Origin of the sequence: Kitasatospora sp. NPDC097691, assembly GCF_040302665.1 — a bacterium.
Taxonomy (GTDB): Bacteria; Actinomycetota; Actinomycetes; order Streptomycetales; family Streptomycetaceae; genus Kitasatospora.
Genome location: NZ_JBEORY010000019.1, coordinates 1 through 115,343, shown reverse-complemented (window position 1 = coordinate 115,343; position 115,343 = coordinate 1). Strand labels below are relative to the sequence as shown.

At 71.7% G+C, this 115,343-nt stretch carries 94 protein-coding genes and 3 pseudogenes (1 of these 97 running past the window's edge); 70 read left to right on the top strand and 27 right to left on the bottom strand.

Annotated elements, in window-relative coordinates:
* Positions 1-2: a 2-nt sliver of a 50S ribosomal protein L33 gene (rpmG, locus tag ABTY56_RS16380; protein WP_097238718.1), read on the bottom strand. 163 nt of this gene lie to the left of the window's left edge; just 2 of its 165 coding nucleotides fall inside the window; only part of the start codon is in view: it crosses the left edge, with 2 bases visible at positions 1-2; the stop codon falls past the left edge of the window.
* A gap of 139 nt (positions 3-141) precedes the next feature.
* On the opposite strand from rpmG, the gene rpmB reads away from it, so the two are divergent.
* The 10 genes and pseudogenes from rpmB to ABTY56_RS16330 all read left to right on the top strand — a co-directional run bounded on the left by rpmB (position 142) and on the right by ABTY56_RS16330 (position 6,970).
* A complete protein-coding gene (gene rpmB / locus ABTY56_RS16375; RefSeq protein WP_350629444.1) occupies positions 142-378 on the top strand; it encodes a 50S ribosomal protein L28 in 237 nt (78 codons plus the stop codon).
* Complete coding sequence (gene rpsN / locus ABTY56_RS16370; protein ID WP_350629443.1) at positions 378-683, top strand: 30S ribosomal protein S14; 306 nt, start codon at positions 378-380, stop codon at positions 681-683. The genes rpmB and rpsN overlap by 1 nt, the downstream gene beginning before the upstream one ends.
* 5 nt (positions 684-688) lie before the next feature.
* Positions 689-1,866: pseudogene (locus ABTY56_RS16365) on the top strand (CobW family GTP-binding protein).
* Between the two features lie 15 nt (positions 1,867-1,881).
* Positions 1,882-2,160: a 30S ribosomal protein S18 gene (gene rpsR, locus ABTY56_RS16360; RefSeq protein ID WP_350629442.1), complete on the top strand. Its 279-nt coding sequence runs from the start codon at positions 1,882-1,884 to the stop codon at positions 2,158-2,160.
* A gap of 9 nt (positions 2,161-2,169) precedes the next feature.
* Positions 2,170-2,343 carry a 50S ribosomal protein L32 gene (gene rpmF / locus ABTY56_RS16355; RefSeq protein ID WP_350629441.1) on the top strand — a complete coding sequence of 58 codons (174 nt, stop codon included), beginning with the start codon at positions 2,170-2,172 and terminating at the stop codon, positions 2,341-2,343.
* A gap of 225 nt (positions 2,344-2,568) precedes the next feature.
* Complete coding sequence (locus tag ABTY56_RS16350) at positions 2,569-3,675, top strand: M24 family metallopeptidase (protein ID WP_350629440.1); 1,107 nt, start codon at positions 2,569-2,571, stop codon at positions 3,673-3,675.
* A 79-nt stretch (positions 3,676-3,754) separates the two neighbouring features.
* On the top strand, positions 3,755-4,318 hold the full coding sequence (gene efp, locus ABTY56_RS16345; protein WP_350629439.1) for an elongation factor P: 564 nt from the start codon (positions 3,755-3,757) through the stop codon (positions 4,316-4,318).
* A gap of 4 nt (positions 4,319-4,322) precedes the next feature.
* Complete coding sequence (gene nusB, locus ABTY56_RS16340) at positions 4,323-4,760, top strand: transcription antitermination factor NusB (protein WP_350521226.1); 438 nt, start codon at positions 4,323-4,325, stop codon at positions 4,758-4,760.
* Between the two features lie 209 nt (positions 4,761-4,969).
* Positions 4,970-5,791 (top strand): thioesterase family protein, encoded by an 822-nt coding sequence (locus ABTY56_RS16335; RefSeq protein ID WP_350629438.1) that lies wholly within the window; start codon positions 4,970-4,972, stop codon positions 5,789-5,791.
* A 234-nt stretch (positions 5,792-6,025) separates the two neighbouring features.
* Positions 6,026-6,970: a DUF8829 domain-containing protein gene (locus ABTY56_RS16330; protein ID WP_350629437.1), complete on the top strand. Its 945-nt coding sequence runs from the start codon at positions 6,026-6,028 to the stop codon at positions 6,968-6,970.
* 160 nt (positions 6,971-7,130) lie between these two features.
* On the opposite strand, the gene bldD is transcribed toward ABTY56_RS16330, so the two are convergent.
* On the bottom strand, positions 7,131-7,634 hold the full coding sequence (gene bldD / locus ABTY56_RS16325; protein ID WP_030056198.1) for a transcriptional regulator BldD: 504 nt from the start codon (positions 7,632-7,634) through the stop codon (positions 7,131-7,133).
* Positions 7,635-7,964: 330 nt separating this feature from the next.
* On the opposite strand from bldD, the gene pyrR reads away from it, so the two are divergent.
* From pyrR to ABTY56_RS16255, 14 genes are all read left to right on the top strand, one after another.
* Complete coding sequence (gene pyrR / locus ABTY56_RS16320; RefSeq protein ID WP_350629436.1) at positions 7,965-8,588, top strand: bifunctional pyr operon transcriptional regulator/uracil phosphoribosyltransferase PyrR; 624 nt, start codon at positions 7,965-7,967, stop codon at positions 8,586-8,588.
* A 5-nt stretch (positions 8,589-8,593) separates the two neighbouring features.
* Complete coding sequence (locus tag ABTY56_RS16315) at positions 8,594-9,607, top strand: aspartate carbamoyltransferase catalytic subunit (protein WP_350629435.1); 1,014 nt, start codon at positions 8,594-8,596, stop codon at positions 9,605-9,607.
* Positions 9,604-10,908 carry a dihydroorotase gene (locus ABTY56_RS16310; protein ID WP_350629434.1) on the top strand — a complete coding sequence of 435 codons (1,305 nt, stop codon included), beginning with the start codon at positions 9,604-9,606 and terminating at the stop codon, positions 10,906-10,908. Before ABTY56_RS16315 ends, ABTY56_RS16310 begins: the two co-directional genes overlap by 4 nt.
* Positions 10,908-11,474 (top strand): PH-like domain-containing protein, encoded by a 567-nt coding sequence (locus ABTY56_RS16305; RefSeq protein WP_350629433.1) that lies wholly within the window; start codon positions 10,908-10,910, stop codon positions 11,472-11,474. Before ABTY56_RS16310 ends, ABTY56_RS16305 begins: the two co-directional genes overlap by 1 nt.
* Positions 11,471-12,628, top strand: a complete 1,158-nt coding sequence (carA, locus tag ABTY56_RS16300; RefSeq protein ID WP_350629432.1) for a glutamine-hydrolyzing carbamoyl-phosphate synthase small subunit — start codon at positions 11,471-11,473, stop codon at positions 12,626-12,628. Before ABTY56_RS16305 ends, carA begins: the two co-directional genes overlap by 4 nt.
* Positions 12,621-15,929, top strand: coding sequence for a carbamoyl-phosphate synthase large subunit (gene carB / locus ABTY56_RS16295; protein WP_350629431.1), 3,309 nt, complete (start codon positions 12,621-12,623; stop codon positions 15,927-15,929). Before carA ends, carB begins: the two co-directional genes overlap by 8 nt.
* 160 nt (positions 15,930-16,089) lie before the next feature.
* Positions 16,090-17,193, top strand: coding sequence for a quinone-dependent dihydroorotate dehydrogenase (locus ABTY56_RS16290; protein ID WP_350629430.1), 1,104 nt, complete (start codon positions 16,090-16,092; stop codon positions 17,191-17,193).
* Between the two features lie 56 nt (positions 17,194-17,249).
* Complete coding sequence (pyrF, locus tag ABTY56_RS16285; protein ID WP_350629429.1) at positions 17,250-18,083, top strand: orotidine-5'-phosphate decarboxylase; 834 nt, start codon at positions 17,250-17,252, stop codon at positions 18,081-18,083.
* Positions 18,084-18,502: 419 nt separating this feature from the next.
* The gene (gene mihF / locus ABTY56_RS16280) at positions 18,503-18,829 is read left to right on the top strand and encodes an integration host factor, actinobacterial type (RefSeq protein ID WP_030056187.1); all 327 of its coding nucleotides are present in this window, start codon (positions 18,503-18,505) and stop codon (positions 18,827-18,829) included.
* 49 nt (positions 18,830-18,878) lie between these two features.
* Positions 18,879-19,436: a guanylate kinase gene (gmk, locus tag ABTY56_RS16275; protein WP_350629428.1), complete on the top strand. Its 558-nt coding sequence runs from the start codon at positions 18,879-18,881 to the stop codon at positions 19,434-19,436.
* A gap of 37 nt (positions 19,437-19,473) precedes the next feature.
* The gene (gene rpoZ / locus ABTY56_RS16270; protein WP_030240625.1) at positions 19,474-19,740 is read left to right on the top strand and encodes a DNA-directed RNA polymerase subunit omega; all 267 of its coding nucleotides are present in this window, start codon (positions 19,474-19,476) and stop codon (positions 19,738-19,740) included.
* 147 nt (positions 19,741-19,887) lie between these two features.
* On the top strand, positions 19,888-21,114 hold the full coding sequence (gene coaBC / locus ABTY56_RS16265) for a bifunctional phosphopantothenoylcysteine decarboxylase/phosphopantothenate--cysteine ligase CoaBC (protein ID WP_350629427.1): 1,227 nt from the start codon (positions 19,888-19,890) through the stop codon (positions 21,112-21,114).
* Positions 21,115-21,262: 148 nt separating this feature from the next.
* Complete coding sequence (gene metK / locus ABTY56_RS16260; RefSeq protein WP_350629426.1) at positions 21,263-22,486, top strand: methionine adenosyltransferase; 1,224 nt, start codon at positions 21,263-21,265, stop codon at positions 22,484-22,486.
* A gap of 99 nt (positions 22,487-22,585) precedes the next feature.
* Positions 22,586-24,670 (top strand): primosomal protein N', encoded by a 2,085-nt coding sequence (locus tag ABTY56_RS16255; RefSeq protein WP_350629425.1) that lies wholly within the window; start codon positions 22,586-22,588, stop codon positions 24,668-24,670.
* A 363-nt stretch (positions 24,671-25,033) separates the two neighbouring features.
* On the opposite strand, the pseudogene ABTY56_RS16250 reads toward ABTY56_RS16255, so the two are convergent.
* Positions 25,034-25,498, bottom strand: a pseudogene (locus ABTY56_RS16250) (hypothetical protein); the annotation flags it as partial.
* A 266-nt stretch (positions 25,499-25,764) separates the two neighbouring features.
* Between ABTY56_RS16250 and def the strand changes: the two are divergent.
* The 4 genes from def to ABTY56_RS16230 all read left to right on the top strand — a co-directional run bounded on the left by def (position 25,765) and on the right by ABTY56_RS16230 (position 30,238).
* A complete protein-coding gene (gene def / locus ABTY56_RS16245; RefSeq protein WP_350629423.1) occupies positions 25,765-26,310 on the top strand; it encodes a peptide deformylase in 546 nt (181 codons plus the stop codon).
* A gap of 77 nt (positions 26,311-26,387) precedes the next feature.
* Entirely contained in the window at positions 26,388-27,347 is a 960-nt protein-coding gene (fmt, locus tag ABTY56_RS16240; protein WP_350629422.1) for a methionyl-tRNA formyltransferase, read from the top strand.
* A 339-nt stretch (positions 27,348-27,686) separates the two neighbouring features.
* On the top strand, positions 27,687-29,132 hold the full coding sequence (locus ABTY56_RS16235; protein ID WP_350629421.1) for an RsmB/NOP family class I SAM-dependent RNA methyltransferase: 1,446 nt from the start codon (positions 27,687-27,689) through the stop codon (positions 29,130-29,132).
* Positions 29,133-29,248: 116 nt separating this feature from the next.
* Complete coding sequence (locus tag ABTY56_RS16230) at positions 29,249-30,238, top strand: MerR family transcriptional regulator (RefSeq protein WP_350629420.1); 990 nt, start codon at positions 29,249-29,251, stop codon at positions 30,236-30,238.
* A gap of 71 nt (positions 30,239-30,309) precedes the next feature.
* Here ABTY56_RS16230 and ABTY56_RS16225 read toward each other — a convergent pair whose 3' ends face one another.
* The 8 genes from ABTY56_RS16225 to ABTY56_RS16190 form a co-directional block, all read right to left on the bottom strand.
* Entirely contained in the window at positions 30,310-30,768 is a 459-nt protein-coding gene (locus ABTY56_RS16225) for a hypothetical protein (RefSeq protein ID WP_350629419.1), read from the bottom strand.
* A 41-nt stretch (positions 30,769-30,809) separates the two neighbouring features.
* Positions 30,810-31,745: a ChbG/HpnK family deacetylase gene (locus ABTY56_RS16220; protein ID WP_350629418.1), complete on the bottom strand. Its 936-nt coding sequence runs from the start codon at positions 31,743-31,745 to the stop codon at positions 30,810-30,812.
* Between the two features lie 128 nt (positions 31,746-31,873).
* On the bottom strand, positions 31,874-32,227 hold the full coding sequence (locus ABTY56_RS16215; protein WP_350629417.1) for a sulfurtransferase TusA family protein: 354 nt from the start codon (positions 32,225-32,227) through the stop codon (positions 31,874-31,876).
* A complete protein-coding gene (locus ABTY56_RS16210) occupies positions 32,224-32,910 on the bottom strand; it encodes a class I SAM-dependent methyltransferase (protein ID WP_350629416.1) in 687 nt (228 codons plus the stop codon). The genes ABTY56_RS16215 and ABTY56_RS16210 overlap by 4 nt, the downstream gene beginning before the upstream one ends.
* A gap of 143 nt (positions 32,911-33,053) precedes the next feature.
* Positions 33,054-33,545, bottom strand: coding sequence for a MarR family winged helix-turn-helix transcriptional regulator (locus ABTY56_RS16205; RefSeq protein ID WP_350629415.1), 492 nt, complete (start codon positions 33,543-33,545; stop codon positions 33,054-33,056).
* A gap of 81 nt (positions 33,546-33,626) precedes the next feature.
* Positions 33,627-33,983: a DUF6204 family protein gene (locus ABTY56_RS16200; protein ID WP_350629414.1), complete on the bottom strand. Its 357-nt coding sequence runs from the start codon at positions 33,981-33,983 to the stop codon at positions 33,627-33,629.
* A gap of 146 nt (positions 33,984-34,129) precedes the next feature.
* A complete protein-coding gene (locus ABTY56_RS16195; protein WP_350629413.1) occupies positions 34,130-34,798 on the bottom strand; it encodes an ester cyclase in 669 nt (222 codons plus the stop codon).
* A complete protein-coding gene (locus ABTY56_RS16190) occupies positions 34,791-35,564 on the bottom strand; it encodes an SDR family oxidoreductase (RefSeq protein ID WP_350629412.1) in 774 nt (257 codons plus the stop codon). The genes ABTY56_RS16195 and ABTY56_RS16190 overlap by 8 nt, the downstream gene beginning before the upstream one ends.
* Before the next feature lie 129 nt (positions 35,565-35,693).
* On the opposite strand from ABTY56_RS16190, the gene ABTY56_RS16185 reads away from it, so the two are divergent.
* Positions 35,694-36,623 (top strand): LysR family transcriptional regulator, encoded by a 930-nt coding sequence (locus ABTY56_RS16185; RefSeq protein WP_350629411.1) that lies wholly within the window; start codon positions 35,694-35,696, stop codon positions 36,621-36,623.
* A gap of 461 nt (positions 36,624-37,084) precedes the next feature.
* Here the strand turns inward: ABTY56_RS16185 and ABTY56_RS16180 are convergent, their stop codons facing one another.
* Together ABTY56_RS16180 and ABTY56_RS16175 are read right to left on the bottom strand one after the other, a co-directional pair.
* Positions 37,085-37,774 carry an alpha/beta hydrolase gene (locus ABTY56_RS16180; protein ID WP_350629410.1) on the bottom strand — a complete coding sequence of 230 codons (690 nt, stop codon included), beginning with the start codon at positions 37,772-37,774 and terminating at the stop codon, positions 37,085-37,087.
* A 32-nt stretch (positions 37,775-37,806) separates the two neighbouring features.
* A complete protein-coding gene (locus ABTY56_RS16175; RefSeq protein ID WP_350629409.1) occupies positions 37,807-37,968 on the bottom strand; it encodes a hypothetical protein in 162 nt (53 codons plus the stop codon).
* A gap of 180 nt (positions 37,969-38,148) precedes the next feature.
* On the opposite strand from ABTY56_RS16175, the gene ABTY56_RS16170 reads away from it, so the two are divergent.
* The 3 genes from ABTY56_RS16170 to ABTY56_RS16160 all read left to right on the top strand — a co-directional run bounded on the left by ABTY56_RS16170 (position 38,149) and on the right by ABTY56_RS16160 (position 42,019).
* Positions 38,149-38,769: a WHG domain-containing protein gene (locus ABTY56_RS16170; RefSeq protein WP_350629408.1), complete on the top strand. Its 621-nt coding sequence runs from the start codon at positions 38,149-38,151 to the stop codon at positions 38,767-38,769.
* 157 nt (positions 38,770-38,926) lie between these two features.
* Positions 38,927-40,309, top strand: coding sequence for a carotenoid oxygenase family protein (locus ABTY56_RS16165; RefSeq protein WP_350629407.1), 1,383 nt, complete (start codon positions 38,927-38,929; stop codon positions 40,307-40,309).
* Between the two features lie 201 nt (positions 40,310-40,510).
* On the top strand, positions 40,511-42,019 hold the full coding sequence (locus tag ABTY56_RS16160; RefSeq protein ID WP_350629406.1) for an outer membrane protein assembly factor BamB family protein: 1,509 nt from the start codon (positions 40,511-40,513) through the stop codon (positions 42,017-42,019).
* A gap of 119 nt (positions 42,020-42,138) precedes the next feature.
* Here ABTY56_RS16160 and ABTY56_RS16155 read toward each other — a convergent pair whose 3' ends face one another.
* On the bottom strand, positions 42,139-42,666 hold the full coding sequence (locus ABTY56_RS16155; protein ID WP_350629405.1) for a GNAT family N-acetyltransferase: 528 nt from the start codon (positions 42,664-42,666) through the stop codon (positions 42,139-42,141).
* Between the two features lie 190 nt (positions 42,667-42,856).
* On the opposite strand from ABTY56_RS16155, the gene ABTY56_RS16150 reads away from it, so the two are divergent.
* Positions 42,857-43,666, top strand: a complete 810-nt coding sequence (locus ABTY56_RS16150) for an alpha/beta fold hydrolase (protein WP_350629404.1) — start codon at positions 42,857-42,859, stop codon at positions 43,664-43,666.
* Between the two features lie 337 nt (positions 43,667-44,003).
* Complete coding sequence (locus tag ABTY56_RS16145) at positions 44,004-45,392, top strand: alpha/beta hydrolase (RefSeq protein WP_350629403.1); 1,389 nt, start codon at positions 44,004-44,006, stop codon at positions 45,390-45,392.
* 168 nt (positions 45,393-45,560) lie between these two features.
* Here the strand turns inward: ABTY56_RS16145 and ABTY56_RS16140 are convergent, their stop codons facing one another.
* Positions 45,561-46,127 (bottom strand): hypothetical protein, encoded by a 567-nt coding sequence (locus ABTY56_RS16140; protein WP_350629402.1) that lies wholly within the window; start codon positions 46,125-46,127, stop codon positions 45,561-45,563.
* A complete protein-coding gene (locus ABTY56_RS16135) occupies positions 46,115-47,257 on the bottom strand; it encodes a serine hydrolase domain-containing protein (protein WP_350629401.1) in 1,143 nt (380 codons plus the stop codon). The genes ABTY56_RS16140 and ABTY56_RS16135 overlap by 13 nt, the downstream gene beginning before the upstream one ends.
* Before the next feature lie 346 nt (positions 47,258-47,603).
* On the opposite strand from ABTY56_RS16135, the gene ABTY56_RS16130 reads away from it, so the two are divergent.
* The 3 genes from ABTY56_RS16130 to ABTY56_RS16120 all read left to right on the top strand — a co-directional run bounded on the left by ABTY56_RS16130 (position 47,604) and on the right by ABTY56_RS16120 (position 51,352).
* Entirely contained in the window at positions 47,604-49,181 is a 1,578-nt protein-coding gene (locus tag ABTY56_RS16130) for a C39 family peptidase (RefSeq protein ID WP_350629400.1), read from the top strand.
* Between the two features lie 112 nt (positions 49,182-49,293).
* Positions 49,294-49,761 carry a protease inhibitor I42 family protein gene (locus tag ABTY56_RS16125; protein ID WP_350629399.1) on the top strand — a complete coding sequence of 156 codons (468 nt, stop codon included), beginning with the start codon at positions 49,294-49,296 and terminating at the stop codon, positions 49,759-49,761.
* Positions 49,762-49,969: 208 nt separating this feature from the next.
* Positions 49,970-51,352, top strand: a complete 1,383-nt coding sequence (locus ABTY56_RS16120) for a pyridoxal-phosphate dependent enzyme (protein ID WP_350629398.1) — start codon at positions 49,970-49,972, stop codon at positions 51,350-51,352.
* A gap of 7 nt (positions 51,353-51,359) precedes the next feature.
* Here the strand turns inward: ABTY56_RS16120 and ABTY56_RS16115 are convergent, their stop codons facing one another.
* Entirely contained in the window at positions 51,360-52,202 is an 843-nt protein-coding gene (locus tag ABTY56_RS16115) for a TetR/AcrR family transcriptional regulator (RefSeq protein WP_350629397.1), read from the bottom strand.
* A 105-nt stretch (positions 52,203-52,307) separates the two neighbouring features.
* Between ABTY56_RS16115 and ABTY56_RS16110 the strand changes: the two genes are divergently transcribed.
* From ABTY56_RS16110 to ABTY56_RS16085, 6 genes are all read left to right on the top strand, one after another.
* On the top strand, positions 52,308-53,393 hold the full coding sequence (locus ABTY56_RS16110) for an ATP-binding cassette domain-containing protein (RefSeq protein WP_350629396.1): 1,086 nt from the start codon (positions 52,308-52,310) through the stop codon (positions 53,391-53,393).
* Complete coding sequence (locus ABTY56_RS16105) at positions 53,393-54,214, top strand: ABC transporter permease (protein ID WP_350629395.1); 822 nt, start codon at positions 53,393-53,395, stop codon at positions 54,212-54,214. Before ABTY56_RS16110 ends, ABTY56_RS16105 begins: the two co-directional genes overlap by 1 nt.
* Positions 54,215-54,282: 68 nt before the next feature.
* The gene (locus ABTY56_RS16100) at positions 54,283-55,269 is read left to right on the top strand and encodes an aldo/keto reductase (protein ID WP_350629394.1); all 987 of its coding nucleotides are present in this window, start codon (positions 54,283-54,285) and stop codon (positions 55,267-55,269) included.
* Between the two features lie 87 nt (positions 55,270-55,356).
* Positions 55,357-55,971, top strand: coding sequence for a TetR/AcrR family transcriptional regulator (locus tag ABTY56_RS16095; RefSeq protein ID WP_350629393.1), 615 nt, complete (start codon positions 55,357-55,359; stop codon positions 55,969-55,971).
* A 190-nt stretch (positions 55,972-56,161) separates the two neighbouring features.
* The gene (locus tag ABTY56_RS16090) at positions 56,162-56,767 is read left to right on the top strand and encodes a DUF4188 domain-containing protein (protein WP_350629392.1); all 606 of its coding nucleotides are present in this window, start codon (positions 56,162-56,164) and stop codon (positions 56,765-56,767) included.
* Between the two features lie 383 nt (positions 56,768-57,150).
* Complete coding sequence (locus tag ABTY56_RS16085; RefSeq protein ID WP_350629391.1) at positions 57,151-57,810, top strand: cysteine peptidase family C39 domain-containing protein; 660 nt, start codon at positions 57,151-57,153, stop codon at positions 57,808-57,810.
* Positions 57,811-57,865: 55 nt separating this feature from the next.
* On the opposite strand, the gene ABTY56_RS16080 is transcribed toward ABTY56_RS16085, so the two are convergent.
* Positions 57,866-58,717: an SCO6745 family protein gene (locus ABTY56_RS16080; RefSeq protein WP_350629390.1), complete on the bottom strand. Its 852-nt coding sequence runs from the start codon at positions 58,715-58,717 to the stop codon at positions 57,866-57,868.
* 281 nt (positions 58,718-58,998) lie between these two features.
* Here ABTY56_RS16080 and rpe point away from each other — a divergent pair, with 281 nt between their 5' ends.
* Both rpe and ABTY56_RS16070 read left to right on the top strand, forming a co-directional pair.
* Positions 58,999-59,682, top strand: a complete 684-nt coding sequence (gene rpe / locus ABTY56_RS16075; protein WP_350629389.1) for a ribulose-phosphate 3-epimerase — start codon at positions 58,999-59,001, stop codon at positions 59,680-59,682.
* A gap of 201 nt (positions 59,683-59,883) precedes the next feature.
* The gene (locus ABTY56_RS16070) at positions 59,884-60,843 is read left to right on the top strand and encodes a pirin family protein (RefSeq protein ID WP_350629388.1); all 960 of its coding nucleotides are present in this window, start codon (positions 59,884-59,886) and stop codon (positions 60,841-60,843) included.
* Between the two features lie 216 nt (positions 60,844-61,059).
* Here the strand turns inward: ABTY56_RS16070 and ABTY56_RS16065 are convergent, their stop codons facing one another.
* A complete protein-coding gene (locus ABTY56_RS16065) occupies positions 61,060-61,488 on the bottom strand; it encodes a hypothetical protein (RefSeq protein ID WP_350629387.1) in 429 nt (142 codons plus the stop codon).
* A 723-nt stretch (positions 61,489-62,211) separates the two neighbouring features.
* Here ABTY56_RS16065 and ABTY56_RS16060 point away from each other — a divergent pair.
* Entirely contained in the window at positions 62,212-65,139 is a 2,928-nt protein-coding gene (locus tag ABTY56_RS16060; protein ID WP_350629386.1) for an HDIG domain-containing metalloprotein, read from the top strand.
* A gap of 414 nt (positions 65,140-65,553) precedes the next feature.
* Positions 65,554-65,757, top strand: a complete 204-nt coding sequence (locus tag ABTY56_RS16055; protein ID WP_350629385.1) for a hypothetical protein — start codon at positions 65,554-65,556, stop codon at positions 65,755-65,757.
* Positions 65,758-65,843: 86 nt separating this feature from the next.
* Here the strand turns inward: ABTY56_RS16055 and ABTY56_RS16050 are convergent, their stop codons facing one another.
* From ABTY56_RS16050 to ABTY56_RS16035, 4 genes are read right to left on the bottom strand one after another with little or no spacing between them, the layout of a single operon-like run.
* Entirely contained in the window at positions 65,844-66,932 is a 1,089-nt protein-coding gene (locus ABTY56_RS16050; protein WP_350629384.1) for a DEAD/DEAH box helicase, read from the bottom strand.
* A 9-nt stretch (positions 66,933-66,941) separates the two neighbouring features.
* The gene (gene drmB / locus ABTY56_RS16045; protein WP_350629383.1) at positions 66,942-68,780 is read right to left on the bottom strand and encodes a DrmB family protein; all 1,839 of its coding nucleotides are present in this window, start codon (positions 68,778-68,780) and stop codon (positions 66,942-66,944) included.
* Positions 68,777-71,893, bottom strand: coding sequence for a helicase-related protein (locus ABTY56_RS16040; RefSeq protein WP_350629382.1), 3,117 nt, complete (start codon positions 71,891-71,893; stop codon positions 68,777-68,779). Before ABTY56_RS16040 ends, drmB begins: the two co-directional genes overlap by 4 nt.
* A 55-nt stretch (positions 71,894-71,948) precedes the next feature.
* Positions 71,949-73,688, bottom strand: coding sequence for a sigma-70 family RNA polymerase sigma factor (locus ABTY56_RS16035; RefSeq protein WP_350629381.1), 1,740 nt, complete (start codon positions 73,686-73,688; stop codon positions 71,949-71,951).
* 321 nt (positions 73,689-74,009) lie between these two features.
* Here ABTY56_RS16035 and ABTY56_RS16030 point away from each other — a divergent pair, with 321 nt between their 5' ends.
* From ABTY56_RS16030 to ABTY56_RS16015, 4 genes are all read left to right on the top strand, one after another.
* Positions 74,010-80,261, top strand: coding sequence for a protein kinase domain-containing protein (locus ABTY56_RS16030; protein ID WP_502893135.1), 6,252 nt, complete (start codon positions 74,010-74,012; stop codon positions 80,259-80,261).
* 39 nt (positions 80,262-80,300) lie between these two features.
* A complete protein-coding gene (locus tag ABTY56_RS16025; RefSeq protein ID WP_350629379.1) occupies positions 80,301-83,225 on the top strand; it encodes a DUF8741 domain-containing protein in 2,925 nt (974 codons plus the stop codon).
* Complete coding sequence (locus tag ABTY56_RS16020) at positions 83,225-87,370, top strand: Eco57I restriction-modification methylase domain-containing protein (RefSeq protein WP_350629378.1); 4,146 nt, start codon at positions 83,225-83,227, stop codon at positions 87,368-87,370. Before ABTY56_RS16025 ends, ABTY56_RS16020 begins: the two co-directional genes overlap by 1 nt.
* 373 nt (positions 87,371-87,743) lie before the next feature.
* The gene (locus tag ABTY56_RS16015) at positions 87,744-88,376 is read left to right on the top strand and encodes an HAD-IA family hydrolase (RefSeq protein ID WP_350629377.1); all 633 of its coding nucleotides are present in this window, start codon (positions 87,744-87,746) and stop codon (positions 88,374-88,376) included.
* Here ABTY56_RS16015 and ABTY56_RS16010 read toward each other — a convergent pair.
* A complete protein-coding gene (locus ABTY56_RS16010) occupies positions 88,362-89,645 on the bottom strand; it encodes a helix-turn-helix domain-containing protein (protein WP_350629376.1) in 1,284 nt (427 codons plus the stop codon). The genes ABTY56_RS16015 and ABTY56_RS16010 overlap by 15 nt on opposite strands.
* 299 nt (positions 89,646-89,944) lie before the next feature.
* Here ABTY56_RS16010 and ABTY56_RS16005 point away from each other — a divergent pair, with 299 nt between their 5' ends.
* From ABTY56_RS16005 to ABTY56_RS15985, 5 genes are all read left to right on the top strand, one after another.
* Positions 89,945-90,262, top strand: coding sequence for a hypothetical protein (locus ABTY56_RS16005; RefSeq protein WP_350629375.1), 318 nt, complete (start codon positions 89,945-89,947; stop codon positions 90,260-90,262).
* Between the two features lie 179 nt (positions 90,263-90,441).
* Positions 90,442-91,557 carry a hypothetical protein gene (locus tag ABTY56_RS16000; RefSeq protein ID WP_350629374.1) on the top strand — a complete coding sequence of 372 codons (1,116 nt, stop codon included), beginning with the start codon at positions 90,442-90,444 and terminating at the stop codon, positions 91,555-91,557.
* A 105-nt stretch (positions 91,558-91,662) separates the two neighbouring features.
* Positions 91,663-93,534, top strand: coding sequence for a DUF4357 domain-containing protein (locus ABTY56_RS15995; protein ID WP_350629373.1), 1,872 nt, complete (start codon positions 91,663-91,665; stop codon positions 93,532-93,534).
* Positions 93,531-94,736 (top strand): McrC family protein, encoded by a 1,206-nt coding sequence (locus tag ABTY56_RS15990; protein ID WP_502893134.1) that lies wholly within the window; start codon positions 93,531-93,533, stop codon positions 94,734-94,736. Before ABTY56_RS15995 ends, ABTY56_RS15990 begins: the two co-directional genes overlap by 4 nt.
* 40 nt (positions 94,737-94,776) lie before the next feature.
* Entirely contained in the window at positions 94,777-96,912 is a 2,136-nt protein-coding gene (locus ABTY56_RS15985; RefSeq protein ID WP_350629372.1) for a UvrD-helicase domain-containing protein, read from the top strand.
* 7 nt (positions 96,913-96,919) lie between these two features.
* On the opposite strand, the gene ABTY56_RS15980 is transcribed toward ABTY56_RS15985, so the two are convergent.
* Positions 96,920-98,575, bottom strand: a complete 1,656-nt coding sequence (locus ABTY56_RS15980) for an N-6 DNA methylase (RefSeq protein WP_350629371.1) — start codon at positions 98,573-98,575, stop codon at positions 96,920-96,922.
* A 200-nt stretch (positions 98,576-98,775) separates the two neighbouring features.
* On the opposite strand from ABTY56_RS15980, the gene ABTY56_RS15975 reads away from it, so the two are divergent.
* The 3 genes from ABTY56_RS15975 to ABTY56_RS15965 all read left to right on the top strand — a co-directional run bounded on the left by ABTY56_RS15975 (position 98,776) and on the right by ABTY56_RS15965 (position 105,659).
* The gene (locus ABTY56_RS15975; protein WP_350629370.1) at positions 98,776-101,853 is read left to right on the top strand and encodes an AAA domain-containing protein; all 3,078 of its coding nucleotides are present in this window, start codon (positions 98,776-98,778) and stop codon (positions 101,851-101,853) included.
* Positions 101,854-102,001: 148 nt separating this feature from the next.
* On the top strand, positions 102,002-104,638 hold the full coding sequence (locus ABTY56_RS15970; protein ID WP_350629369.1) for a tetratricopeptide repeat protein: 2,637 nt from the start codon (positions 102,002-102,004) through the stop codon (positions 104,636-104,638).
* Between the two features lie 52 nt (positions 104,639-104,690).
* Positions 104,691-105,659 carry a Gfo/Idh/MocA family protein gene (locus tag ABTY56_RS15965; protein WP_350629368.1) on the top strand — a complete coding sequence of 323 codons (969 nt, stop codon included), beginning with the start codon at positions 104,691-104,693 and terminating at the stop codon, positions 105,657-105,659.
* 16 nt (positions 105,660-105,675) lie between these two features.
* On the opposite strand, the gene ABTY56_RS15960 is transcribed toward ABTY56_RS15965, so the two are convergent.
* Positions 105,676-105,828 (bottom strand): hypothetical protein, encoded by a 153-nt coding sequence (locus ABTY56_RS15960; protein ID WP_350629367.1) that lies wholly within the window; start codon positions 105,826-105,828, stop codon positions 105,676-105,678.
* Positions 105,829-105,881: 53 nt separating this feature from the next.
* Here ABTY56_RS15960 and ABTY56_RS15955 point away from each other — a divergent pair, with 53 nt between their 5' ends.
* The 11 genes from ABTY56_RS15955 to ABTY56_RS15905 all read left to right on the top strand — a co-directional run bounded on the left by ABTY56_RS15955 (position 105,882) and on the right by ABTY56_RS15905 (position 115,196).
* Positions 105,882-106,136, top strand: a complete 255-nt coding sequence (locus ABTY56_RS15955) for a hypothetical protein (protein ID WP_350629366.1) — start codon at positions 105,882-105,884, stop codon at positions 106,134-106,136.
* Positions 106,137-106,477: 341 nt separating this feature from the next.
* Positions 106,478-107,329 carry a fumarylacetoacetate hydrolase family protein gene (locus ABTY56_RS15950; RefSeq protein ID WP_350629365.1) on the top strand — a complete coding sequence of 284 codons (852 nt, stop codon included), beginning with the start codon at positions 106,478-106,480 and terminating at the stop codon, positions 107,327-107,329.
* An 11-nt stretch (positions 107,330-107,340) separates the two neighbouring features.
* Positions 107,341-108,678 (top strand): L-fuconate dehydratase, encoded by a 1,338-nt coding sequence (locus ABTY56_RS15945; protein ID WP_350629364.1) that lies wholly within the window; start codon positions 107,341-107,343, stop codon positions 108,676-108,678.
* Complete coding sequence (locus tag ABTY56_RS15940) at positions 108,675-109,436, top strand: SDR family NAD(P)-dependent oxidoreductase (RefSeq protein WP_350629363.1); 762 nt, start codon at positions 108,675-108,677, stop codon at positions 109,434-109,436. The genes ABTY56_RS15945 and ABTY56_RS15940 overlap by 4 nt, the downstream gene beginning before the upstream one ends.
* A gap of 2 nt (positions 109,437-109,438) precedes the next feature.
* Positions 109,439-110,431: an aldo/keto reductase gene (locus tag ABTY56_RS15935; RefSeq protein WP_350629461.1), complete on the top strand. Its 993-nt coding sequence runs from the start codon at positions 109,439-109,441 to the stop codon at positions 110,429-110,431.
* Positions 110,432-111,172, top strand: a complete 741-nt coding sequence (locus tag ABTY56_RS15930) for a (Fe-S)-binding protein (protein ID WP_350629362.1) — start codon at positions 110,432-110,434, stop codon at positions 111,170-111,172.
* Positions 111,169-112,629, top strand: coding sequence for a LutB/LldF family L-lactate oxidation iron-sulfur protein (locus tag ABTY56_RS15925; protein ID WP_350629361.1), 1,461 nt, complete (start codon positions 111,169-111,171; stop codon positions 112,627-112,629). The genes ABTY56_RS15930 and ABTY56_RS15925 overlap by 4 nt, the downstream gene beginning before the upstream one ends.
* Positions 112,626-113,279 (top strand): LutC/YkgG family protein, encoded by a 654-nt coding sequence (locus ABTY56_RS15920; RefSeq protein WP_350629360.1) that lies wholly within the window; start codon positions 112,626-112,628, stop codon positions 113,277-113,279. Before ABTY56_RS15925 ends, ABTY56_RS15920 begins: the two co-directional genes overlap by 4 nt.
* The gene (locus tag ABTY56_RS15915) at positions 113,276-113,587 is read left to right on the top strand and encodes an L-rhamnose mutarotase (protein WP_350629359.1); all 312 of its coding nucleotides are present in this window, start codon (positions 113,276-113,278) and stop codon (positions 113,585-113,587) included. The genes ABTY56_RS15920 and ABTY56_RS15915 overlap by 4 nt, the downstream gene beginning before the upstream one ends.
* Positions 113,584-114,453 (top strand): amidohydrolase family protein, encoded by an 870-nt coding sequence (locus ABTY56_RS15910; protein WP_350629358.1) that lies wholly within the window; start codon positions 113,584-113,586, stop codon positions 114,451-114,453. Before ABTY56_RS15915 ends, ABTY56_RS15910 begins: the two co-directional genes overlap by 4 nt.
* 47 nt (positions 114,454-114,500) lie before the next feature.
* Positions 114,501-115,196, top strand: coding sequence for a FadR/GntR family transcriptional regulator (locus ABTY56_RS15905; protein ID WP_350629357.1), 696 nt, complete (start codon positions 114,501-114,503; stop codon positions 115,194-115,196).
* Between the two features lie 27 nt (positions 115,197-115,223).
* Here the strand turns inward: ABTY56_RS15905 and ABTY56_RS15900 are convergent.
* Positions 115,224-115,337, bottom strand: a pseudogene (locus ABTY56_RS15900) (hypothetical protein); the annotation flags it as partial.
* Positions 115,338-115,343: the final 6 nt, after the last annotated feature.

Here is a 115,343-nt window from a genome sequence, read left to right as displayed (position 1 = left end):
ACGGGGTGTCCTCCTGGGGCCTGGGTGCTGGTGTTCGGGGTGCTGGGCCGAAACCGTACACGGAAATGGATGTCATTTTCATCTAGTGTAACGTGAGCTCCGTCCTGCCCATTCCCGGACGCCAGGGAGCAAGAAGCACCCATGTCTGCCCGCTGCCAACTCACCGGCCGCCGACCCGGCTTCGGCAACGCGATCTCGCACTCGCACCGCCGCACCCCCCGCCGCTTCGACCCCAACATCCAGCGCAAGCGCTACTGGCTGCCCAGCGAGGGCCGGTACGTCCGCCTCGCGCTGAGCGCCAAGGGCATCCGCACCGTCGACGCGATCGGCATCGAGGCCGCCGTCGCCCGCATCCGGGCCCGGGGGGAGAAGGTCTGATGGCCAAGCAGAGCAAGATCGCCAAGAACGAGCGGCGACGCGCCGTCGTCGCGCGATACGCAGAGCGCCGGGCCGAACTGAAGAGGACCATCGCCGGCCCCGGCACCGACCCGGCCGAGCGCGCCGCCGCGCAGGCCGAACTCGCCCGCCGGCCGCGCGACGCCGGTGCCACCCGGATCCGCAACCGCGACGCCGTGGACGGTCGCCCCCGCGGCTACCTGCGCGCCTTCGGCCTCTCCCGGATCAACCTCCGCACGCACGCCCACGCCGGCCACCTGCCGGGCGTCCGCAAGGCCGGCTGGTGAGCGGCATGACGGCCGACCCGGACGGGATCAAGCTGCCGGTGGTCGTCGTCGCCGGGCTGCACGCCGACGAGCGCCGCGCCGCCGTCGAGGAGTTGACCGCCGCCGCGGTGGAGGCGGTGGTGCTGCGGCACGACCTGCGGGACGCCTCGCTCGGCCTGGTCCACCGCGAACTGCGCGACGCCGGAGGGGCGTTCGACGTGGACGACGTACCGCTGACCAACGACTGCCCGTGCTGCGCCCTGCGCGAGGACCTGCTGCCCCGGCTGCTGGAGATCGCCGACGAGGGCCGCTACGGACTCGCGATCGTCGAACTGTGGGGCGGCAGCGACCCGCACCCGGCCGTGGAGGTGATCGCCGCGGGCGAGGCGGACGGGCGACAGCTCGCGGACGTCGTCGAACTCGCGGGCGTGGTCACCGCGGTCGACCCGGACCGGCTGATCGGCGAACTGTCCGTCCCCGACGACCTGGTGGCTCACGGCGAGCACACCGCCGGGCGGGACGAGCGGACCCGCGCGGAGGCGCTCGCCCACCAGATCGAGTACGCCACCACCCTCGCCGTCCCGCGCGCCACGGCGCACGCGCCGGGGCTCGCGCTGCTGCGTCAGCTCTACGCCACCGCCCGGGTCGTCCGGCTCGGCACCGGCACCCTCACCCGGGCCGCGCTCGGCGGCTTCGACGTCGCCGCCGCCCGCGACCGGGTCAACCCGGCGATCGCGCTGCTGCCGCAGCAGCGGGACGAGGCGGGCGTCACCACCCTGGTGTGGGAACGCCGCCGGCCGCTGCACCCGGGGCGGCTGCACGAGGCGCTGGAACTGCTCGTCCCGGCGGCACAGCGCAGCCGCGGTCGCTTCTGGCTGGCCAACCGTCCCGACCTGCTGCTGGCCTGGGACGCGGCGGGGGCCGACCTCACGGTCGAGGAGTGCGGGCCCTGGCTCACCGCCCTCCCCGACGCGGCCTGGGAGCTCTACCCGCCCACGCGCCGGGCCGCCGCCGCCCTCGACTGGCACCCCTGCACGGCGACCGGGTCCAGCAGCTCAGCTTCACCGCGGAGGGGCTGGACGCGGACGGCATCACCGCCCTGCTCGACTCCTGCCTGCTCACCGACACCGAACTCGCCGCCGGCGAACCCGGCTGGAAGGCCCTGCCCGACGCCTTCCGGGACCTGCTCGACCCCGTCCACTGAAAGGACCCCGCTGCCATGCGCAACCGAACCGCCCCGCCGAGAAACCGGCCCGACCACCTGATCGCGGCCGGCATCGAGTACGTCGACGACAAGGACACCGACCTGCTGCGCCGCTTCGTCTCCGACCGCGGCAGGATCCGCAGTCGCAGGGTCACCCTCCCCCAGCCTTCGGCCGGGGGTACCCCCACCACCGTGCAGCAGCAGCAGCAGCAGCAGCAGCGGGCCGTGGCCCGGGCGATCAAGAACGCCCGCGAGACGGCCCTCCTCCCGTACACCTCCGGCCCCACCCGATAGGAGACTCCGATGGCCGTACCCAAGCGCAGGACCTCCCGCAGCAACACCCGGCACCGCCGCGCCCGGTGGAAGGCGACCGCTCCGAGGCTGGTCCCGATCACGATCGACGGCCGGGAGCTGCTCGTGCCGCAGAACCTGGTCCCGGCCTACCGGCGCGGGCTGATCGACCCGGACGGGGCGTAGCGCGGGTCGGTACGAGGCGGGTGCCGCCGGGGGGTGTGGGCTCCCCGGCGCCGCCGGCGACGTCGGCGGTACCGGCCCACCGTGCCGCCGTGGCCGGTCCGGGCCGCCCGGGTGGCGGGAACCGGCCGGTGGTGCGGGGGCGCGGACGGGCGCGGGGAGGCACCCCGGGGTCCTGTCGGGGGTGCTCGGCGGGCGGTTCCGGCCGGGGGTTCGTAGGCTCGACGCATGGCGGATGCGTACGCGGGGCGGCGGGAGCGGGTGAGGGAGCACTGCAGTGCGGCCGGGGCCGATGCGGCGCTGATCACCCGCGCGGCGAACGTGCGGTATCTGACGGGCTGCGCGCCCTGCGGGGCGACACTGCTGCTGACCAGGGAGCGGGCGCTGCTCGCGTTGCCGGACGACCTGCCGCCGGACGACACGGGGGAGCACCTGATCGCCCCGGACGTGACCCAGCTGCCGGTGGCGGCCGGGACGGACACCGCGCTGGCCGCCGCGGCCACGGCGGCGAGCTTCGGGGTGGCGGGGCTGGCCGTGGAGGAGCACGACCTGACCGTCAGCCGGCACCGGGCGGTGGCGGGCCGGGTGGAGCGGGCCCGGCTGGTCGATCTGGGACAGCTGGTCGAGCGGCTGCGGGTGGTCAAGGACGAGCACGAGATCGCCGACCTGCGGATCGCCGCCGAGATCGCCGACCAGGCGCTCGGCGAGCTGCTGGAGTCGATCCTGGTCGGGCGCACCGAGCGGCACCTGGCCATGGAGCTGGAGCGCCGGATGATCGACCACGGTGCCGACCGGGCCGCCTTCCCGGTGTCGGTGGGCACCGGCAGCCACTCCGGCCAGGCCGCCCACCAGCCGACCGACCGCCGGGTGGAGGAGGGTGACTTCCTGACCGTGGTGATGGGCGCCCAGTACCGCGGCTACGGCGTCTCCACCGCGCGCACCTTCGTGATCGGCGCTGCTCCGGCGCCCTGGCAGGTGGAGCTGCACCGGCTGGTCTTCCGCGCCCAGCGGGCCGGTCGGGAGGCCCTCGGACCTGGCGTGGAGCAGTGCGTACCCGACCGGGCCGCCCGGCAGGTCCTGGAGGCGGCGGGCCACACCGAGGCCTCGCCGCACCCGGTGGGCCACGGCATCGGGCTGGAGATCCGGGAGGCGCCGCGACTCGGCCCGTCGGACATGGGTAAACTGGACAGCCGCGTACCGGTCACCGTCGGCCCAGGGGTCCACCTCCCAGGCAAGGGCGGCGTCCGGATCGAGGACACGCTCGTCGTGCGCCCCCTCGAAGAGGGCGGGCCCGAGCTGCTCACCATCACCACCAAGGAGCTCCTCGCCCTGTGACCGCGGCCTCGCGACGGCCGTCGGCGGCAGGACGCAACCCTTGGTTCCTTGACAGCTATATCCAGGAGTTAGTGCGCCCGTGGCTTCCACGAACGATCTCAAGAACGGCATGGTCCTCAAGCTGGAGGGCGGCAAGCTCTGGTCCGTCGTCGAGTTCCAGCACGTCAAGCCCGGCAAGGGCCCGGCCTTCGTTCGGACCAAGCTCAAGGAGGTCCTGACGGGCAAGGTCGTCGACAAGACCTTCAACGCCGGCACCAAGGTCGAGACGGCCAACGTCGACAAGCGCGGCATGCAGTTCTCGTACAAGGACGGCGAGAACTTCGTGTTCATGGACATGGACACCTACGACCAGCTCACCATCGAGCCGGCCGTCGTCGGTGACGCCGCCAAGTACCTGCTCGAGGGCTTCGAGGCCCTGGTCGCGCAGAACGAGGGCGCGGTCCTGTACATCGAGCTCCCGGCCGCCGTCGAGCTGACCATCGCCGAGACCGAGCCGGGCGTCCAGGGCGACCGCTCCACCGGTGGCACCAAGCCGGCCACCCTGGAGACCGGCGCCGAGATCCAGGTGCCGCTCTTCATCACCACCGGTGAGAAGGTCAAGGTCGACACCCGCGACGGCAGCTACCTCGGCCGGGTGAAGTAAGTCCGTGTCGGCCGCACGTAGCAAGGCCCGTACCCGGGCCTTCCAGATCCTCTTCGAGGCCGACCACCGCGGGGTCGACCCGCAGCAGGTCCTCGCCGACTGGGTGGCCCGCGCCCGCGACCCCAAGCCCGACGAGGGCACCCCGCAGGTCGGCGAGTACACCATGGAGCTGATCGAGGGGTACGTCCAGCACGCCCGCCGCATCGACGACCTGATCTCGCAGTACGCGGTGGGCTGGACGCTCGACCGGATGCCGATCGTGGACCGCAACGTCCTGCGACTCGGCGCGTACGAGCTGATCTGGGAGGACGGCGTCCCGGACGCGGTCGTCCTGGACGAGGCCGTCGAGATCGCCAAGGAGTTCTCCACGGACGACTCCCCGGCCTTCGTCAACGGTCTGCTCGCCCGCTTCCTGGAGCTGAAGCCGAGCATCCGCCGGTAACGGTCACGCCCTTGGGACGGCCGTCGGACCCGAACGCGGGTCCGACGGCCGTTCGGCGTTCCCGGCCCTCCGGCGTTTCCCGGCCCTCCTGTGCTCCCGAAGGCTTCGGTGTTCCCGACCGTCGCGCGTTTCACCCGGTCGGCGTAAGGTGATCCCTACTCATCAGTAACTTGGTGTTCGGAACCCCGTGCGAAGGGCAGGTCCCCCACATGACCACCGCGATCCGCAGCGAGTTCGACCAGGGCATCGCCCTGACCAGACACGCCGAGGAGGCCGGCCGCTACGAGGCCGAGCTGGGCGCCGGCTGGCAGATCGGCGGCGGGGTGAACGGCGGCCTGCTGCTCGCCGTGGCCGGACACGCGCTGTCGCTGGAGCACGGCACGCACCCGGACCCGGTGTCGATCAGTGGTTACTACCTGTCCGCCTCCACCCCCGGCCCGGCCACCGTCCGCACCGAGGTGCTGCGCTCCGGCCGCGGGCTCTCCACCGGCACCGCCTCGCTCAGCCAGGACGGCGTCGAGCGGCTGCGCGTGGTGGCCAGCCACGGCGACCTCTCCACCGCCGACGGCGAGGTGCACACCAGTGCGAAGCCGCCGCAGCTGCCGCCGCCGGACCAGTGCATCGGTGTGGAGCACGCGCCCAAGGAGCTGATCGCCCAGGCCGCCCTGCTGGAGCGCTTCGACCTCCGGCTGGACCCGGCCACCGTCGGCTGGGCGCTCGGGCAGCCCTCCGGCAACGGGCGGATCCAGGGCTGGTTCCGGCTCGCCGACGGCCGCGAGCCCGACCCGCTGCTGCTCCTGCTGGTCGCCGACGCGCTGCCGCCGGTCACCTTCGACCTCGGCATGCCGGGCTGGGCCCCGACCGTCGAGCTGACCGTCCACCTGCGCGCCAAGCCCGCCCCGGGCTGGCTGCGCGTCACCCACGCGACCCGCAACCTGGCCGGCGGGTACTTCGAGGAGGACGCCGAGATCTGGGACGAGTCCGGCCGCCTGGTCGCGCAGTCCCGCCAGCTGGCCCGGGTGCCGCGGTAGGGCCCCGCGGTAGGTCCGGGACGGCCGGCACCGGTGCTATTACCGGTGGTTACATTCCTGTGACACGCCGTACGTGTGCGACGTGCGGGGGGTGGGGAAGAAGGCGGTCAGCGGCGAGCCCGCCGCCGACCGCCACCGCCGATGCCAGGAGCCACCCGTGAGCGAGCGAAGCGAGCGAACAGTCGAGAGGCACGCACGGGCGAATGCCCCTGCCGGGCGCAGCGAGGTGGGCGCATGAGCCGGAACGGCCGCGCTCGGCGCAACTCCGACTGCACCGCCGGCGGCACTCGGCCCGCGGTACGCGCTTCACACCGGCCGCAGCAGGCCGAGGGCGGCGAGGGAGCCGGTGCGGCCGCCGGAGCCGACCAGGCGTTCGTCATCGGCGTGCTGACCAACGCCGCGGACTTCGCGCGGGCCCGCGCCTGGGGGATCTCCGACGCCCCGGACTTCGACCGCTACCTGGCCGACACCGCGGAGCTGCTGGTCGACGCGCTGGAGCGCTTCGAGACCGTCCGGGCCCGGATGTTCCACCCCCAGGACTTCGAGGAGTTCTGCCTGCTCCACGGCCTGGACCCGGCCGTGCCCGCCGCCCGCGACCGCTACCTGGTCAACCCGGCGCTGCAGACCCAGCTGCTCGCCTACCAGGGCGAGGAGCTGGCCGGGGACTTCGTGCCCCGCCTCGTCCGGGCCCGGGAGAACGGGCTGACGCTCAGCCACGTCGACCTGCTGCTCGACGGCGGCCTGTACGGGGGCGCGGACGAGCCGGACGACGGGCACGCCGACTGGGTGCGCGCCGCCTACCGGCGCGGGGGCGAGGTGTTCCGTCGGATGCTGGTCGGCGCGGGCGCCGGCGTGTACGAGCTGCGCCTGCGGGTGGACGCGCCCGGCGGGAAGCTGTCCGCCGCGGCGCGGGTGCTGCAGTGGGAGGACGGCGTGGTGCGGGTCAACGACGAGGACCTGGAGCTGGTCTGCGCGGTGCTGTGCGCCGGGCTGGCCCTGGAGCTGCCGGGCGTCGCCGTGCTGCACGGTTCGCAGGGCTCGGCCGCCACCTGCGGGGAGTACCTGCCGGCCTCCTGGGCGTGGTCGAGCGGGGGCCAGGACTGGGCGCCGGCGGACCGGCCGATTCGGCTGGACGGGGTGGCGGCGCAGCCCGGCTACGGCCTGGGCACGGTCTGCTGAGTCCCCCCGGCGCCCCCGACGCCTGTGGCGGGCACGGGAGAACGCCGCGGCGCGGCCCCCGGTTCGGGGTGCCGCGCCGTGACGTTTCTGCTTGCCAGCACTGGTGAGACGAGTGCTGGGAACAGCAAGGATCCGCTGGCGGGAGCCGGTGCGGTGAGCCTCAGCTCGCGTCCTCCTCGCGCACCGCGCGGCGCGCGTCGGGGTTGAGCACGCCCCAGGAGATGAGCTGCTCGGTGAGGATCGACGGCGACTGGTCGTAGATGACCGCCAGGGTGCGCAGGTCGTCCTGGCGGATCGACAGCACCTTGCCGTTGTAGTCACCGCGCTGGCTCTGGATGGTCGCCGCGTAGCGCTGCAGCGGACCGGCCTTCTCGGAAGGGACCTGGGTCAGTCTCTCCAGGTCGAGGACCAGGCGCGGCGGCGGCTCGGCGGCGCCACCGGGGGTGCCGCCGGGCAGCAGCTCCTGCACCGGGACGCCGTAGAACTCCGCCAGTTCGGCCAGCCGCTGCACGGTGACCGCACGGTCACCGCGCTCGTACGAGCCGACGACGACTGCCTTCCAGCGCCCCTGGGACTTCTCCTCGACACCGTGCAGGGAGAGACCCTGCTGAGTGCGGATCGCTCGGAGCTTGCCTCCGAGTTGCTTCGCGTAGTCGCTGGACATTGATCTCCCCGGACGAGATTGCTTCGCGTTCAGTGGTGGGTCACGGGCGATTGCCGACGCCGTTACCGGTGGGTTCGACGTCCGTCTCGTAACTCACTGTGAGGTTACGTAGAGTAAGGTAGTTGCGTCAAGCCGAATGGGGCAGTCGTGCGAATGGCCCGCATCGTCGGCGCGTCCGGGGTGTAAACCACGGGAAGCGGAATGGTGGACTTCTGTTTGCCGTCCGGGGCGCTGCTAGGATGACCCGAAGCCCACGCCGGTCCGGCGGGGGCGATCCCAGACATCCTTTAAGGCCCGTCCAGTGAGGCGGGGAAGGAGGTCCGCTTCGGCATGACCGCATACCAGGATTCGACGCCCCGGCCGCCGCACCAGGTGCTGGACGGCACGGACATCGCCCGGGTCATCACCCGGATAGCGCACGAGATCGTCGAGCGCGCCAAGGGCGCGGAGGACGTCGTGCTGCTCGGCATCCACACCAGGGGCGTCCACCTCGCCCGCCGCCTGCACGCCAGGCTGGCCCAGATCACCGGGCGCGACATCCCGCTGGGCACCCTGGACATCACCATGTACCGGGACGACCTGCGGCTGAAGCCCGCCCGCGCCCTGGAGCACACCGAGATCCCGTCCGGCGGCATCGACGGCAAGCTCGTCGTCCTGGTCGACGACGTGCTCTTCTCCGGTCGCACCATCCGCGCCGCGCTCGACGCGCTGAACGACATCGGCCGGCCCCGCGCCGTCCAGCTCGCCGTCCTGGTCGACCGGGGCCACCGCGAGCTGCCGATCCGCGCGGACTACGTGGGCAAGAACCTCCCCACCTCGCTGCGCGAGGCCGTGCAGGTGCGCCTCTCCGACAGCGACGGCGTGGACGCCGTCCTGGTCGGCGACCGCGACTACACCCAGCGTTCCTCGCAGGCCATGGCCGCCAAGCCCACCGAACCGCACCTCCCGGAGTAGCCCGCGTGAAGCGCCACCTCGTCTCCGCCGCCGATCTCAGCCGCGACGACGCGCTGCTGATCCTGGACACCGCCGAGGAGCTGGCCCAGCTCTCCGGCCGGGCCGTCAAGAAGCTGCCCACGCTGCGCGGCCGCACCGTCGTCAACCTCTTCTTCGAGGACTCCACCCGGACGAAGACCTCCTTCGAGGTCGCCGAGAAGCGCCTCTCGGCCGACGTCATCAACTTCTCCGCCAAGGGTTCCTCGGTGTCCAAGGGCGAGAGCCTCAAGGACACCGCGCTGACCCTGCAGGCCATGGGCGCCGACGCGGTGGTCATCCGCCACCACGCCTCGGGCGCGCCGGCCCGGCTGGCCCAGTCCGACTGGCTGCACGGCAGTGTGATCAACGCCGGTGACGGCACCCACGAGCACCCGACCCAGGCGCTGCTCGACGCCTTCACGATGCGTCGCCACCTCAACCCGGGCCCGGGTCACGACCTGGCCGGCCGCCGGGTGACGATCGTCGGTGACGTCCTGCACAGCCGGGTCGCCCGCTCCAACGTCCACCTGCTGAACACCCTCGGTGCCCAGGTCACCTTCGTCGCCCCGCCGACGCTGCTGCCGATCGGCATCGAACCCAATCCCGACACCGGCGCGGCCGGGTGGCCCTGCGAGGTCAGCTACGACCTGGACAGCGTGCTCCCCAAGACGGACGCGCTGATGATGCTGCGGGTGCAGCGCGAGCGGATGAACGCCGCGTTCTTCCCGACCGAGCGCGAGTACAGCCGCCGCTACGGCATGAACGGCCTCCGGCTGGCCCGGCTGCCGGAGCACGCGATCGTGATGCACCCCGGCCCGATGGTCCGCGGCATGGAGATCACCGCCGAGGTCGCCGACTCACCGCGCTGCACCGCGGTCGAGCAGGTCGCCAACGGCGTCTCCGTCCGGATGGCCGTGCTCTACCTGCTGCTCGGCGGAGCCACCCTCGCCGACGCCCCCGCCGACGCCCCCCGCACCGAGACCGTGGAGACCGCTCAGTGACCACCTACCTGATCCGCAACGCCCAGATCCTCGGCGGCGCCCCGCAGGACCTCCTCCTCGCCGACGGTGTGATCAAGGAGATCGGCACCGGTCTGACGGCCGAGACGGACATCGAGATCGACGCCACCGGGCTGATCGCGCTCCCCGGCCTGGTCGACCTGCACACCCACCTGCGCGAGCCCGGCCGCGAGGACGCCGAGACCGTGCTCACCGGCACCCAGGCCGCCGCGATGGGAGGCTTCACCGCCGTCCACGCGATGGCCAACACCACCCCGGTGGCCGACACCGCCGGCGTGGTCGAGCAGGTCTGGCGCCTCGGCCAGGAGGCCGGCTACTGCGACGTCCGCCCGGTCGGTGCCGTCACCGTGGGCCTGGAAGGCAAGAAGCTGGCCGAGCTCGGCGCGATGCACGAGTCCGCCGCCGGCGTCCGGGTCTTCTCCGACGACGGCAAGTGCGTGGACGACGCGGTGCTGATGCGCCGCGCCCTGGAGTACGTCAAGGCCTTCGACGGCGTCGTGGCCCAGCACGCCCAGGAGCCGCGGCTCACCGAGGGCGCCCAGATGAACGAGGGCCAGGTCTCCGGCGAGCTCGGGCTCGGCGGCTGGCCGGCCGTCGCCGAGGAGTCGATCATCGCCCGCGACGTGCTGCTCGCCGCGCACGTCGGCTCCCGGCTGCACGTCTGCCACGTCTCCACGGCCGGCTCGGTCGAGATCATCCGCTGGGCCAAGGCCAAGGGCTGGGACGTCACCGCCGAGGTGACCCCGCACCACCTGCTGCTGACCGACGAACTGGTCCGCTCCTACGACCCGGTGTACAAGGTGAACCCGCCGCTGCGCACCGCCGAGGACGTCCGGGCGCTGCGCAAGGCGCTCGCCGACGGCACCATCGACGCCGTCGCCACCGACCACGCGCCGCACCCGGACGAGGACAAGGACTGCGAGTGGGCCGTCGCCGCGATGGGCATGGTCGGCCTGGAGACCGCGCTGTCGGTCGTCCAGCAGACCATGGTCGAGACCGGCCTGCTGAACTGGGAGGGCGTCGCCGACCGGATGTCGCGCCGCCCGGCCCGGATCGGCCGTCTCACCGGGCACGGCCGGCCGATCTCGGTGGGTGAGCCCGCCAACCTGGTGCTGTTCGATCCCGCGTACCGTGGTGCCGTGAACCCGGACAGCTTCGCCACCCGTAGCCGCAACACCCCTTACAAGGGCCTGGACCTGCCCGGACGGGTGCACGCCACCTTCCTGCGCGGCCGCGCCACCGTGCTGGCCGGCGAGCTCGCCGAGCAGGACGGCGCGCAGTGATGGACTACGCCACGCTCGCCAAGGAGCAGGCGAAGGTCACCAACTGGCCCGGCTACATCGGCTGGTCCGTCGGCCTGCTGATCCTGATCGGCCTCGTCTACTGGCTGATGCGCCAGGGCTGGAACTGGCGGCGCACCCTGCAGTCCGGCATCCCGCCGCTGCCCGCCGTGCCGGACGGCGCCGGGCGCACCATCCTGGAGACCAGCGGCCGGTACCACGGCACGACCACCGCCGGGAACTGGCTCGACCGGGTCGTCGCGCACGGCCTGGGCACCCGCAGCCGGGCCGACCTCACCCTCGGCGAGGACGGCCTGCTGGTCCGGCGCCCCGGTGACGTCGACCTGTGGATCCCGGCCGCGCAGCTGACCGGGGCCCGCACGGACTCCGGGATCGCCGGCAAGGTCGTCCCGTCGGGGCTGCTCGTCGTCACCTGGACGCACGACGGCTCCGAACTGGACTCCGGCTTCCGGGCCGACCACCCCGACGAGCACGCCGCCTGGGTCGAGGCGATCGCTCACCTTGCAACACGTACGCAGACGAAGATGACGGAAGAGGCCGCGCAATGACCGCACCTGCCCCCACCACGCAGCGCCAACGGCGGGAACGCGTCCCCGCCGTGCTCGTCCTGGAGGACGGCCGGACGTTCCGCGGCCAGGCCTACGGCGCGATCGGCGAGACCTTCGGCGAGGCGGTCTTCAACACCGGCATGTCCGGCTACCAGGAGACCCTGACCGACCCGTCGTACCACCGCCAGGTGGTCGTGATGACCGCCCCGCAGATCGGCAACACCGGCTGGAACGACGAGGACGACGAGTCCAAGCAGATCTGGGTCGCCGGCTACGTCGTGCGCGACCCCGCCCGGGTCGCCTCCAACTGGCGCTCGCGCCGCTCGCTCGACGAGGAACTGGTCAACCAGGGCGTCGTCGGCATCAGCGGCATCGACACCCGCGCGCTGACCCGCCACCTGCGCGAGCGCGGCGCGATGCGCTGCGGCATCTTCTCCGGCGAGGCGCTGGCCGACCAGGCCGCCCTGCTCGCCCGGGTGCAGCAGTCCCCCGAGATGAAGGGCGCCGACCTGTGCGCCGAGGTGGCCACCACCGAGGCGTACGTCGTCCCCGCGATCGGCGAGAAGAAGTTCACCGTCGCCGCGCTGGACCTCGGCATCAAGGGGATGACCCCGCAGCGGATGGCCGAGCGCGGCATCGAGGTGCACGTGCTGCCGGCCAACTCCACCCTGGAGGACCTCTACGCGGTCCAGCCGGACGGCGTCTTCTTCTCCAACGGCCCGGGCGACCCGGCCACCGCCGACCACCAGGTCGCGGTGGCGCAGGGCGTGCTGGAGCGCAGGACCCCGTTCTTCGGGATCTGCTTCGGCAACCAGATCCTCGGCCGCGCCCTGGGCTTCGGCACCTACAAGCTCAAGTACGGCCACCGCGGCATCAACCAGCCGGTGCAGGACCGCACCACCGGCAAGGTCGAGGTGACCGCCCACAACCACGGCTTCGCCGTGAACGCCCCGCTGGACAAGGTGAGCGACACCCCGTACGGCCGGGTCCAGGTCTCCCACGTCTGCCTGAACGACGACGTGGTCGAGGGCCTGCAGGCGCTCGACGTCCCCGCCTTCAGCGTGCAGTACCACCCCGAAGCTGCTGCCGGCCCGCACGACGCGGCCTACCTCTTCGACCGTTTCGTGAAGCTCATGGAGGGCCAGCGTGCCTAAGCGCACTGACATCAAGTCCGTCCTGGTGATCGGCTCCGGCCCGATCGTGATCGGCCAGGCCGCCGAGTTCGACTACTCGGGCACGCAGGCCTGCCGGGTCCTCAAGGCCGAGGGCCTGCGGGTCGTGCTGGTCAACTCCAACCCGGCCACGATCATGACCGACCCGGAGATCGCCGACGCCACCTACGTCGAGCCGATCACCCCGGAGTTCGTCGAGAAGATCATCGCCAAGGAGCGCCCGGACGCGCTGCTGCCGACCCTGGGCGGGCAGACCGCGCTCAACACCGCGATCTCGCTGCACGCGGCCGGCACGCTGGAGAAGTACGGCGTCGAGCTGATCGGCGCCGACGTCGAGGCGATCAACAAGGGCGAGGACCGCGAGCTCTTCAAGGGCGTCGTCGAGGCCGTCAACGCCAAGATCGGCCACGGCGAGTCCGCCCGCTCGGTCATCTGCCACACCATGGACGAGGTGCTGGCCGGCGTCGACACGCTCGGCGGCTACCCCGTCGTCGTCCGCCCCTCCTTCACCATGGGCGGCGCCGGCTCCGGCTTCGCCCACAACGAGGAGGACCTGCGCCGCATCGCCGGCCAGGGCCTGACCCTCTCGCCGACCACCGAGGTGCTCCTGGAGGAGTCCATCCTCGGCTGGAAGGAGTACGAGCTGGAGCTGATGCGCGACAAGCAGGACAACGTCGTGGTCGTCTGCTCCATCGAGAACTTCGACCCGATGGGCGTGCACACCGGTGACTCGATCACCGTCGCCCCGGCGATGACCCTCACCGACCGCGAGTACCAGATCCTGCGCGACATCGGCATCGCCGTCATCCGCGAGGTCGGCGTCGACACCGGCGGCTGCAACATCCAGTTCGCCGTCAACCCCGTCGACGGCCGGGTCATCGTCATCGAGATGAACCCGCGCGTGTCCCGCTCCTCGGCGCTCGCCTCCAAGGCCACCGGCTTCCCGATCGCCAAGATCGCCGCCAAGCTGGCCGTCGGCTACACCCTGGACGAGATCCCCAACGACATCACCGAGGAGACCCCGGCCTCCTTCGAGCCGACCCTCGACTACGTCGTGGTCAAGGTGCCGCGGTTCGCGTTCGAGAAGTTCCCGAGCGCGGACGCGACGCTGACCACCACCATGAAGTCGGTCGGCGAGGCCATGGCGCTGGGCCGCAACTTCCCCGAGGCGCTGCAGAAGGCGCTGCGCTCGCTGGAGAAGAAGGGCTCCCAGTTCTCCTGGATCGGCCCGGTGGGCGACAAGGCCGAGCTGCTGGCCAAGGCGGTCGTGCCGACCGACGGCCGGATCAACACCGTGATGCAGGCGATCCGGGCCGGCGCCACCGCGGAGGAGGTGTTCGAGGCCACCAAGATCGACCCGTGGTTCGTCGACCAGCTCTTCCTGCTCGACGAGATCGCCGGCGAGCTGGCCGAGGCCGCCGAGCTCACCCCGGACCTGCTGCGCCACGCCAAGCGGCACGGCTTCTCCGACACGCAGATCGGCGAGATCCGCGGCCTGAAGCCGGACGTGGTCCGCGAGGTGCGCCACGCCCTCGGCATCCGCCCGGTGTTCAAGACCGTCGACACCTGCGCCGCCGAGTTCGCCGCCAAGACCCCGTACTTCTACTCGTCCTACGACGAGGAGAACGAGGTCGCCCCGCGCTCCAAGCCCGCAGTGATCATCCTGGGCTCCGGCCCGAACCGCATCGGCCAGGGCATCGAGTTCGACTACTCCTGCGTGCACGCCTCCTTCGCGCTCGCCGAGGCCGGGTACGAGACCGTCATGGTCAACTGCAACCCGGAGACCGTCTCCACCGACTACGACACCTCCGACCGGCTCTACTTCGAGCCGCTCACCCTGGAGGACGTGCTGGAGATCGTCCACGCCGAGCAGCAGGCCGGACCGCTCGCCGGCGTCATCGTCCAGCTCGGCGGCCAGACCCCGCTCGGCCTGGCCCAGGCGCTCAAGGACAACGGCGTGCCGATCGTCGGCACCCAGCCCGAGGCGATCGACCTCGCCGAGGAGCGCGGCGCCTTCGGCCGCGTCCTGCGCGACGCCGGCCTGCCCGCGCCCAAGCACGGCACCGCCTTCTCCTTCGAGGAGGCCAAGGCGATCGCGGACGAGATCGGCTACCCCGTCCTCGCCCGCCCGTCCTACGTGCTCGGCGGCCGCGGCATGGAGATCGTCTACGACGAGGCCTCGCTCGCCTCCTACCTGGAGCGGCACGCCGGTCTGATCTCCGAGCACCCGGTGCTCATCGACCGCTTCCTCGACGACGCGGTGGAGATCGACGTCGACGCCCTCTACGACGGCACCGAGCTCTACCTCGGCGGCGTCATGGAGCACATCGAGGAGGCCGGCATCCACTCCGGCGACTCCGCCTGCGCGCTGCCCCCGATCACCCTCGGCGGCCACGACATCAAGCGCCTGCGCGCCTCCACCGAGGCCATCGCGCGCGGCGTCGGGGTGCGCGGTCTGATCAACATCCAGTTCGCCCTCTCCGGCGACATCCTGTACGTCCTGGAGGCCAACCCGCGCGCCTCCCGGACCGTCCCGTTCACCTCCAAGGCGACCGCCGTGCCGCTGGCCAAGGCCGCCGCCCGGGTCTCGCTCGGAGCCACCATCGCCGAGCTGCGCGCCGAGGGCATGCTCCCGGCCGAGGGCGACGGCGGCACGCTGCCCGCCGACGCGCCGATCGCGGTCAAGGAGGCCGTGATGCCGTGGAGCCGCTTCCGCGACGTGCACGGCCGCGGGGTGGACACCGTGCTCGGCCCGGAGATGCGCTCGACCGGTGAGGTCATGGGCATCGACAAGGTCTTCGGCACGGCCTACGCCAAGTCCCAGACCGGCGCCTACGGCGCGCTGCCGACCAAGGGCAAGGTCTTCGTCTCGGTCGCCAACCGCGACAAGCGCAACCTGGTCTTCCCGGCCCGGGCGCTGGTCGGCCTGGGCTTCGAGCTGCTCGCCACCGCCGGCACCGCCGAGGTGCTGCAGCGCGGCGGCATCCCCGCCACCGTGGTGCGCAAGCACAGCGAGGGCGAGGGCCCGAACGGCGAGAAGACCATCGTCCAGCTGATCCACGACGGTGAGGTCGACCTCATCATCAACACGCCGTACGGCACCGGCGGCCGCCTCGACGGCTACGAGATCCGCACCGCGGCCGTGGCCCGCGCGGTGCCCTGCCTGACCACCGTCCAGGCGATGGGCGCGGCCGTCCAGGGCATCGACCGGCTGCTGCGCGACGAGGTCGGGGTCATGTCGCTCCAGGAGCACGCCGAGCTGATCAACGCCGGCCGCAAGTAGTACCACCGCAGTGGGGGGCACCGAAAGCCAGTCGGGTGCCCCCCACTGCCATGCCCACCCGTCGCCCTTCCCCCGCCGGGCTGCGCCCGCCCCCCGATGTCGCCCGCCGGCCGGGCCCGCGCCTCGAATCCCGCTATCCGCTCCGGGAGTTGAACCACCCTTGTACAAGCTTCTGTTCGACCTGGTCTTCAAGAAGATGGACCCCGAGAAGGCCCACCACCTGGCCTTCTTCTGGATCCGGCTGGCCTCCTCGGTGCCCGGCCTGCGCACCCTGGTGCGGCTGGTGCTCGCCCCGCGCGACCGCGCCCTGCGCACCGGCGCCCTCGGCCTCGACCTGCCCGGCCCGTTCGGCCTCGCGGCCGGCTTCGACAAGAACGGCGTCGGCATCGACGGCCTGGCCATGCTCGGCTTCGACTACGTCGAGATCGGCACCATCACCGGCGAGCCCCAGCCCGGCAACCCGGCGCCGCGGCTGTTCCGCCTGGTCGAGGACCGCGCGCTGATCAACCGGATGGGCTTCAACAACCAGGGCTCGGCCCGGGTCGCCGCCCGCCTGGCCGCCCGCCCGCACACCAGCTCCACCCCGGTGATCGGTGTCAACATCGGCAAGACGAAGGTCGTGGAGGAGGCCGACGCGGTCGCCGACTACGTCAAGTCCACCGAGCGCCTGGCCAAGTACGCCGACTACCTGGTGGTCAACGTCAGCTCGCCGAACACCCCCGGGCTGCGCAACCTGCAGGCCGTCGACCACCTGCGCCCGCTGCTCGCCGCCGTCCGCGAGGCCGCCGACCGCACCACCGCGCACCACGTGCCGCTGCTGGTCAAGATCGCCCCCGACCTGGCCGACGAGGACGTCGACGCGGTCGCCGACCTCGCCCTGGAGCTGGGCCTGGACGGCATCATCGCCACCAACACCACGATCGGCCGCGAGGGCCTGCGCACCGACGCCGGGCGGGTCGAGGAGATCGGCATGGGCGGCCTGTCCGGCGCCCCGCTCAAGGCCCGCGCCCTGGAGGTGCTGCAGCGGCTGCGCGCCCGTACGCAGGGCCGGCTGACCCTGGTCTCGGTCGGCGGCATCGAGACCGCCGAGGACGCCTGGCAGCGGATCGTCCACGGCGCCGACCTGGTCCAGGGCTACAGCGCCTTCATCTACGAGGGCCCGTTCTGGTGCCGGAAGATCCACAAGGGGCTGTCCGCCCGGATCCGGGCCGCGGGCTTCCGCGACCTGGCCTCGGCGGTCGGCAGCGCCGTGCGCAGCTCGTGAGCGGCCCGGCTCCCGTCAAGACCCGTACGACCCTCGGACCACTCGGAAAGGACGACATGACCCTCGCCCCGTTCGGCGCCCGGCTGCGCCAGGCCCTCGACACCCGCGGCCAGCTCTGCGTCGGCATCGACCCGCACGCCTCCCTGCTCGCCGCCTGGGGGCTCGGCGACGACCTCGCCGGGCTGGAGACCTTCAGCCGCACCGTGGTCGAGGCGCTGGCCGACCGGGTGGCCGTGCTCAAGCCGCAGGCCGCCTTCTTCGAGCGCTTCGGCAGCAAGGGCGTCGCGGTGCTGGAGAAGACCGTCGAGGAGGCCCGGGCCGCCGGAGCGCTGGTCCTGATGGACGCCAAGCGCGGCGACATCGGCTCCACCATGGCCGCCTACGCGGAGGCCTTCCTGTCGCCCGCCAGCCCGCTGTTCTCGGACGCCGTGACGGTCAGCCCGTACCTGGGCTTCGGCTCGCTGCGCCCGGCCCTGGACCTGGCCCGGGAGCAGGGCTGCGGCGTGTTCGCGCTGGCGCTGACCTCCAACCCCGAGGGCGCCGAGGTGCAGCGCGCGGTGGGCGCGGACGGCGAGCCGGTCGCGGCCTCGGTGCTGCGACAGCTGGCGGCCGAGAACGAGGGCGCCGCGCCGCTGGGCTCCTTCGGCGCGGTGGTCGGTGCGACGCTGGCCGACGCGGGCGTCGAGCTGGCCATCAACGGCCCGCTGCTGGCCCCGGGGATCGGCGCCCAGGGTGCGACCATGGCGGACCTGCCGCGGGTGTTCCGCGCCGCGGTGATCAACGTGGTGCCGAGCGTCAGCCGGGACGTGCTCAAGCACGGTCCTTCGGTGGCGGCGCTGCGGGAGGCGGCGGACCGCTTCGTCGGCGAGTTCGCGGACGCGGTCAAGTAGGGGGGAGCGGGCGCGGTCGAGAGGGCCGGGCGGACGCGGTCGAGGACGCGGAGCGGGCACGGCACGAAGCGGAAGGCTTCCCGCTGGTAGCCGGTCGGTGACCCTGTGGAGTGTCCGCAGGACGGCGGCGGCGCCGCGGAGTCGACGTGAGCGCCGTCACATCGAGCCCGTCAAAGTTTCGCAATCGCGGTCATTTTGCCCGGGAAAGTCCTGGTCGGCCTTGGCTGACCAGGACTTTTCGTGTTCTTTTCCTGACGTGGCGCCGCAATACGGGTAGTGTCCGGCGATAGGTCATCGGCGAGCCGCGAATTCCGTGGCTCCCGCAGGTCAGGGCCTTGTGGTTCCTCTTGCGGACGGTGTCCTGGGTATCAAACCAGTCATAGCTCAATCCCATCCATCCACACCCTGAGGTGAACGGCGTGGCTCTTCCGCCCCTTACCCCTGAACAGCGCACCGCCGCGCTCGCCAAGGCCGCCGAGGCTCGCCGGGAGCGCGCCGAGGTCAAGAACCGGCTCAAGCACTCCGGCGCCTCCCTGCACGAGGTGATCAAGGCCGGCAAGGCCGACAACGACGTGATCGGCAAGATGAAGGTCTCGGCCCTGCTGGAGTCCCTTCCGGGCGTCGGCAAGGTCCGTGCCAAGCAGATCATGGAGCGCCTCGGCATCAGCGAAAGCCGTCGCGTCCGGGGCCTCGGCACCAACCAGATCGCCTCCCTGGAGCGGGAGTTCGGCGGGGGTGCCGCCTGACCGTGCCCCGGTGGTCCCGTCATCCTCCGCGATCCGGGATAATCGGTGCATGAGTGAGCGTCCGCGGCTGACCGTGCTCTCCGGCCCTTCGGGGGTCGGCAAGAGCACGGTCGTCGCTCATATGAGGAAGATGCACCCCGAGGTCTGGCTGTCGGTGTCGGCGACGACCCGCCACCCCAGGCCCGGCGAGAAGAACGGGGTCCAGTACCACTTCGTCGACAACGACGAGATGGACAAGCTGATCGCCAACGGCGAGCTGCTGGAGTGGGCCGAGTTCGCCGGGAACCGCTACGGCACCCCGCGCGCGGCCGTGCTGGAGAAGCTGGAGCGCGGCGAGCCCGTGCTGTTGGAGATCGACCTGCAGGGTGCCCGGCAGGTGCGCGAGTCGATGCCCGAGGCGCAGCTGGTCTTCCTGGCCCCGCCGAGCTGGGACGAGCTGGTCCGTCGGCTGACCGGGCGCGGCACCGAGCCGCAGGACGTGATCGAGAAGCGGCTCGACGCCGCCAAGATCGAGCTCGCCGCCGAGCCCGAGTTCGACACGACCCTTGTCAACACCTCGGTCGAGCAGGTAGCGGCCGAACTGCTAGCCTTGCTCGGTGTAGCCTGACCTGTCTGTCTTTTCCACCCTTTCGGAAGGTTTTCGCGTGTCCTCTTCCATGACCGCGCCCGAGGGCATCATCAACCCGCCGATCGACGAGCTGCTTGAGGCCACCGACTCCAAGTACAGCCTCGTGATCTACGCCGCCAAGCGCGCGCGCCAGATCAACGCGTACTACTCCCAGCTCGGTGAGGGCCTGCTGGAGTACGTCGGCCCGCTGGTCGACACCCACGTGCACGAGAAGCCGCTGTCGATCGCGCTGCGCGAGATCAACGCGGGCATGCTGACCGCCGAGGCGATCGAGGCTGCCTGAGGCTGTCGCTGATTTTCCGGGAGGGCCCGGCGGACTCGTTTCCGCCGGGCCCTCCCGTCGTGTGTCGGCGCGGGGTGGGGCGCTGCGCGACCGGCGGCTGAGGGGCCGTAGGGTGGGCGGGTTCCCGATGCGTAGAGAGGTCGGTCCATGACGACTGCGGACGCCCCCCGCGTGGTCCTCGGTGTGAGCGGCGGGATCGCCGCGTACAAGGCGTGCGAACTGCTGCGCCGCTTCACCGAGTCCGGCCACCAGGTCACCGTGGTGCCCACCGAGGCCGCGCTGCACTTCGTCGGCGAGGCGACCTGGGCCGCGCTGTCCGGCCGTCCGGCCGCCACCGAGACCTGGGAGCGCGTGCACGAGGTGCCGCACGTGCGGATCGGGCAGCAGGCCGACCTGGTCGTGGTCGCCCCGGCCACCGCCGACCTGATCGCCAAGGCCGCCCACGGCCTCGCCGACGACCTGCTCACCAACACCCTGCTCACCGCCCGCTGCCCGGTCGTCGTGGCGCCCGCCATGCACACCGAGATGTGGGAGCACCCGGCCACCCGGGACAACGTCGCCACGCTGCGCCGCCGGGGCGTGATCGTGCTGGAGCCGGCCGTCGGGCGGCTGACCGGCAAGGACACCGGCAAGGGGCGGCTGCCCGAGCCCTCGGCGATCTTCGACGCCTGCCGGGCCGTGCTGCGCCGCGGCGGGGCGGCGCCGACCGATCTCGCGGGCCGGCACGTCGTGGTGTCGGCCGGCGGCACCCGGGAGCCCCTGGACCCGGTGCGCTACCTGGGCAACCGCTCCTCCGGCAAGCAGGGCTACGCGCTGGCCGTGACGGCCGCTGCGCGCGGAGCCCGGGTGACCCTGCTCTCGGCCAACGCCGAGCTGCCGGACCCGGCCGGCGTGGACGTGGTGCACGTCTCGACCGCGCTGGAGCTGCGCGAGGCGGCGCTGAAGGCGGTCGCGGACGCGGACGCCGTGGTGATGGCCGCGGCGGTGGCGGACTTCCGGCCCGCCGCGTACGCGACCGGCAAGATCAAGAAGGTCGAGGGGGTCGAGCCGGCGCCGGTCGCGCTGGTCCGCAATCCCGACATCCTGGCCGAGCTGTCGGCCCACCGGCCCCGTTCGGGTCAACTGGTCGTGGGTTTCGCGGCGGAGACCGACGACGTGCTCGCCAACGGCCGCGCCAAGCTCGCCCGCAAGGGCTGCGACCTGCTCGTCGTCAACGAGGTGGGCAACGGAAAGGCCTTCGGCACGGACGTCAACGAGGCCGTCGTTCTGGGCTCGGACGGCAGTGAGACGCCCGTTCCGGTGGGCCCGAAGGAGGCGCTCGCGGACGTGATCTGGGACCTGGTCGCAAAGCGGCTGGAAACGGGCGGCAACTGATCGGAAAGGGCTGCGCGACGCTCAAGAATTCCTGGAGTGGGTGACGTTCGACGGAACCGTCCCGTTAGACTCCAGGAATCAAGTCTTTCCGGAGTTCCCGGGTCCCCGGGAACTTCAGTCAGCAGCCGCTGCAACCCCAGGGAGCGCTGTGTCTCGCCGCCTGTTCACCTCGGAGTCCGTCACCGAGGGCCACCCCGACAAGATCGCTGACCAGATCAGCGACACCATCCTTGACGCTCTCCTGCGCGAGGACCCGACCTCCCGGGTCGCCGTGGAGACGCTCATCACCACCGGCCAGGTGCACGTGGCCGGCGAGGTGACCACCAAGGCGTACGCGCCGATCGCCCAGCTCGTCCGGGACAAGATCCTGGAGATCGGCTACGACAGCTCCAAGAAGGGCTTCGACGGCGCCTCCTGCGGCGTGTCGGTGTCCATCGGTGCCCAGTCGCCCGACATCGCGCAGGGCGTCGACACGGCGTACGAGGCCCGGGTCGAGGGGTCCGCCCAGGGTGACGACGGTGACGACCTGGACAAGCAGGGCGCCGGCGACCAGGGCCTGATGTTCGGCTACGCGTCCGACGAGACGCCCGAGCTCATGCCGCTGCCGATCACCCTGGCGCACCGCCTCTCGCGCCGGCTGACCGAGGTCCGCAAGAACGGCACCATCCCGTACCTGCGCCCCGACGGCAAGACCCAGGTCACCATCGAGTACGACGGCGACAAGGCCGTCCGCCTCGACACCGTGGTCGTCTCCACCCAGCACGCCAGCGACATCGACCTGGAGTCGCTGCTCACCCCGGACATCCGCGAGTTCGTGGTCGAGCCGGAGCTGAAGGCGCTGGCCGAGCAGGGCATCAAGCTGACCACCGAGGGCTACCGCCTGCTGGTCAACCCGACCGGCCGCTTCGAGATCGGCGGCCCGATGGGCGACGCCGGCCTCACCGGCCGCAAGATCATCATCGACACCTACGGCGGCATGGCCCGCCACGGCGGCGGCGCCTTCTCCGGCAAGGACCCGTCCAAGGTGGACCGCTCGGCCGCGTACGCGATGCGCTGGGTGGCGAAGAACATCGTCGCCGCCGGCCTCGCCCGCCGCGCCGAGGTGCAGGTCGCGTACGCGATCGGCAAGGCCGAGCCGGTCGGCCTGTTCGTGGAGACCTTCGGCACCGAGACCGTGCCGGTCCTCAACATCCAGAAGGCCGTCTCCGAGGTCTTCGACCTGCGCCCGGCCGCGATCATCCGCGACCTGGACCTGCTGCGCCCGATCTACTCCCAGACCGCCGCGTACGGCCACTTCGGCCGTGAGCTGCCGGACTTCACCTGGGAGCGCACCGACCGGGTGGAGCAGCTGAAGGCTGCCGTGCAGGACTGACGTCCCCCCGCACTCGAAGCGGCGCCCGCCCCTCCCCGGGGGTGGGCGCCGCTCGCGTTCGTGCACGGTGTCGGTGTGACCTGGTAGTACTTGGTGGCGATGAGCAGCACAGGGGAGAACGGGGCCGGCGAGCCGGAGCAGCTGGCGTTCATCCGGGAGACGGTCAAGCGGGCCAAACCGCGCAGCTGGCGCGGGGCCAAGCGGGCCGAGCACCTCCCGGTGGCCCGGGTCGTGGTGGACAAGGGCGTGCTCACCATCGACAAGTTCTTCGACTACGAGGTGCCGGCCGCCATGGCCGAGGAGGCCCAGCCGGGCGTCCGGGTACGGGTGCGGTTCGGCGCGCGGGTGGTGAAGGGGCAGCGCGAGGGCGGGGAGCTGCACGACGGGTTCATCGTCGCCCGCCTGGAGAAGAGTGACTTCCCCGGGCCGCTCGCCCCACTGGCACAGGTGCTGTCGCCCGAGCCCGTGCTCACCCCGCAGCTACTGCGGCTGTGCCGGACCGTCGCCGACCGGTACGCCGGGACACTCGCCGACGTGCTGCAGCTGGCCGTCCCGCCCCGGCACGCCAAGGCCGAGGCCGAGCCCTCGCCACCGCCGCTGCCGCGCCCGCCCGCCCCGGCCCCCGGCGGCTGGCAGCGCTACCCGGCCGGGCCCGACTTCCTCACCGCACTGGCCGACGGCGGCGCGCCGCGCGCCGTGTGGGCGGCGCTGCCCGGCCCCGGCTGGCCGTACGAGATCGCGCGGGCGGTGGCGGCGACGCTGTCGGGCGGGCGCGGCGCGCTGGTCGTGCTGCCGGACGGTCGCTCGGTCGCCCGGGTCGACCAGGCGCTGACCGAGCTGCTCGGCCCCGGGATGCACGCGGCCCTGGAAGCCGACCTCGGCCCGCGCGAGCGCTACCGGCGCTGGCTCTCGGTGAGCCGCGGCTCGGTGCGCGCCGCCATCGGGACCCGCGCCACCATGTTCGCGCCGGTGCGCGACCTCGGGCTGGTCGTCGTCTGGTCGGACGGCGACGGCAGCCACAGCGACCCGCGCGCCCCGCACCCGCACGTACGGGAGGTCGCGCTGCTGCGCGCCGCCGAGGAGGGCGCGGCGGTGCTGCTCGGCGGGCACGCGGTGACCGTGGAGGGCGCGCAGCTGGTCAGCACCGGCTGGGCGCGCCCGCTCGTCGCGGACCGCGAGACGGTGCGGCAGGTCGCGCCGAGGGTGCGGACCGTCACCGACCTGGACCAGCACCGCGACGCGGCCGCGCAGGCCGCCCGGCTGCCCTCGGTGGCCTGGGAGGCCGCCCGGGAGGCGCTGGCGGCCGGGCACCCGGTGCTCATCCAGGTGCCCCGGCGCGGCTACGTGCCCCGGCTGGCCTGCGGACGCTGCCGCACCCCGGCGCGGTGCCGGCGGTGCGAGGGGCCGCTGGAGGCGCCCTCGGCGGACGCCGCCCTGCACTGCGGGTGGTGCGGGGAGGCGGAGAACGACTGGCACTGCCCCGAGTGCGGGTCGTTCCGGCTCCGGGCCCAGGTGATCGGCGCCCGGCGGACGGCGGAGGAGCTGGGCAAGGCGTTCCCGCGGATCCCGGTGCGGACCTCCGGGCGGGACTCGGTGCTGGTCACGGTGCCGGACGAGCCCTCGCTGGTGATCTCCACGCCGGGCGCCGAACCGGTGGTGGAGGGCGGCGCCGGGTACGGGGCGGCGCTGCTGCTGGACGGGTGGGCGCTGCTGAGCCGGCCGGACCTGCGGGCGGGGGAGGAGACGCTGCGGCTCTGGCTGGCGGCGGCCGCGCTGGTGCGGCCCTCGACCGGGGGCGGCACGGTGGTCGTGGTCGCCGAGCCGTCCGCCCGTCCCGTCCAGGCCATGGTGCGCTGGGACCCGCTCGGGCACGCCGCGCTGGAACGGGACGAACGGGCGCAGCTGCACTTCCCGCCGGTGTCGCGGATGGCCTCGGTCAGCGGGAGCCCGGCGGCGGTCGCCGACCTGTTGGGACTGATCCGGCTACCGGAGGGGGCCGACGTGCTCGGGCCGGTGCCGGTGCCGGCGCTGCGCGGGGAGGAGCAGGAGCGCGCGCTGCTGCGGGTGGCGCCCGGGCAGGGGTCGGCGCTGGCGGCGGCGCTCAAGGCGGCGCAGATCGCGCGGATCGCGCTGCGGACGGCGGAGCCGGTGCGGGTGCGGGTGGATCCGACGGACATCGGCTGAGGCGGGGCTGGGGCTGCCGGAGCAGTCCGCGGGGTCGGTGGGGTCGGTGGGGTCGGCGGCGCCGGGGCGGGCGGGTTCGGGTGGCGGTGGGTCGGGTGGCGGCGGGTCGGGTGGCGGTGGGGCGGGGTGAGTGGGCCACCCCGCCCCGGGTGGCCGGTCGTTCGGGTGCTGCTGCCGTCAGCCGCGCAGGGGGATGCCGGTGCGGTCGACGGGGATGCTGCGGTCGACGGGGATGCTGCGGTCGATGGTGGTGCTGCGGTCGATCGTGGTGCGCTCGATGGTGCCGCGGTCGGGCTGGGGGCGGTCGACGGTGGTGCGCTCCAGGGCGGCGCGCTCCAGGCTGCTGCGGTCCAGGCCGCCCTGGCGGGCCGCCGGGACGGTCGCGGCCAGGCCGCCGGTGGGGGCGGCGGGCAGGTCCTCGGAGCGGTCCGGGCGGCCGGGGCCAGGGACGGCGCCGCTGGCGGCGAGCAGTTCGCTGGTCGGGCGGCGCATGCCGTAGCGGCGGTGCACGGCCTGCTTGGTGACCCCGAGGGCGGAGCCCACCGAGTCCCAGGAGAAGCCCAGCGCCCGGTCGAACTCGACCGCCGCCGCCACCAGGGTCTCCACGCTCTCCCGCAGCTCCTGCGCGAGGCGCACGGTCGGCGCCGGCGCCCGCCCGTACACCACGAAGCCGGCCGAGGTGCTGGGGCGGCGCGGTCGGTAGACGTTTCCCAGCTGGGCGGTGAGCGTCCGCAGCGCGTCGACCTGGCGCCTCACCCGCTCGATGTCCCGCACCAGCAGGTGCAGGCTCGCCCGCGCCCGGGCGTCGTGGTTGATCTGCTCAGCCATGGCCTACGTGCCACCTTCCGTACGGTTCGGCTCGGCCGGGGCGCGGTGTCCCGTGCGCCCGGCCCCGGTCAATCTCTCTTGACCAACGCCGAAGCGGGGGCCGGGGTAACGCGGCTCGGCAGACTCGGGTTATGCCAGAACGGTTCCGGCGGCGCCGAGGGCATGGGGGACGGGGCCGAGGCGTTGCATAGACTTGGCGGGAACAGCCCGTTGCCCGCAGTCCCGCGCCGACTCCCGACACCCCGACGGACAGGAGCCCGTAGCCCGTGTCGATCCAGCCGATCCGTCTCTTCGGAGACCCCGTCCTGCGGGCCACCGCCAAGCCGGTGACCGTGTTCGACAAGGAACTGCGCAACCTGGTCCGCGATCTCACCGACACCATGCTGGACGCCCCCGGCGCCGGACTCGCCGCTCCCCAACTCGGCGTCTCTCTGAGGGTGTTCACGTACCACGTGGACGGCGTCACCGGGCACCTGATCAACCCGGACCTGTCGCTGAGCGAGGACGAGCAGGAGGGCCCCGAGGGCTGCCTCTCCCTGCCCGGCCTGCGCTACGACACCAGGCGCGCGCACGGCGTGGTGGCCAGGGGCTTCAACATGTACGGCGATCCGGTGACCGTGGAGGGCACCCGGCTGCTCGCCCGGTGCATCCAGCACGAGACCGACCACCTGGACGGCATCATCTTCATCGACCGGCTCGACCGCGAGCAGCGCAAGGCCGCGCTGAAGGCGATCCGGGAGGCGGACTGGGGCAGTGGGCCGGCGCCGGTCGTCAAGGTCTCGCCGCACAGCACCTTCGGCGCGGCGCGCTGAGCCCCGCCGAACCCCCGCCGAACCCTCGCTGACCCCGCTGCTGGCTTCCTGAACTCCCTTTTGCAGAAAGGCACTTGATGCGTCTCGTCTTCGCCGGCACCCCCGAGGTCGCCGTTCCCGCCCTGGACGCCCTGCTCGCCTCCGACCGGCACGAGGTCGTCGCGGTGGTCACCCGCCCCGACGCCCCGGCCGGTCGCGGGCGCAAGCTCGTCGCCAGCCCCGTCGCCCAGCGTGCGGAGGAGGCCGGGATCGAGGTCCTCAAGCCGGCGAAGCCCAGCGACCCGGAGTTCGTCGCCCGCCTCACCGAACTCGCCCCCGACTGCTGCCCGGTGGTCGCCTACGGTGCGCTGCTGCGCCCCGGCACCCTGGAGATCCCCGAGCACGGCTGGGTCAACCTGCACTTCTCGCTGCTGCCCGCCTGGCGCGGCGCGGCCCCCGTCCAGCACGCGGTGCTGGCGGGCGACGAGGTCACCGGCGCGTCCACGTTCCTGATCGAGCAGGGCCTGGACTCCGGCCCGGTCTACGGCGTGCTCACCGAGGAGATCCGCCCGACCGACACCAGCGGCGAGCTGCTCACCCGGCTCTCGCTCTCCGGCGCCCGGCTGCTCGCGGCCACCATGGACGGCATCGAGGACGGCGCCCTGCACGCCGTGCCGCAGCCGGCCGAGGGCGTCACGCTCGCGCCGAAGATCAGCGTCGAGGACGCGCGGATCGACTGGAACCACCCCGCGCTGCGGGTCGACCGGGTGGTGCGCGGCTGCGCGCCGGCGCCAGGGGCCTGGACGGAGTTCCGCGGCGAGCGGCTGAAGGTCACCGGGCCGGTGAAGCTCCTGCCGGAGTCGACCGAGCTGGCGCCCGGCGAGGTCGCGATGGTCGGCAAGAACAGCGTGCGGGTCGGGACCGGCAGCCACGACGTCGAGCTGGGGGAGGTCCGTCCCCAGGGCAAGAAGGAGATGCGGGCGGCCGACTGGGCCCGCGGCGCCCGGCTGGAGGCCGGCGAGCGGTTCGGCGCCCCGGCCGCGGGGTCCGCGGGCTGACGGTCGGCGGCACCGCCCCGGGGTCCGCGGGCTGACGCCCGGCGGCACCGCCCCGGGGTCCGCGGGTGTGGGCCCCGGTTGGTCGTCCCCCGGTGCGTCTGTGCACGCTGTGCAGGCCGTGCAACCTGTGCAGGCTGTGCAGCCGTCAGATCGTAGCGGTGGGGATCGCGGGGGTCGAGTGCCGAGTGGTGCCGGTGGTGCAGGGCAGGCGGAGCGGGCGGGAGAGTCGGAGGCCGGGATTCGCGTTACTGTTCCTTCGAAGACCCAAGCCCTTCGAAGACCCAAGCCCTTCGAAGACCCCCGGCTGATTACCACCGCAGCACCTTGAGGCACACAGGTATGAGCACGCCCAGCAGCACCCCCGGCGCCAAGCGCGCACCCCGCCCGCACCGCCGTCCGAAGAAGGACCCGGCCCGGATCGTCGCGTTCCGCGCGCTGCGCGCCGTCGACGAGCGCGACGCGTACGCCAACCTGATCCTGCCCTCGCTGCTCCGCGAGGCCGAGCAGAAGGGCATGGACCGGCGCGACGCCGCGCTGGCCACCGAGCTCGTCTACGGCACCCTGCGCCTGCAGGGCACCTACGACGCGATCATCGCGGCCTGCATCGACCGGCCGCTGAGCAAGGTCGACCCGCCGGTGCTGGACGTGCTCTCGCTCGGCGCCCACCAGCTGCTCACCACCCGCATCCCCAGCCACGCGGCCGTCTCGGCGACCGTCGAGCTCGCCCGGGTGGTGCTCGGCGACGGCAAGGCGAAGTTCGTCAACGCCGTGCTGCGCCGGATCAGCGCCCACGACCTGGACGCCTGGATCGAGCAGGTCGCCCCGCCGTACGACCAGGACGCCGAGGACCACCTGGCGGTCGTCCACTCGCACCCGCGCTGGGTGGTTGCCGCGCTCTGGGACTCGCTCGGCCGCTGGCAGCCGGACGCCTCCGGGCGCGGCGCCATGGAGGAGCTGCTGCGGGCCGACAACGAGCGGCCCGAGGTCACCCTCGTCGCCCGCCCGGGCCGGGCCACCGTCGGCGAGCTGGCCGACGCGCTGCCCGAGGCCGTACCGGGGCGCTGGTCGCCGTTCGCGCTGCGGCTCGCCGAGGGCGGCGACCCGGGCTCGGTCGCGGCGGTGAAGGACAACCGGGCGGGCGTGCAGGACGAGGGCAGCCAGCTCGTCGCGCTGGCCCTGGCCGCGGCACCGCTGGAGGGCCCGGACCGGCTCTGGCTGGACGGCTGCGCCGGACCCGGCGGCAAGGCCGCGCTGCTCGGCGCGCTGGCCGCCGAGCGCGGGGCGGCGCTGGTCGCCAGCGAGAAGCAGCCGCACCGGGCCCGGCTGGTGGCGCGCGCACTGCAGGGCAACCCCGGTCCGTACACGGTGATCGCGGCGGACGGCACGCGTCCGGCGTGGCAGCCGGACAGCTTCGACCGGGTGCTGGTCGACGTGCCGTGCTCCGGCCTGGGCGCGCTGCGGCGGCGCCCGGAGGCGCGCTGGCGGCGCCGGCCGGCCGACCTGGCGGCCTTCGGGCCGCTCCAGCGGGACCTGCTGCGCTCGGCGATCGAGGCAACCCGGGTCGGCGGCGTGGTCGGCTACGCGACCTGCTCGCCGCACCTGGCGGAGACCCGGGCGGTCGTGGACGACGTGCTGCGGTCCGAGGGCGGGCGGGTCGAGTGGATCGACGCGCGCCCGCTGCTGCCCGGCGTCCCGGCGCTCGGGGACGGGCCGGACGTGCAGCTGTGGCCGCACCTGCACGGGACGGACGCGATGTACCTGGCGCTGCTGCGGCGGACGGCCTGATCGGGCGGTTCGGGCGGCTGGTCGGTCCGGTCGGGCGGCTGGTTCGGGCGGGCGGCCGGTCCGGTCGGTGATGGTCGCTTGCACCTCCCGTAGGGGGAGGCGGCAGGGTGGTGGCCATGAACGGCGACACGACGTACACCATCGGTGAGCTGGCCCGGCGGACGGGGCTGACGGTCAAGACCGTCCGCTTCTACTCGGACCAGGGGATCGTGTCGCCGGCCGACCGCAACCCGGCCGGCCACCGGCGGTACGGCGTCGACGCCGTCGCGCGCCTGGAACTGGTCCGCACCCTGCGGGAGCTCGGGCTCGGACTGCCCGAGATCCGGTCGGTGCTGGAGCGCGAACTCGCCCTGTCCGCCGTCGCGGCGGCACACGCCGAGGCGCTCGACGTCCGGATCCGGGTGCTGCGACTGCGGCGGGCGGTGCTGAGCGCGGTGGCCAGGCGCGGTTCCACGCCCGAGGAGTTGACGATGGTGCACCGGCTGGCCCGACTGTCGGAGGACGAACGAGAGCGCCTGGTGGGGGAGTTCCTCACAGGGGTGTTCGGTGGGCCGGCGGCCGGTGGGTCGGCATCCGGAGGGCGGGCGGCCGGTGGCCGGTTCGCGGCCGTGGCGCGGTCGTTGACGCCGGAGCTGCCGGCCGACCCGTCGGACGAACAGGTCGAGGCCTGGGTGGAGTTGGCGCAGCTGGCAGCGGACGACGGGTTCCGGGAGCTGTTGCGCGGATTGCTGGAGGACGAGGAAGCAGAGGCCGGCGAGGGCCGACTGCGTCCCGGACTGGCGGTGGCCGTACGGGAGTCGGCCGGCCCGGCGGTCGCGGCCGGGGTGGCTCCGGAGTCGGCGGAGGCGGCGGGGATCGTGGCGGAGCTGCTGGGGCGGTACGCGGCGATGCTGCCAGGAGGTGGCGAGGCGGTGCGGGGTCTGGTGGAGGATCGGCCGCAGGGGCGACCGGGGGATCGGCTGCGGGCTCGATTGGCGGAGCGGTTGGCGGCGATGGCGGATCTGCGGCGGGAACGCTATCTGTACCTGTTGGCGGTGGTCAACGGGTGGGCAGAGCCCGAGAGTTGGGCAGTCGAGCTGGACTGGGCGCGGCGCGCGGTGGCCTGAAACCGGTACGGGCGGCGTGGGGGTGGGCGTGGCTGTGGTGGCTACGGCTACGGCTACGGCTACGGCTATGGCTACGGCTGTCGGTGCGCGGGGCCGGGGAAACCGGTGAGGAAGGCGTGGGCCTGGGCGCGGAGGTCGTCGACCGGCGGGTCGTCGCAGACCACCTCCATGCCGAGCGCGGTCGTCTGCCCCCAGTGGAAGTAGGACTGGAAGGCGAGGTACGGGCGGTGGTCGTCGCTGGGGTCGAGGCCGACGGCGAAGGTCGCGAAGTGGTTCCGCTCGCGTTCCGTCCGGGCGAACTCGGTCCGGGAGAGCTCCCATTCGAACTCGTAGGGCTCGGGTTCGGCGGGCAGGTCCAGCAGGGCCTGGGCGAGCCGGCGGACCTCGTCGGGGTGCGCGAACGGGAGCGACTCGGACCCGAAGGGGCCGGCGGCGAACAGCTCCCACTCCCGGCCGTTGTGGCTGACGGTCAGTGCCCAGTGGCCCGCCTGGTCGTGCCACTGGCAGTGGAGGGTCTGATCCGGGTTCATGGTGGTCAACCTCCCTGTGGTTCCCGACTGTTCGTACTCCCTCATCGTGGCACATCGACCGGTGGAGGGAAGTCGGGTGTGAGCCGTTCTCGGGCCCGTTGCCAGGCTTCCTGCAGTGACCGGTAGCCGAGGACGGTGATGCCGTGCTCGGCGAGGAGCCGACGGGCCTCGGGGGACACCAGGAACTGGTGATCGGTGCGGCGGACGCGCCGACCATCGTGCGGGGCACGCGGGTCGGGTCCGGCCAGGCCGGGGTGCAGTGCCCATTCGGTCAGGCCCGGCGGGAGGGCGGCGAGCAGCCGGGCGTAGTGGGCGGGCTTGTCGTCGAGTGGGACGGCGAAGCTGTCGAGGAAGCCGTGGTCGACGACCGGCAGGCCGCGCCGGCGTATCCGGTCCAGGGCGGGTGGCAGCCAGACCCGTACCGCCAGGCCGTACTCGGCTCCGAGGGCGAGGGTGAGGTCGAGGATGTCCTCGCGGCCGCCGTCGGCGAGGCAGTGGAAGTCGAGGTGGGTCGGTGCGAGGCCGGCCGTCCCCACCGCGTCGATCTGGGCGCGGAACTCGCGCTCGACGTCGTCGAGTCGGGCGCGGGCGAGCAGTCGGGCGCGCCCGGCGGGAGTGGGGGCGAAGAACCCGCCGGTGTCGTCGAGGAGGGACGGTACCCGGTCGCGGGCGGCCAGCGGGCCCCAGCGGAGGTGTGGTGACTCGCAGACCAGGGTGAGGTGGACACCGAAGGGGACCTCCGGGTGCCGCCGCAGGAGCCGCAGCGCATGCGGGGCGGCGCGGCAGACGGTCATCAGGCTGCAGGAGGCGGCGATGCCGTTCCGGACGGCGTCGATCACGGCCAGGTTGACGGACTCGTCGAGGCCGAGGTCGTCGCAGTTGAGCAGCAGGAGGCGGGCGTCGGGCGGGTGGTGGAGGAGGGCGTTGGCGGTGGGTGTGGGGCCGGCGGGTGTGGGGGTGGGGCCGGTGGCGGGCATGGGGGGAGTCTGCACCGCCGGCGGGGGTGGCCGCGCGGGGATTTCCGCCGGAGGCGGGGGTGCTCGGGTGGGTGGCGTGGCCGGTCGGTGGGGCGGTGGGTCGGTGGGTCAGCCGGTGGGGCGGTGGGTCAGTCGGTGGTGGGGGCCGGGTGCCAGGGGCGGTCGGGGCGGGTGCGGAGCGGGGCGGAGGTGAGGCGCAGCCCGTACACCTCGCGGTCGGTGGCCCCGTGCGGGACCTGGCCGAGGTAACTGTGGCCGGTGAGGTGGCACCAGGCGGGCAGGTCGAGCGGGGCGGCGGGGTCGGTGGTGTGGATGTGGACCACCGCGCCGGCCGGGAGGTGCGCGATGCGGGCGCGCAGGCGGAGCAGGAGCTGGACGCAGAGCAGGCCGGTGCCGTCGATGGTGAGGTCAGGGGTGGTGCCGTCGGGGTCGAGCGGGGTGGCCTGGGTGGCCGGGGTGGCCGGGGTGGTCGGGGAGGTCATCGGGGGGTCTCCTGGGTGATGCGCCAGAGGCGGCGGGGCAGTCGGTCCTCCTCGAAGGGGTGGACGTCGGTGAGGCGCCAGCCCTCGGCGAGCGCGTCCACCAGCTCGCGGGGGAAGAAGTGGACGGCGAAGCCGCCGTGCTCCCAGATGTCGTCCCCGTGGCCGGTGCCGGCGCCGTAGTGGGCGTCGCCGGTGTGGCGGACGGTGTAGACGAAGGTGCCGCCCGGGCGCAGGACGCGGCGAACCTCGGCGACGAGTGCCGTGATCTCCTCGGTCGAGAGCGCCATGCAGAGCAGCATGTGGGCGAAGACCGCGTCGACGGATTCATCGGGGAGGGGCAGCGGCGCACGCACGTCGTGGGCGGCGACCGTGAGCCGGTCGGCCAGGCCCTGCGCGGCGGCCGCCGCGCTCAGCTGCTGCAGGCCGGTCGGGCTGAAGTCGGTGGCCAGCACCCGGAAGCCCGCGCGGGCGAAGTGCAGGGCGTCGCGGCCGTGGCCGGCCCCGAGTTCGAGCACGTCTCGGGCTCCGGCGGCGATGAAGGTATCGGCGGCGTACGCGGCGGGGGCGGACGGCAGGTCGCCGTACATCCCGGGGTTGTCGGTGTAGGTCCGCTGCCAGTGCGCGCGTTGGGTGTCGGCGAGGGCGGGCTCCCGGCCGGGCGTGGCGCCAGGGGTGTGGGTCATGGTGCTGCCCTTCGCGGGGGTGGTCGTGCGGTCGCGCGGGGGTGGTGCGGGTGGTTGGGGTGGTTTAGGTGGTGCGGCTGGGTCGGGGTTCAGCCTAGGGCGCGGGTTGGGCGGTGGGTCCTGCGGGTCGCAGGTGGTGCCGCTCAGCCGAGGGGTGTGCTGGGGGCGGTGCCTCCGAGGCGGGTGAGCAGGGCGGACAGGCGGTTGAGGTCCTCGGGGCTCCACTGCCCGGCCGCGAAGTGGTCGGCGGCGACCTGGCGGGCGGTGTGCAGCATCTCGGCGAGCCGCTCGCGACCGGTCGGCGTGAGGGCGGCGTACGCGACCCGGGCGTCGCGGGCCGCGGCCTCGCGGGTGACCAGGCCGATCCGCTCCAGCGGTGCCAGGCCGCGGGTCACGCCGGAAGCGGTGAGGCCGAGAGCCTCGGCGAGGTCGACCCGGCGCATCCTGCCGCCGGGGGCCTGGGCGAGGTGGAGCAACATGGTGAAGTCGGACAGGCTCACGCCGTGCAGGCCGCCGAGGCTCGCGTCGAACCGCTTGACCACGGCCGTCTGGGCGCGGACCAGCCGCAGGGCGGTGTCCAGTGGGTCGGGGCTCGGGGGCACGTTCGTCGGTCCCGTGGTCTTCGGCTCTGTCATTGCCACCTCCTTGACTGCTCAAGTATATCCCTGCGGAGAGCCGTCAAGGAGGTGGCGGAGGGGGGAGGGGGGAGGGGCCGATCAGCTCGCGGCGTTGGCGGCGCGGCGCTGACGCTTGCCGAGCGGCGCCTGGGAGAGGTCCTCGGCCTGGGAACGGAGGTTCTTGAAGCCGTAGCCGCGAGCGGTCAGCCAACTCTGCGCCGTCTGCTCGGCCCGCTCGGTGGCCGCCAGGATGTCCTCCTCGGCCTCGCCCTCGTCGAGGAAGCGGAAGGTGAAGGCGGCCCGGGCGGAGAGGTCGTAGCTGAGGTGGCCCTCGCGGGTGAAGGCCGCGTGCAGCACGTCGTGCTCGGGTGCGGCGGCCAGGAGTTCGGCGCGCTGCCCGTCGGTGAGGCCGTCGAAGACGCCGCGCACCATGATGCGGAAGGTTCGGGTGGTCATCCCCCGACCATAGGCAGGAGGGGCCGCCGACCGCCAACGTGATTTCGCGTGCGTCGGCGGTCGGCGGTCGGCGGGTCCGTGGCCCGTGGGCTGCGGCCCACGGCGGGCGAGGCGGGCGAGGCGGGGGAGGTCGGGCCAGGGGTGGCTCAGCCGTTGACGCCCAGTTGGGCCAGCAGCGTCGTGTTGTCCTCGATGTGCCAGTCCTCGACGATCCGGTCGGTGCCGACGTGCTGGATGTCGATCGCGTTGAACTCGACGGGCCGGCCCTCGCCTCGGACACCGTTGAAGACGCCGGTGAAGTGGCCGCGGAAGACCAGCCTGGCGGTGATCTCGTCCCCGGTGACCAGGACGTCGGACAGCTCGCAGGTCAGGTCCGGAACCGCGGCGCGGAAGGTGCGCGAGGCGAACGCCGGGCCGGTCGGGCCCTGCGGGCGGCCGGGCGGCAGGGTGTTGTCCCTGAACTGCGGACTGATCGCCGCATCCAGGTACCGCTGCTGCCCGGTGTTCCAGAACGTGTACAACTGCTGGGCCAGGTGCACCTCTTGGGCCGCGCGCCGGGAGCCGATCGAACGGTCCACGGTGAGCGCCTTCGGCTGGACCAGGTCGGGCGAGCGGTCGACCAGGCGCTGCGGCCAGGCATGCGAGGACTCGTGGCGGTCGGCGGCGGGGCGGCCCGCCTCGTGGACGGGCGTGGCTGCCGCGGTACCGCCCGCCAGGGCGGCCAGGGCGACGGCGAGGGCGGCGGTGCGCGTGGCGGTACGGGTCTGCGGTCGAAGGCGTCGGCGGACCGCATCCGGGCGTCGGAGGTCAGACAAGGCGACCGCCCCCGTCGACGTGCAGCACCGTGCCGGTGACGTACGGGTTGTCGATCGCGTACAGCACCGCCTTGATCAGGTCGTCGGGGCTGCCTACGCGTCGCGCCGGGTTGCGCTCGGCCACGCCGCGCAGGAAGGCCTCCTTGTCGGAACCGAGGCCGTCCCAGGACCCGGTGTCGACGATGCCGGGTGACACCGCGTTGACCCGGACCGGTGCGATCTCCACCGCCAACGCCTGCACCAGGAAGGCGAGCGCGCCGTTGGTGGTGGCCATCACCGTGCGGCCCGGAGCCGGGCGCCAGGCCGCCACACCGGAGAAGAAGGTGAACGAGCCGCTCTCGGACGCCTGCCCGACCAGGTGCTTGGCCAGCAGCAGCGGCCCGATCACCTTGGCCGCGAACGCCCGCTGCACATCGGCCGCGTCGAGCTCCCGCAGCGGGCCGTTGGCCGGGATCGCGGCGGTCGAGACCAGATGGTCGAACCGGCCGACGCGGGCGGCGAAGTCGGTGATCGACCGCTCGTCCGCGATGTCGAGCCCGATCACCTCGGACGGCCCGGACAGCTCGCCGGCCGTCCACTCCAGCTTGCGCGGATCCGGACCGGCCAGCACGAGTTCGGCACCGGCCGCCGAAGCGGCCTTGGCGAGGGCGCGCCCGGTGCGCGAACCCGCGCCGACCACGACGACGCGTCGGCCCTTCAGGGAGCCGTCATGGGAAATGTCCTGGGAACCTTCGTCGGAAGTGCCATGGGAACCGTCGGTGGACACGGGGGAACTCCTTCGCATCAAGGGGGATCGGCCGGCTGTTGCTTGCTGCGGCGGCCACACCACGACGATCTCCCGGGCTGCTGCAATGAGTCCAAGGCTTGTTTTCTAGGTCAGCGATAAAATCTGCTCATGGCAACGCTCCGGCAGCTCGAATACCTCGTCACGGTGGTCGACACCGGCTCCTTCACGCGTGCGGCCGAGCAGTTGCACGTCACCCAGCCCGCGCTCTCCCACCAGATGCGGGCCCTGGAGAGTGCCGTCGGCGGTCCGCTGCTCGAACGCCTGCCGCGCTCGGTACGGCTCACCCCGATGGGGCGGGCCGTGTTGCCGCACGCCCGGGCCGCGCTCGCCGAAGCCGAACGCCTGCGTGCGGTGGCCCGGCGCACCGCCGGACTGGAGCAGGGCGAACTGGAGGTCGCGGCGGTCTACTCGGTCAGCCTCGGCATCCTGCCGCCCGTCCTGCGCGCCTGGCGCCGACTCCACCCTGGCGTGCAGATCCGGCTGCGTGAGTACCCGCACGCCGACCGGCTCCAGGCCGCGATGGCCGCCGGCTGCGCCGACGTCGCCGTCGGCCCCGCCCCGGTCGGCTGGGAAGGCCCGATCCGCGAGCTCGGCGTCGAGGAGTTCGTGATCGTCCTGCCCGCCGACGACCCGCTGGCCGACCGCCCCGGCGGCACGATCGCGCCGGCCGAACTCGCCGACCGCGCCTGGGTCCACTACGCCCCCGACAACGGCCTCGCGGACCTGCTCGACCGCGTCGCCGCCCAGGCCGGCTTCCACCCCCGAGCGGCCGTCCGCGCCGAACAGACCTCCGCCGCACCGCTGTTGGCAGCCGCCGGACTCGGCCCCGCCCTGGTGCCCGCCAACATCGTCCCACCGCACTTCGACGGCGCCGTGCTCCGCCCGGACCCGCCGATCCGACGCACCCTCACCGCCTACACCCGCACCCGCCCCGACCCGCTCACCGTGGCCTTCGCTGACCTCCTGGCCGAACAGGCCCGCGTCAACCCGCCCGTGCTGCCGGTGGCGAGGGCGGGGAGCGACGCGGCGCAACGGTGATCGGGGGAGGGAGCGGTGGATGAGGGGGCTGGGCGGCCGGCCGACCGCGGTGTTCAGGGCCCGATGGGATAGAGCCCGGCGATCGGATAGGGCTTGGTGGCCGGTGCGGGCGCGGCGATGCGGGCGGGCGCCAGTGTTGCAGCGGGGAGCAGGCCGGAGAGGACGAGCGCGCGAGCGCCCGGCTTGGTGACGGCCGTGCGGACTCCCGGGAGGGCGGGACGGCGGCGGGGTGGAGTGACCCCCTTTGGAGAATGCGAAGCGGACGTTCGATCAGTCGCCCCTGAAGGGCTCGGGTGTGGGCCACGGCGGAGACTCCCTCCTCCGGCGGCCCGGGTGGCCGCCGTTCGGTGACTCCAAGACTGATCGCTCCGACGCCGATCGCGCATGTGTCGATCGGCAGGAATCCCGGGGGAATGTGGCCGGGCCTCCCCTGCCGATCGGCAGGGCTGGAGTGCGGGCCGCTACGCCCGGGCCGGGAGCCGGGTGCAGACCGCTCCGGTGATGAGCGCCGCGGGTTCGGCGTTCAGGGCGGCGAGGGCGAAGGCGGTGGTGAGGGCGCTGATGTCGCCGGTCTCGCGGAGGAGGAGGTGGTTGCCGCCCGGGATCTCGTAGCGGGCGAGGTCCGGGACGACCTGTCGGGCGCGCAGCGCGTACTCCAGGGACTGGGTCGCGTTGGCCGCGCTGTGGTCGCCGGTGCCGTGGACGATCAGCACCCGCCGCCCGGCCAGCTGGTCGACCGGGTCGCCACTGGGGAGCCAGGGCGCGATCCCCGCGACGCCGGCGACGGAGGGGTGCCCGGCGGACCAGAAGGCGGCGCGCCCACCGAGCGAGTTGCCGATCAGGACCACCGGCGCGCCCTCGTACCGTCGGGCGAGTTCGTCGAGCGCCCAGCGGGCGTCGACGGCGGTGTCGGCGTCGTCGCCGTTCCAGCCGCTGTAGCGGTAGCGCAGTAGGTGGACGGCGAGGCCGTGCGGCCGGCCGCGGTCGGTGAGCTCGGTGGCGAGCTCCCGCAGGCCCAGCTCGGCGACCTTCGACGGCCCGCGGCGGCTTCGGAGGAACCCTCCGGGCAGCAGCAGCGCGACGCCGTTGACCGGCCCGTCCCCCTGCCGCGGGGTCAGCTCCGGGGTGCGCGGACGGTGCGCTAGGAACACGCGGAATCCTCCCTGGTGTGTACAGACGGATTCTACGGTTCCGGTGCCGGGTCCCGGTGCGCGAGCAGGGACCACAGGACCCGGCCGGAGACCCTGGTGCGCGCCACCAGGACCTTGGCCCAGCGGGCGCCGAGCGGCGAGGTCCAGGTGTCCACGACCTCCACGACGTCGCCGGAGCCGGCGAGTCCGATCACGGTGTCGTCGCCGGAGTGGTCGATCCGGACGTTGGCGGCGTTGGTCGAGTCCGTGGTGGGCAGGGTTGCTCATCGGTGACTCCCCTCAAGCGTCGAGCGCGACAGCCTGGCGGTGGCGAGGCCGGCGGGAGTGGCGCGAAGGGGTGGTAACACTGTTTCTCATGGGTTACGTTGTTACCCATGAGCACGCCCTACCAGGACGCGCAGCGGGCCGGCCAGGACGCCGTGCGTGCCGTGATCCTCGACTGCGCCATCACCCTCCTCGTCGCCGAAGGCTCCGTCGCGCTGACCGTGCGCCGGATCGCCGCCGAGATCGGCTCCTCGACCAAGGTGCTGTACACCATGTTCGGCGGGAAGGAGGGGCTGCTCGACGCGCTGTACCGCGAGGGCTTCGCGCGGCTGCGTCGAGCCCAGGAGCAAGTGCCGCGCGGAGACGACCCGTTGACGTACCTGACCGCGCTCGGTCGGGCCTACCGGGAACGGGCGATCACCGAACCCGCCTACTACCGGGTGATGTTCGAGCAGCCGGTGCCGGAATTCCGGCCCAGTGATGAGGCCTTGGCCGTGGCCGAGGGTGCGTTCGGCGCCTCGGTGACCGCCGTCGAGGCGTGCATGGCGGACGGGGTCTTCCGGCCCGGCGACGCGCAGGAGGTCTCCAAGATCTTCTGGGCGGCCACACACGGTGCGGTGAGTCTGGAACTCGCCGGCCACTTCGCCCCGGCCGACGCCGGGCCGCTCTACGAGGCGCTGATGGCGGCCCTGGGTCGGGCGTTCGGCGCCGGAGCACCGGCAACCGACTGACGCCGACCGACTGACGCCGACCGACTGACCGCCGGTCGACCGACCGGGCTCCCGTCACCCGGGCATCCGACCAACCGACATCCGATCAACCGACATCCGACCAACCGGCGGCCGGCCGGTCGCCGACCGGCGCGCCGGCCCGCGAGAGGACGACACGATGAGTCGCAACCGCTACCTGTTAGGGAACTTCGCCCCCGTGACCGAGGAGGTCACCGCCTACGACCTGCCCGTCACCGGGCGGATCCCGGAACACCTCGACGGCCGCTACCTGCGCAACGGCCCCAATCCGCTGGGCATCGAGGACCCCGCCGCGCACCAGTGGACCCTGGGCGCGGGCATGGTGCACGGCGTCCGGATCCGGGGCGGGCGCGCCGAGTGGTACCGCAACCGGTGGGTCCGTTCCGGCGCCGTGTCCGACCTGCTCGGCGAGCCCCGGCGCGGCACACCCGTCGACGAGCGGCTGGACATCTCCCCGAACGTGCAGGTCGCGGGCCTCGCCGGGCGCACCTACGCGCTCACCGAGGGCGGCATCCGCCCGTACGAACTCACCTACGAGCTGGACACGGTGGGCCCGTGCGACCTGGGTGCCACGCCGGAGGGGTACAGCGCCAACGCGCATTCGCTGTTCGACCGGCACACGGGGGAGCTGCACTCGCTCGCCTTCCGCTACGGCTCGGACCTGGTGCAGCACATCGTGATGGACGCGGTGGGTGCCGTCCGGAGCACCACCACGATCCCGGTGCCCGGGAACCCGTACATGCACGACTTCGCGCTCACCGAGCGGTTCGTGGTGCTGTACGACACGCCGGTGGTGTTCAGTGCGGCGCACCTGGCGACCGGCGTGCCCTTCACCTGGGACGAGCGGCGCGCCGCCCGGGTCGGCGTGATGCCGCGCGAGGGTGGCGAGGTGCGGTGGTTCGAGCTCGCCCCGCATCTGGTGGGGCACACGCTCAACGCGTACGAGCGGGCGGTGGATTCGCTGGTGGTCGACGTCGTCCGGCACCCGCCGGGCATCGACCTGCGCAACCTCGGCGCGAGCCGGCCCACGCTCGACCGCTGGACGGTCGACCTGGCGGCCGGGACGGTGAAGGAGGAGCGGCTGGACGACCGGGTCCAGGAGTTCCCGCGCCTCAACCCCCTTTTCTCCGGCCGCCCTAACCGCTACGGCTACGCGGCCGCCGTCGAGTTGTACGCGCCGCCGACCGGGCCCGAGGACGACCGACCGGACGAGGGTTTCAGCAACGCCCTGCTCAAGCACGACCTGCGCCGGGGAACGGTGGAGGCCCACGAGTTCGGGCGCGACGGTGCGGTGGGGGAGGGGGTGTTCGTCGCGGCCGAGTCGCCGACGGCGGAGGACGACGGGTACGTGATGGCGTACGTCTTCGACCCGGTGCGGGGCGCGACGGACCTGGTGGTCCTCGCCGCCCAGGACTTCACCGGCGAGCCCGTCGCCCGGGTGCACCTGCCGGTGCGGGTGCCGCTGGGGCTGCACGGGAACTGGGTGCCGGGCGGGGAAGCGGGTGTGCCGGGCTGGGCGTGAGGTGGCGTCGGACCGAGATCTGAGGGCCAAGATTGTTCCTCTTGGGGATGCTCCCGGGTATCGCCGTAGTCCGTGCCTCTCATGTGCAGGTGATGGCCGGGGCTTTCCCTGCTCTTTGTTTCGGATCGCGGGGGGCTCTGCGACGATCCGATGATCGTCGCCCTGATGCGGTGGGCGGCGCGTCGCAGGGGAGAGAGCGGCATGGCCGTTGGGCCCGAGGACAGCGTTGTCCGGGCGGGGTGGGGTGCCAGGTTCGCCTGGGACGGGGAGACCTGGATGGTGGTCTCCGGCGGGGTGCTGGGAGCCCTGTTCGCGACCATCGGGCTGGCCACGCTGCTCGGGCCGGCGAACGGGTTCGGCGGTGACAGCCTCGGATACCTGGGCATCATCAGCATCCTCGGGCTGATGCCCTGCGGCGGGGGTCTCGTCTGGGCGCTGATCCACCCCCGGCACGGGTTCCCGGCGATCGCCGTCGGGATGCTGCTGGGGCTCGGGATCTTCGTCGGCTTCGCCGGTGAAGGCGTCGACGACGCCTGGAAGGCCCCGCCGGACCGGCCCTCCACGACCCGTGCGTTGGGCAGCTGGGCGGCCGGGGACCTGGTGGTGCGGGTCCGCCCCGACCAGGTGGTCGCGTACCGCAGCGCCACCGGGGCCGTCGTGTGGCACTGGACGCCGCCGGGGGAGGACTCGGTGTGCGCGATGAGCCGCGGTGTCGGGACCGGCGCCGCCGGGCAGGGCTCCGTCGGGCTGATCGGTCACTCGCCGCACGACAAGCCGTGCACGGCGGTGACCGCGCTGGACCTCTCCGACGGCAGGGAGGGCTGGACCACTGCCGTCGACGCGCCGGCTCGGGACGGGGACTCGGCGACGCCGGATGTGGTCGCCGTCGCAGGACAGCAGGCCGTCCTGCAGGAGAAGGACGGCTGGCGGGCCGTTCGGCTGACGGACGGTGCGGCGGTGTGGCGCGGAACGGCCGACGCCGGCTGCGCCCCGCTGCACGTCGCCGGCGGGGCCGCGGACGTGGTGACGGTCGCGCAGTGCGGCGGGGCGGCGCCCGTGCTGCGGTCGCTGGCCGCCGCGGACGGGCGGGAGCAGGCACGGATCGTGCTGCCCGCGGCGGGCGGGCTGAAGAACCTCGCGGTGCTGTCGGTCGATCCGCTGGCCGTGTGGGTCGACGCCCAGGGCGAGCGGGAGACGCACGCGGTGCTCAGCTACGACCGGGCGGGGCGGCCGCGGGCGTCGATCCCGGTGTCCGGGAACGAGTACGACCTGGACGTGATGCTGGGTGGGCTGCACGCCTTCGACGAGTTCGACGCCCGGCCGCTGTTCGGCGGGGTGGTCGTCGGGGACCTGTTCGTCGTGCCGGGGGAGAGGCCCGGCGACGTCACCATCGGCAGCGGCAGGAATCCGGTCCGCAGCGCGACCGGCCGGCTGGTGGCGTACTCGCTCGCGGACGGTGGGCAGCGGTGGACGGCGGGGCTGGACGACCAGGTCACGGGCCTGGTGGTGGACGGGACGTCGGTGTGGGCGATGACGCGCGACCGGATCACCCGGGTGGACACCGTGACCGGTCGGCGGACCGCCGAGATGGACGTGAACGGCACGTCGTCGCTGTACCCGGTGGACCTGTCGGTGTCGGGGCCCAAGCGGTTCACCGTGGTCGCGGAGGACGGGACACGGGACGAGCCGCCGGTGCGCGGGATGAAGTGAGGGGTGTTCAGGGCGTCGGCGGCGGGCCCCGCACCGGGCCCGCCGCCGGCAGTGCGGTCGGGGCGGCGTGGCCGGCGGTGCGGTCGGCCGTCCGGCCGTCGGTTTGGACGGCTGTCTGGTCAGCGGGAGCCGTTCCGGAAGTCCGGGTAGCCCAGGATGAAGACCCTCTCGGCCGGATTCCGGACGTAGGGGATCACCTTGCCGGTGTCCTCGAAGCCGAGGCGCAGGTAGAAGGCCAGTGCGCGGCCGTTGCTCTCGTTGACGCCGAGGGTCAGCCACCGGACGTCGATGTGGTCCTGCGCGTAGCGGACGGTCGCGTTCACGAGGTCGGTGGCGGGGCCGCCCGCACCGCGGTGCCCGGGGGTGACGTAGACGGCATGGACGTGCGCGGTGTCGGGGACGTGCGGGATGGGCTCGACGGCGGCCATCCCCACCCAGTTCCCGTCCTCGTCACGGACGGTGAAGGTGGCACATTCCCGGGCGGTGGCCTCGGCGGCGGCGTGTTGCTGCCAGTAGCCGTCGGGGCGGGCGGCGGTGTCGGCGTAGGAGAGGCTGAAGGCGTCCGGGGAGTCCCGCAGCGCCTCCAGGGTGATCTCGCGCAGTTCCCGCCACTCCTCGGTGGCTATTCGGCGTACGACGTAGGACATGCGCCGAGCCTGGCACGGCCGCGGGCCGGGCGGATCCCGCGCGAGGATGATCTTCGTCCGGGACCGCTCCGGCGTTCGGCCCCGGACCGCCCCCGGGGCGGGGGAGCGCCGCCGCGACCGGCGGATCTGAGCCTTCCAGGCGGTTGTGTCAGGCTGGTGTGGGAGCACCGCAGAGATCGGGAGGCTCGTGATGGCCGAGATCAGGGTGAACGGGGTGGCGCTGCACTACGAGGCCGACGGTGAGGGCCCCGGCGTCGTCCTGGTGCACGGCTCGTGGAGCGACGGGGACTCCTGGGCGCGGGTGATGCCGGGCCTGGCCGAGTCCGCCACCGTCGTCGCCTACGACCGCCGGGGGCACAGCCGCAGCGAGGAGCTGCTCACCCAGGGCTCGGTGTACGAGGACGCGGCCGACCTGGCCGGGCTGATCCAGGGGCTCGGCCTCGCCCCGGCCTTCGTCTACGGCGACTCCTACGGCGCGTTGGTCACCCTCCGGCTCGCCTCCGCCCGTCCCGACCTGCTCCGCGGGATCGGTGTGCACGAGCCGCCGGGCACCGGCATCCTGCTCGCCGACCCGGACCTCCGCCCGATCGGCACCGCCTTCGCCGACCGGATCGCCGCCGTCCGGGAGCTGCTGGAGCAGGCCGAGTCCGCCGCGGCCGCCGAACTGTACGTGGACAGCCTCGCCTTCGGGCCGGGCGCATGGGAGCAGCTGCCCGCGCCGATCCGGCACACCTACATCCGCAACGCGCCCACCTACCTCGACGAGTTGCGCGACCCGGACGCGCTGGACCTCGACCTCACGGGGCTGGCCCGGTACACCGAACCGGCGCTGCTCACGCAGAGCGACGACAGCGCGCCGATGTTCGGCGAGGTGCTGGACCTGATCGACCTCGCCCTGCCGAAGGGGGAGCGGCACCTGTACACCGGCGCCGGCCACGCCCCGCACCTGTCGCAGCCCGAGGAGTGGGTGCGGGTGGTCCTCCCGCGCGTGCTGATCTGAGGCGAACCGCGGTGGTGCCCGGGAGCCGAGTGCTCGTCGGGTCCGGCAGTCGTGTCTCCCGGCTCCGGCAGTCGTTCCTCTCACGTCCGGCGGCTGCGTTCCCGGGGCTCGTCGGCCGTGTTCCCCGGGCTCGTCGGCGGTGCGCCTCGGGCGCGGCGACAGCGCTCCCGCAGGCGCCGTGGGCGCGGCCGATCGGGGTGGTTTCGTCCGCCTTCCGGGTGATAACGATTCGCCCCTGGACGAATCACGGAGCCGACGCTCGCCAGCGAACTCCCGTGGAGCGCACGCTACTTCGGTGACCGCGTCAGCACGGACGCGGCCGACCGGAAGGACGAACATGACGAGCACGCGCGGCCGCGTCGCCGCCCTCCTGGGCGCCGTCGCGGTGGTCGCCGGCACCACGCTGGCCACTCCCACCGTCGCGGCAGCCGCCGAACCGGCCCTCGCCGGCGGCGGGATCTCCAGACAGGCGCCCTGCCCGGACGCGCCCGAGTTCACCTGCGGGACCCTCACCGTCCCGCTCGACCACAGCGGCGTCACGTCCGGCAGCCTCGACCTCGCCGTGGCGGTCGCCGGCAACACCGAGGCCCCCAAGGGCGACCTGCTGTTCCTCACCGGCGGCCCCGGCCAGCCCGGTGTCCCGCTGATGAAACGGATCGCGAGCAAGCTGGAACCCGTCCTCAAGGACTACCGCCTGGTCATGTACGACCAGCGCGGCACCGGGGGCGGCGCGCTGCAGTGCCCCGGCCTGCAGGAGGACATGGGCTCCTCCGACCTCACCGCGCCGCGCAAGCAGTCCATCGCCGACTGCGCCGCCGCCCTCGGCCCGAACGCCCGCTTCTACGGCACCGCGGACACCGTCGCCGACATCGACCTGCTGCGCCACGCCCTCGGCGACCGGCGGCTGACCCTCGACGGCGTCTCCTACGGCACCTTCGTGGCGGAGCGGTACGCGCTCGCCCACCCGGCACACGTGGCCCGGCTGGTGCTCGACTCGGTGGTGCCGCAGCAGGGTTACGACCCGCTCGACCTGGCCGCGCTGCCCGCGAGCGCCCGCGTCCTGACGGCTGCCTGTCGGGCCACCGGCTGCACCACCGACCCGGCCGGCGACCTCGCCGAGGTCGTCCGGCAGTACGGCAACGGCGCACAGATCCTGGACGCCCTCACCAGCTACGAGTTCACCGACCCGAACTACGGCGGCGTCCCGGAGGCCCTGCACGAGGCCGCCGCCGGGCAGCCGGCCAAGCTCCAGGCGTTCATCGACACCGTCCACCAGGGCGACGCCGCCCCCGCCAACCTGCTCAGCCAGGGACTGCATGCCGCCACCGTCTGCGCCGACAGCCACTTCCCGTGGGGCACCACCGACACCCCGGTCGCGCGGCGCGCGGCGGCGCTGGAGCGCACCCGGCAGCAGCTGACCGCGGAGCAGACCTGGCCGTACGACGCGGCGACCGCCACCGGGCTCGGCAGCCTGCTGGTCTGCCTGGACTGGCCGCGCGAGCAGGTTCCGCCGACGCCGTCGGCACACCGCAAGCTGCCCGACGTGCCGGTGCTGCTGCTCGGCGGCGACCGCGACCTGTCCACACCGAACGAATGGCTGTACCAGCAGGCCGCGTCGGCACACGACCCGCAGATCGTGATCGTGCCCGGGGCGGCGCACTCGGTGCAGACCCGGGCGGCGAACCCGATCGGGCGGCAGGCGGTCTACGACTTCCTGCTGAAGTAGCTGAAGTAGGGGTGGGGTAGCCGAGGAGACCAGAGCCCGAGGAGACCAGAGCCCGGGCAGACCGGGGAGGCCCGGCGGCGGTCCGTTCCACACGGGGGTGGGGACGGGCCGCCGCCGGCCGGACGTCTTCCCGGGCGGTCCGGCGTGGCCGAACCGCCCGTCCCCGGTTCAGCGTTCGCCCGCACCCCAGCCGTCGTCCGGCAGCGTGCGGTCCGGCTCGGGGCAGTCGACGTGTTCGTAGCCCCACAGCAGCGCCTTGTGCAGCACGAACTCCTCCAGCGGCGGCTCGTCGTAGGCCTCCCGGTTGGTCAGGACCAGCTCGACCCGGACCTCCTCGGCCAGGGAGAACATCAGGTTCCGCTGGTCCGGGAGGTTCTCGTACGTCACCGTCTGCCAGGTGCACCCGGCGGCGGTCAGCGCGGCCGTCAGGTCGGTCTCGGTGACGCGGGTGTCGAGCGTCACCGACTCGCCGCCCGGTCGCGGGATTTCCAGCTCGCCGTGCCAGACCGGAAGGGACAGCGATTGGAGCTGCCGGCAGCGGCAGAACACCGTCACTACGTCGCCCCAGCCGAAGCCGTGCGGCCAGCGGTTGTCGCGGTGGAGTCGGCCGCCGTCCCAGGGATCGCCGTAGCGGGCGGCGAGTTCGGGCAGCGAGGCGCCGTAGTGCATGCCGCCGAGGTCGCCGGTGGCGACCAGGCCGGTGAGGAGGGTGAGGAAGTCCGTCATCCCAGGCATCCGCGCACCGCGTCGATCAGCCGGTTCGCCCGGGCGTCGCCGTGGCCGATCATCCGGTTGGTGACGTAGGCGAAGCCGATGCCGAACTCGTCGTCACCGAAGGCGAACTGGCCGCCGGCGCCGTCGTTGCCGAAGCTGCGCCCGCCGAGCAGCCGGCGGAAGGCGGGGGAGTCGAGCAGCACGCCGGAGCCCCAGCGGGCGCCCATGTCGAAGCCCAGGAAGCCCGCGCCGGAGGAGACTTCGCGCACCGCGTCGGTGACCGTGTCGGGGGAGAGCAGCCGCTCGCCGCCGTCCAGACCGGTGACCGCCGCCGCGTACAGGCCGGCCAGGCCGGTGGCGGAGGCGACGGCGCCCGCTCCGGGCAGCTCGATCGCGTGCAGGGCCGGGTCGTTCCAGCCGTGCGGCACGTCCAGGCCGGGGAAGACCAGTGCGCCGTTCATCGTCACGATCCGGGTGAGCAGGTGCTCCGGGCCGGGCATCGGGCGGCGGCCCTCGGCCTCCACCAGCCGGGCCAGGCGCGGGAGTTCGCTCTCCGGCAGGCCGATCCAGACCGGCAGGCCGAGCGGCTCGGCGAGCTCCTTGCGCAGGAACGCGCCGGGGGTCAGACCGGTGATCCGGCGGATCACCTCGCCGACCGCGAAGCCGAGCACGTGGCCGTGGTACTCGTAGGTCGTGCCCGGCTCCCAGAGCGGCTCCTGGGCCTCGATGGCCCGGATCACCGGCTCCCAGGCGGCGATCTCCTCGAAGGAGAGCACCGCGTCCAGCGCCGGGAGGCCGGCACGGTGGCCGAGGACCATCCGGGTGGTGACGGACTGCTTGCCGTGCCGCGCGAACTCGGGCCAGTAGCGGGCGATCGGCGCGTCCAGGTCGAGTCGGCCCTGCTGGGCGAGCAGGTGCGCACAGATGCTCACCGCGCCCTTGGCGCACGAGAAGACCGGCACCACGGTGTCCTGCGTCCAGGCGCGGCCGGTGCGCTCGTCGGCCGTGCCGCCCCACAGCTCGACCACCTTGCGGCCACCGGCGTACACCGTGACGGCGGCGCCCAGTTCGGGGAACTCCTCGAAGTTGGCGGCGAAGGCGTCCGCGACAGCGCCGTAGTGCTCGTCCGCCCACCCCTGGTACTGCTGCATGGTGCGTGTCTGCCCTTCCCTGGTCAAGATCACCGACCGGTCCACCGTACGGGGTCGGCGCGGTCGCGACGAGTGATTTGACCGGGCTGGGGGCGGGTGGGGCGAATGTGACGGCTCGACAGGTCCCTGCGCCCCCGGTGGCCCGGTGCTCCGGTGTTCCGGAGCCCCGGGTGTTCCGCCGCCCCCGGTGCTCCGGGCCCGCACTATGCTGTCCGGCGGTCTTCGGACCGAACGGCAGACATCGGGGGAGGACCATGAGCGACGACCGCGCCGGAACGGGCTTCGGTGCCCACCTGGAAAGGCCCGGGGACACGGGATCGCCGCAGCAGCACCGGGGGGTGTGACGGTGCCCGACCACGATGGGCACCCGCTCGGGGAGAAGCCGGGCAGTCAGCGGCAGCAGGTGGAGCGGCTGAAGAAGACGATCGACGAGTCCCACGGCATGTGGGGCGCCGGCGACCTGAAGTACGCCGTCCACGACGCCCTGCAGCTCGCGGCCCCCAAGGGGGACTCCGGCAAGCTCGGCGAACTCGCCGCCGCCTACACCACGGCGGTCGGGCAGATCGACCGGATCCAGATGACGGTGGGACGCGTCGGCTCCCAGCACCTGCCGGACGCCTGGACCGGGCAGGTCGGCGAGAAGGCCGCCGAGGTGGTCAAGGCCTCCGCCGACGACCTGACGCGCTGCCGGGACGCACTGGACAAGGGCCGACTGCACCTCACGACGCTGGCCACCGCCCTGAGCGAGGCGCAGGCCCTGCACGGGCAGGGCGCCGCGCCGTTGAGCGAGGCGCTGAGCCTGCTGCACGAGATCACCGTCGCCGGTGCGCCCGACCTGGTCCACTGGGACGACGACACCATGCACACCGCGCACGCGAAGGCGAAGGACGGCATCAAGTCGATCTTCGACGCGGCGGTGAAGGCCGAGAACGCCGGCCGCGCGGCCGCCCGCGAGCTGAACGCGCTGGCGGGCAAGGCGCTGGCGGGCACGTTCAAGAACAAGGGCCTGGGCGCGGCCGACAAGCTGGTGCTCGTCGACGCCGCCGTGGACGGCAGACAGGAGTACGGCGGCATCCTGACCGAGGCGAACGTCGCCCGGGCCGCCCAGATCATGGACGGGATGAGCGACGCCGACCGGGCCCGCTTCGACCGGCTGCTGGCCGGCAGCAAGTCCCCCGAGGAGCGCGCCTACCTGATGAAGGCGCTGGCCGCCGGGCACGGCTACGACGAGATCAAGGCCTTCGGCGACCTGATCCACGAACACGGCGACGACCCCGCCTGGCTGGCCGAGCGGATCTCCCCGGTGCAACTCGACGCGGCCTCCCCCGATCTGGCGCCGACGGGCTACCAGGGCGTCAGGTGGGACCAGGGCAACCGCGGGACCTGCGTGCCCGCCTCGACGGTGACCGCCCGGGCGATCGTCGACCCGCTGTTCGCCTTCCAGCTCACCACCGGCGGCCACCCCGGCGACCCGGCGTACGACAACGGCAAGGCCGCGTACGACCGTTGGCTGTCGGAGACGGACCGCGTCCACGACAAGCGCGGTTGGTGGCACAAGTGGACGGACGGCATGCTGGACTACGAGTCCAAGGACGTCGCCGACGACGAGATCGGCACGCACACCGGCGCCGGCTACAAGAACGTCGACCTCGACAGCCGGGACCAGCGCCAGAACGTGCTGGCCCAGATCGAGCAGAAGGTCGACGAGGGCAAGCCCGTGCCGATCTCCGTGGACAGCGGCCACTGGTACCAGACCGGCAGCCACCAGATGGTGATCATCGCGCACCGCGGTGACCTGCTGGAGCTCTACAATCCGTGGGGCGCCACGGTCTGGGTCAGCGAGAGCGACTTCGTCGACAACCACATGCAGGGCGCGTCCGACGACCGGTTCCCGGCCGTGTCAAGCGTCCGAATGCCCAAGTGAGGCCAGAATTGACCACCCCACAGCTCCTGAGTGGCGGCCGCTCGGCCGAGTCCGACGCCCGGACCGCCGGCGAGACCGTACCGGGCCTCGGCGCCCGGCGGGGAGCGACCGCGTGACGCGCCGCCGGATCCTCCTGACACTGGCCGCGGTGCTGGCCGTCGCGATCGCCGTGGGCGCCGTGGTCGTCCACCGGATGACCACCGGCAAGCTCGACCACGGCACGGTGTTCGCCGCGACCTCGGACGAGCTCACCGTCAAGCCCGGCGAGCTCTTCTCCATCGAGGTGTTCGGGTACCAGGGGGCGCGCGACGCCTGGGCCGTGGCCGACCCGGGCCCCGACCCGGCGGTCGTGCGGGCGTCCGGGGACGAGTACGTCGACAACGTCGGCATCGACGACCTGGCCGCCCACGTCTTCGTCGGATCCCTCGGCTCGGGCGGGCACTACTACTTCACGTTCCGCGCCCAGAGCCCGGGCCGGACCACCATCACGCTGCACGACGGGGTCCCCAGCCACGGCGGCGGGAAGTTCGCCAACCCGTCCGCCCGGACCGAGCGACAGGTCACCGTCGACGTCCGCTGAGCCGGCCCGGGCACGGGAGGTGGCTGCTTCGCTCGGGCGGGGGAGGGGCGCGTCGGGACGGCTGGCGGAGCGCGGGTGTGGGCAGGCTCGGTCGGAAGGTCCGCACACGCCGTACCGGACGGCACGAACCGCACCGACGGCACACGCCGCACCGGACGGCACACGCCGCACCGGACGGCACGAGCCGAACCGGATGAAGGAGCCCAGGATGACCGCAGTGCACGAATCCGTCCTCGACGCGATCGGCGGGACGCCGCTGTTCCGGCTCGCCCGGCTCGGTGCCGACCTCGCCGCGCCGGTCTACGCCAAGGCCGAGTTCCTCAACATCGGCGGCAGCGTCAAGGACCGCGCCGCCCTGTCCATGATCCTGGCCGCCGAGCGGGACGGCCTGCTGAAGCCCGGCGGGACGGTCGTCGAGGCGACCTCCGGCAACACCGGCATCGGCCTGGCCATCGTCGGTCGGCAGCGCGGGTACCGGGTGATCGCCGGGGTGTCGGACAGGTCGGCGTCCGAGAAGTCGGACATCCTGCGGGCGTACGGCGCGGAGGTGGTGATCGCCCCGACCGCCCTGCCGCGGGAGGATCCGGGGCACCTGTTCAACGTGGTGCAGCGGCTCGCCGAGGAGATCCCCGGTGCCTGGCTCGCCAACCAGTACGACAACCAGGCCAATCCCGATGCCCATGTCCGGACGACCGGTCCCGAGATCTGGGAGCAGACCGGCGGCCGGGTGACCCACTTCGTGGCGGGCGTCGGCACCGGCGGCACCGTCACCGGCACCGGCGGGTACCTGAAGCAGGTGTCCGGCGGCACGGTGACCGTCGTCGGCGCGGACCCGGAGTCCTCCTCGTACGGGGGCGGGGACGGCAGCCCCTGGTTCGTCGAGAGCATCGGGCACTTCCTGCACCCCGGGACGGTCGAGGACCGCCGGCCGCAGGCCTACCGCGCGGAGGTGGTCGACTCCTTCGAGCGGATCCCGGACCGCGAGTCGCTGCTGACGGCGCGCCGGCTCGCCCGGGAGGAGGGCATCCTGGCCGGGCCGTCCTCCGGCGCTGCGGTGGCGGCGGCGCTGCGGGTCGCGCGGCGGCTGGGCCCGGACGACCTGGTGGTCGTGCTGCTCCCGGACTCGGGCCGCTCGTACCTGTCCAAGGTGCACAGCGACGCGTGGATGCGGGAGTGGGGCTTCCTGGAAGAGCCGGGGGAGACGGCGCTGCGGGAGGCGCTGGCGGCGGCGGGCCCGCTGGTGGCGGTTCCGGCCGACGCGACGGTCGGCGGGGCGGTGGAGGCGCTGCGGGACGTGCCGGGCGGCGTGGCCCCGGCGGTGCTGGCCCGGGCGGCGCGTCCGTTCGGGGTGAGCGCGACGGAGGTGGTGGGCTCGGTGTCGCGGGAGGTGTTGGCGGCGGCGCTCGCGGACGGCGGTGCCGAGCCGGGCGATCCGCTGGGCGCGCTGCTCGGGCCGGCCCTGCCGACGGTGGGCGTCGGGCAGTCGGTGGCCGAGGCGCGGTCGGCGTTGGCGGGCGGGCACCCGGCCGTCCTGGTGCTGGTGGACGGGCGGGTGGCCGGGCTGCTCCCGCGGGAGGCCGTCTCGAGCTGACGAGCCGTCAGTCGTCCGTCGCGGGCGTCAGGATGGCTGAGATCACCCGGTCGAGCGTGCGGTCGAAGGCCTTGTCCGGATCGGCCGGCGGGCCTGCGGTGGCGAACGCCTGTGCCAGGTGCGGGAATTCGCCGCTCGCTGCCGCCTGGCCGAGGTAACCGACCAGCTCCGCCTGCCACTTGGCGCCCGCGGCCGCCGTCTGCTCGAACTGGGCGAACTGGGTGATGAACCCGTTGAACAGCGCCATCGCCTCCATCCGGGCCCCGCCGCCCAGGCCGGTGGGGGCGGTGACGGCCAGGAAGTGGTCGGTGTAGCGCAGGGCGTTGGGGCCGAGGCTGGGGCGGGCCAGCAGCAGTGCGGGCAGCCAGGGGTGGCGGCGGGAGATGCCGAGCTGCTGGTGGGCGAGGTCGGCGAGGTCGGCCCGGACGTCGCCGCTCGGCGCGGGCGGCAGCCGGTACTCGCCGGTGACCGCGTCGAGCATCAGGTCGAGCAGGTGCTCCTTCTTCGGTACGTAGTTGTAGAGCGACATGGTGCCGGCGCCGAGCGCCGCCGCGACCCGGCGCATGGAGACCGCATCCAGGCCCTCGGCGTCGGCGATCCCGATGGCCGCGGTGGCGATCGAGTCGCGGCTGTGCGCCGGGCGCGGGCCGCGACCGGTGCGCTCGGGGCGCAGCCAGATCAGCTCGGGCGCCTCGGGGGGCGTGGGCTTGCCCGGCGGTGGCGGAGCGTCGGTGGGCGTGGGCTTGCCCGGCTGCTGTGGAGCATCGGTGGGCGTGGGCTTGCCCGGCTGCTGCGGAGCATCGGGGCTCTTGCGGCTCTCGGAGCCGGTGGGGGGCTTGCTGGACGGCACTGGAAGATCACCTCGCGCTCCCATCTTAGATACGTACACCGTACGTAGTACGATGGCGTCCGCACGCGCTTCTACGTACGCTGTACCTAGAGAAGGGGCAGAGCCATGTCCGACACCACCCGGCCCGCCATCGAGATGGCGGGCGTGGAGAAACGCTTCGGTGCCACCCGGGCCCTGCGCGGCCTCGACCTCGCCGTCCCGGCCGGCACGGTGTGCGGCCTCCTCGGCCCCAACGGCGCCGGCAAGACCACCGCCGTCCGCGTCCTCGCCACCCTGGTCGCCCCCGACCGCGGCACCGCCCGCGTCGCCGGACACGACGTCGTCCGCGCCGCCGAGGACGTCCGGCGCTCCATCGGCCTCGCCGGGCAGCACGCCGCCGTCGACGAGGGCATCACCGGCCGCGACAACCTCCACCTGCTCGGCCGGCTGCACCGCCTCGGCGCCCGCCGGGCCCGGGCGCGCGCCGACGAACTGCTCACCCGCTACGGCCTCGACGAGGCCGCGGACCGGCTGGTGCGCACCTACTCCGGCGGCATGCGGCGGCGCCTCGACCTCATCGCCAGTCTCGTCACCAGTCCGCCCGTGCTCTTCCTGGACGAGCCGACCACCGGGCTCGACCCGCGCAGCCGCCAGGAGATCTGGGACACCGTCAAGGAGTTGGCCGACGGAGGCACCACGGTGCTGCTCACCACGCAGTACCTGGAGGAGGCCGACCGGCTCGCCGACGACATCGTGGTCGTCGACCACGGCGCCGCGATCGCCACCGGACCGCCGGACCGGCTCAAGGCCGCGATCGGCAGCCAGGTCTCCGTCACCCTGGCCGATCCCCTCCAACTCGCCCATACCGCGGTGGTGTTGTCCGCCCTGACCGGGGGCGACGCGCAGGTGGACGTGGCCGAGCGGACCGTCACGGTGCTGACGGCCCCGGGTGCCTCCGTCCTGCTGCCCCTGCTGGTGCGGGAGTTGGACGGGGCGGGGGTCGTCGCGAAGGACGTCGCGGTGCGGGCCCCGTCGCTGGACGACGTCTTCCTGGCGCTGACGAACGGGTCGGACGGGCAGCCTGCCGCGACCGGGAAGTCTGCCGGAACCGGGAAGTCCGCCGGGACCGGGCAGCACGTCGGGGCCGGGCAGCCCGTCGGGGCCGAGGCCGCCTCGGCCGGGCGATCCGCCGAGACCGGGAGGGCTGCCTGATGGCCACTGTCGCGTACCCCGCTCCGCGCCCGTCCACCGCCGGCCGGCTGGTCTCCGACACCTGGACGTCGATGCTGCGCATCCTGCTCAACTACCGTCACTCGCCGGGCCTGTTGGCCGCCTCGCTGGGCGTCCCGGTGATCATGGTGGTGGTCTTCGGATACGTCTTCGGCAGCGCCATGCAGGTGCCGGGCGGCGGTGACTACCGGGAGTTCCTGATGCCCGGACTGTTCGCCATGGTCGCCACCAACGGCATCATGCCCACCATGGTCGGCGCCGCCCGCGACGTCGGTCGCGGGGTCACCGACCGGCTGCGCTCCATGCCCGTCTCGCGCACCGGCCTGCTGCTCGGACAGACCCTCGCCGACCTGCTGGTCAGCATGGTCGTGCTGGCGCTCATGGCGTTGGTCGGGCTCGCCGCCGGCTGGCGCGCCCGGCACGGACTCGCCGACGCCGCAGGGGCGTTCGCGCTGCTGCTGCTCTTCCGGTTCGTGATGACGTGGGTCGGCACGCTGCTCGGCCTCACCGTCGGCAAGGAGGAGGCCGCCGGTCAACTCTCGGTCGTGGTCTTCCCGGTGGCGATGGTCACCAACGCCTACGTGCCGACCCTCGGCATGCCCGGCTGGCTGCGTGCCGTTGCCGACTGGAACCCGATCAGCTCCGTCGTACAGGCCTGTCGGGAGCTCTTCGGCAACCCCTCCGCACCCGGAACCGCCTGGCCGATGCAGCACGCCACGCTCGCCACGCTGCTCTGGAGCGCCGTGCTGCTCGCGCTCTGCATGCCGCTCGCCGTAAGGAAGTTCGCCACCCACGGGCGGTGACCGGGGACTTCGGCACGCCCGGCAGATGTGCTGGACAGCGGGGCCGGTGTGGTCTTGGGTGGGGCGCCATGGAGTACACCCACCTCGGCCGCACCGGCCTGACCGTCTCCCGCCTCTGCCTCGGCACCATGAACTTCGGCCCGCACACCGAAGAGGCCGACGCCCACCTCCTCATGGACACCGCCCACGACCGCGGCATCAACTTCTTCGACACCGCCAACGCCTACGGCCGCGACAGCGAGGGCAACCTCAAGGGCCGCACCGAGGAGATCATCGGCCGCTGGTTCGCCCAGGGCGGCGGCCGCCGCGAGCGCACCGTCCTCGCCACCAAGGCCTACGCCGACATGAGCGACTGGCCCAACGAGGGCAAGCTCTCCGCGCTCGCCATCCGCAAGGCCGTCGAGGCCAGCCTTCGTCGGCTGCAGACCGATCACATCGACCTCTACCAGATGCACCACATCGACCGGGCCACGCCCTGGGAGGAGATCTGGCAGGCGATGGAGGTCCTGGTCGCCCAGGGCAAGATCATCTACGTGGGCTCCAGCAACTTCGCCGGCTGGCACATCGCCCAGGCCCAGGAGGCCGCCCGCTCCCGCCACTTCCTCGGCCTGGTCAGCGAGCAGTCCCTCTACAACCTGCTCGACCGCACGATCGAGCTGGAGGTCATCCCCGCCCTCCGGCACTACGGCCTCGGCCTCATCCCGTGGTCCCCGCTGCGCAGCGGCCTGCTCGGCGGCGTCCTGCGCAAGGAGCGCGAGGGCACCCGCGGCCGCAGCGCCATGGGCTACGCGAGCGAACTCCTCACCAAGCACCGCGACCGCATCCAGGCCTACGAGGACTTCGCCGACGAACTCGGCGCCGACCCCGCCGACCTCGCCCTCGCCTGGCTCCTCTCCCGCCCCGCCGTCACCGCCCCCATCATCGGCCCCCGCACCCCGGCCCACCTCGACGGCGCCCTGGCCGCACTCGACCTCGAGCTCGACCGGAAGACCCTCGACCGCCTCGACGAACTCTTCCCCGGCCACCAGCCCGCCCCGGAGGACTACGCCTGGTAACCCGCGCCCCCACCCCGGCCCGGCCGGTGCCGCCCGGCCGGGCCGGGCCGGGCCGGGGTGTCGAGTGGCTGTGGTAGCAAGGCAGGCATGAGGGAGATGCGGGAGCGGGGGGCGTACCACCACGGGGCGTTGCCGGAGGCGTTGGTGGCGGCGGCGTTCGAGGTGTTGGACGAGCAGGGGCAGGAGAAGGTGAGTGTGCGGGAGGTGGCGCGGCGGGCGGGGGTGTCGGCGGGCGCGCCGTTCCGGCACTTCGCCGACCGGCAGGCGTTGTTGACCGCTTTGGCGGACCGGGTGCTGGCGGACTTCGTGCGCTGGCAGGTGGCGCAGGTGGCGGCTGCGGGGCCGGACGGGCGGTCGGTGATGCGGGCGACCGGGTTGGGGTTCGTCCGGTACGCGGTGCGGCATCCGCGGCGGTTCGAACTGGTCCGCTCGCGGGTGTTCACGGCCTCGCGGGAGCCGGAGCTTCGGGAGCAACTGGACGGGATCGACCGGGCGTTGACGGATGCGATCGTCGCGGACCAGGAAGCCGGCCGGTTGCGCCCCGGGGATCCGGCGCTGGTCGGGCTGGCCGGGCAGGCGCTGGTGTACGGGCTGGCGCAGATGATCGTGGACGGCTACCTGCCGGCGGAGAAGGCGGAGGAGCTGGCCGCGCAGGTGCTCGACACCTTCGGCCAGGGGATCGCCAACCAGACTGCGCAGTAGTCGAATTGTGGCTGTGACGAGCCTTGACCGGGTCATCGCGCGCTGATGTAATCACTGCTTACATGCGGGTCGGGTCCGGCGCGGGGAGGCCAGGATGTCCACGGGGTCGACAGGGCAGACAGAGCAGGCGGGGCCGGCGCGGAAGGCCGGGAAGACGGGGAGGACCGGGTCGGCAGGAGCGGCCGGTTCGATGTTCGCCAAGCCGCTGCGGGGCTACACCACGGCCGGCGCCACCGGCGACACCGTGGTGCTGCTCATCGGGATGCGGATCAACCGGTTCTGGGCCGTGCACCACTGGGGACCGGTGATGTTCGCGATGTTCCGGATGCTGTACGAGCTGCGCCGCGGTTCCGAGCGCGGCGCCGAGCGCGGGCTCCTCGGCCGCATCCTGCTCACCGCCTCGCCGCGCACCTACTACGTCGTCCAGTACTGGGAGTCGAAGGAGAAGCTGTACGGCTACGCGAGCGCGCCTGACGGCTTCCACCACACCGTGTGGGGCATCGCCAACCGCAAGCTGCGCGAGGGCAAGGCGCGCGGGCACGTCGGGCTCTGGCACGAGACGTACATCGTGCCGGAGGGCGGGTACGAGTCGATCTACTTCGACATGCCGCCGTTCGGCCTGGCCGGCGCCACCGGTGCGCTTCCGGTGGAGCAGCGCGGACGGCACGCGGCGCAGCGGTTGGCCTACCGGTCGAGCGAGACCGGCGGGGCGGGGGACTCCGCCGGGGCCGGGAAGCGGCTCGGGGACGCGGCGGTCGGGGACGCGGCGGTCGGGGACGGTGCGACGGGCGCGTAGGTGGCGGTGGCGGTGGCGGGCGAGTCGGGTGAGTCGGGCGAGTCGGGCCCCATGGTGGCCGCCAGATAGACCCACGGCGCGATGAAGATCAGCGCGCCCGCCGCCAGTACGGCCAGTACTCCCAGAGCGACCTTCATCGCCGTTGCCTCCCACGTCCTCGGCTGTCCTCGTCCACGGTTGTCCTCGTCGACGGCTGTTCCCGGCCGCGGCTGTCCTCGTCCACGGTTGTTCCCGGCCGCGGCTGTCCTCGTCGACGGCTGTCCTCGTCCGCGGCGTGCTCGCGCCGTGGTCACGTTAGGGAAAGTCGCAGGTCGGCCGCCTGAGTACGGGTACTCAGGGAGTGTCGTGAGTTGTCCGGCCGCCCGGCGTGAGAGCGTCGGGGAATGGTGGATCAGGGCAGCACCGCGCGGTCGGTGCGGGTGGTGCACGAGGTGCCGTACCGGGCGCAGTGGGAGTCGCCCGAGCTCGTGCGGGAGATCGTCGACGGGCGGCTGAACGCGGCCGCGGACCCGCGCTGGGGACAGTCCGGGGCGGCCGGCCCGGAGGAGTACGCGTGGTGGTCGTGGCGGCTGTGCGGGGTGGCCTGCCTGCGGATGGCGCTGGAGCACTGGTGGGGCGTGACGCCGACGGCGATGGCGCTGGCCGGCGAGTGCGTGGCGGCCGGGGCGTACGTGCGGGACGGCGACAGCCTGCACGGCCTGGTCCACGCGCCGTTCGCCGACTACGTCCGGCGGCGGTGGGGACTGGCCGCGCAGCCAAGGGAGTTGACGCCCGAGGAGGTGTCGGCCGAGGTGGTCGGCGGACGGCTGGTGATGGTGTCGGTGCACCCGTCGATCCGGGAGCCGGGCGGGCCGGAGCCGGTGCGGCGCGGCGGGCACCTGGTGTTGGCGGTGGGCGCCACGGACACGGCGCTGCTGATCCACAACCCGTCCGGTTTCCCGGGGGAGTCGCAGGCCTTCGCGCGCGTGCCGTGGCGGTCGTTCGGGGCGTTCTACGCCGGGCGGGGGATCGTGCTGGGGGCGCCCGAGGTCCGCAGGCCGTAGCGGCGCCGGCCGCTCAGGGCTGTCGGGCGGTCGGGCGGTCGGGCTGCCGGGTGGCCTACGGGTTGTCGGGCAGCCCCGCCGGGTTGACCGGCAACTGGCTGCGACACAGCGCCGATATCGGCTTCAACGCCGCTGCCAGCCGGTCGAGTTCGGCGCGCGGGTAGCCGTCCCACACCCGGGTGGCGGCCAGGTCGGTGGCCGCCTCCAGGGCCTGGTGGCGGATCCGGCCGAGCTCGGTCACCGAGCCCTCCGCCGTCAGCCAGCCGCGCTCGACCAGGCGCCCGGCGGCGGCCTCCCACTCGGCGTCCGTCCACCCGCGCAGCGGCTGCAGCATCTCGCGCCGCATGTCCATCGCGCAGCGGACCACCACCGCCTCGCAGCCGTCCAGTCCGGCCGCCACCAGCGCGGCCACGTGGCCGTCCCCGCGGTGCTCGCGCATCACGGTGGCGGCCTGCCAGAGCCGCTCGTACAGACCGGTCGGCCGGGGGAGCGCGGCGTTGGCGGCGGCCAGCACCCGGCCCGCGCAGTCCAGCCGGGACGCGGCCTGCTCCAGGGTCTCGGCGACCAGCTCGACCTGCTTCGGGTCCACGTGCTCCAGCAGCCGGGCCAGTGTCGCCGCCGAACCCTTCAGGCGGGCCGCCAGCGCCTCCTCCGGGCTCGCGTGCGTCCACACCTCCGGCAGCGCGCGCTCGACCGCCGCCGGGGAGAAGTTGAAGAACGCGGCGATCACCGGCGCCGCGTCCACCGCGCCGAGCGGGGCCGAGCGGCTCGCGAAGTAGCTGTGCAGGCGGTCTTGCAGCCCGGCCTCCTCGAAGGCGGCGCGCCCTTCGGGCGTGAAGTAGGTGACGGCGTGCACCGGCTCGAAGAGCCACCACAGCGAGCGGGCGGGGTGGACGAGATCGGTCATCGGGAGACCTTCCTCGGACGGAGCTCCGGGCGGGAGCGGGAGCTCGACTGGTCGGGACGGCCCGGCGGGTGCCGCGACGGCCGCTGGCTCGGACCGTTCGGGCGGGCGCGCGGACCGCTCCAGGGCTGATGACCACGGCGACGGCTCCGGTAACCCCGGGCGGGGTGTGATGACGGTCACGCGTGGGACCGGGTGTGCGGTCGGCGGCGGCGCGGCGCGAGATGATGGGGCGAGGTGCCCGTTCCCGGGGTGCCCCAGCCCTCATGTGAAGGTAGTCGGTCATGGCCCAGATCAACCCCAGCATCCTGTCCGCGGACTTCGCCCGGCTCGCCGACGAGGCCGAGGCCGTCCGGGGTTCCGACTGGCTGCACGTGGACGTCATGGACAACCACTTCGTGCCCAACCTGACCCTGGGCGTCCCGGTGGTCGAGTCGCTCGCCCGCGCCACCGACACCCCGCTGGACTGCCACCTGATGATCGAGGACCCGGACCGCTGGGCCCCCCAGTACGTCGAGGCCGGCGCCGGTTCCGTCACCTTCCACGTCGAGGCCGCCGCCGCGCCCGTCCGGCTCGCCCGGGAGATCCGCGCCAAGGGCGCCCGCGCGTCGATGGCGCTCAAGCCCGGCACGCCGATCGAGCCGTACGAGGACCTGCTGCCCGAGCTCGACATGCTGCTGATCATGACCGTCGAGCCCGGCTTCGGCGGCCAGGCGTTCCTGGACATCATGCTGCCGAAGATCCGCCGCACCCGGGAGCTGATCGCCAAGCACGACCTGGAGCTGTGGCTGCAGGTGGACGGCGGGGTCTCCGCCGGCACCATCGAGCGCTGCGCCGAGGCCGGCGCGGACGTGTTCGTGGCCGGTTCGGCGGTCTACGGGGCGGAGGACCCGGCGGAGGCGGTCCGCAAGCTGCGGGGGCTCGCCGACAAGGCCTCGGCGGACGCCTGGTGGGCCTGCGCGCACTGAGGCACGCGACACACCGAGGGCCCCTGATCGGGCCTGCGCGAACAGTGGCCCCCTGATCCGCCGAGGCCCGTGATCCGCCGAGGCCGATCGTCGCACCGCCGGATGGCCGGGCGCGGGTGGAGGAACGTCGGACCGTGATGGATGATCGGTGACGACGAACCCCTCTCCGCCCGGCCTCCCTCGTACGGTGGTGGAATCGCGATGAGCAACCTCGACCTCAAGCCCACCCCGACCGCCTGCGGCCGCGAGGCCAGCGCCGGGCCGGTGAAGGACCTGCTGACGGCGCGTCAAGTCCGGCTCGGCGGAAGCACGGTGGTGCGCCGCCTGCTCCCCAACCTCGGCCGCCGGATGGTCGGCGCCTGGTGCTTCGTCGACCACTACGGCCCCGACGACATCGCCGACGAGCCCGGCATGCAGGTCCCGCCGCACCCGCACATGGGCCTGCAGACGGTCAGCTGGCTCCACCAGGGCGAAGTGCTGCACCGCGACAGCCTCGGCAGCCTGCAGACCGTCCGCCCGTACGAACTGGGCCTGATGACCTCCGGGCGGGCGATCTCCCACTCCGAGGAGTCCCCGCGCCCGCACGCCCGCCACCTGCACGGCGCCCAGCTCTGGGTCGCACTCCCGGAGGCCCACCGGCACGCCGCCCCGGCCTTCGAGCACCACCCCGAACTGCCCGCCGTCACCGCCCCGGGCCTGCGCGCCACCGTCATCCTCGGCGCCCTCGACACCGCCACCTCGCCCGGCACCACCCACACCCCCCTCGTCGGCGCCGACCTCGCCCTCGCCGAGGGTGCGGACCTCCGCCTCCCCCTCGTGCCCGACTTCGAGTACGCCGTCCTCGCCATGTCCGGCCGCGTCGACGTCGACGGCGTCCCCGTCGAACCCGGCTCCATGCTCTACCTCGGCTGCGGCCGCCCCCACCTTCCCCTCCACGCCCACACCGACGCCGCCGTCCTCCTCCTCGGCGGGGAACCCTTCGACGAGAAGATCGTCATGTGGTGGAACTTCATCGGCCGCTCGACGGAGGACATCGCCCAGGCGCGTACGGACTGGATGACGGGCACCCGCTTCGGCGACGTCCACGGCTACGCCGGCGACCGGCTGCCCGCCCCGGAGCTGCCGGCGATGCCGCTGAAGCCGCGGGGGCGCGAGCGCTGACCAGCGGAAACGTTCGGCTGGGCGGGCGGCTTTCCTGCTGGCGGCCGCTGGGCCGGGACAGCCGATCCGTTTCCTGTCCGGTGTCCGTGACCCGGGGGGCTTGTCGCGCTCGGGGAGGGTCCGCCGAGTCTCACGTTCGGGCGTGTGTGACAGGGCTCAATCGGATCGATGCTGACTTCATGCTGACCATTCTGACGATGCGTTAGGCGGCTCTGGCTACTTCTGTCGCTGTAGGTAGGTGTGGATCGCCTCGACCAGGGCGGGCGCTTGCTCGTAGGCGAGCGGCGCGAGTTCGGGCGGGAGGACGAAGCCGTCGGCCGGCCGTAGGCGTCGGTCAGCTGCCGGTGGTAGGCGGCGGCGAGGGTGTTCGGCCAGGCTCCGGCTCAGGGGCGGGCGCATGCGGGCCTCGGCGGCCAGGGCCTGGTGGTGGGCGGGAGCGTCGGCGATCGCTTCCTGGGCGGTCCAATCGCGGATCGGCGCCCGGTCGGGTCGCCACGGTGCGCGCCATGGGCTCGATGTGCCGTCGATGATCTCCCGGGCGACTTCCTGGGCGCTCAGGGGCGAGACGTGCGGGCCGTCCCGGTGGGTGCCGGTCGCCACCCAGCGACCGGCGCGGACGAACGCCGTGAACGGCCGTTCGTCCATCGGTGAACTGACCGCGTTCAGCAGCACGAAAGTGCCGGCCGCATAACCGTCACCATCCAGCCGGGCTCGGGCGGTGCCGCTCTCCTGTACGGTGCTGCGCCACCGGGGCCACCGCCCGCGGCCTCCAGGGCCATCTCGACCCGCAGACGCCCGCGTCTGCGGCTCAGTGAGGCCTCGGTCACCTCCCCCAGCGCCCCGAGCATGGCGCCGGCCGCTTCCGAGGCTCCTGGCCGCTGGCGGCGGGACAGCACGAACCCGGAGACCCGGCCGACCGGAAGCCAGAGCGAGGGCGACCGACCGGCCCACCACGCCCGCCCCCACCACGATCACGTCCACCACACGACGTGCCACCGAAGACTCCCCGCTCGACGATCAGCACCAGCCCCCAGGACTACCCGCGGTGTCACCTGATATCCCGACCCGCGGGGATCCCCGCCCCATCAGGGGCGGGGCGTGCGGGCGGTCAGGATCTATCAGGTGGGCCTTCAGCTGGATGGTGGTCCTCCGGACTGGCGAACTTCGGAGGGTGTTCGTTGGAGACCGGAGTGTGCCCTTCCCTGGTAGTGCCCGGGCCCCGGCTGCCGACCGAGGCCGGTGAGAGGGTGTGGCGGCCGTGCTGCCAGGCTTACTAGGGTCTACCCCGTTGGTATCGAGGACTTCCACTCCCGTACGTCCCGGGCACCCGACCGGGGACTCCGGCAACTCCGAGGAGCGCACCACCGCATGGCGCCGGCCAGAGACGAAGAGGACACTCGTAAGGTCCAAACCGCCGTTCTGGGCGGCCCGGACGGACACGACCCCGTCTTCCTCCCCTTCGAAAAGAAACCCGCCGCAAAGCTCCGTGATGCCCACGGTGCCAACGCGTTCACCTGCGGAGCCCTGCTCGGTGGCTGCGGGAAGCTGCTGACTCTGCGGGCATGTGACGACAAGAAGTCCCACTTCGCCCACCGCCCGCCGGTACGGTGCAGCCGCACCGCCCTCGGTGAGAACAGCGCCGACCACCTTTACATCGGCAAGGCCCTCGGGACATGGCTCCGCCGCCAGGGTCAGACCGGTGTCACGGTGCACTACGCCAAACAGCGGCACGCCCGCAGTGACACCATCGAGATCACCTTCGGCCCACGTGGCCGGCGCCGCCTCCTGCACGTCCAGATGATCCGCCGATCGTTCGCTGACTGGCAGGCTGATGGCCGAAGCCTCGCGACACGCCATCGCGGTTCACCGCTCGTCCGCATGTACGGCCCGGACAGCCAACTCGCAGCGTACGAGGTTGACGCCAGCGGGTACGCCCTGCGCTTTCGCTGCGAGACCGAGAACGGCACCCGCGTGGTGTTCGTCGGAACCCAACTGCCGGACCACACCGTCGAATGGACCAGCCTCGACCAGTGCAGGCTGCTGCAGCAGGGCATCCTCACCCCATGGCTCGAGCAGGGGCCCGGAGGGATTCGCCCCCGCAGCGCGGCCCGACTCGGGAAGACCGCTGAACAACCGGCGAAGAGCCCCGCTGCGCTGCCTGCCAGGTCATTCGCAGCCGTCGCAGGACCCGCGACCGCCCGAGCCGTCACTGCCGCGCCTCCGGTCTTCCCGCTGGCGCCCGGATCGGTCGCCTTCACCGGCGCCAGTCCCTCGCTCGTCGCGACTTCCGGCCCGCGTCGAACCTATGACGCCGAGGCGCAACCCCGCGGCTCCACGACCGTTCGGGCCCGGATATCCCTGCCCGACTCGCAGCCCCTCCTCGATCCGCACGCCGTCTATGTGCTCACTGAGGGCGCAGCCCTGGTCGCCGGACCGCGTTCCACCGACGTCTCCGAACCCTGGCACCTGAGGGCCGAGCGCATCCGCCGCCTCAGCGACGGGGCCGCAACCGCCTGGACACGGCTCACGCCCCCGCCGCGGCCCGTTCGGGTCGAGGTCGCCCCCCGTGTCGAACTGGCTCCGCCGTTGGCACCCCCTGTGGTTGCCGCGCCGGCCCGACCCGCGAACCAGTCCGCCGAGCCCCGCCCGGCGGCTCCGGAACCGGTCCCCACCCGGGAGCAGTCCCTGGCGTTGGCGATGACCCGCACACTCGTCGATACCGCCCGAGCCGGCACGACCGTCACCTGGTACGAGCTGCTCCGGGCGAACAACATCCAGCCGAAGGACGTCAGTTCCACTCGTCGCCTCGCCCTGCTGATGCTGGTGGACACCAAGCGCGCGGAGGATGGGCAGCCGCTGCTGTCCGCCTTGATCACACTCCCCGCCAACGCCGCGTCCACCGATGAGCCCCCGTCCTTCTTCCGCCACGTCCTGCAAGGCTGCGGCCTGGTTCGGGCCTCAGATACCGACACGGTCGCCAGGATCCGCACGGAACACCAGCATCTCCTGCACCGCGCCCACCGTCAGGCGGAACCTGCGGCCGAAGTCGCGCCAGCTGCGGCGATGGAAAAGGAGCTCGCGCGCCTTGAGGCGGTGCTCGACATCCTCGACGGGCAGGAGGCGACACCGACCTTCCGGGAGCTCTACCACGCACTCGAGGAGGCTGACCGGCTGGAGCACCGGATCGGACGAGCGGGTCTCATTGAGGAAGTGCGGAAGCGGCTGAACCACTGGCGGACGGTGTTCCTGAACACCCAGCCCCCGGCGCCTCCCCCACCACCGACTGCACCGGAGCAGGCCGTTCCGCAGGAGCGCAACCAACAGACACAGGGTCTGCTGGGGTTCTCCGACGATCCGAACGCGGCGTTCTCTCGTGAGCCGCTGCTGATGCTTGGTGTGGTCCGCCAATCCGCCGAACACGGTCAAGTCGTGCCAGCGAAGTTGCTGTCCGCCATGGCGAGGAACGCGCGTCGCATCTCGGAACTTCCCGTTGCGGCGGTGCGTGACGAACTGAGCAAGCTGTTGACGGTTCACCACCCCTCCCAAGGGCTGCGCGCATTGGTTGACGGCGGCCTCGCGGCACACCTGCTGCCTGAGCTGCCAGCCCTGCGCTCGGAATCGGCCCAGCACCACCGTCATCCCAACATCTATGAGCACACGCTGGCCGTGCTGGAGCAGGTGGTCGCTCTCGAGATGGACGGCCCGGACCTGGTGCTGCGGCTGGCGGCCCTGCTCCACGACATGGGTACTCCGCGCACCCGGCGTACTGGGCAGGAGGGCCACTCCACCTTCCTCCACCATGAAGTCGTGGGAGCGAAGATGGCCCGCCAGCGCCTGCGTGCGCTCGACTATCCTGCCGAGGTCGTGGCAGACGTCGCTCGCTTGGTCGAGCTGCACGGCCGCTTCAACGGCTACGACTCGCAGCAGTGGACCAACCCTGCAGTGCGCCGCTATGCCCGTGCCGCCGGGCCGCTGGCCGACCGTCTGCACCGGCTGGTCCGCGCGGACTGCAGCACGCGCGACGCTCGATCGGCCGAGCGCTGGGCGCGTGCGTACGAAGAACTCGAGGGCCGCATCGCGCGAACCCGCGCCGCCGACGAGAAACATGCCCTCCGCCCGGACCTCGATGGCCACCGCATCATGGAGATCCTTGGTCTCCGATCGGGCACGGCCGACGTCAGCCGGGCTTACCAGTTCATGTGCGGACTCCGCGAAGAACATGGCCCTATGAGCGCCGAGGACGCCGAGACGCACCTGAGGGCTTGGTGGGCGGTCCACCGTACACGGTCCCGCTGACCGGCCACCCATCGCCCGCCCGACCGGCCCTGGCTTCGGATCGGGCGGGCTACGGGTGGGAGGTGGTTCTCAGGGCCAAATGGTGGCCTGGGCGGTGAGGCGGTCGAGGGCGGTGCGCACCGAGGGCTTCGTCGCATTGGTGAGCGTGGCCGTGGCAGCCTGCAGTTGAGGGGGTAAATGGAGGGGAGGCGACGGGCGAGTACCTGCGCTTCTACGTGTCGCGCGGGGGCAACTCCAAGGCCGGGGCAAGCCACCCGCCAGCCGCGTCCCCAACCTCACAGGTCAGTACACCTAGGACGCCGTCCAGCGCGAGCAGCACCTCCTCCCTGTCGGTGAACACCGGGGGAACCGGGACGAGTTGTCGCGGCGCGGGTCGCGGCGGCAGACCCGGGTGAAGGGTGGACACTGCCGGTAATGGTGGCGGCCTGGACCGCGACCCGCTGGGTCGCCGGCGGGACGCTCGTCGCCACCTGCCGGGGCAAGGACGTCTTCTTCACCGTCAATGGCGGATACGCGAACGGCCTCGCGAACCCCTTCCTGTTCCCCGACCAGGAGGACCTCGTACGGCAGTTCCTCACCGCAGGGGGCAAGGCGATCGACTGCGAGCCGATTCTCTGACCGTTTCGATCCAGTGGTCGGCGTGCCTCCGCCTCCCCGGTTGACGGAGGCACACCGGACTGAACGGGACAGTGTGGGGCCAGCGTTCAGCGGCGGAGCAACACTCCCGCGGAAACGGATGCGAGCAGTGGTGGCTCGGTGCTTCCCTCGTAGCCCAAATGCAGTTCATGCCGCGCTCGGGTGGCCAGCACGTAGTACGTCATGCGCAGGGCTGCCGACGTGGGGTCGGTGGCGCCATCGGTGTGCGCATCGGGGACGACCACGGCGTCGAATTCGAGGCCTTTGGCACTGGCGCGGTTGACGATGACGATTCCGGGGCGGGTGAGCTCGAGCTCGCGGTAACGACCTTGGGTGGCCTTGGAGGTGTAGAGCTGCGGCCGCAGACGGGTAGACCTGCGTTCCAACTGGGTCAGCAGGTCGAACTGGGCCCGGGCAGAGGAGAGAATGACGCCGATGCTGTGCTGGGGGTGGCGTTCCGTGAGGGCCATGAGCAGGTCGGTCACGGCACTGGAGCGGTCGAGGCGGTGAAGCCGGGGTACCGGGCCGTGACGATCAGGCAGTTCCGGGGTGGTGGCGCCGGTGTGGAAGCGGGCGGCCAGTTCCGCGATCTGGCGAGTATTGCGGTGGTTCCCCGCGAGCGTGTGGCGGGTGCACTTCCCGAGTCCGTCGGCGATCTCCGCCATCGTGGAGTTGGCATCGGTCAGACGCTGGCACTCGTCGGCGTAGACCGTCGTGCGGCAGCCGAGGACTCGGCACAAGCGGTAGAACCCGACCGGAAGGTCCTGTCCTTCGTCGATCACGAGCGCTGGAGCGGGGCCGCTGTCGACAACGGCGGCTCGCCGGTAGGAGGCGGCCCAGTCGAGCCAGCCGGCTTCGGTTTGGGGTACTTGCCCGTCGGACCACTGGGCCAGCCAGGCATGGGCGGTGGTGACGCGCACGCCGTGGCCCTCGATGCCGAGCGCGGCGACGACCGGTGCGAGGGTCTGGCGCAGCAGGTTGGACCGGGTCAGGAGGACGGTTGGAGTGCCGGTGAGCGCCAGCATCAGGGCGCGCTGCGCGGCCACCAGGCTCTTCCCGCTGCCGGGCGGGCCACTGACCAGGTGGTTGCCGTCGAAGGGCAAACTGTCCAGTGAGCTGCGCTGGGCGGGGCTGAGGTCGAGATAGGTGATGGTCATGGCAGGGGCCTACTCAAGGGCGGCAGCCGCGATGGCGCGAGCGGCTGAGACGACGGATTCGAAGTAGCCGGGCACCTGATCGCCTCCGACGAGGAGCGCCCGGTCCAGCAGGGTGTTGCCGCTCTCACAGCTGGTCTCCGGGAGGAGGCAGCAGGCGTGGCAGGCAGCGCGGTTGAGGTTGCCGAAGCCTTGGCCGGTGTGTTCGGCGCAGAGCGGGTCCGCGGAGCACCAGGCGGCGGCCTCGATCATTCGGAGGAAGGTCTCGGCGAGGTGGGGCGCCTCGCCCTGTCGGACGAGTCCGCCAAGGGTGCCTTCGGCGTCGCCGGCCGCGGTGTAGACGAGGATTCCGTGCTGGTCGTGCTCGGGGCGGGCATACACCCGCTCGCGCAGGCTCGCCGTTGTGTAGCCGGATTCGAAGGCGAGCTGGCGGATGAGCAGATGGGCGAGCGTGTGCAGGAGGACGAAGCGGGGTGACAGCTCCGTGCCGGTCAAACCGGCCAGCTGGTCCTTGCGGAAGGAGCCGTCCAGGTCGGCCTGCATCCCGCCGACTCGTCGGCGGACCCCCTCCTGTTGCTCCCAGTCGGTGAGGCAGGCCTTGTCGAGGGTGAGGAAGACGCCCTCGCCGAAGACCTCGACGGCGGGCAGCCACTTGAGGCGCCTCGCGGTGTCGGCGGGTACGAAGGCCGCGTCCGGTGACACCCTGCTGAATCCGGAGAGCGCGCGGACCTCGCGCAAGCGGTCCGCGAGGACGACCCGCCCGATCCGGCGGTGGAGTTCGGCCCAGGGGTCGCCGGTCTCGTGGGCGAGGCCGAGAGTGGTGTCGCGGATGGCGAAGTCGCGGGTGACGGGGCGGGCAGGCGCGGTGAACGCGGCCCACTCCTCGCGGCTGAGGTCCGGACGCGCCGAGGCGCTGGTGTTTTCGCCGGAGGGCGGCGGGGTTGCGCCCGTCTCCTCCGCCAGGAGGGCGTCCAGGAGTGCGTCGTCGGCGCCGGTGTCTTCCTTGATCATCTCGCGGAACACGTCGGCCTTCGATCCCTCGGACGCCCGGCACAGCGGGATCCACAGGTCGTTCGCCAGGACCTTGGCGGCGAGATCCTGGTCGGTCACGGCCGATGTGTCGCCCTCCGGGATGTCGAGGGCCGAGTGCATGACGGGGTAGTAGAGGTTGCCTGCGGTGCGCTGCACGATCTGTACGGGCTTCACGCAGGTTACGGCCTCGCCGGCCCTTTGCCACGGATTGCGTCCGGAGCAGCGCATGCCGTGGGTGCCGAGGATGTCCAGGAGGTCGCGGGAAGCGCTGCAGCCCTTCACTCCGCACTCGACCGAGAGTGCCTCCAGGCCGGCCGCCCGCTCGGAGACGCGGAACCGCAGTTGTTCGCGGGAGGTGCACGCCTGGCGTCCGGCGGTGTCCTGTCGAGAGTGTGCCCAGAACCACCAGTCGACGTCACCCAGGTGGCCGGCGGCGCAGATCTGCACGAAGCGCATCGGAGTGAGTTGTCGTACCGGTGAACACGAAGGGCAACGTGGCGGGACGCCGTGCTTCTCGTCGGTGATGCGCCAGCGCACCATGCGTCGGCACGAGCCGCAGAACAGCCAGGCCGGGAAGCGGATGTAGGGCGCTCCGGCCGCGTCCTGCCGGTCGTACCGGTCGTCCGCCGCGGCCGGGGCGGCGAAGAAACCGGTCACGCCGAGCTTGGCGGCGAGCCGTGGGGACTCAACAGGTCGTCGAAGCCGGGGCCAGTCCCCGATGCCCGTGGCGACGAACGACTCGCCTTGGATGTCCAGGACGGCGCCGACCCCGAATGGAAGCACCGTCTGTGCCTGGCGGACTCTCAGTCGTCGGCTCACTGGTCGCTTCCCTTCACTGTCACCTGGCACTCGCGGTCGACGTTGCGCATTGAGTTCGGGGTCTCCCAGAGGCCGCCGTACTGCTCGAAGCCCTTCAACAGGTTCAACTGGGCCTTGCCCTGGCTGCGGTAGTGGAGTTCCTTGCCGTCCGCGCGGGCCTCGTGCGCGGCGCGCTCCCAGTCGGTGAGCAACTGGGCGAGTTCGGCTCGGACGCCGTCGGTGTAATGCGGATCGCTGGCGGCGGCCCGCGCCAGCAACTCCTCGGTGAGTGCCTCGGCGGCCGGCAGCACGTCCGTGAGGCGGCCGGCCTGGTTTTCCTCGGACAGGCCGAGACGGTGCCGTACCAGGATGACCAGCGCGGCGTGCAGTGCACGGCGCCGGGATGGCACCGACCATGGAGTCACGCTGGTCGGTTCGACGTGCCGGTACAGCGAGCGGTGGTAGGTGTCGAAGGTTTCGTAGTGCGAGCGGTCGCGGGGCCGCGTCGCGTTGAAGAATGCGACCACGAGGCCGGGCACGGCGTGGCGGCCCACCCGGCTGGTGGCCTGGATGTACTCGGCGGTCGTCTTGGGCTGCCCCTGCATGAGCATCAGTGCGAGTCGCTTCACGTCCACGCCGACGGACAGCATGTTCGTGCAAGGCAGGAAGGACACCGCCTGCGGGTCGTCCCAGGGCCGCTCCAGCCGGTCGAGCAGGACGGGCTGTTCGGCTCGCGGCAGGTTGCTGGTCAGTTCCTGCACCTGACGGTCAGTCAACTTGCGTGTTCCGGAACCGTTGTTCAGGCCGGCGAGTTGTGCCGGGATGTCGTCGGCCGCCGCAGTGACCGTGCGGCCCAGCTCACGCAGGCTGTGGTGGTAGGCAACGAGGGTCCAGTAGTCGTCCCGGTGGTCCTCCGGCAGCTCCCAGGCGCCCTGGAGTATGGCGGCGGCGGTGGTCACGGCCGCACGACCGGCGGTGTGGCCCTGGGCCATCACGCCGACGTAGCGACGGCCGGGTCGTGACGTGTCGGGCTCGGCGAAGTACGAGTGGCGGGCGTCCAGGCCGGCCGGCGGGAAGAGTTGCACGTCGCCCCCGTACAGGGCGCGGACCTGTGGGCCGGAGCGGCGGATGGTGGCGGTGGAGGCCACGACCTTGGGGCCTGTCCCGTCGGTGGCGGCACACAGGCCGAGCACCGCCGCCTCGTAGAGGCCGACCGTGGTGCCGAGCGGTCCGGTGAGCAGGTGCAGCTCGTCCTGGATGACGAGCGACGGAGGGAGGTTGCCGGTGCCGGCCCCGAAGAGCCGGCCGGCGCGCGGTTCCCAGGCCAGTCTGGCGAACTTGTCGACGGTGCCGAGAACGAAGGTCGGCGGGCGGTCGTACAGCTGCTGGTCCACCACGGCGACCGGCAGTTCGTCGTGGAAGGCGCATTCCTCGCGGGGGCAGAAGAAGGCGAAGGAGTCCGCTGTGGTGCGTACCCCGTAGTCGCTGATGTCGGGTGACTTGTGGGCCGGGAGGATACGAGTGCCGCACCACGGGCACCGGTCCAGGATGAACACGTCCTCCGGGCGGGCAGCAGCGCGGACCTCGTCGAAGAGGTCACGTGCCGCCTGGTAGGAGTTGGGCGACGTCGCCTCGCCCACCCAGAGCCCGATCGAGAAGGGCTCCCCGCCGAGGGTGCCCGGGTCCGCGCGGCGCAGGGTTTCCAGAGCGCACAGCGTGGTGGCGGCGCGCTGGAACTGCTGCGTGGTGAGGAGGCTGAGGGTATAGCGGCTCAGGACGGCGGTTCCGCCGCCATCCGATGTGCCGCGGCGCAGCAGCATGGCGAAGGAGGCGAGGAGGAGGTAGGCCTCCGTCTTGCCGCCACCAGTGGGGAACCAGATCAGGTCGGTCACTGCGCGGTCGGGGTGGCCGGGGTCGATAGTTCCGTCGAGCGCGAGCAGGAAGAAGGCGAGCTGGAACGGGCGCCACCGCGATTCGGCGTCCGGCTCGGGGGCGAGCAGCACGGGCTCGTGCCGGCTGCGGCGCTCCCCGGCCTGGTCGGCGCGGATGTGGCGCATTTGGAGAGCCATGGCGTGGTTGGCTGTGCGGAACGCCTGGAGCAGCTCGGGCCGGGACGGATCGCAGAGCGTCCGGACGCCGGACTCCATCCGTCGGACTGCTGAACCGATGCGTTCCAGGATGCGTCCGGCGGCCGCGCGGCCCCAAGCGGGGATGTCGGTCCGGCATTGGTCCTCGTACCACGAGCGGTAGCCGGCGGTGAACCGGTCGAGCCCGGAGCGGAGTTCGGCCAGGGCAACGTCTGGATCCGCGAGGTGCAGGAGGCTCAGCACCGGTGCGTCGGTCAGTCCGGCTGCGCGCGTGGCCGGCACCTCGGCCTCCGGCATGACGGCTGCCCGCAGCACGGTGACCCGTCCGCTCCCGTCCGACTCCTCCTCGACTGCGCAGCCGTGGCCGACGGCGTGGGTGTGGACGTGCCGGTACTGGAGCCGCAGCTCCTGTTCCTCAGGGTCCCGGCTGGCCAGCCGCACGCTCGGGTACTGGAGGACCGAGCCGTCCACCGGTCGCGCGGCGAGCCCCACCTGGAACAGCATGCGGTCCCACTGCGCCGTGCGGCCGAGGGCCTGCTCGGTGTGCGCCGTGTTGACCAGGGCGATGGTGATCAGGTGTCCGGGGCCGAAACCACGTCGCCGGACACGGATCTCGGCCCGGCCGTCGAGAACGGTGACCTGTTCCCTGTCCGGCCCGATGACATGTGATTCAGTCTCCAGCGGTATCCGCTTCCACTGTCGGCCGTGTTCTCCCTGCAGCGTGGCGTACCTGGCCCCGGAACAGTGCACCTCCACGGTCGCGCCGTCGGTGTAGAAGCTGAGCCCGAGGGAGGAGGGGAGCCACGAGTTGGATTCGGGGACGGGATCGGAGGAGGGGTTCGTGTCGTTCGCGGCCGACTCTGTTCCCGGGCCGTCCAGTTCCTCGGCCGAGACGGTCAGCCGCTGTTGGAGGTCGGCATCTTGGGCGTAGAGCGTCCCCATCAGGTACTGACGGTCGGGCGGCGTGTCGGTGACCTCCTCCGGCCCGCGGGCGGGGCCGACGAGCTGGCGTCGGAGGTAGTCGACGAGTTCGTCTCTGGGTTCCACGCTGTCGTCCGTTCTCGGGGTCGGTTGTGCGGCTCGGCGCTGTTGGGTGGTCCGGTCACGGTGTCGCGTCGGGCGGGGCCGGACGGCGCACCGGGCATTTCTGCGCGGGCCGGGACGGTCGCTGCCACTGCACGCCCAGCGATGCCAGGACGACCCGCCGGTGGGTGGGCAGTCCGACTCCGCTGATGCCGGCGATCTCGCACTGCTCGTCGATCCACTGGCCCAGCGGGAAGTCCCCCTCCCAGTGGTCCGGCTCGGGAAACCGGTCCCCTTCGCGGCTGCGGAAGGCCTGCAGGGCGTTCACACCGGTGCACCAGTCCCGTTGGGCACGGTCCTTCGTGATCGCTTGCACCGTGTTGGACGAGGCCGTGGCGACCCGCTTGTCTGTCAGCATCCTGCGCAGAGTGAGGTAGGGAGCACCGGCGGGGTCCGCGAAGGCGAGTTCCAGGATGGGGCGGACCTTCACCTCCAGCTGCCGGACCCGTTCCCGGGTGATCCCGAGGTCCTTCCCGAGTTCGTCCAAGGTGGCCGGGTCCTGTCCGTCCAGCCCGTATCGCCTGGTGACGATGCGGGCGTACCGCTCAGGTAGCGCGGCGATGGCCGCGTGCAGCTCCGTTTCGGTCAGCGCGTCGATGACAGCGCCTGCCACGCCCGGAAGCGCGGTGCGGGCCTCGATGAGATCGCCGAGGTGGACGCTGTCGTTGATGATCCGGTCCAGCGAGTCGGTACAGCGGCTGAGCCGCCGCACGGCTTCCACTTTCGTCACTGGGAGGTCACAGGCCACCGCGACGTCGGCGACGGGGATCGGGAGGCCCCGGGAGAGCAGGGCCCGTTCGGCTCGGGCCACCTTCTGCATGACCTCGTGCATGTGCACCGGGATGCGAATGGCACTGCCCTCGTCGGCGATGGTCCGGCCGATCATCTGGCGGACCCAGGTGGTGGCGTAGGTGGAGAACTTGTAGCCCATGCGGACGTCGAACTTCCGGGCGGCCCGCATCAGGCCGAGCACCCCACTCTGCACGAGCTCCTCGTACTCCAGCCCCTGGTCGGTGAATTGTCGGGCGAGGGAGTGGACGAGTCCCTCGTTGTGTACGACCAGACAGTCCCGTGCCCGCCGCCGCTCGTCCGAGGGCAGCAGCCCGGCCAGTTCCTCGTCGGTCGGTTCGATGCCTGCTTGCTCCACCCCGCCCCGCAGGAGCACGGTCAGACCTACCTCCTCCTCCGCCGTGAGGATGCGCTTGGCGGGGTTGCGGACGAAGCGGTCTTCGGTCAGCACGTTGCGTGCCGCGGCTACGGCTCGTTCCAGGTGGTCGGTCGTGGCTGGCGCTGACTGCGCCGGAACGGACAGCTCGGCTCCCTGGGGAGCTCGGTGCGAGGCAGTGACATACGGGTCACTGCCAGGTGTCGGGACCAGCCGGGCCCCGGAGCAGAGCTCCTCGGTTTCGTGAGTGAGGAGGCCGGCCAGCCGCGCCACCCCGGCCACTGCCCGTGGGGAGACCATCCCCGCGCTGTCGGCGAAGCGGTCCAGTAGTCGGCGTGCCGTGTCTATCCGAGGGGTGGTGACCTGGCGCTGCACTGGTGCCCGCTCGATCTCCTGGCGGGGCGGTTCACCGATCCGGAGCTTCATCTCGGTGAGTGCGCCGGCCAGCCGGCCGCGTGCCTCCTCGTTCAGCCCGAGTGCCTCGGTCTCACTGCGGAAGACCTGGTACGGCACGACCCCGCACACTTGCTCCGCCTGAAGGTTGGCATACAACCTGCCGAGGGCGGCTTTCAGACTCGGAACCTGACGGTCCATCTTCCACCCCTTCGCGATGAGGCGAGGCGCCGCGGCCTCGATGGTACGTACGCTCCGGGCTGTGAACCCGATGTACACGGAGAGCGTAGCGATCGCTTGTTAGCGTCGTCAACATGCTGAATGTATGGTGTACGTCGTGCTCGGAATCGTGTACGGTTCTTCCTGTCGCCGCCCCGCCTCGTCGCCCTGCGACACGTCATCGGCATGCGGGAGTGGCGCGCGGCGTGGTGCGTCCTTAACCCGGGGTGTGGAGGAGTGGCAGTGGGCCTGGAGCTGATCGGTGGCCGGTTCCGTCTGTTGGGAGCGATCGGCGCCGGCAACATGGGGGAAGTTCACAAGGCCGAGGACCTGACATGGCCCGCGGGCGGGCCGGACCGTGTGGTCGCCGTCAAGACGATCCTCCGCCGCCGCTCCGGTGCTGCCGTCGACACCTACGGGGATGCCAAGGCGGTCGAGCGCTTCGCTCGCGAGGTGCGCATCATGCGCCGCCTGGATCACCCCCACCTGAGTCGCCTCATCGACGGCGGTGTGGACGAGGACCACGGCGGCTTGCCCTATCTCGCGATGGAGTACCTCGATGGTGAGGTCCTGCGTGACCTGATCGCGGAGGAAGGACAGCTCCCCGTCGCCTGGGTCGCCGCGATCGGTGCCCAAATCGCCGACGGACTCTCCGCTGCGCACGCGGCCGGCATCGTGCACCGCGATCTCAAGCCTGCCAACGTGATGCTCACCAGGGGCGGCGTCGTCAAGGTCCTCGACTTCGGCATGGGCCGGATCGTCGACGACCCCGAGGATGCCAAGCTCACCAGCACCGGCGTCGCGGTCGGCACCGCCCGGTACATGGCGCCCGAGCAGTTCAAGGCCGAGCAGGTGACGCAGGCCGCCGACCTCTACGCCCTGGGCTGTCTCCTCTTCGAGATGCTCACCGGCGTCGCCCCGTTCGTCGGAGAGGCTGCGTACGAGCTGATGCGCAAGCACATCGAGGACACCCCGACTCCGGTGCGTCTGATCCGACAGGACGTACCCACGGAGCTGGCTCGCCTGGTGGATCGTCTCCTCGCGAAGCAGCCCGTTGACCGCCCTGCCGACGCCGTCGCCGTCCGCGACGCCCTCCTCCCGCTCGTTCACCGGGACGGCGGTGCCCCGCTGCTCCCCACCTGGAGCGCGTTCGACCCTGTCCCGGTCCTGCATGCCACCCAGCCCGCAGTGACCGCCCAGCCCATGGTCTCCGCTGCCGAGGCGCCCGCAACTCCCGTGAGCACCACGGGTATGGACGTCTTCGGTGTCCACCGTCAGCTGATCGATGATTATCGCTCCTTCACCGAGGGCGGGACGGTCATTCGCGACGATCGGGTCGCCGCGTTCGTTGAGGACGACCTGGATGCCAAGTCCCAGTGGCCCGACCCGTGGCTGTCCTTGAACCCGTTCTTCGCCGGCGGTGGCACAGTGCTGGAGCTCGCGGGCCAGGACGTGCTGGACGAAGAGTGCGCACGGATCTTCCAGGCGAACAAGACAGAGGACGGGACGGTCTGCGACGGCCGTCCGCTGACTCTGCATCAGCACCAGCGCGAGGCAATCGACGCCGCGCAGTCGCGCGCCTCGTACGTGCTGACGACCGGGACCGGCTCGGGCAAGTCGCTGGGATACATCGTCCCGATCGTCGACAAGGTCCTCAAGGACCGTAAGACCGAGGGCTCGGCGGCCGGCAAGCGAGTCCGCGCGATCATCGTCTACCCGATGAACGCCCTTGCCAACAGCCAGCTCAAGGAGCTGAAGAAGTACCTCCGCGACGGCTATGGCGAGGGCCGTGAGCCCGTCACCTTCGCCCGCTACACCGGCCAGGAGGACGATGCAGCCCGCAAGGAGATCCGCGACAACCCGCCGGACATCCTGCTCACCAACTACGTGATGCTGGAGCTGATGCTCACACGGCCCGACGACCGCAAGAGCCTCGTCAAGATGGCCCGTGGGCTGGAGTTCCTGGTCTTCGACGAACTGCACACCTACCGCGGCCGCCAGGGCGCCGACGTCGCGCTGCTGATCCGGCGGGTCCGTGAGGCGTGCCAGGCAAAGCGGCTCCAGTGCGTCGGTACCTCCGCGACCATGTCCACGGAGGGCACGGCCGAGGACCAGCGGAAAGTCGTCGCGAACGTCGCCTCGACCCTCTTCGGCGTCAAGGTCGATCCCCTGCACGTCATCGGCGAGACCCTGGTACGAGCCACCGACGAGGCGTCGGCGACAGTTTCGCCCGAGCGCCTCAGGGCCCCGGCCGCGCCGCGGGCCTACGGCGATCTCGTCCGCGACCCGCTCGCCCGCTGGATCGAGACCCGCTTCGGCCTCGCGACCGAACCGGCCGGCGGTCGTCTCGTCCGGCAGAAGCCCGCCAAGATCGAGGTCGCCGCGGCAGAGCTGGAGGAACAGAGCGGCGTGCCCGCGGAGCAGTGCGCCGCCGCGATCCGGGCCACCCTGGAGGCCGGCTCGCAGGCCAAGCACCCAGTGACGGAGCGGTCCCTCTTCGCCTTCCGCCTGCACCAGTTCCTCTCCAAGGGCGACACTGTTTACACCACCCTGGAGCCCAAGCTCTCCCGCCACCTCACCCGCGGGTACCAGCTCGAACAGCCAGAATCCGGTGGAAAGTTGCTGATGCCGCTGGCCTTCTGCCGCGAGTGCGGCCAGGAGTACCTGACGGTGTGGCGCACCGAGAAGGACGGTGAGGTCCGGTACGAGGCGCGCCGCGACACCTCGGCGACCGGCGGCCGTCACGGCGACGGCTACCTCTACGTCGATCATGACCGCCCCTGGCCCCACGACACCGAGGCTGCGATCGCGGACCGCCGCCTGCCCGAATCCTGGCTGGAGATCGACGACCGGGGCCAGGAGGTCGTCCGCAAGTCTCACCGCGACCGGGTGCCGCGAGCCGTCACCATCGACCCGTACGGCACCGAGGGGTACGGAGACCTGAAGGCCGCGTTCATCCCCTCTCCGTTCCTTTTCTGTGTGCACTGCGGCGTCTCCTACGAGCAGACCCGCGGCCGGGACTTCGCCAAGCTCGCCACCCTCGGCCAGGAGGGGCGCTCCTCGGCGACCTCGCTGATCTCCGCCTCCGTCGTCCGCTCGTTGAAGTCGGTGCCGGAGGAGGCCCTGGACAAGGAGGCGCGAAAGCTTCTCACCTTCGTCGACAATCGGCAGGACGCCTCCCTGCAGGCCGGACACTTCAACGACTTCGTGCAGGTCACCCAGGTGCGCGGTGCCCTCTACCGGGCCGCCGTCGAGGCCGGCGAAGAGGGTATCCAGCACGAGGACCTGGCTTCGGCGGTCGCCAACGCCCTTGCGCTGGACCCGGTCGACTACGCCGGCGACGCCGCCGACCTGCCGCCCTCCCTCGCCCGCAGCGCGGCGAAGACCCTGCGCGATGTGATCGCCTTCCGGCTCTACCTGGATCTCGAACGCGGTTGGCGCATCACCATGCCCAACCTGGAGCAGACCGGCCTGCTGGAGATCGACTACCAGGACCTCCAGTGGGTCGCCGAGCGCCAGGAGCGGTGGGAGGGCGCCCACCAGGCGCTGCGTGACGCCGACCCGGCCCTACGAGCCGAGATCACCAAGGCGCTCCTCGATGAGATGCGCCGCGCCCTCGCCATCGACGTGCAGTACTTCCGGGACGACTTCGACTCCCTCCAGCGCGCCAGTGAGGAGCGCCTCATCGACCCGTGGGTGCTGACCAAGTCCGACAGCCCCAAGGTCGGCACCGCCTACCCCCAGCCGTCCCGCCCCGGTCTGGACCGCTCCGGCCTGTTCCTGTCCGCCGCGGGCAAGTTCGGCAAGTACCTGCGCCGGACGGACAAGGCCTTCCGCGAGCTGGACAAGGGCGACCTCCAGCTCGTCATCGAGCAGCTGCTGAAGGTACTGACCAAGGCCGGGCTGGTCCGGGAGGTCTCGCAGGCCCCTCAGCGCTCCGGCCGCTTCCGGCACGCCGCCGGGCCAGCCGTCACCGGCTACCGGGTCGCGGCGCAGACCCTGGTCTGGCGCGCCGGCAAGGGCGAGCGGGGCGCCCACGACCCACTCACCCGCACCTACGCCAGCGGTGACGGCCCCCGGGTCAACACCTTCTTCCGCGACCTCTACCGCAACGCGGCCACCGAGCTGGCCGGGCTCTTCGCTCGCGAGCACACCGCCCAGGTCGACCCCACCGAGCGCGAGAGCCGCGAAGAGGCCTTCCGCAAGGCCGAGCTGAAGCTTCTCTACTGCTCGCCGACGATGGAGCTGGGCGTCGACATCTCGTCACTCAACGCCGTCCTGATGCGCAACGTCCCGCCGACGCCCGCCAACTACGCGCAGCGCTCCGGGCGCGCGGGCCGCAGTGGGCAGCCCGCCCTGGTCACCACGTACTGCTCCACCGGGAACAGCCATGACCAGTACTACTTCCGCCACTCCGACCGCATGGTGGCGGGCGCCGTGGCGCCTCCGCGCCTCGACCTCGCCAACGAGGACCTCGTCCTCTCCCACGTCCAGGGCATCTGGCTGGCCGAGGCCGGCCTGAAGCTAGGCCGGGCCGTCACCGAGGTCCTCGACATCTCCCACCCCGACACCGGCGACCGCCCTGAACCGGCCCTCGAACTGCACCCCGACCTCCAGGCCGCCTCGCGGGACGCCGACGCCCGGACCCGTACCGTCGCCGCCGCCTACCAGGTGCTCGGCCCCCTGCTGCCCGAGTTCGCCCGAACCACGTGGTGGGACGAGCGGTGGATCGAGGACCGCGTGAGCACCGTCGCCGAGCGGTTCGACCGTGCCTTCGACCGCTGGCGCGAGCTCTACCGGGCCGCGCTGGACGACCAGTACGTCCAGAACAAGCGGGTCCTCGACCACAGCCTCACCGAGGGCGACCGCAGGCGTGCGGTCGGCCGGCGGCGGGAGGCCGAGACCCAGCTCAACCTGCTGAAGAACGAGAGCGCGGAGAGCAAGTCCGTCCTCTCCGACTTCAACCCCTACCGGTACCTGGCATCCGAGGGCTTCCTGCCGGGGTACTCCTTCCCCCGCCTGCCGCTCGCCGCGTACATCCCCACCACCGGACGCCGCCGCGGCGAGGGCGACTACCTGCAGCGCCCCCGCTTCCTCGCCATCCGCGAGTTCGGTCCCGGCGCGCTGATCTACCACGAGGGTGCCCGCTACCAGGTCACCCGCATCCAGCTCCCGCCGGACGCCTCCGGGGACATCACCACCAGCGAGGCCCGCCGCTGCGACCACTGCGGCTACCACCACGACCCGCGCGAGCGCGCCGACCGTTGCCAGATGTGCGACGAGCCGCTCGGCGCGGCCACCTACGGCCTGCTCCAGCTGCACACCGTCTACACCCAGCGTCGCGAACGCATCTCCTCGGACGAGGAGGAGCGCCGCCGGGCCGGCTACAAGCTGGAGACCTCCTACGCCTTCCAGGACCACGGCACCCGCAAGGGCCGCCAGGACGCCAGGGTCACCGACGGCTCCGGTCCGCTCGCGGCCGTGGCCTACGGCGACTCCGCGACCGTCCGGATCACCAACGTGGGCCGGCTGCGCGCCAAGAAGGACGACCCGGCGGGTTACTGGCTGGACGTCGCGGACGGCCGCTGGATGAACGACCGCGACGCGGCCGACGCCTCCGGTGACTCCAGCGAGCTGCCGGTCATCGACGCCGACGGCAACGAGAAGCGCCGCAAGAAGCGTGTCATCCCGTACGTCGAGGACCGCCGCAACATCCTCGTCCTCACCCTCGACGAGCCGCTGCCCGAGCCGATCGCGCTCACCCTGATGTACGCGCTGGAGCGCGGCATCGAGGCCGCCTTCGAGCTGGAGGACTCCGAGCTCAACAGTGAGCTCCTGCCCCCGAACGACGGCCCGCGCAACCGCTTCCTCTTCACCGAGGCCGCCGAGGGCGGGGCCGGTGTGCTCCGCCGCCTGCAGTCCGAGAAGGACGCTCTCGCCAAGGCCGCCCGCCAGGCGCTGGAGATCTGCCACTTCGACGAGGACGGGGTCGACCAGGGCGGTCCCCATCCGGACCGCAAGTGCGCGCGCGGCTGCTACGAGTGCTTGCTGACCTACGGCAACCAGCTCAACCACGCGCTCATCGACCGCCGCACGATCGCTGCCCTGCTGCTGCGGTTCGCCTCTGCCAATGCCGTGCGCGATGAGCGCGGCGAGTCCCGCAGTGAGCAGTTCCGTCGGCTGGTCGCGGAGCAGCCCCCGGAGTCGGAAGGCAGGCCGGGCGAGGCGGCGGAGCCCGTGGACGTGCTGACCCCGTTCGAACGCGACTTCGTGACGTGGCTGAAGGACCGCGGCCTGCGTCTTCCCGACGAGACCCAGACCCTGATCACCGAGGCCAACGCGATGGCGGACTTCGTCTACCGGATCCCCGGCGTCAACCTCGCGGTCTTCGTCGACGCCCACGACACCGAGACCACGGCCCTGCGCGACGAAGACGCCGAGGAACGCCTTTACGACGCCACCTGGGACGTGATCCGCTTCCCCGCGGACGGCGATTGGGACGCCATCGTCGCGCGGCACTCCCGGTACTTTGGCACCGCCCACCCGACGCGCTGATCAACGGAACCGACGAACCACTCGACGAGGATCCACCTGATGACACCCACCTACTCCGCCGGTTCCCTGGTCACCGCCCGCGGCCGCGAATGGGTCGTGCTGCCCGAGAGCGCCGCCGACATGCTCGTGCTGCGCCCCCTCGGCGGCTCCGACGACGACATCGCCGCCGTCTTCCCGGCCTTCGAGGACGTCAAGGGCGCCGAGTTCGCTCCTCCCTCGCCGGCCGACCTTGGCGACCAGCGTGCTGCAGGCCTGCTGCGCTCCGCGCTGCGGATCGGCTTCCGCTCCGGCGCCGGCCCGTTCCGCTCGCTCGCCGGGATCGCAGTCGAGCCGCGCGCCTACCAGCTGGTGCCGCTGCTGATGGCCCTACGGCAGCAGACCGTCCGGCTGCTGATCTCCGACGACGTCGGCATCGGCAAGACCGTCGAGGCCGGCCTGATCGCGAGCGAACTGCTCGCGCAGGGGGAGGCCAAGGGCCTGGCCGTGCTCTGCTCGCCCGCGTTGGCCGAGCAGTGGCAGGCCGAGCTGCGTACCAAGTTCGGCATCGATGCCGAACTCGTCCTCTCCTCCACGGTTTCGCGCCTTGAGCGTGGTCTCGACCTCGGGCAGTCCCTGTTTGACCGGTACCCGAACGTGGTGGTGTCCACCGACTTCATCAAGTCCCCGCGCCACCGCGACGACTTCGTTCGCCACTGCCCCGAGCTGGTCATCGTCGACGAGGCGCACACGTGCGTCGCCGCCGACGACACGGGGGGAGCCGGCGGCCGGGCGTCGCAGAACCAGCTGCGGTACGAGCTGCTGCGCCGGGTCGCCGAGAAGGCCGACACGCACCTGCTGCTGGTGACCGCGACCCCGCACAGCGGCAAGGAGTCCGCCTTCCGCAACCTGCTCGGCCTGGTGAAGCCCGAGCTGGCCACCGTCGACCTGGACAGCAAGCGCGGGCGTGAACTGCTCGCGCGGCACTTCGTCCAGCGCAAGCGCGCCGACATCCGGCAGTACCTGACCAAGGAGGACGGCCTCAGCGACGACAGCCTCGCCGAGAAGACCGCCTTCCCGGCGGACCGGTACTTCAAGGATGAGACCTACAAGCTGTCGCCGGCCTACCGTGACCTGCTGGACGAAGCGATCGCCTACGCGAGCGACCGTGTCGAGGCGGCCGGGGTGAAGGGCAAGCGCGAGGCCCGTATCGCCTGGTGGTCCGCGATCGCCCTGCTGCGATCGCTGGTCTCCTCCCCGCGTGCCGCCTCCCAGACCCTGACCACCCGCTCCGCCACCGCTGCAGCTGCGAGCGCCGAGGAGGCGGACCGGCTCGGCGCGCCGCTCACCAGCGACTCCGCTGACAGCGACACGCTGGAGGGTCTGGACGTCGCGCCCGGCGCCGAGACCGACGACGCGGGCGCCCGGCTGGCGGCGCTCGCCAAGCGGGCCGCGGAGCTGGAGGGCACGGAGCACGACCTCAAGCTCAAGGCGCTGATCAAGCACCTCAAGGCGCTGCTGGCCGACGGCTACAACCCGATCGTCTTCTGTCGCTACATCCCGACAGCGGAGTACGTCGCCGAGGCGCTCCAGGGAAAGGGCGGCGTCAAGGCCACGGTCGCGGCTGTGACGGGCACCCTCTCGCCGCAGCAGCGCATCGAGCGCATCGAGAAGCTCGCCGAGGAGGCGGGGGACAGTCTGGCGGCGCGCCGGGTGCTGGTCGCCACCGACTGCCTGTCGGAGGGCGTCAACCTTCAGCACCACTTCGACGCGGTCGTCCACTACGACCTCGCGTGGAACCCGACCCGGCACGACCAGCGTGAAGGGCGCGTCGACCGGTACGGGCAGAAGCGCGACGAGGTCCGCGTCATAACACTCTACGGGGCCGACAACGGCATCGACGGCAAGGTGCTCGAAGTCCTGATCAAGAAGTACCGGCAGATCAGGAAGGACCTGGGCATCTCGGTATCCGTCCCGGATGAGACCTCGGCGGGTGTCACGGACGCGATCGTCGAGTGGCTGCTGATGCGGGGTAGGGAAGGGCAGCAGGAAGGGCTGTTCGCGGTCGACGACCTGGTCGATGCGAAGGCTGCTGAGCTGGAGAAGGACTGGAACTCGGCCGCTGAGCGGGAGAAGACCTCGCGGTCCCGGTTCGCTCAGCGGTCCATCCACCCGCAGGACGTGGCGCGCGAGGTCGCCGCGATCCGTGACGCCCTGGGGAGCGCGGGGGAGATCCGCACCTTCGTGCGGGACTCCCTCAATGCGCTCGGCGCCGTCCTTCGAGACACCGAGGGCGGGGACTTCACGGCGGAGGTATCCGGAGCTCCGGCCGGGCTGCGCGACGCCCTGGCACCGGTCGTGGGCGGGGATGCTGTCGAGACCGGGCGTCCGATTCCGTTCCGCACCGACCCGGCGGTTGGTCGCGGTGAGGCAGCGCTCGTCCGCACCGACCCGGTCGTGGGAGCCCTGGCCGGCCACGTCCTCAACGCCGCCCTCGACACGCTGGCCGAGGGAAGCCGACCGGCACGCCGCTGCGGCGTCGTGACGACGGACGCGGTGTCGGTTCGGACGACGCTGCTGCTGGTGCGCTACCGGTTCCACCTGACGCTACCCTCGCGGAGCGGGGACAAGCAGATCGTCGCCGAGGACGCCCGGCTGCTCGCCTTCCAGGGCGCGCCGAAGAACGCTGTCTGGCTTCCGGATGCCGACGCCCTGGCCTTGCTTGGGGCCCAGGCCACCCTCAACACCGACCTGCACTTCGGCGAACGGACGATGACCCGCATCCTGGGGCAACTCCCGGACGTCCAGGGCTACCTGGAGTCGCACGGCGAGCAGCTCGCCGCCGACCTCGACGCCTCCCACCGTCGGGTCCGCGAGGCCACCGGCGAGATCGTCCGAGGCCTGCGCGTGCGCGCGCAGCAGCCCGCCGACGTGCTCGGTGCTTACGTCTACCTGCCCGCGAACACGTCGACCGGAGAGGGCGCCTGATGTCCGCCACCACCCGCAACCAGGTCTTCTCCGCCGTCCACACGGTGGGCGGGCTGCTGCCCGCCGACATACTGGTCCGCATCGCCGAGGGCAAGGACGTCTCCGGCGCCAAGCCCGCCGACTACGGCGTCATCGGCTCGCGATCGGTGCGTGACGACGCCGAACGTCACTGGGACTACCTCAAGGGCGTCTGGCGTGAGCTTCGGACGCGCCTTCCCGAGGATGTTGAGACAGGCGCTCCCGCTGCTGACCCGACGGGCCTCGCGGTCGCGCAGTGGCTGGAGCCGCTCTTCGCGGAGCTGGGCTTCGGGCGGCTGACGGTTGTTGGGGCTGCCGGCATTATCGCTGACAGTGATGCGGCGAAGACCTTCGACGTCAGCCACCGCTGGCAGCATGCGTTGATCCACCTGACGCCCTGGAATACCGACCTCGACAAGCGCCCTGGCGGGAACGGAACCGTCCCGCCGCAGTCGATGCTCCAGGAGTGCCTCAACCGCACCGAGGCGCACTTGTGGGGCGTGCTCTCCAACGGTCGCCGGCTTCGACTCCTTCGTGACTCCAGCGCGCTGGCGACTGCCTCGTACGTAGAGTTCGACCTTGAGGCGATCTTCGACGGCGAGTTGTTCAGCGACTTCGTGCTGCTCTACCGACTGCTGCACGTCTCGCGCTTCGAGGTGGCGGAAGATGCGGCGGCCTCGGCGTGCCGGCTGGAGAAGTGGCGCACGGAGGCCATCGACTCCGGAACGAGGGCGCTGCACCAGCTTCGCAAGGGCGTGAAGGACGCCATCACCACCCTGGGGACGGGCTTCCTCCGACACCCCGACAATGCGGCGCTCCGTGAGAACCTCAAGGCGCAGGACCTGCACAACGCTTTGCTGCGCCTGGCCTACCGGCTGTTGTTCCTCTTCGTCGCCGAGGACCGAGACGTTCTGCACGCGCCTGAGGTAGGAGTGCAGGAACGCGAGCGGTATGCCACCTACTTCTCCTCGGCTCGGCTCCGCGAACACGCGCGGCGTCGACGCGGGACCGCGCACGGCGACCGGTGGCAGGCTCTGCGGGTGGTGCTCGACGCGCTTGGCGACGAATACGGCCGCCCGGAACTCGGACTGCCAGGTCTGGGCGGCCTGTTCACGCACAGCGATGCGGACGCCCCGCTAGACGGTCTGTCCCTGTCGAACGAGTCCCTGCTGACGGCGGTTCGCCAGCTCGCCCAGGTGCGGGACGCGGGGTCGAACCGCTGGCGGGCCGTCGACTACCGTCACTTGGATGCCGAGGAGCTCGGGTCCGTCTACGAGTCGCTGCTCGAACTCGTCCCGCAGCACAGTGCGGTGGACCGTACCTTCGAACTGGTCGAGCTGGCAGGCAATACCCGCAAGACCACGGGCTCCTACTACACCCCGTCCTCGCTGATCGACTGCCTGCTCGACTCGGCGCTCGACCCGGTCATCGACGACGCCGTCAAGCGCGGCGAGCAGGTCGCGGCAGCTGCGGGTCGACCGGACCCGGCGGAGGACATCGTTGCCGAGCTGCTCGCGCTGACGGTCTGCGACCCCGCCTGCGGCTCCGGCCACTTCCTCGTCGCTGCCGCCCGCCGCATCGCCAAGCGAGTTGCGGCGGTCCGCGAGCGGAACCCGGAGCCGACGATCCCGGCTGTTCGTCATGCCCTCCACGAGGTTGTCGCCCGCTGCATCTACGGTGTGGACCTCAACCCGATGGCCGTGGAACTGGCCAAGGTGTCGCTGTGGCTGGAAGCCCTGGAGCCGGGCAAGGCACTGAGCTTCCTCGACGCGCACGTCAAGCACGGCAACGGCCTCATCGGCGCTACCCCCGCGCTACTGTTGGATGGCGTCCCGAACGACGCCTTCAAGCCGATCGAAGGCGACGACAAGAAGGTCGCCAAGTCACTGGAGAAGCAGAACGACAAGGAGCGGTCGGGCCAGAGCATGCTGCTCACCCTCGGCGACGGCCCAAAGATCGCCAACACCGTCTTCGCATCAGGACTACGCAGCATCATTAGGGCCAAGTCGGACAGTCTCTCCGACGTTCGTAGGCAGGAGTCTGCCTTCACGAAGTGGTCGGAGTCCGCCGCTTATGTGCGGGCGCTGCACGCCGCCGATGCGTGGTGTGCCGCCTTCGTTTGGCCCAAGGTGCCGGGTGCCCCACAGGCCATTACGCACGATGCCTTCCGGGCCTTGCAGGATCCCAATGCCGACGCAGCCTCCCAGGCGACCCATGAGGAGGTCCTGCGTCTACGCACGCAGTACCGCTTCTTCCACTGGCACCTTGAATTCCCCGAAGTGTTCACCGTCCCTGACGGGTCCGGAGCAGTCGAAACCGACCAGCGAACCGGCTGGGCCGGCGGGTTCAGCTGCATGCTCGGAAACCCGCCGTGGGAACGGGTCAAACTCCAGGAGCAGGAGTTCTTCGCCACTCGTGACGAGAAGATCGCGAAGGCGTCAAACAAGGCCGCGCGTGAGCGGATGATCGAGGCGCTTGCGGACAGCGACGAGGACGCGGAACGTCAGTTGCACGCCGACTTCGTTTCGGCCCGCCGTCGGTCTGAAGGTGTCAGCCACCTGCTCCGCAACTCCGGACGCTATCCGCTCGCCGGTCGGGGCGACGTCAACACCTATGCGGTCTTCGCCGAGACCGCGTCTCTCATGGTTGCCCCACGCGGGCGGTTTGGGCTGGTTCTGCCTACCGGCATCGCGACTGACGCGACCACCGCGCCATTCTTCTCGGACCTTGTGCGCACGGCGCGCCTCGCCTCATTCCTGGAGTTCGAGAACGAGGCGTTCATCCTCAGCCGGGACGTGGATCACCGCGTCCGGTTCGCCCTGCTGACGGTGACCGGCGTCGGCGAGCGCGTGCGTGAGGCCTCCTTCGCCTTCGGCACCCGGTACATCGAGGACCTGGATGACCGCCGCTTCGTGATGCCGCCCGAGGAGATCCTGCTGGTCAACCCGAACACGGGTACGCTTCCGCTCTTCCGCACCCGCCGCGACGCAGAGATCACCCTTGGCATCTATCGCCGAGTCCCCGTGCTCATCCGGGAGCCCGACGAGAACGGGCAAGGTGGCAGCAACCCGTGGGGTCTGTCGTTTATGCGGATGTTCGACATGTCGAACGACTCCCGTCTCTTCCGGACCAAAGAGCAGCTCGAACTGGAAGGCTGGGAGCTCACCGGCAACGTCTTCACCAAGGACGGCCGCCGTTACCTGCCGCTCTACGAAGCTAAGATGCTCCACCACTACGACCACCGCCTCGGCACCTACAAAGGCCAGACGGAAGCCCAGGCCAACATGGGCACCCTGCCCCGGGTGACGCCGGCACAGCATGACGACCCGTCATTTGCTCCATTGCCGCGCTACTGGGTCCCGGAGTTTGACGTACCGACGGGTGAGATCGATAGCAGGGGCCAGGAGGTGTTTGATCTCGGAGCCCAGTCGCGATTGAAGGGCAAAACTTGGGAGAAGAGCTGGTTGATGGGGTGGCGGGACATTGTTCGGTCCACCGATACGCGGACGACCATCGCTTCAGTGCTTCCGCCCTATGGTGTCGGACACACTAGTCCTTTGATCTTCACAAAAGACGCTCGGGCGGCGGGGATGATTCAAGCATGTCTGAGTTCGTACGTGCTTGACTATCTCACCCGTCAGAAGATTGCTGGCACCCATCTCACCTACGGGTATGTTCACCAGCTCGCCGTGCCCTTGCCGGAGGATTTCGCGGGTATGTCGGGCGGCCTCGATTGGATCTTGGATCGCGTGGCGGAGCTTGATTACACCTCTGTGGATGCTGCGGGATTCGCAGCGGATCTGGGATACTCCGGTCCCCCGTTCCGCTGGCAACGTGAACGGCGTGAGGTGATCCGTGCCGAGCTTGATGCCGCGATGTTCCGTCTATATGGCTTGGATCGAGGCGATGTGAGCCACGTGATGGACACATTCTCTGTTGTTAGGCGCGAGGATGAGGCTGCCCACGGCACTTACCGCACCAAGGATCTGATTCTCGACATCTACGACCGTATCGCCGAGGCGCATCGCACCGGTACTGAGTTTGAGTCGGCGCTCACCCCGCCTCCTGGCCAGGGCCCTCGCCACCCCACCTCCACGCCGAGGGAGCGAGTTGACCCGACAGCATGACCGCTGCCGCCGTCGGCACGGACCTCGCAGGGGGTCCGTGCCGACGGCGGCAGCTCGTCCAGGTTGTGGCAGCGCATCGTCGGCTGCTCGCCGGGCGGCCCAGCGTTCGAGCGGGCGGATCTGCGGCGGCGTAACCGGGTGGTGCGGCGACCGAACTCGTGCGCAGCAGAAGCATGATGTGGCGGCCCGGCGTGGTGACGGGACACGCCAGCGGGCACTGGGCTCCTGTGCCCGCCGGCTGGCCTCGCTTGGTGGCAGCCGTGACCGCGCCAAGTGTCTGCGGCGTTGCGCCGACAATTCACCACCCCTACGGCCTCGACCACGGCGCCAATCAGGGTCCACAACCTCGCGTTGAGCCGTAGGCTTTGGGAGCATGGTAAGAACTGAAGCATCGCCGTACCGTGGCCTGATCCTCGACTTCTTTGGTGTCCTGACGTTCAACATGGTCGAGGTGATCTCGTCGTTCGAGGATCGGGAAGGGCTCACCCGCGGGACCTTTCTTCGTGCCTGGGCCGACCCCCGGGGGCAGGACCTGTTTCGTCAGCTGGAGTTGGCGCGGATCTCCCAGACAGACTGGAACGTCGGTTTCGCGGCCCTGATGGGCGTCGCGCCGAACGACCTGATGGCCCGGTACCTGCACGACGCCTTCCCGGCCTACTCGGTCATTGAGGTCGCGCGGCAGGCGCGATCTGTCGGGATCAGGACGGCGGTGCTGTCGAACAGTCTGGGGCGGGAGCCCTACGACCCGTATGCCGGCTTCGACCTTCACGGCACCTTCGAAGCAGTAGTGTTGTCGGCGGACCACGGTGTCCGAAAGCCCGACCCTGCTCTGTTTCGGATCGCGCTGGACAGGCTCGGCGTCCGGCCGGAGGAATGCCTCTTCGTGGACGACAGCGAGGAGAACCTGGCTGCCGCCCTGAAACTCGGCTTCACCCCGGTGCTCGGGCTGGACGAGGACGTGATCGCCCGGCGACTGCGCGAGCTTTTGCGCCTACCCAGCCTCTAGGAAGTCACGGACGGCCGCATGGGCGGTGTGCGGGGCCAGTTTCTCGCGCAGGCCCCGTAGCTGGGAGGCCGAGCGCGCGGAGTCGACCGACCCGAGGCAGACCGCCGCGTGCCGGCCGGCGGCCACAGCAGCGTCCAGATCGTGCAGCGCGAGGTGCGCCTCCGCGGCGCGGGCCAAGTAGATGGCGTGGCTGCGGGGGAACTCCTCATCACCTGGATACGAGGCCTTCATGCCAGCCTCGAAGCGCCTCAAGGCCTCGGCTGGGTCGCCCAACTCAAGAGCGGACGAGCCGGCGATCATCTCGATCTCGCCGTAGTCCACCCAGTAGAGGCAGTTCGGATCGTCCTCCCGCCTTCCCTTGTCCAACGCTGCGCGCGAGAGATGAAGTTGGTGCTTTGCCTCCTCCTTCGCACCGGCCTTGGACAACGCCCGGGCAGTGCGGGCGGCAAGCATCGCCTCCATCCGCGGGGTGCTCGTCCCCTTCACCTGCACCCTTGCCACCTCAAGGAGGGACACCGCGCGGTTGGCGAGGCCGGGGGTGGAGTAGCACTGGATGGCAGCGAAGGACAGCGTGTAGGCGCCGGCGATCAGATCGCCGCACTCGGCGGACGCTCGCAGGGAGGCGTCGAAGTAGCCCTGGGCGATGCCGAAGCGGCCCTGGTCGAAGGCGGCCCATGCGACCTGCCGGGCAGCCTCGGCAGCGATCGCGTACAGACGCGCCAGGTGGTCACCGGTGTAGCGCCCGGTCTTGATTGCCGTCACGGCCAAGGACAGGTCGCTGCGTGCTGCCCTGTAGACCTCGCCGCTGCCGAGTTCGTCGTCCACGCGGCGCAGGTGGTCGAGTCGGCCCTCCAGTCCTGCCAGCAAGGACGGACCGTCCATGGGTGCGGCACGAGGGTCCAGGAGGGTGCGCCTGATGGCTGTGACCCAGTTGCTCGCCGACGCTGACAGCGCGACGCCGGCGGTGAGGAAACTCCTGCGATCCACTCTTCTCCCATCCACCAGATTCGTGAGAACCGCCAGCGTCGCCCCGGCCTGATTCCAGGGAACGTCCGTGGGGGCGACATCCGCAAGAGCGGCGGCGAACGCACCGCCCGTCTCAAGGACCCGGTCGTAGGCGGCGACGACCGAACTGGTGACCCGCCGGTTGCCGTTCTCCACGTTGCGTAGGTACGCCACACCGAACCCGCTCGCGCGGGAGAAGTCCGCCCAGGTCATGCCGGACGCGCGGCGGGCTTCCCTCATATCGTTCCGCAGTCCATCGGACATCGCGGCGCTCCTCGGAAAATGGGATCGCTGTTGGATCGTGCCATGCCATTGTCCTCGCGACGCTGACGGTGTGTGCTTAATTCAGCACAGATCGCGACAGCTCCCGCTTGAAGCCTGACGCTCCCGTCGCGGTGGGCCCGCTGCGCATCGATCCGGCTGCGTGCTGCTGCCTTCCCCTCGCCACCCCAATGAGGCAACCGAGTTCAGGCTGCCCCTGCTCAGAAAGGCGCACTTTGATGCCGCACGTCCCTCCGTCGTCCGCCCGCCCGCTCGAAAGGCGGCGGATCGAGCCTGCCTCCTTGGGAGAGCCGGCCGCTCTCATGCCCTTTGACCAAGAGCTGTGCGGGCTCGTGCTCGACACCGCGCCCAGGATGTTCGCCGTGGTCCAGGTGTGTGGCAACGGTGGTGAGGACTCCGACGGGTGGGTCGTGGCCTGGGGGTTCGTCGACAGTGACGGGCCGACGCACGTCCTTGGCGTCGACGGGCGATTGCTGTTGGCCCTCGCGTCGCCCGAGCGTGCCGTGCGTCATTTCGGGAGGCAGCCGGGGATCACCGCGCGGCTGATCTGGCTCGCGCAGCCGGGTGCCGCGGTACTTGACCGGGCCGACGCCGCCTGAGCTTGCCCGCGCGCGTCGTGGCTGTCCCGTCAGATCCTGATACCCCGGCAGTCGTTCGTCGGCGGTCGGCGATAGCATCCGGTTCGCCATGAACAACGCTGATGCAACATCAGGAAAGCGAGGCCGCCGCTGTGGGCTTCCCTTCGAGTGACATGCTTGCAGCGATGGGGAATCTCCTCATGTACGAAGCGCTCGGCGAGAGGTTCCGTACGCGGCATCCCGATCTCGCCGGGCGCCTGGAGGTGCCGCACTCGCACCCGCTGCACCTGTCGGTGCCGCTGACCGAGACGCGTTCCGTGGGCCTCTTCCAGCTGCGCTTCGACAAGCCGTACGACTACACCCCGGTATGGGCGGTTGTGGGTCCGAAACGCTTGGAGCCGCCTCGCATCTGGTGGGGCATCACGCCACCCGACGTCCTGGTGGACGCGCTCCACGCCAGGGCCGTGGCCGAGCTTGAACGCGGCGAAGAGCAGACCCCCTGGAGGTGGGACGAGCCTGCGGTCGGCGAGATTGTGGCGCTCGCGGACGAGCTGGCAGCCCGCGGGGCGGACGTACTCATGGCCGTGGCGCAGAACAGGTGTCGCGCGGTGGAGGCCGAGCGAGGTAAGAAGGCCGAGTACTTCGGGAGCGACCAGGGAGACTTCGTCGTCGTTCAGGGCTTGGGATGCTTGATCAGGGTGTCCCGCAAGCCGTTGTCGGGGTGGAGTGCCAGCGTCCGGGCAAACGGGGGAGGGGTCTGGCAGCGGCTCGACCTGGGCCGTCTCCTGTTCGGTGAGCAGTCCGTCGTCCCGGGTGTGGAACCCGACCGCGTCGACCCGGCCGAACTTGCAGTCCTTGTTGCGGGTCTGGCTCGCCTGTCCCGAGTTCCTACGGTGGACGACCGGTTCGTCAGCCAGGACGGCCTGCCCGGACAGCGGTCGCAGATGGACGCCGGACCACAGGGTTCGGCGCTGGTCGAGGGCGCCGCGCGCGAGCTGGCCCGGATGGGATTCGCGGACGTCGTACCGGACGGCACGGGCAGCCGACTTGAGTCGGAGACCTTCCGCATCGAGTGGTGGAGCCGTTCGAAGAGCATCGGCCTCGGCGATGTGCAGCGGATGTACGGCGCCGCCGCTGTGGAAGGCCGACGCTTGATGGTGCTGTCGGAGAGCTCGGCCACGAAACCCGCATGCGCCTTCGCGGACCAGGCGAAGGCCTTCGTCTTTGCGATCGATCCAGGCAGTCGCCGTCCCTACGCCTGCAACGACCTTGCGAGGGAGGTCGTCCTGGACAAGTCGAGCTGGGCCCCGGCGTGAGGTCCGTGGGTCGCTGGCCGAGGCGACACGAGGGTGAGTGCCACTTGGCAGTGGCGGGCCCTATTGTGCGTACAGGATCTTCGAGCGTGAGGGCGGGAGCGGGGCGTGGAGGACGAGTTCCAGGAGTTCGAGTTGCGGTTGCCCTATGGCGGCCCGGTCGCGCGTGGGCGGCTGCTGTCGGAGAAGGGGAGCAACGGCAGTCAGAAGTTCCTGGTGTACAAGGGGGCGCCGGCGCGGGGCATGGTCGTTCCGTCGTACTCGGAGCGCAGGGCGTCGTCCAGCCGCCTGCGGACGCAGCTGATCGACGAGGGCAAGCTGCGGCCCTCCGAGCGCTGGCCCGGGAATCTTGAACTGGCCGAGGACGTGGAGTTCGGCTCCCCTTCCGCCGCTGCCGAAGTGATGATGGGCCGCTCGGCCAACGGTTGGACACGGTGGCGGACGAAGGACGACCGGCCGCTGTCGGAGTTCATGTCGGGCGTCTGGGCCGGGCCCAACCGTGCCTGGCTGGTCCGCGGTTCCAACGTCTCCGGCCTCGATCTCGTCCAGCGACTCTGGCTGCCCGAGGGCCGGGTCACTCTCGCCGCTTCCCGGTTGCGGCAGGGGGTCGGGCAGGGCACGAGCAAGGAGCAGCTGAGCACGTTCGTCCGGGAGGACTACGAGTCCACGGCCACCTACAGCCAGAAGCAGGATCTCATCGAGGAGCTGCACGCCTTCCTCTCCCGGATCAAGCCCGGCGACACCGTGTGCACCATCTCCGGTGGGCTGCTGTACGTCGGCGAGGTGACCGGACCAGTGGAGCAGACGTCCTCGGAGGACGGGCGGTCCAACCTGCGCCGCCCGGTGGAGTGGCAGAGCGAGGGGTACTTCTATTCCGACCTGCCCGAGGAGCTCCAGCAGAAGCTTTCGGTGCAGCACGACGTCGTGGATCTCACCTCCGTACAGGCTCTGATCAAGGGCCTCGGGCTGAGCGACCAGGAGTTGGAGGAGGAAGCCGAGGCGATAGAGCGTGACCCGAGTGTGGAGATCCGCATCGCCCGGCGCGAACTGGCATTGCCCGAGCCGACCCCCGCGCTCGCCGAGGAACTGCTCGTCCACGACGTGAAGTGGCTCCAGGAGGTCCGCGATCTCCTCTGGGACGAGCGCCAGCTGGTCCTCTACGGCCCGCCGGGGACGGGCAAGACCTATCTCGCGCAGAAGCTCGCGGAGTTCCTGGGTGGCGGCCCTGAGCAGGTCAAGCTGGTCCAGTTCCACCCCTCCTACGCCTACGAGGACTTCTTCGAGGGCTTCCGCCCCAAGGAGGACCCGGAGACCCGCGAGGTCGCCTTCCGACTCACCGCCGGCCCGCTGCGCGAACTCGCCGACCTCGCCTCCCGCGAGGGCAACCGGCACGTGCCGCACTTCCTGATCATCGACGAGATCAACCGGGCCAACCTGGCGAAGGTCTTCGGAGAGCTGTACTTCCTCCTGGAGTATCGCAACAAGGCCGTCCGGCTCACCTACTCCGGCGACGACTTCGCTCTCCCACCGAACCTGTTCATCATCGGCACCATGAACACCGCCGACCGTTCCATCGCCCTGGTCGACGCGGCCATGCGGCGCCGCTTCGCGTTCGTCGAGCTGTCGCCGCGGATAGAGCCGACCAGCGGGCTCCTGCGACGGTGGCTCGTGACGCAGGAGCGCGACGACGAACCGGCCGACCTGCTGGACGCGCTCAACGCCCGGATCGACGATGCGGACTTCCGGATCGGGCCCTCGTACCTGATGAAGCCGGGCGTCTACCGCGATGGCGGCCTGGACCGCACCTGGCGGACCAAGATTCTCCCCTTGCTGGAGGAGCACCACTACGGCGAGGGCGTCGACATCGAGAAGCGCTACGGCCTCGCGGTGCTGCGAGCCGAAGTGGCCGCAAAGCGCTCCAGGTTCGTCGTGCAGCCGGGCGACATCGTGTGGGACGACGATTCCCAGACCGAATCGTGACCGCCGTCCACCTGACCGAGCACGCCCCGGCGGTGTCCGTTCCCCTCCCGGACGCCGCCGGCCGGGTAATCGCTGCCTCCCACATCCTCGACACCGCCGCCCCTGATCCGTACCGGACGGGCCACTGGACACTGCGGGCCGGCAGCAAGGTCGGCGCGGTGAGCCTGGCAGTCCCGGGCGGCGATTCCGTCGCCCTGCGGATCACTCCCAAGGTGCCGATCGCCCGGCTCTTCTTCCTCATCGGCTACAGCCTCGACCCGCGCGGCTGGCGGGACGGGGACGTCGAGGTAGGCGACCACGACGAACTCCTGCCGGCGCTCGCCCACGCCGTCGAGCGTCAGGTGGACCGGGCGCTGCGACAGGGCCTCCTCCAGGGCTACCGCACGGTCGAGGAGTCCGCGCTCGTGGTCCGAGGCCGGATCCGCGAAGCCGAGCAGATCCGCCGCCGGTTCGGCGCCGCTCTGCCCGTGGAGATCGCGTACGACGAGTTCACCACCGACGTCGCGGAGAACCGCATCCTGCGCGCCGCCGTCGAACGCCTGCTCCGCCTACCGGGCGTACCCCAGGACGTGCGCCGCCGCCTGCTGCACCAGCGGGTACGCCTCGCGGAGGTCTCCCCGCTCATACGTGGCCAGGCGCTCCCTGTCTGGCACGCCACCCGCCTCAACGCCCGCTACCAGCACGCGCTCCACCTCGCCCGGGTGGTTCTCGACGGGTCGTCACCCGAGCACGCCGCCGGTGAACTGCGCATCGACGGCTTTCTGTTCACCATGAACAAGCTCTTCGAGGATTTCGTGACGGTGGCCCTGCGCGAGGCGTTCCGCGGCACGGACCGCACCTGCCGGCTCCAGGACCCGCACCACCTCGACGAGGCCGGTGAGATCCGGATGAAGCCCGACTTCGTCCTGTACGGCCCGGAGGGCGCACCACAGGCAGTGGCCGACGCCAAGTACAAGGCGGAGAAGTCCGGCGGGTACCCCGACGGTGATCTCTACCAGATGCTGGCCTACTGCACCGCCCTCGACCTGCGGGCGGGACACCTCGTCTACGCCAAGGGCAACGCCCCGCACGCCGCCCACCGAGTGCGGCACGCGGGCATCGTCATCCACCAGCACGCGCTGGACCTCGACCGGAGCCCGGCTGATCTGCTCCGTGAAATCCGTTCCCTGGCCTGGCAGATGGCCCCGGGCGTGACGGTATGATCACGATCGGAACAGCCGCCAGGGGGTAGGGAGTCCGTCGGTGCCGCAGCTCGCGTTCGCGAACAGCTTCTGGGAGAGCTACGACGTCCTGGAGAAGCCCGTCAAGGCCGGCGTCCGGAAGGCGATGCAGAAGTTCCAGCAGCTCACCGTGCCCGAGCTGCACGCGGACAAGGGCCTGCACCTGGAGTCCGTCGACAAGGCGCGCGATCCGCGGATGCGGACCATCAGGATCAACGACTTCTGGCGCGGCGTCGTCCTCGCCCCCGACGACGGCAGTGACGTCTTCCTGCTCATCAACGTCGTGCCGCACGACGACGCGTACACCTGGGCCGCCAAGCGGCTCTACACCGTCAACACGGCCACCCGCGCCCTGGAAGTCCGCAACGTCGTCGCCATCGAGCAGCTGACCCCGGCTCTTGAGAAGGCGGCGACGACCGCGCCGACGCTGCTGTTCGCGAAGTACTCCGACACGGTGCTGCGGGACCTCGGCATCGACGACCAGGTGCTGCGGGCGGTCCGGACCGTGGTCGACCGGCCGCAGCTGGAGGCGTTCGGGACGCTCCTGCCGGAGGATCAGTTCGAGGTCCTGCAGTTCCTGGCGGAGGGCTTCACCCCGGAGGACGTGTACCGGGACGTCGTGGTCGAACGGCGCGCTGCGGCGCCTGTCCCGGAGGCCGAGCAGAGCCTGGCCGCGGCCATCGCCAACACCGCCAGCCGGATCACCCTTGTCTCCGGCCCCGGAGAGCTGGCTGAGATCCTGGAGAAGCCGTTCGCTGCCTGGCGGGTCTTCCTTCACCCTTCGCAGCGGAGGGTCGCCTACCGGGCCTCCTATCGCGGCCCCGTCCAGGTCACCGGAGGCCCTGGCACCGGCAAGACGGTCGTGGCGCTGCACCGCGTCAAGCACCTGCTGTCCCGCTCGCCCGACACCCGCGTCCTACTCACCACCTACACCAACGCGCTCGCCGCGACCCTGCGGGAGAACCTGGCGCTACTGCTCGACGGTGACGGCGAGCAGCTCGCCCGGGTGGACGTGACGACCGTGAACGCCCTCGCGCACCGAACGCTCACCGAACACGCGGGACGCGTGCCCGCGATCATCGGTGACCGGGAGGAGCAGCTGGTCTGGCAACGGATCCGCAAGCGGCTGGATCTCCCGTGGACCGAGCAGTTCCTTGCCCAGGAATACCGGCACGTGATCCTCGCCCACGACCTGCGTACGCTCGACGACTACCTCGCGTCCGATCGCCCTGGGCGTGGCAAGTCGCTCGTGACGGGGCGACGCAAGCTGCTGTGGCCGGCCGTCGAGCTCTTCGAGGCCACGCTGAAGTCGCGGGGGTCGGTCACGCACCTCCAGGTCTGCGCGCAGGCGGCCCGGGCGCTCGACGGCGCGGCGGCGCGGTACGACCACGTCGTCGTCGACGAGGCACAGGACCTCCACCCCGCACAGTGGCGGGTGCTGCGGGCAGCCGTCGCATCCGGCCCGGACGACCTGTTCATCACAGGAGACCCGCACCAGCGGATCTACGACTCGCGGGTGTCGCTCGGCTCGCTGGGGATCCAGGTGAAGGGCCGTACCAGTCGGCTGCGCATCAACTACCGCAGCACGGAGGAGATCCTTGCCTGGTCGACCGGGATCATCGGCTCCGCCGCGGTCGAGGACCTGGGCGGAGACGGCGCGGACAGTCTCGCGGGATACCGCTCGCTGCTCCACGGCCGAAGGCCCCACGTGGAAGGCCACGCCTCAGAGCAGCTGGAGATCGCCGCGCTCGTGCAGCGGATCGATGGGTGGATCGCCCAGGGGATCCGTCCTGCGGACATCGGCGTCTCCAGCCGCTTCAACGTGCTGCTCGACAAGGCCTACGACAGGCTGGCCGCTGCTGGTGTGCCCGTGGTGCGGGTCAAGGACGGTCCGGCGCCGGGCACGGATGGCGTGCGGCTGGCCACCATGCACGCCATGAAGGGACTCGAGTTCCGCGCGGTGGCCGTCCTCGGGGTCAGCGCGAGTGCCGTGCCGTTCGCGAGGGAGATCACCCCGGTCGAGGTGGACGGGTCGCAGCACGAGACCGACATGCTGCGCGAACGGTGCTTGCTCTTCGTGGCCTGTACCCGTGCGAGGGAGGCACTCGCCGTCTCGTGGAGCGGGACTGCGAGCGGCTTCCTGCCCCAGCGCGGGTGAGGGCGGTTCAGTCTTCCTCGGGAGGAGGATTCAGTGCACCGTTCGTGAGGCCTTCACGGGCCAGCTCCGTCGTCTGCCGACTGAGCTGTGCGAGTCGGCGCGTACCTGCTTCGACCTCCTGGAGCGCACGGAAGGCCGTGCCGTACAGGCGTTGGGACTCGATGCCCATCTGGGGAATGCGGGAGCCCCTCGTGTCGGCGCGGAACGTGCCGGTGCTGCTGGTGGAACGGCGCCTGTTCGCGGGGCTGACCAGGAAACCGTGCAGGTAGTCGGTGTCGAGGTGTTCGCTGACGGAGACCGGCTCGCCCTCGGTGTATTCGACCAGTCCGGCGCGCGCGAGATCGGCCACGCTGACGGATGCGGTGTCGAGCGTTCCTGGCCCGCCCCCCGGGGTGAGCAGGGGCAGCAGTGCGTCCAGGGCACGGAGTTGTTCCCGCAGCTGGTCGCGGAGGGCGGTGTACTCGACCAGGTAGTCCCGGTTGGCGCTGCCGATGTGGCTGCCCGGCGTGAGGTCGACGACGTCGTCCAGGAGATCGATGAGCGGGATGTCGACGACCTGATCGAGTCGAGGGGAGAGCGGTCCGTCCGGCGCATTGGCGGTGATATCCACCAAGCGGACGGTCTGCGCGGCCTGCCCGTTAGGGCGCACCAGGATCCACAGGTGGACGGAGAGCGAGTGCGCCGTCGCCGATCCCGCAGGCAAGGCGACGACCTGGGCGAGGATGCCCCGCCGGACGAGCTCGGCACGAATGCGTCGGCCCGCCTTCCGGTAAGCGACGGAGGCCGGCATCACGATGACGGTCCTGCCGCCTGGAGCCGTGTGTGCGTACGCGTGCTGGAGCCAGGCGAGTTCGCTCTCCGCACGCGAAGGGGTGCCGAGTTCCCAGCGTGAATCCAGGAGGAGGTCCTCGCGCCCCCAGTCAGGCCACGCTACCGGTGGGTCGCAGACGACGAGGTCAGCCCTGAGCCCCGGCCACCGGTCGTCGCGCAGGGAGTCCCCTGCCCGGATCTCGGTACGGGTGCGGCCGCTCAGAGTTGCGCGGAGCTGGGCGAAGTCGGCCATCGAGGCATCGACTTCCTGGCCGTACCGTACCGGGCCGTCTTCCGGACCGAGGGAGAGGAGCAGTGTGCCGATTCCGCAGGCCGGATCCAAGATCGTCGCCGTGTCCGCGACCGGGCCCGTGAAGTGCTGCACTGCCCGGACGATTCGAGGGGAGGAGACCTGGTCGGAACCCGCACGGCGGGTGGCATCGAGGAACCGCTCCGTAAGAGCGTCCAACAGCTCGGCCTCAGAGGTGCTTCGTGCGATCTCCAGCGCCTGCCGGATGATCTCCGGCCCGAGACGAGGTGGGGCTGTACCGTCCGTGAGCAGCCGAGCGACCGCTGCCAACCCCTGGACGACGTCGTCACCGAACTCGCCGCGCAGGGACTGCCACAGCCGGACTTCGTCGGACACGTGGTGTCCCTTGCTCTGCTTGGCGAGCCAGGCCTGCACGTCGGCCAGGTTGAAGAGAGGACTGGTCGGCCCGCCGCCGGCCGGTGCCGGAAAGTCGTCGTAGCGCCGCCGCCAGTTGGAAACCGCGGCCCGGGTCACTCCGGCCAGACGGGCGATCTCGGCACCGGTGATCAGCGGATCAGGGGCGTGGCGAGTGTCGTCCTTCATTCGGCCACCGTACACGGCGAGCATGTCGTCCAGAAGTGCAACCCATGTTGGCGGCGTTCACATGGCCCTAGCTCACGTCTCGTTTACGAAGGTGACCCGAACGCTTCACAAGGGCGGCTTGGCGGAATCCGACCCCGATGTCGGTCGCGCTCCGTACAGTGGTCGAAGCACTGTGCACACGTCATGGGGGGCGCAAAGGTATGACGCAGGCCGAGCAGCCCTACCCGGTCTCCGAGCTTCTGGCTGCCGTGCGGGCGGAGATCCGGGCGGAACGCCGCGACGATGCCAAGGAGGCGGAGAAGGCGGCACTGTCGGAGGGGCAGCCGGTGTCCGCATCTGAGGGCCGGCACGAGTACCTCTTCGGCTGCCGCAGGTGGCCGGGATCCTTCGACGGCAGTCCTGTTCTTGTGCGTCCCTCCCAGGCGCGCGGTGCCTGGATCCCCGGTGAGGCCTCCCCGATGCCGAACGGGAAGGTCAGGCTGGTGGTCGCCGAGAGCTTGCCTGCCGGGGTGCGCAACGTGCAGGTTCGGAAGGACGATTCGGCGGGCCTGCTGGTGCTTGCGGAACGCCTGGAGGCGGCAGGCTCGGAGGACAGCGGCATCCGGGTCGAGAGCGCCGGGTGGATCGTCGGGCAGGGAGCACCGGCGGTGGGTCGGGCAGCGGAGCCCGAACGGTGGGTGGCCGGGTGGCACGGGCTGAAGCTCAATCCCCGCCAGCGGGCCGCGGTCGCCCAGGCCCTCGCGAGCGAGGCGTTGTTCCTCTGGGGTCCGCCGGGCACGGGGAAGACCGATGTCGTCGGCCACATCGTGGAGGGCAACGTCCGTCAGGGGCACCATGTCCTCTTCCTGGCGCCGACCAAGGTCGCCGTCGACCAGGCCCTGGAGCGGATCTGTGATCTCCTGAAGACTGAGACGGGCTTCGCCGAGGGCCTCGTCCAGCGGGCCGGGGAGATCGAACTTCCGTCGCTGCGCGAGCGGTACGGAGACTACGTCGACCCGGCCCGGATCGCGGGGCGGGTCTCGGCGCAGCTGGACGAGGAGGCAAGGGCCGCGCGGGAGGCCCTGCAACGGGCGCGCGCCGGTGTCGCCCTGCATGACGAGGTCCGGGAGTTGGAGCAGTGCCTCACCGACGACCGGAAAGCCCACCAGCACGTTGCTGACTCCGCCGAGGTCGCGGAACGAGACGCCCTGCGGGCAGAGGCCGAGGTGGCCCGGCTGCGGCTGGCCGTCAGCGAAGCAAGGGAGCCGAAGGGTTTCTTCGCCGGGCGAAAGGAGCGAGAGCTCGCCGCACTGAGGGACGAGCTCGCCCAGGCCACCGACGCCGCTTCCACCTCTCAGTACGTCGGAGCGGCCGCCCGGAAGCAGGCAGCGGAACTGAATGCCCGAATCAGCACGACCAGTGGGCGCCTCACGAGTCTCCGGCCCCGACTCGAAGGCCTTTCAACGTACGCAGCATTGGTTCGCGAGACCGGGAACCTGCAGGAGCGCATTCAGGAGCTCGACCGCCAGCTCGCCCGCATCCAGCAGACCGTGCGGTCCCGGTGCCGGGTCATGGGGGCCACGGTGGCCAAGGCGGTCCAGTCGCGCAAGCTGCTCGACCGGGTGGACGTCGTGGTGGTCGACGAGGCGGGCATGGTGGACCTGCCCTCGGCCTGGCTGGCGGCCGGCCTGGCGGGCAAACGGATCGTCGTGGCGGGCGACTTCCGGCAGCTGCCTGCGGTCACCAAGGGGGACGGCGATCGGAGGGCCACTGAGGACGAGCGCACGCATGCGCGGCACTGGGCCGCCCGGGACGCCTTCCAAGCGGCCGGCCTGGTCGGAGGGAACGGCTCCGTGCGCCAGGACCCACGCCTCGTGGCGCTGGACACCCAGTACCGCATGCGTGAACCGATCTGCCGACTGGTCAACGCCGTCGCCTACCCCGACGCGCCGCTCGCCACCGGACGCGGCAGTGGCAGCCGGATCCCGCCCAACCCGCTGATCGATGTCCCTGTGATCCTCATCGATACCTCCAAGCAGCGCATCCCCGGCCCTGACTACCGGGCCAACACCGTGAACGAGGCCGTCGTCCACGAGCTCGTCCGCGGCCTGCAGTACGAGGGGGTACTCCCCGGCCGCAAATGGGGGAGTTCCGAGACCGCGGTGGGGGAGCGGGCGACCGACCGGTTGGCGGTCATTGCGCCCTACCGTGCGCAGGTCAAGGCGCTGAAGGGGAGCCTGAAGTACCGGTTCGGGGAGGATTACGAGGGGCTGGTCGACACCATTCACCGGTTCCAGGGCAGTCAACGTCCGATCGTCGTCTTCGACACCGCCGTCGGTGCCGGAAAGGACCCCGGCATCTTCTACGCCGGGACCGGTCTTTCCTCCCAGACCTGCCGCCTGCTGAACGTGGCTCTCAGCAGGGCCCAGGACCACCTCATCGTCGTCGCCGACGTCGAGCATCTGCGCAAGCACCTGGGGCCGCACAGCGAGGCCCGGGCCATGCTCGACCACCTGGAACGCCATGCCCAGGTGATCTCGGCCGACCAGCTGATCCCGATGCGGGACGCGGCGCAGCTCTCGGTCCTGTCCGATGAGGAGCTGGCGCGGCCGGCCTTCTTCCCCGCCGACGAGGTGCAGAAGGCCGTGGAGTGGGACATCGCCCGGGCCCGGACCAGGATCGAGGTCTACTGCGCCTTCCTCGATCCGACGCCAGTGCGCCGCTGGTCAGCGCTGCTGGGTGCCCGCGTGGCTGACGGTGTGCAGGTCGTCGTCCGTACCCGGTCACCGGAGGAGCAGCGGGAGGCGTCCGGGGCGGCCCGTCACCAGAAGCAGATCGACATCCTCAGGGCGGCCGGCTGCGAGGTGGGCTTCCGCGAGCGAATGCACGAGAAGGTCCTCATCCTCGACAACACCGTGCTCTGGCACGGCTCGCTGAACCTGCTCGCGAGCAGCGGGCCGACCGACCTGATGATGCGCTTCACCGACCCCGCATCGTGTGAACGGGTCAGTCGGGTCATCGACCGGGCCCGCAAGGAGCGGGCTGCGTGGAACCCGCGGGCGGCCGGGGAGAGTAGCGTGAGTTCTGTTGCGTCCCCGCCCGCCGCGTCCGGCACGACTGGGGCGGCGAGCATTCGCCCAGGGGACATCATCGATGGGCGGCTTTACCTCAACGTCCCGTACAGCGAGCAGGACGAGGCCAAGACACTCCTCAAGGCCCGGTGGGACAAGCCGAACGGGCTTTGGTACGTCGACGCCGCGCGGGTGACCCGGGAGCAGGCCGTTCGCTGGTTGTCCTGATGACGGAGAGCGCGCTTCGAGCCATGCTCCCGCCGGCCAAGGCGGCTTCTTGTGTTGCCACATCGGAAACTGACAGGATTTCAGGTCGGATGGTCCTCGCGCGATGCGAACCGGACTCCCGCCCCAGGGGTGCGGAGAAGGAGGCGGGATGGCACGGGTGAACCTTCGGGCCGCGTTCATGAGCGGGCTGTCGTCCACCGTCACGGCACAGCAGGTCTTCACCAACCGGGTGGACGAGGTGGCGGCCTTCAAGCGGTCGGTGGAGTGCCTGCGCCGGACGTTGGACGAGGCCGACGTCTCGCCGGTGATGGACCGGGCACAGGGGCGCCGCAACGTCCTGACGCTGTACGGGGTGGGCGGCATAGGCAAGACGACGCTGTCCCACGAGCTGGAGCGCCGGCTGCTCGCCGACGCCGCGGCCGAGGGGCGCGACGACGTCGTGGCCGTACGCGTCGACCTCTCCGAGGACGGCGCATGCGACATCGAGGGCCTGCTCCTGCGCCTGCGGGCAGGGCTGGGGCAGTTGGGCAGCCGCTGGCAGGCGTTCGACCTGGCGCTCGCCTCGTACTGGGCCCGCGCACACCCCGGGGAAGCCCTGCAGGACTTCCTCGACTCCTCACCGGCCCTGCGCCGGGCCTCCCGGAGCGTCGGGCTCGGCGACCAGATCGCGGAGACGGTGCGGGACGTCGACCCTGCCGGGCTCGGCGGGCTGACCGGGCTGGCGCATCGCGCCGCCCTGGCCACCTACCGCGCCGTCCGGGACCGGGTGCGCGAGGGGCGGCTGCTGGCCGACTGCGAGCTTTTCGCCGAACTGGTCGAGGCGGACGCGGACTACGAGACGCTCTCATACTTCCCGTACCTGCTGGCCTGGGACCTGGACCGCCTGCCACACCGGGGTCGGCCGGCCCGGCGGCCCACGGTGTGCGTGTTCCTGGACACCTTCGAGGTGGTCAACGGACGCGCCGACCGTACGGTGGAGCGCCTGATCCAGCGCTGCGCCTACCTGATGCCCAACGTGCTGTTCGTGATCACCGGCCGGAACCGGGTCGACTGGGCCGACACGGGTGTCGGCGGCGAGCTGGACTTCACCGGCCCGCAGTGCTGGCCCAACCTGCATTTCAGCAACAACACCGTGGAGCCCCGCCAGCACCTTGTCGGCTACCTCTCGGACTCCGACGCCGACAGCTACCTCCGCGAGGCGCTCGTCCGGGACGGCCGACCTGCCATGCCCGCCGAGGTCCGTCAGCGCATCATCTCCGGAGGCCAGGGGCTGCCCCTGTACCTGGACCTGTCGGTGTCCCACTTCGTCGCACTCCTCGCCCGCGGCGGGCAGCCGTCGCCGGCCGACTTCGGCGGCTCGTTCACCGCAGTGGCCACCCGGTCGATCCGTGACCTGCCCCGGGAGGAACGCGACCTGGTCCGGACCGCGGCGCTCACCGACCGGGTCGGTGCCGAGCTGCTGCGGGCCGGACAGCCCGGCGTCTCCGACGGCAGTGTCGCCCGGTTCCTGCGTCGGCCGTTCCTGACCCACGACGACGCCTACGCGCTGCCGTACGCCCTGCACGCGGCGCTCCGTCGCGCCATCGGGGAAGCGGACCGAACTCTCCCGGACGGCTGGTCCGACCGCGACCGCAACGAGGTCGCGGCCCGACTGCTCTCCTGGCTGGGACAGCGCCTGGGCCTGCGCTCCGGGCGGTTCGCCGTCGCCCAGGCCCTGGAGTCCGGGCTCAAGCTCTCGGCGGCGCACGGGGTCTTCGAGGACTGGATGGCCCGTGCCACGCAGCGCTTGGTCGAGGCGGGGCAGTGGTCGGAGCTGGGCGCAGGGCTCACCATCGAACGTTCCGGGACGCCGGAATACCAGGCCGTACTTGCCGCCATACGGGGCGTCCAGCTGCGTCGCACGGGCCACGCCGTGCAGGCGGTCGAACTGCTCGGCGCCGCGGGGGAGGGCCTACCGTCCGGCAGTCCGACCGCGCAGCTGGTGCGGATCCACCTCGCCCACGCGCTGCGCAACCACGGCGACTACACCGAGGCGGCCGAGATCTACCGTTCCCTGACGGGGGGTGAGTTCGATGCGGCGGCCCGGTACTGGCTTTGCGACTTCGACTACCTCAACGGGCGGTTCGGAACCGCCCTGGGGTCGCTGCGGGAGCAACGCAGCCGCGGCCCGGAGGACGAGGGTGAGCGGCTCCGGCTGATCGGGCACATCTGGCGGGTCAACGCTCGCTTCGACGAAGCGAGTGCCGCGTACGACGAGGCCATCGCTCTGGCCCGGCGCGAGGGTCTGGCCGCCGCGGAAGCGAAGGCGCTGGCCAACCTGGCGCAGACCGCGTGCTGGTCCGGTGACACGGCAGCGGTGTCGGATGCGGCGGCCCGCGCGCGGGACCTGCTCGACCTGGTGCCGAACCCGGTCGAACTGGTCAAGGTCCGCTCCGCCGAGGCGGTCGCTCACGCGGTGGCCGGTGATGTCGAGGCCGCTTTGCAGGCGACGGAGGGCACCCGGCGGCTGGCGGACGACATCGGGTACCGAGGCGGTCACAACCTGGCTGACGTGGTCCAGGCCTTGCTCGGAGTCCTCGACGGCGACCACGACGGCGCCCGCCGCACCCGGGCCGAACTCGACGCACGAACCCGGCGGTCGGGCGGCAACACCTACTGGGTCCCGATCGTGACCAGTTGGATCGAGGGCGTCCCGGCGGCGATGGAGCACGAACCGCGGGTCGAGTGGGTCGACGGCCCGGCCGTGTCGTTGAGCCGGTGGGCCGAGGTGGCCGCGCGACGATGAGGCACCGCTGCCCTGAGGTGTAGGGCCGGATGGGACGAGGGGAAGAGAGTTCATGACCAACCCGGTACGCGTCGAGCCGGTACGTGTCGGCTTGGTCGGGGTCGGCATCATCGCCGAGACCCATCTCGCCGTCCTTGCCGAACGGCTGGACGTGCAGCTGGAGTTCACAGTCGATCCCCGACCCGCGGCGCACGTGGAGTTCCGAGGCCGGACGCCGTCCCACTACCGCGACCTCGCTCTGGCCCTCGACGACCACCAGCCGGACCTGGTGGTACTCGCCACCCCGACGGAGACGCACGCCGAGCTGACGGAGCTGACCCTGCTCCGCTCCGCGGCCCGGGTGCTGGTGGAGAAGCCGCTGGTACATGATCGTGCCGCCCTAGCAGGGTTGTACGACCTGGACGGCAAGGTCGATGTGTGCGGTCGTGTGTTCACCGCTCACCACTTCGCCTTCTCGCCCGAAGTCGACTGGGCTGCGGAGCTGCTCGCCGACCACCCTGACTGGGGGCCGGTCACGACGATCACCTCCGCCTTCTACGACCCCTACGTGCTGCGAGGATCGGAGGCCTTCGCCTCGTACGTCTCCAGCTGGACGGACTCCGGGGTGAACCAGCTCAGCATGCTCACCCGCTTCGTGGAACTCACCGGACTTACCTCCGCCCAGCAGATGGACGGAGGCGCGAGCGCGTGGTGCACGGTGGGATTCCGATCCCAGGGCGAGATCGGCTCGGCCCGCCTGCGCAGCAGTTGGCTGACCGGCTCCAGTAGCAAGGAGAGCAGCCTGGTGTTCGGCCGTTCCGGTGTCGAGGTCTGGATCGACCATACCGCCATGACCGGATTCGCCGCCCGGGACGGCGAATTGCTGGCTTCCTTCGGTAGCGATGGCCGGACCGCGCGGAAGGTTGCCCACTACCGCCCGCTCTACGCCAACCTGCTCTCCGGTCGGCCTGATCCGGTACTCGGCTTCGATGCTGCGGCGACGATCACCGCGATCCATCACACGGTGCCGCGAGAGCGATAGCCGGCCGGGCCGGGGTTCAGCGTGCGGCGAGGCGGGTGAGCAGGGAGGTGCGGTGGGCTGGGTCCAGGGCGAGTTCGGCGGCGGTCCAGGCCATGGAGAGGCCGCCGTCGAGGAGGGTGCGGTCGGCCTGGGGGCTGGTGCCGAAGTTGGTGAACTCGGGGTTGTGCATGATCGTGTCTCCGCAGTCGTAGCCGATCACCGGTTGGATCGCTGGACGGCGTCGTGGACATCCACTCCGCGATCGTCCTGCAGCTGGTCCTCACCGCGAGCGACTGGGCCCCCTACGACGAGGAACCGACCGAGATCCGCCGCCGGATCGCCGAAGGCCGCCCCCTGCCCGACCCGATCACCGTCGCCGACCTCGACACCTTCACCCGGCGGGCGTTCGCCGACCTCGGCGGCGTGACCGGGATCGAGGCCGCACTCCTGCTGCGCAGCTACAAGCGCGCCTGGCTGCCGCTCACCGGCCGCCACTGATTCGACAGGGAGGAGGAGTCGGGGTTGGTCGCGTGCATCCGGCGCGGTGTCGGCGGCTCGATAGGGACCCTCGACCCGGTTGACCGCCGACACCTGCCATGGATCCAGCGCATCGTCGGTCAGGGCAGACATCGGATGACTGGTCGTCGAGAATCCTAGGGGCGTCCGACGTGTGAAGGCAATCCCCGTGAGGTTGCACCCCTTTTTTGTCAGGGTGATCCCAGGCATCGGATGTCTTCTTGTGCTTGCGGATGTCGGGTCGTATGGTCGTGGGCGCGCTGATTCATCCGATGTCTGAGGTCGTCGGTGGTGGAGTCCGCGCACATCGACGGGAGGCAGAGATGAAACTGATGCGGATCGGCGCGCCCGGGGCGGAGACGCCGGCCGTGCTCGCCGAGGACGGCCGGACGTACGCGCTGGCGGGTCTGACCGAGGAGATCGACGGGGCGTTCCTGGCGTCGGGCGGGGTCGACCGGGTCCGGCGCGCCTTGGCCGAAGGGACGCTGCCGCGCCTCGATGCGGCCGGCTTGCGGGTGGGCGCCCCGGTCGCGCGGCCGGGCAAGGTGGTGTGCGTCGGCCTCAACTACCGTGACCACGCGGAGGAGACCGGGGCGGCCGTCCCCGAGCGGCCGGTGGTGTTCATGAAGGACCCGTCCACGGTGGTCGGGCCGTACGACCGGGTGCTGATCCCGCGCGGCTCGGTGAAGACGGACTGGGAGGTCGAACTCGCGGTCGTCATCGGCCGGGAGGCCCGGTACCTGGCGAGCCCCGCCGAGGCGGCCGGGTGCATCGCCGGTTACGCCGTCAGCAACGACGTCTCCGAGCGGGAGTTCCAGCTGGAGTACTCCGGCCAGTGGGACCTCGGCAAGTCCTGCGAGACCTTCAACCCGCTCGGGCCCTGGCTGGTCACCCCGGACGAGGCCGGCGACGTGCAGGCGCTCGGCCTGCACCTGGCCGTCAACGGCGGGGTGCGCCAGAACGGCGACACCAAGAACATGATCTTCGACGTCGCGTACCTCGTCCGGTACCTCAGCCAGTACATGGTGCTGCGCCCCGGGGACGTCATCAACACCGGCACCCCGGCCGGTGTGGCCCTCGGCCTGCCCGGCAACCCGTACCTGCGCGCGGGCGACACCGTCGAGCTGTCCGTCGACGGTCTCGGCACCCAGCGCCAGACGTTCATCGACGCGTGAAAGGCACCCCCTTGTCCGAAAGCACCGTCGCGCGGATCACCGCCGTCGACACCTACGACGTCCGCTTCCCCACCTCGCGGGAGCTGGACGGGTCCGACGCGATGAACCCCGACCCCGACTACTCCGCCGCCTACGTCGTCCTGCGCACCTCGGCGGGTGGCCACGAGGGCCACGGCTTCACCTTCACCATCGGCCGCGGCAACGACGTCCAGGTCGCCGCCATCGACGCGCTGCGCGGGTACGTCGTCGGCCGCTCCGTGGCCGAGCTGTGCGCCGACCCCGGCTCGCTGTACCGCGACCTCATCGGCGACAGCCAGCTGCGCTGGCTCGGCCCCGAGAAGGGCGTGATGCACATGGCGATCGGCGCCGTCGTCAACGCCGTCTGGGACCTCGCGGCCAAGCGCGAGGGCAAGCCGCTCTGGCAGTTCCTCGCCGACGCCGAACCGGAGTGGCTGGTCTCGCAGGTCGACTTCCGGCACATCAGCGACGACCTGACCCCCGATCAGGCACTGGAGCTGCTGCGCAAGGGCAAGGAGGGCGCCGCCGAGCGCGCCGCCGAGCTGCTGCGCGCCGGCTACCCCGCCTACACCACCGGTCCCGGCTGGCTGGGCTACTCCGACGAGAAGCTGATCCGCCTGGCCAAGCAGGCGGTGGCCGACGGCTTCACCCAGATCAAGCTCAAGGTGGGCGCCGACCTCGCCGACGACATCCGCCGCTGCCGTACCGCCCGCGAGACCGTCGGGCCGGACATCCGGATCGCCATCGACGCCAACCAGCGCTGGGACGTCGCCGAGGCGATCGAGTGGACCAAGGCGCTGGCAGAGTTCGACCCGTACTGGATCGAGGAGCCCACCAGCCCCGACGACATCCTCGGCCACGCCGCCATCCGCAGCGGCGTCCACCCCGTCAAGGTCGCCACCGGCGAACACGTGCAGAACCGCGTCGTCTTCAAGCAGCTGCTCCAGGCCGAGGCGATCGACTTCCTCCAGCTGGACGCCACCCGGGTGGCCGGCGTCAACGAGAACCTGGCGATCCTGCTGCTCGCCGCTCGTTTCGGCGTACCGGTCTGCCCGCACGCCGGCGGGGTGGGCCTGTGCGAACTGGTCCAGCACTTCTCGATGTTCGACTACGTCGCGCTCTCCGGCAGCACCGAGGGCCGCGCGATCGAGTTCGCCGACCACCTGCACGAGCACTTCCTCGACCCGGCGCGGATCGACGGTGGCCGGTACGTGGCGCCGACCGCGCCCGGCTTCTCCGCAGCCATGTACCAGGAGTCCATCGACACCTACCGTTTCCCCGACGGCGCCTTCTGGGTGGCGGACCGGGCCGAGCGGGAGACTCAGGCATGACCACCGAACTGAACGGCCTGCGGGCCCTGGTCACCGGCGGTGCCTCCGGCATCGGACTGGCGACGGCCGAACTGCTCGGCGAGCGCGGGGCGCGAGTCGCCGTGCTCGACCTCGACCCGAGCGGGGCTCCGGCCCCGATGCGCAAATACACGGCGGACGTCGGCGACGACACCTCGGTCCGGGCCGCCGTGGCTGCCGCAGCCGAGGCGCTCGGCGGGATCGACATCCTGGTCAACAACGCCGGCATCGGCGCCGCCGGGACGGTCGAGGACAACCCCGACGAGCAGTGGCGCCGGGTGCTGGACATCAACGTGCTCGGCATCGTGCGCACCAGCCGGGCCGCCCTGCCGCACCTGCGCAGGTCGGCGCACGCCTCGATCGTCAACACCTGCTCGATCGCCGCCACCGTCGGCCTGCCGCAGCGGGCGCTCTACTCGGCGAGCAAGGGGGCGGTCCTCTCGCTCACCCTGGCGATGGCGGCCGACCACGTCCGCGAGGGCATCCGGGTCAACTGCGTCAACCCGGGGACGGTGGATACACCGTGGGTGGGCCGGTTGCTCGACGCGGCCGAGGACCCGGCGGCCGAGCGGGCCGCGCTGAACGGCCGTCAGCCCACCGGTCGGCTGGTCGACGCCCAGGAGGTGGCCGCCGCGATCGCCTACCTCGCCTCCCCCGCCGCCGGCAGCACCACCGGCACCGCCCTCGCGGTGGACGGCGGCATGGCCGGACTGCGCCTGCGACCGGAGCCCACGCCGTGACCATCCGAGAGAACCCCCTCGGGCGCACCACGGTCAGAGTCAGCGAGCTGGCCTTCGGCGCGGCGGGGATCGGCAACCTGTTCACCGAGGTGAGCGACGACCAGGCGGCGCAGGCCGTGGCCGCCGCCTGGGACGCCGGCGTCCGGTACTTCGACACCGCCCCGCACTACGGCCTCGGCCTGTCCGAACGCCGCCTCGGCGCCGCGCTGCGCGAGCGGCCGAGGGACGCGTACGTGCTGTCCACCAAGGTCGGCCGCATCCTCGAACCGACGCCCGGAGCCCACGGCGACGACCTCGCCGACGGCTTCGCCGTCCCCGCGGCCCACCGCCGCCGGTGGGACTTCAGCGCCGAGGGCGTGCGCCGGTCCATCGAGGACAGCCTGAACCGGCTCGGCCTCGACCGGATCGACATCGCCTACCTCCACGACCCCGACGACCACGCCGAGCAGGCCCTCGACCAGGCCTACCCGGAGCTCGAACGCCTGCGTGCGGAGGGCATCCTCGGCGCGATCGGCGTCGGCATGAACCAGGCCGAACTGCCCGCCCGGTTCGTCCGCGACACCGACATCGACGCCGTCCTACTGGCCGGCCGCTACAGCCTGCTCGACCAGCGCGGCCTCGCCGAGCTGCTGCCGCTGGCCGCCGAACGAGGCGTCGGGGTGGTGGTCGGCGGGGTGTTCAACTCCGGCCTGCTGGCCGACCCGAAGCCCGGCGCGACCTTCGACTACGCCACCGCGCCCGGCGAACTCATCGACCGCGCACTGCAGTTGAAGGCCGTCTGCGAACGGCACGGCGTGCCGCTGCGCGCCGCCGCCCTGCGCTTCCCGTTCGGTCACCCGGCCGTCGCGAGCGTGCTCGTCGGCACCCGGAGCGCCGCCGAGGCGGTGGACGCCGCCGAGATGCTCAACCACCGCATCCCCCAGGCGTTGTGGGCGGAACTGAGGGAGCGCGGTCTGCTGCCCATCGGCGTCCCGACCCCGGGGGAGGTGGAGTAGATGCGGATCGCCCTGTTCATCACCTGCTTCAACGACACCATGTTCCCCGGCACCGGCCGGGCCGTGGTGACCGTCCTCGAACGGCTCGGCCACACCGTGGAGTTCCCGCAGGAGCAGACCTGCTGCGGGCAGATGCACTTCAACACCGGCTACCGGCCGGAAGCCCTGCCCCTCGTCGAGCGCTTCGCCCGGACCTTCGCCGACCACGACGCCGTGATCACCCCGTCCGCCTCCTGCGCCGGCATGATCCGGGACAACCACCCCGTGGTGGCCGAGCAGTACGGACGCGCCACGTTGCAGGCCGACGTCGCCGAAGTGGCGCCCCGGGTGTACGAGTTCACCGAGTTCCTGGCCGACGTCCTCGGGGTGACGGACGTCGGCGCGCGCTTCCCCCACAAGGTCGCCTACCACCCCACCTGCCACTCCCTGCGCGGACTGCGGCTCGGCGACCGGCCGCAGCGACTGCTGCGCGCGGTCAAGGACCTCGACCTGGTCGACCTCCCGGCCGCCGACTCGTGCTGCGGCTTCGGCGGTACCTTCGCCGTCAAGAACGCCGAAACCTCGGCCGCGATGCTCGCCGACAAGATGACCGGAGTCCTGGACAGCGGCGCCGAGGTGCTGTGCGCGGCCGACAACTCCTGCCTGATGCACATCGGCGGCGGCCTCTCCCGGCAGGGCGCCACCGTACGGACCATGCACCTGGCGGAGATCCTCGCCAGTACGGAAGGAGCCGAGCTGTGAGCACCAGAGGCGTGGTCTGGCTCGGCGCGCCGTCCTTCCCCGACGCGGCGCGCGTCGCGCTGAAGGACACCCAGCTGCGGGCCAACCTCAAGCGGGCCACCGGCACCATCCGCGACAAGCGCCTGGCCGTCGCCTCCGAGCTGGACGACTGGGAGGAGCTGCGCACCGCCGGCGAGGCGATCAAGCGTCGCACCGCCCGCCATCTCCACCGCTACCTCGTCGAGTTGGAGGAGTCCGTCACCGCTGCGGGCGGTATCGTGCACTGGGCGGCGGACGCGGCGGAGGCCAACCGGATCGTCACCGAACTCGTCCTGGCCACCGGCGAGTCGGAGGTGGTCAAGGTCAAGTCCATGGCCACGCAGGAGATCGGCCTCAACGAGCACCTCGCCGAACACGGCATCACCGCGTACGAGACCGATCTCGCCGAACTGATCGTGCAGTTGGGCGACGACCGGCCCTCCCACATCCTCGTCCCGGCGATCCACAAGAACCGCACCGAGATCCGCGACCTGTTCGCCGCCCGGATGGGGGAGTGGGGGCAGCCGGCCCCCGAGGGCCTGAGCGACGAGCCGGCGGAGCTCGCCGAGGCGGCGCGCCGCCACCTGCGGGAGAAGTTCCTGACGGCCAAGGTCGCCGTCTCCGGCGCCAACTTCGCGGTCGCGGACACCGGTACGGTCGTCGTGGTGGAGTCCGAGGGCAACGGGCGGATGTGCCTGACCCTGCCCGAGACCCTGATCACCGTCATGGGCATCGAGAAGGTCGTCCCCACCTGGTCCGACCTGGAGGTGTTCCTCCAGCTGCTGCCGCGCTCCTCCACCGGCGAGCGGATGAACCCGTACACCTCCACCTGGGCCGGTACGACCGAGGGCGACGGGCCGTCCGCCTTCCACCTCGTGCTGCTCGACAACGGCCGCACCGACACCCTCGCCGACACCGTCGGCCGTCAGGCCCTCGCCTGCATCCGCTGCTCGGCCTGCCTCAACGTCTGCCCGGTGTTCGAGCGCACCGGTGGCCACGCCTACGGCTCGGTCTACCCCGGGCCGATCGGCGCGGTGCTGACCCCGCAGCTCGTCGGAGTGGACAACGCGGCCAGCCTGCCGTTCGCCTCCACCCTGTGCGGGGCCTGCTACGACGCCTGCCCCGTCAAGATCAACATCCCCGAGGTGCTCGCCCACCTGCGGGCCGAGGTCGTCGAGGCCGAGCGCGAGGTCCGCAGTCTGCCCACCGCCGAGGCCCTGGCCATGAAGGCCGCCGCCAAGGTCCTCGACTCGCCGGGCCTGCTGGGCGCCGCGCAGAAGGCCGCCGCGCTCGGCGGCCGGGCGATCGCCAGGAACGGCAGGATCGGCCGACTGCCCGGCCCGCTGCACGGCTGGTCCGACACCCGTGACACTCCCGCACCGCCCGCCGAGTCCTTCCGTACCTGGTGGCGCAAGAACAAGGAAGGAGAGGGACGATGAGCAGCCGCGACGCCATCCTCGGCCGTATCCGGGCCGCCCTCGCCGACGTCCCGGCCACCGAGGAGCCCGGCGACGTCCCCGTCCCCCGCGCCTACCGCCGCAGCCACGTCGGACCCGGCGAGGACGTCGTCGCCCTGTTCGCCGAGCGGGTCTCCGACTACCGCGCCACCGTCACCCGCACCGACCTCGCGGGCCTGCCCGCCGCCATCGCCGCCGCGCTCACCGCCCGTCGCGCCCGACGCCTCGCGCTGCCGGGCGCGTTCCCCGTCGAACTGCTGCCGCCCGGCGACTGGGAGTGGCACCCCGAACCGCTCGACGTCCCCGCACTCGACGCGCTGGACGGAGCGATCACCCTCGCCGCCGCCGGCATCGCCGTCACCGGCACCATCGTCCTGGACACCGGGCCCGGCCAGGGCCGGCGCGCCCTCACCCTCGTGCCGGACTACCACCTGTGCATCGTCCGCGCCGAGCAGATCGCCGACGACGTCCCCGACGCCCTCGCCTGCCTCGTCCCGACCCGGCCGCTGACGTTCATCTCCGGCCCGTCCGCCACCAGCGACATCGAGCTCGACCGGGTCGAAGGCGTCCACGGCCCCCGCACCCTCGACGTCGTCATCGTCGACCCCACCCACCCGGAGCACCGCCCATGAGGATCGCCCTGCACACCCGCGTCCGCGACGACCGGATCGAGGAGTACGAGGCCGCCCACCGCGCCGTGCCGGACGAGCTGACGGCCGCGATCCGCGCGGCGGGCGTCTCGTCCTGGACCATCTGGCGCAGCGGCTGCGAGCTGTTCCACCTCCTGGAGTGCGAGGACTACGCCCGCCTGCTCGCCGAGCTGGAGCACCTCCCGGTCAACATCGCCTGGCAGGCGAGGATGGGCGAACTCCTCGACGTCGTCCACGACTACTCCGAGGACGGCGCCGCCGCCGGTCTCCCGCTGGTGTGGCAGCTGTGACCACCCGCCCGGTCATCGACGCCCACCACCACGTCTGGGACCTCGCCGCCCGCCCGCAGCCGTGGATCACCGGCGAGACCCTCGCCCCGCTCGCCCGCTCCTTCTCGGCCGGCGACCTGGCGGTCGAGGCCGGGGCAGCCGGCGTCGTGGGCACCGTCGTCGTGCAGACCGTCTGCGTCCCCGAGGAGACACCCGAACTGCTGGCCCTCGCCGAGGGAAGCGACCTGGTCGCCGGGGTGGTCGGCTGGACCGACCTGACCGCGCGCGACATCGTCGACCGGATCGCCGCACTGCGCGAACTGCCCGGCGGGGAGCGGCTGGTGGGCATCCGCCACCAGGTCCAGGACGAAGCCGACGCGCACTGGCTGCTGCGCCAGGACGTCCGCCGCGGGCTGCTCGCCGTTGCTGGCGCCGGGCTTGCGTACGACCTGGTGGTCAAGCCGCACCAGCTTCCCGCCGCCTTCCTGGCGGCCGCCGGACTCACCGGGCTGACCTTCGTCCTCGACCACCTCGGCAAGCCGCCGGTCGCCACCGGCGCCCTCGCCCCCTGGGCCGCCGATGTGCGCCGCCTCGCCGCCCTGCCGAACACGGTGGGCAAGCTCTCCGGCCTGGTCACCGAGGCCGCCCCGGGCGCGTGGGGCCTTGCGGACCTCCAGCCGTACGCCGACACCGTGCTCGACGCCTTCGGTCCGCACCGGCTGCTGTTCGGCTCGGACTGGCCGGTCTGCACCCTCGAAGCCGGGTACCGCGAGGTCGTCGACCTCGCGGACCGCCTGACCGACCGGCTGAGCCCTGCCGAGAAGGACGCCCTGTTCCACGACAACGCGGTCCGGGTCTACGGGCTCAGGCCGCCCGCGCGGGCATGACCCATCCTGCACGGACCCGGACACGGTCACGAGAGAGACGAGCGCGCGTGCCGGTCACCGACGAGGCGATCGAGAAGATCAAGGCCATGATCGTCAGCGGTGAGCTCCGCCCGGGCTCGAAACTCCCGCGCGAGCCGGATCTGGCCGAGCGCCTGGGCCTGTCCCGCAGCTCGCTGCGCGAGGCGGTCAGGGCGCTCGCCCTCATCCGGGTGCTCGACGTGCGCCAGGGCGACGGCACGTACGTGACCAGCCTGGAGCCCGAACTGCTGGTCGACGCGCTGGCGTTCGCCGTCGACCTCCAGCAGGACGACACGGTGCTGCCATTCCTGGAGGTCCGCCGCATCCTGGAACCGGCCGCGGCCGCGATGGCCGCCCGGGTGATGCCGGAGGAGGACATCGCCGCCCTCGGCGAACTGCTGGACCGGCTCGACGACGACACCTCGCCGGAGTCGCTGATCGAGAACGACATGGAGTTCCACCGCCGCCTGGCGGCCGGCTCGGGCAACGCCGTCCTCTGCTCGCTGATCGAGGGCCTCTCCGCGCCGACCGCCCGCGCCCGGCTGTGGCGCGGGCGGATCGAGGAGGGCGCGGTGGCGCGGGCCTGGCAGCAGCACCGGGCGATCCACGAGGCCGTCGCCGCCCGGCAGCCGGAGCTCGCCCAGGCCTGGGCGACGGTGCACGTCGGCGAGGTCGAGCAGTGGCTGCGCGGCACCCTCGGCGCGACGGCCACCGAGCCGGACTGACCGGAGGACAGCCGTGCGCGCCCGCTCCCGCCCGATCAGCGGCAGCAGCGCGGAGAGATCCGGGCCGTGGTCGAGCCCGGTCAGCGCGAGGCGCAGGGGCATGAACAGAGCCCGGCCCTTGGCGCCGGTGCGCGCCTTCACCGCGTC

Coding starts and splice junctions, on each gene's coding strand:
- rpmB (WP_350629444.1), top strand. CDS start 142: ATGTCTGCCCGCTGCCAACTCACCGGCCGCCGACCCGGCTTCGGCAAC.
- rpsN (WP_350629443.1), top strand. CDS start 378: ATGGCCAAGCAGAGCAAGATCGCCAAGAACGAGCGGCGACGCGCCGTC.
- rpsR (WP_350629442.1), top strand. CDS start 1,882: ATGCGCAACCGAACCGCCCCGCCGAGAAACCGGCCCGACCACCTGATC.
- rpmF (WP_350629441.1), top strand. CDS start 2,170: ATGGCCGTACCCAAGCGCAGGACCTCCCGCAGCAACACCCGGCACCGC.
- ABTY56_RS16350 (WP_350629440.1), top strand. CDS start 2,569: ATGGCGGATGCGTACGCGGGGCGGCGGGAGCGGGTGAGGGAGCACTGC.
- ABTY56_RS16335 (WP_350629438.1), top strand. CDS start 4,970: ATGACCACCGCGATCCGCAGCGAGTTCGACCAGGGCATCGCCCTGACC.
- ABTY56_RS16330 (WP_350629437.1), top strand. CDS start 6,026: ATGAGCCGGAACGGCCGCGCTCGGCGCAACTCCGACTGCACCGCCGGC.
- bldD (WP_030056198.1), bottom strand. CDS start 7,634: ATGTCCAGCGACTACGCGAAGCAACTCGGAGGCAAGCTCCGAGCGATC.
- pyrR (WP_350629436.1), top strand. CDS start 7,965: ATGACCGCATACCAGGATTCGACGCCCCGGCCGCCGCACCAGGTGCTG.
- ABTY56_RS16305 (WP_350629433.1), top strand. CDS start 10,908: ATGGACTACGCCACGCTCGCCAAGGAGCAGGCGAAGGTCACCAACTGG.
- carA (WP_350629432.1), top strand. CDS start 11,471: ATGACCGCACCTGCCCCCACCACGCAGCGCCAACGGCGGGAACGCGTC.
- pyrF (WP_350629429.1), top strand. CDS start 17,250: ATGACCCTCGCCCCGTTCGGCGCCCGGCTGCGCCAGGCCCTCGACACC.
- gmk (WP_350629428.1), top strand. CDS start 18,879: ATGAGTGAGCGTCCGCGGCTGACCGTGCTCTCCGGCCCTTCGGGGGTC.
- coaBC (WP_350629427.1), top strand. CDS start 19,888: ATGACGACTGCGGACGCCCCCCGCGTGGTCCTCGGTGTGAGCGGCGGG.
- ABTY56_RS16255 (WP_350629425.1), top strand. CDS start 22,586: ATGAGCAGCACAGGGGAGAACGGGGCCGGCGAGCCGGAGCAGCTGGCG.
- fmt (WP_350629422.1), top strand. CDS start 26,388: ATGCGTCTCGTCTTCGCCGGCACCCCCGAGGTCGCCGTTCCCGCCCTG.
- ABTY56_RS16235 (WP_350629421.1), top strand. CDS start 27,687: ATGAGCACGCCCAGCAGCACCCCCGGCGCCAAGCGCGCACCCCGCCCG.
- ABTY56_RS16230 (WP_350629420.1), top strand. CDS start 29,249: ATGAACGGCGACACGACGTACACCATCGGTGAGCTGGCCCGGCGGACG.
- ABTY56_RS16225 (WP_350629419.1), bottom strand. CDS start 30,768: ATGAACCCGGATCAGACCCTCCACTGCCAGTGGCACGACCAGGCGGGC.
- ABTY56_RS16220 (WP_350629418.1), bottom strand. CDS start 31,745: ATGCCCGCCACCGGCCCCACCCCCACACCCGCCGGCCCCACACCCACC.
- ABTY56_RS16215 (WP_350629417.1), bottom strand. CDS start 32,227: ATGACCTCCCCGACCACCCCGGCCACCCCGGCCACCCAGGCCACCCCG.
- ABTY56_RS16210 (WP_350629416.1), bottom strand. CDS start 32,910: ATGACCCACACCCCTGGCGCCACGCCCGGCCGGGAGCCCGCCCTCGCC.
- ABTY56_RS16205 (WP_350629415.1), bottom strand. CDS start 33,545: ATGACAGAGCCGAAGACCACGGGACCGACGAACGTGCCCCCGAGCCCC.
- ABTY56_RS16200 (WP_350629414.1), bottom strand. CDS start 33,983: ATGACCACCCGAACCTTCCGCATCATGGTGCGCGGCGTCTTCGACGGC.
- ABTY56_RS16185 (WP_350629411.1), top strand. CDS start 35,694: ATGGCAACGCTCCGGCAGCTCGAATACCTCGTCACGGTGGTCGACACC.
- ABTY56_RS16170 (WP_350629408.1), top strand. CDS start 38,149: ATGAGCACGCCCTACCAGGACGCGCAGCGGGCCGGCCAGGACGCCGTG.
- ABTY56_RS16165 (WP_350629407.1), top strand. CDS start 38,927: ATGAGTCGCAACCGCTACCTGTTAGGGAACTTCGCCCCCGTGACCGAG.
- ABTY56_RS16160 (WP_350629406.1), top strand. CDS start 40,511: ATGGCCGTTGGGCCCGAGGACAGCGTTGTCCGGGCGGGGTGGGGTGCC.
- ABTY56_RS16155 (WP_350629405.1), bottom strand. CDS start 42,666: ATGTCCTACGTCGTACGCCGAATAGCCACCGAGGAGTGGCGGGAACTG.
- ABTY56_RS16150 (WP_350629404.1), top strand. CDS start 42,857: ATGGCCGAGATCAGGGTGAACGGGGTGGCGCTGCACTACGAGGCCGAC.
- ABTY56_RS16145 (WP_350629403.1), top strand. CDS start 44,004: ATGACGAGCACGCGCGGCCGCGTCGCCGCCCTCCTGGGCGCCGTCGCG.
- ABTY56_RS16140 (WP_350629402.1), bottom strand. CDS start 46,127: ATGCCTGGGATGACGGACTTCCTCACCCTCCTCACCGGCCTGGTCGCC.
- ABTY56_RS16135 (WP_350629401.1), bottom strand. CDS start 47,257: ATGCAGCAGTACCAGGGGTGGGCGGACGAGCACTACGGCGCTGTCGCG.
- ABTY56_RS16120 (WP_350629398.1), top strand. CDS start 49,970: ATGACCGCAGTGCACGAATCCGTCCTCGACGCGATCGGCGGGACGCCG.
- ABTY56_RS16110 (WP_350629396.1), top strand. CDS start 52,308: ATGTCCGACACCACCCGGCCCGCCATCGAGATGGCGGGCGTGGAGAAA.
- ABTY56_RS16105 (WP_350629395.1), top strand. CDS start 53,393: ATGGCCACTGTCGCGTACCCCGCTCCGCGCCCGTCCACCGCCGGCCGG.
- ABTY56_RS16100 (WP_350629394.1), top strand. CDS start 54,283: ATGGAGTACACCCACCTCGGCCGCACCGGCCTGACCGTCTCCCGCCTC.
- ABTY56_RS16095 (WP_350629393.1), top strand. CDS start 55,357: ATGAGGGAGATGCGGGAGCGGGGGGCGTACCACCACGGGGCGTTGCCG.
- ABTY56_RS16090 (WP_350629392.1), top strand. CDS start 56,162: ATGTTCGCCAAGCCGCTGCGGGGCTACACCACGGCCGGCGCCACCGGC.
- ABTY56_RS16085 (WP_350629391.1), top strand. CDS start 57,151: ATGGTGGATCAGGGCAGCACCGCGCGGTCGGTGCGGGTGGTGCACGAG.
- ABTY56_RS16080 (WP_350629390.1), bottom strand. CDS start 58,717: ATGACCGATCTCGTCCACCCCGCCCGCTCGCTGTGGTGGCTCTTCGAG.
- rpe (WP_350629389.1), top strand. CDS start 58,999: ATGGCCCAGATCAACCCCAGCATCCTGTCCGCGGACTTCGCCCGGCTC.
- ABTY56_RS16070 (WP_350629388.1), top strand. CDS start 59,884: ATGAGCAACCTCGACCTCAAGCCCACCCCGACCGCCTGCGGCCGCGAG.
- ABTY56_RS16065 (WP_350629387.1), bottom strand. CDS start 61,488: ATGGACGAACGGCCGTTCACGGCGTTCGTCCGCGCCGGTCGCTGGGTG.
- ABTY56_RS16060 (WP_350629386.1), top strand. CDS start 62,212: ATGGCGCCGGCCAGAGACGAAGAGGACACTCGTAAGGTCCAAACCGCC.
- ABTY56_RS16055 (WP_350629385.1), top strand. CDS start 65,554: ATGGTGGCGGCCTGGACCGCGACCCGCTGGGTCGCCGGCGGGACGCTC.
- ABTY56_RS16050 (WP_350629384.1), bottom strand. CDS start 66,932: ATGACCATCACCTATCTCGACCTCAGCCCCGCCCAGCGCAGCTCACTG.
- ABTY56_RS16035 (WP_350629381.1), bottom strand. CDS start 73,688: ATGGACCGTCAGGTTCCGAGTCTGAAAGCCGCCCTCGGCAGGTTGTAT.
- ABTY56_RS16030 (WP_502893135.1), top strand. CDS start 74,010: ATGGGGGAAGTTCACAAGGCCGAGGACCTGACATGGCCCGCGGGCGGG.
- ABTY56_RS16025 (WP_350629379.1), top strand. CDS start 80,301: ATGACACCCACCTACTCCGCCGGTTCCCTGGTCACCGCCCGCGGCCGC.
- ABTY56_RS16020 (WP_350629378.1), top strand. CDS start 83,225: ATGTCCGCCACCACCCGCAACCAGGTCTTCTCCGCCGTCCACACGGTG.
- ABTY56_RS16015 (WP_350629377.1), top strand. CDS start 87,744: ATGGTAAGAACTGAAGCATCGCCGTACCGTGGCCTGATCCTCGACTTC.
- ABTY56_RS16010 (WP_350629376.1), bottom strand. CDS start 89,645: ATGTCCGATGGACTGCGGAACGATATGAGGGAAGCCCGCCGCGCGTCC.
- ABTY56_RS16000 (WP_350629374.1), top strand. CDS start 90,442: ATGTACGAAGCGCTCGGCGAGAGGTTCCGTACGCGGCATCCCGATCTC.
- ABTY56_RS15980 (WP_350629371.1), bottom strand. CDS start 98,575: ATGAAGGACGACACTCGCCACGCCCCTGATCCGCTGATCACCGGTGCC.
- ABTY56_RS15975 (WP_350629370.1), top strand. CDS start 98,776: ATGACGCAGGCCGAGCAGCCCTACCCGGTCTCCGAGCTTCTGGCTGCC.
- ABTY56_RS15970 (WP_350629369.1), top strand. CDS start 102,002: ATGGCACGGGTGAACCTTCGGGCCGCGTTCATGAGCGGGCTGTCGTCC.
- ABTY56_RS15965 (WP_350629368.1), top strand. CDS start 104,691: ATGACCAACCCGGTACGCGTCGAGCCGGTACGTGTCGGCTTGGTCGGG.
- ABTY56_RS15960 (WP_350629367.1), bottom strand. CDS start 105,828: ATGCACAACCCCGAGTTCACCAACTTCGGCACCAGCCCCCAGGCCGAC.
- ABTY56_RS15950 (WP_350629365.1), top strand. CDS start 106,478: ATGAAACTGATGCGGATCGGCGCGCCCGGGGCGGAGACGCCGGCCGTG.
- ABTY56_RS15940 (WP_350629363.1), top strand. CDS start 108,675: ATGACCACCGAACTGAACGGCCTGCGGGCCCTGGTCACCGGCGGTGCC.
- ABTY56_RS15930 (WP_350629362.1), top strand. CDS start 110,432: ATGCGGATCGCCCTGTTCATCACCTGCTTCAACGACACCATGTTCCCC.
- ABTY56_RS15920 (WP_350629360.1), top strand. CDS start 112,626: ATGAGCAGCCGCGACGCCATCCTCGGCCGTATCCGGGCCGCCCTCGCC.
- ABTY56_RS15915 (WP_350629359.1), top strand. CDS start 113,276: ATGAGGATCGCCCTGCACACCCGCGTCCGCGACGACCGGATCGAGGAG.